Below are 113066 nucleotides of genomic sequence, written 5' to 3'. Positions count from 1 at the left end.
GCGCCCAGACCCGCGGTGGCCAGCCCGGCCAGCAGAACGGCGAAGAGTCCCCATCCGGCGCCCACCGACATCATGCCGCCGAGGCTGCTCATCTTGCTGAAGGTGATGATCGCGATCAGCGTCGTCACGGCGCCGGCGCCGATGAGCCCCCAGGGAAGCCAACTGAGTTTGCCCGGCTTCAGCAGATAGACGATCGCCGCAGCGATGGTCAGCAGCGCGAGGAACAAGGTGATGACCCCATCGCCCTGCGTGCCGTTGACAGAGACGCCACCGAAGATTCCTGCGCTGACGACGACCCACGGTCCGAGAGACCCGATCAGGGCGACAACTCCGGCGATGACGCTGTAGGCGATCCACTTCTTGACGGGATCAGCGAGGGTGGAGGTCATGTCGAACACGGGGGCGGCGGGGACAGCAGTCGGCTGGGGAGTGGCCGTTGCCGGAATCTGACCTGACGACTCAGTCGACACGACGGGCTGAGGCTCCGAGGCGGCGGGTTCGGAAGCGGCGGGAACGTGCGGATCCATGGTCATGGGAGGTCTTTCGTGGGGCTACAGGTGCGCCTCAGCATCTGGGCTCCGCCTCGCCCTCAGCCAGGTCGCGGCACGGGTGCCAACGGGCGATCGGGCGCGACCCTAGTCGGACGCCGGACGCGTCATCTCGAGCGGCACGACCCAGGCGTCGAACTGGTCTGGAGTGACGAGCCCGGACGCCACGGCCGCATCGCGCAGGGTCAGGCCGTCCGCTTGGGCGCGTTTGGCGATGGACGCCGCCGCGTCGTAGCCGATGCGCGGGTTCAGCGCGGTGACGAGCATCAGATCGGACGCCAGATGCTCGGCGATCCGCTCGCGGTTCGGCTCGATGCCCACGGCGCAGTGGTCGTTGAACGAGCGGGCGGCGTCCGACAGCAGCCGGATCGACTCCAGCACCGCGTGCGCCATGACCGGCTTGAAGACGTTGAGCTGGAAGTTGCCTTGTGAGCCCGCGAACGCGACGGTCGCGTCGTTGCCGAAGACGCGAGTCGCGACCATCGTGACGGCCTCGGACTGGGTCGGGTTCACCTTGCCCGGCATGATCGAGCTGCCCGGCTCGTTCTCGGGGATCGTCAGCTCGCCGATGCCCGTCCGCGGCCCTGACGCGTACCAGCGCACGTCGTTGGCGATCTTCATCAGCGCGACGGCGAGCGTGCGCAGACCCGCGCTGACCTCGACGAGGCTGTCGTGGGCGCTGAGCGCCGCGAACAGGTTCACGGCCTGCGTGAAGGCCAGCCCGGTCTCGGCCGAGATCAGAGCCGCGGTGCGGCGTCCGAACTCGGGATGAGCGTTCAGACCGGTGCCGACGGCCGTGCCGCCGATGGCGAGCGAGCGGGCGCGCTGGTCGGCGGCGTGCAAGCCGGACGCCGCGAAGTCCAGTTGGGCGACCCAGCTGCCGATGACCTGGCCGAGGGTGACGGGGGTGGCGTCCTGCAGGTGCGTCCGGCCGACCATGACGACGTCGGCGAAGTCATCGGCCTTGGCGGCGAGGGTGGCGCGGAGGCGTCCAATGCTGGGGTAGAGACGCTCGTTCAGCTCGGTGACGATCGCGACATGCATCGCGGTCGGGAACGTGTCGTTGGACGACTGGCCGCGGTTGACGTGGTCGTTGGGATGGACGGGGCTCTTCGCGGGCAAGGGGCGTCCGGCAAGGGTATTCGCCCGATTGGCGATCACCTCGTTGGCGTTCATGTTGGTCTGGGTGCCTGATCCGGTCTGGAAGACGACGAGCGGGAAGTGCTCGTCCAGCTCGCCCCCGATCACCTCGTCGGACGCCCGCGCGATCAGGGCCGCGACGTCGGCGTCCAACTGGCCCAACTCGGAATTCGCCTGAGCAGCGGCCTTCTTCAGGACGCCGAACGCCTGGATCATCGGACGCCCCCAGACGAACGTGTCCCGGCCGATGTCGAAGTGCTCCAGGGAGCGCTGCGTCTGCGCGCCCCAAAGGCGGTCGGCGGGCACCTCGACGGGCCCCATGCTGTCGATCTCGGTGCGACTGGCCATGGTCCAACGTAACCCGCGGGCACCTCAGGGGCTACGACGACGACGCCTGATTTGGGACGCCGGTCTCAGCCGCTATGCCCCTTGGCGACCATGCGCATGATCAGGGCGTTGAAAGCCAGGAAGCGCAGGAATTGCAGCGGGATCGACATGCGCTGTCGCAGCGTTTTCGCGTTCGGCAGCGGCGCCTTGGACAAGTCCAGGGTGGGCTGGTCGCCGCCCGTGGTGGTGAGGAGAGAGTTCATGATCACTCCGGAATCAGCTGCCAGCCCAGGCGGGCCTTGGCCTTGTAGATGAACAGGTAGTGCAGCATCAGCTTCACCCAGTGCCCGTGCAGGCCGAGCTCGCCGCGGGTCTCGCGGGTGTCGCGTCCGGTCGGGTATTTGTCGTAGTCAGGCACCACCGGCAGCATCGTCATCGCGGCCGCCGAGCCCTTGGTCAGGCCCGTTCCGGCGGACGCCACGCACGCCGCGCCCATGTGCGCCATGGACGCATGCTCGGCCTCGGCGTCCGGATTCTTCAGCCGCTTGCTGATCGTGACCGCGACCGCCTTGCCCATGACGCCCGACGGCATGCCGGTGCGCGGCGGAGCCGGCGCGACGACCGTCCCGTTAGCCGTCTTCAGCGGACGCGAGATCTGGTGCGGCGGCGCGAACGCGATGCCGGCGGCGAACACGTTGCGGTAACCCGGCACCTCGTACGTGGTCGGCCAGTCGGCCGCCTTCCAGTCTTCGTACGGCTTCGGCGTGTAGTCGGCGTCCACCTTCATGAACCCGGACGGCGCGAACAGCCGCTCGGTGATGTCGACGCCGTCGCGGTCGAACGCCTTGATCGGCTGCCCGCCGAACGGCGGGATCAGCATCGAGAAGTCGAACGGCAGCTGGTGATGGGCACCGTCGAGGGTCTCGTAGAAGATCACACCCTCCTCGACCTTCTCCACGTGCGCGCCGACGATCGCCTCGACGCCGCGCTCGCGGAACAGCGAGCCGGTCCACAGCTCGGAGGTGGTCTCGAAGCCCTGCTGGTCGAAAACCATGCCGCCGACACCGAAGTCGCCGAGCGCGGCCTCGTTGGTGAGGTAGATGATGCGCGCCAGGTCGCGGACGCCCGCCTGGCGAATCTCGTTCTCGACGTTGAAGACGTACTCGAACGCCGCCCCCTGGCAGGTGCAGGTGCCGTGCCCGGTGCCGATCACGAACGTCTGCTTCTGGCCGGCCTTCATCTTCTCGATGGACGCCGCGAGGGCCTTCGCCGCATGGTCGGCATGGTCAGCGGTGCAGACGCTGAGGGTGTGGCCGTCCGGGCCGAGGCCCGGCGTCGCCTCGAACTTGAGCTTGGGACCGGTCGCATTGATCAGGTATTCGTAGGCGACGGTGTCCGTTTGGCCCTTGCGCTCGCCCGAGGTGTGCTCGACGGTCACGTAAGGAGCGGCGCCCGCGGCGTCCCCCTCGGGATGGATCTCGACGGCCTTGGCCTGGACGAAGTCGATCTTCTTGCGCGCGTACACCGGCGCCAGCTTGAACAACACCTTCTCGGCCGGGATCTCACCGACGCCCACCCAGATGTTGGACGGGATCCAGTTCCACTGCGAGTTGGGCGACACCACGGTGACCGTGTGCTGCTTGCCGATCAGGCGCTTCAGGTGCAGCGCGGCGGTATGGCCGGCCACGCCCGCGCCGAGGACGACGACGGATGCCATGTCAGCCGCCGAAGAGCTTGGCGAAGAAGCCCTTGGGGGTGGCTGCGGCGATCTCCTCGGGTGTGTGCTTGTTGTTGCACCACTGCGCCTTCGGGACCGACGCCTTGATCTGCGCGACGTGCTGGCCGCAGCCGGCCCACGTGGTCTTGCCGCAGACGCGGCAGGTAACAGGACGGCACATGCAGGCGACTCCTCTACGTTGATGGCCTGCAGGGACTATATACCCCAGGGGGTATTAGAGGAAAGCCCGGGGCTTCGCCGGTGAGGGGCGACGTCGGCGTGCGCTGGCCGCACTGGACGCCGTCGGCGCGAGTCCACGGACGTCTGACACCGGCCAGGTGGCGGCTGAACGCGCGATTGGAGCAGTCCGCGGCGATCAGATAACCTCTCCCACGGAGGATTCGCCTAGAGGCCTATGGCGCTCGGTTGGAAACCGGGTTGGGTTCACGCCCTCACGAGTTCGAATCTCGTATCCTCCGCCACGGCGATTCGCCTAGCGCTTCACACAAGCTTCGTCAACCACCCACGGACGCCTCACAGGCGCCCCCTAACGTCGCAGCGTTCGCACCACGAGGGGACGCCGATGACTACCCAAGCCGCACCGAGGCTCACCAAAGCGCAGCGCCGCACGCGCGGCATCAAACGAGTGAAGCGAGCCCGCCACCTCACCCAGATCGCGTTCGCGGTGTTCATCATCGTGGCGGCAGTCCGGCACCAGACGACGGAGGCGTCGGCGTCCGTCGATGCGCTCTGCCCGATGGGCGCAGTCGAGACGCTGTTGACGTGGCTGACGACAGGCGGACTGATCTCGAAAATCCATCCGTCGAACCTGGTGCTCGGCGTCGCGATCGTCGTCGCGACGATCCTGGTCGGCAACGCATTCTGCGGCTGGGTCTGCCCGTTCGGCGCGTTGCAGGACGCCATCACCTGGGTGCGCACCAAGCTGCGCCTCCCGACAGTCGGCGTGCCGGCACGCGTTGACAAGGTGCTTCGCTATGGACGCTTCGTCGTGCTCGCCGTCGTCATGTGGATGAGCTACACCACCATGAAGCTCTGGTTCTTCGACTACGACCCCTACGTGACGCTGTTCGGCCTGCACTGGCTCTACGAGTTCAGCGTCGAGATGTGGCCCGCGCTGGCGATTCTCGGCGTGGTCATCGTCGGCTCGTTCGTGGTCGAGCGCGCGTTCTGCCGGTACCTCTGTCCCCTCGGCGGCGTGTTCGCGATCCTCGGGCACCTGTCGCTGACCCGCATCCGCCGCTCCCCCGCCACCTGCACCGACTGCACGCTGTGCGACAAGGCCTGCCCGGTCGGCATCGAGCCGGCGAAGGCGCAGCCGTTCGCCAACACCGACTGCATCGGCTGCATGGACTGCCTGACCACCTGCCCGGTCCCCGGGGCCTTGAAGCTGGACGCCCCGGTCGCGCTGGGCATCCCCGTGCGGCGCGACCCGTCCCCGACCCGCACGAAGGAGGTCGTGCGATGAGCACCCCGCGCACCAAGGCGGCTCTCTGGATCGCCCCCGCCGTCACCATCGCCGCCCTGTTCGGCAGCTACGGCATCGCGTCCGCGACCGGCGGTTGGGTGACCTCAGGCAAGCAGGTCATCACGGCGTCCACCAAGCTCACCCCCGATGACCTGAAGGGCTGGATGACCCTGCAACAGGCGTCCGACGGCCTGGGCATCGGCGTGGACCGGCTCATCGCGCTGCTGGACGCCCCCGCCGGCACGGCAATCGCACCCGCGACGGCGTTCAAGGACCTCGAAGCGCTGGTCCCCGGATTCGAGCTCAGCGCCTTCAAGCTGCGCCTCGCCGAGGCCCTCGCCAGTGCCCCGAGCCCAGCTCCGACACCGACCGCCAGCGGCGCTGCACCAACGGCGTCCGGGTCGAGCAGCAGCGCAACGCACGCGCCGACTGGCAGCGGCACCCCAGGCACCTCGTCGATCACCGGCCAGACCACCCTGCGGCAGGCTGCCACAGCGGCCGGAATCGACCCCGAACGGCTGCGCCGTGAGGCTGGGCTGCCGGCGTCCGTGGGCCTGGACGTCGCGCTCAAGGACATCAAGAACTCGGTGCCCGGCTTCGAAATCCAGTCCGTCCGGGACGCCGTCGAGCGACTGCGCTGAGTCGTCAGGACGTCAGGCGCCGCGACCGCGGAGCATCCGCAGCGTCCGCGTCGCGACCGTCAGCCAAAACACCAGCAACAGCAGGTACAGGACGACGCCGATGCCGGTCAGCAGCGGGACCTCCCAGGCTTTGGCGAGGGTGAGGGTGGCGACGGTGAACGCACCGAGCGGGAACGTGAAGCCCCACCAGCCGAGATGGAAGGGAACGGCTCCCGCTCGCCGGTACCTGAACAGGAGGGACGCCGCGACGGCCAGCCACCACAGCCCGAAGCCCCACAGGGCGGTTCCCAGGAGTTGCGTCGCCAGCACAACGCCGGCGCCACTAGCACCGAAGATCGGCTGACCCGCGCGGGCCAGGGCACCTGAGCCCAGAATCGCCACCCCGACCGGGCCGAGGGCGATCCATTGAGAGGGCGCCACCTGCGCTGGCGGCAGGGGTTGCAGCACGAGCCGATCGTGCAGCGCCCCGAGGACGAGGAGGAACAGCATCAGCCCGATGCCCCAGCAGGCGTACCCGAGCACGAGAAGCGTCCGGGCGGTCGTGGGATCGACAACCGGCACGAGCGGAGCGACGGCGGACGGCACGATGATCGCGGACACCGGCGGGATGAACCAGCTGCCGTTGACGCTCGGCGCCGGCACCTCGCGGGTGAAGAGCGCATAGGCGAACATCACCCCGATGGTCACCGCCAGCACTCCGCCCACCAGCGCCAGAACCGCGACCACGGCAAGGACTCGACCCCACGGAGCAACCGAAGGACCGACCGCTGCGGCGAGCACTCCGAGGACGAGCAAACCCGCCGGGAAGGTCGCGTGCAGGCCGCCAATCGCCGGGTCTCGCAACTCGTCCAGCACGACCCGCCCATATCGCACCCACCGCAGCGTGTAGAGCACCGTGAAGACCACGCCGAGCCCGAGAGCCAGGGCCGCCAACGCCAGTCCGAGAACCACCGAGGCCCCACGCAACTCGGCGATGCCGCCCGGGTTACCGAACGTCGCCACCGCTGTGATGGCGGTGCCCATCACGCTGGCGAACCACCCGGGATGCAGGCACCGCAGGTCGAGTCTCGACACCGGACGGGTACTGAGTTCAGTCATGGTGAGCAGTCTTTCGTCATCAGGAGGGCCGTCGATGTCGGGACGAGTGACCCGGCGAGGCGACGGGGAGATCGGGATCCCCGCCGCACCCGCTCGCGCGCGGACTTCCCTGGCCGACCCGTCCTAATATACCCTGGGGGGTATCTTCGAAGGTAGGAGCGTCATGAATCGACGGTTCAGCCCGGCCGCCGCCGCGCTGGCAGCGTCCAGGACACCCAGCACCCCGCTTCAGGTACTCCGGAGCTGGCCGACCCGCCGTTGGGCAGCCGCCGCAGCCTTCGCCCTCGCGACGGTGCTGCTCGCCGCGCTCAGCACGGCGATGATTCCGAACCCGGCGTTCGGACGCGCCGTGCCGACGACCGTCTGGGCATGGCCCGTGCTGATCGTGACCGCCGTACTCGGGGGTCTCGTCGGCGCAACCTACGTGCGCGCCCCCGGCGACCCCGCGCCCGTGACCAAGGTCGGCGTGGTGGGCGGACTGCTGAGCTACTTCGCCGTCGGCTGCCCGGTGTGCAACAAACTGGTCCTGCTGGCCTTGGGCTATTCGGGCGCCTTGCAATGGTTCGCTCCGGCGCAGCCGTTCCTGGCAGCCGCGGGGCTCGCCCTGCTGGCCTACGCCTTGGTGCGCCGACTGCGCGCCGCCCAGGCGTGTCCGATTCCGGGCCGGAGCTGAACTTCATCGAAGCTTCACGGGCATGGGCGACACTCGTGCCAGCCGGTTAGGAGGAGCCATGGGACGCCGCGTGCTCGTCGTCGACGACGAGGCCCAGATCCGCTCGATCTTGCGCGCCTATCTGGACGCCGAGGGCTTCACCGTGGACGAGGCCGCGACCGGCGCGGATGCGTTGAACCTCCTGCGACACAAGCCCGACCTCGTGCTGCTCGACATCGGCCTGCCCGACCTGACCGGGCTCGAGGTCCTGGCCAAGATCCGGGCGGCGTCCGATGTCTACGTGATCCTGGTCACCGCCCGAGCCGAGGAGGTCGACAAGCTCGTCGGCCTGAGCGTGGGCGCCGACGACTACATCACCAAGCCGTTCAGCCCGCGTGAGGTCGTGGCCCGAGTCCGGACGGTGCTGCGCCGAGCGCGTCTCGACTCCCCCGACGAGCCGGGTGCCGGCGTCCTGGCCTTCGCCGGACTCACGATCGATCCCGCCTCCCGCGAGGCACGAACGGACGCCGGGGCGGCCGAGCTGTCCGCGCTCGACTTCGACCTGCTGGTGGCGCTGGCGTCCACCCCGGGACGCGTGTTCTCGCGCGCGCAACTGCTGGAAAAGGTCTGGGGCTACGACTTTTACGGCGACGAGCGGGTGGTCGACGTGCACATCAAGACGATGCGCGCAGCGCTCGGCGACGACGCGTCCGCGCCGCGGATCGTCGGCACCGTCCGCGGCGTCGGCTACAAGTTCCTGCTCGCAGCCCTGGACGCCTGATGCGCCGGCTCTCGGTGCGGCTGCTGGTCTCGCACGTGCTGGTGGCGGTGATCGCCGGGCTGGCGACCTACCTGGTCGTGCGCCTGCTGGCGCCGCTGCTGTTCGAGGGCGCGCTCGGCCAAGGACGCGGCGGCGGCATGGGCGCCGGCCCCGGCTCCGGCGCGGGTCCTGCGCTGCGGCAACAGTTCGCGGACGCTGTCAACGCGGCCCTGCTCGCCGGCATGTTGGCCGGCGTGGTGGCGGCCGCGGTGTTCGGGGTGCTGGCGGCCAGGCAGCTGCTGCGTCCCCTGGGCGAGGTCGGGCGGGCCACCCGCGAGATCGCCCAAGGACGCTACGACGTGCGCGTGCCCACCGGCTCGGACGCCGAGGTCGCCGCGTTGGCGTCCGATGTCAACCTCCTCGCGACCAGCCTGGCCGAGACCGAGGCCCGCCGGGTGCGGCTGCTCGGCGAGGTCGCGCACGAACTTCGCACTCCCCTGACCGTGATCGACGGCACGGTCGAGGGCATGATCGACGGCGTCCTGCCCGCGGACGCCGAGCACCTCGGCGTCCTGACCTCCGAGGTCCGGCGGCTGCGCCGCCTCGCCGACGACCTCTCGACGCTGTCGCGCGCGGAGGAGGGCCGGCTGTCGGTCGTCCCCGCTCGCGTCGCCTTGCGCCCCGTCATCGCGGACGCCGTCGCGCGACTCGCGCCGCAGGCGTCCGACGCCGGGCTGACGCTCACGTTCGCGCCGGGCGTGGAGATCGAAACGGACGCCGACGCCGACCGACTCGCCCAGGTCGTCACGAACCTGGTCGGGAATGCCATCCGGGCGACGCCGTCCGGAGGCTCGGTCGTCGTCTCCGTGGAGCGAACCGGCGCGACGGCGTCCATCTCGGTCACCGACACCGGCGAGGGCCTGGCGTCCGAGGATCTAGAGCGCGTCTTCGAGCGGTTCTACCGCGTGCCCGGACGCCGCGGCGGCGACGGCTCGGGCATTGGCTTGACGATCGCCCGCCGCATCATACGCGCCCACGGCGGCGATCTCATCGCCCGCTCGGAGGGCCCCGGACGCGGCTCGACCTTCATCGCGACGCTGCCCGCGCGTTGAGGGCCTGCCCCCGGTCATGCCACCCGCAACACCCACCTGGGACGACCCCACCCCTAGCAGACCCACCGCTCACGCGACAGCGACTGGGTGCTCAACGTTCCGGAATTCCGAAACATCGAGCACCCAGTCGCCGTGATGGGGGCGATTCAGCACGTCACCCGTTGCTACAGGTCCCGGTGCCATCACCGGCGCGATTGCCCATGCCCTGGCCCGGGCCCATCCCCTGCCCCACGCCGGCCTGGCCGGCACCGCGACCCATGCCCCGGCCGGTGCCGTCGGCCGCTCCCGTGCCGGCATCCTGCCCGCGGCGTCCGGCCTGCATGCCGGTGCCGTCGTGGGCGCCGAGCGGCGTCCCGGCCTTGGCCGCCTCGAACGCCTTCAAGTGCTGCTCCGAGGCCCGCAGCAGGTTGCCGAGCACGCGCTTCACGTCCGCCTCGGAGGTCTCGGCGATGACCTTCTCCAGGTCGGCGATGTCGGCCTTCTCGATGGCGATGCCCACGTCGTAGGCGTCCGCGAGCGACGTCTTGCCCTGGGCCATCAGCTTGTCGTACAGGGCCTGCAGCTCGGGCTCGGAGTAGGTGCCGGCGGCCTTCCCGGACGCCGGGTCGGCGACTCCGTAGCGGGCCAGCAGGGTGCCGACCGCGTCGAAGTGCTGCTGCTCGCTCGTGACGATGCTGGCGAAGGGCAGCGCCTGGTCGTACTGGGCTGCGAGCGCGGCGTAGACGTCGCGGGCCAGCCGCTCCTCATCGCGCATCCAGGACAGGTCCTTCGCCAGCTGGGCGCTGGCGACGGCCGGGGTGGTGGACGCCGCCGGCGTCCGCTGGGCGCCTTGGCCGGCCCAGTCGGGGGCTGCGAATGCCTGGGAGGCTAGGGCAACGGTGCCAGCGAGCGATCCGATGACGCCGAGGACGATGGCGGACTTGGTGGTGGTGTTCATGGGATGAACCTCCTTGTCGGGTAACTCTTGACCCCGAAACTACGGACGCCCGATGAAGCCCTCAGGGGCGCCCCCGTGAAGGTTCTGTGAGGCCGACTCAGCTGAAGAGCGCGGGCACGTTCATCACGGCCATGTACACGGCAACCACGACGAGCATCAGGATGAACGCCACCGTGAGGTGGCGCGGCGACACCCGCTGGGTGACCTTGGCGCCCAGCAGAGATCCGGCGACCGCGAAGGCCGAGAACCCGGCGATCACCGGCCAGTCGAGCGTCACGCCGTTGCCCAGCCTGGACGCCAGCGCCGTCGCGCTGTTGATCGCGATCACGACCAGCGACGTGCCGACCGCGACTGGCATCGGCAGGCCGAGCACCAGCACCAGCGCCGGCACCACGGCGAAGCCGCCGCCAACCCCGAAGAAGCCGGTCAACAGCCCGACGGCCGACGCCGCGAGCAGGATCGGCATCCACCGGACGCTCCCGCCTGCGGGCCCCGCGGCAGTGCCCGCGCCGGACGCCGAGGGCGCCCGGCGCAGCCGGCGCGCCATCAGCACCGCAACGACCACCATCAGACCGGCGAAGGCGGACAGCAGCACATGCGACGACACCCCGGCCGCACCTCTGGCGCCCGCGTACGAGCCGAGGACCCCGAGGGCACCGAACACCGCCCCACGGCCCAACTGGACGTTTCCCTTGCGGTAGTGCGGGATCGCGCCGATCAGAGCCGTCACGCCGACAATGATCAGTGATCCGGTCGTGGCCGCCTTGGGGTCCTGGCCGAGCAGGTAGACCAGGGCGGGCACGGTCATGATCGACCCGCCACCGCCGAGGCTGCCGAGCGCGAGGCCGACGACGAGGCCGAGCGGGATCACCCACAGCAGCTCCATCGTCGGCACCTCGAAACCTCGCGCTACTTGACGTCGGTGCCGGTCACCACGGGCCAGCCGCGGTTGATCCAGCCCATGGTGCCCTCGTCGACGCTGACCGCGTCGTAGCCGGCGTACGCCAGCACCTCGGCGCCGACTTTGCTCCGATTACCGGAGCGGCAGATCACATAGACCGGCACACCGACAGGCACCTCGGCTTTGCGGTTGGGCAACTGGCCCAGTGGGATCAACACCGCGCCCGGCACGTGGCCCTGCGCGTACTCGGAGGGCTCGCGCACGTCGACGATCGTGAGGTCGTCGCGGTACAGGTCGTGGAACTCGATCAAAGGCATCGTCTTCATGACAGTGGTCCTCTCTCAGGCCCGGGCGGGGACGGCGGCGATAGCGGTGTAGCCGCCGAGAACGTCGGAGACGTCGGAGAAGCCGTGCCGACGCAGCCAGCTCGCACCCACGCTGGACCGGTACCCGCCGGCGCAGTGCAGCAGCACCGGACGATCGGCGTCCAACTCGCTGAAGCGCCGTGGCAACTCGGCGAGCGGGATGTGTCGGGCTCCGTCGACGGTGCCGTTGACCAACTCGCCGACGTTGCGGATGTCGACCAGTTGCACGTCGGGGTCGGCGATGGCGTCGAACATCGCGGACGCCGTGAGCCGGCTCGCCTGTTCCGCGTCCTCCGGGTGCTCGACCAGGTAGGCCTCGACGTTGGGCACGTAGCCAACGCAGTGGTCGAAGCCGATGCGGGCCATGCGCAGCGCCGTGTCCTGCTCCTGGCCAGGCTCGGCCACCACGACGAAGTCGTCGCCGGGAGCGATCACCATGCCGGCGGTCTCGGCCATCCGCCCGCCGAAGCCGACGTTGATCGATCCGGCCAAGTGCCCGGCCGCGAAGTCCATCGGGTCACGCGAATCGAGGATCACCGCACCGGACGCGAGCGCCGCGGCGAGGCCCTCGGCGTCCAGGGCCGGGACGGTCGCGCCGGTCGCCCGGACGGGACGCTCCTGCCGGTTGGCCACGGCGTCGTGAACGAAGTACGCGGGCGCGGACGGCTGGCCTTCGGTGACGATCTCGACGAACTTCTCCTCGCTCATGGGCTGGCAGGCGTAGTTGAACAACCGCTGCTGGCCGATCGTCGAGACCCGCTCGACCGAGAGGTTCTTGCCGCACGCCGAGCCGGCACCGTGGGCCGGGTAGACGCGCACGGCGTCCGGCAGGCCCATCAGCTTGTGCTGGATCGAGTCGTAGAGCTGGGACGCGAGTTCGGCTTGGCTGACGCCGATGGACGCCAACAGGTCGGGGCGTCCGACGTCGCCGATGAACAGGGCATCGCCGGTCAGGACGCCGTAGGGCGTCGCGTCGTGGGCGTGCTCGAAGACCAGCACGCTGATCGACTCGGGCGTGTGGCCGGGGGTGGTCATGATCTGCAGCGTGACGTCGCCGAGGCTGATCCGCTCGCCGTCGTGCAGCGGACGGAAGTCGAACTCGGGCTGCGCACGGTCGCCGTAGCCGATCCAGGCGCCGGTCTCGCGGGCCAGCTCGAGGTGGCCCGAGACGAAGTCGGCGTGGAAGTGGGTGAGGATGACGCCCTCGATCGTCAGATCGTGCTCACGGGCGTCGGCGAGGTATTCCTCGATGTCGCGGCGCGGATCGACGACCACAGCGCGTCCGGTGGTGGTGTCGCCGATCAGGTAGGACGCCTGCGAGAGGCATTCCAGGTAGTACTGCTCGAACAGCATCTGTTCTCCTCTGAGCTCGACGCCCCCACCTCCAGGGGCAACTGAGACCTACCCTACATACCCCCCGGGGTATGTCGCAAATACCCCCAGGGGTATATATTTGGTCTCGTCCCCGAGCGGGAGGAACAGCGATGACCACGACGAACCGACAGCGGGACGGCGTCCGACCAAGCGGCGCCGCTCAGGCGTCCGGTGATGTCACGCGCCACAGCGTCACCTTGCCGCCCGACGAACTGGACGCCCTACGGGCGCGCCTGCGTCGCATCCAGGGGCAGGTCGGCGCGGTCGTCACGATGCTCGACGAGCAGCGGGAGTGCCGCGAGGTCGTCCACGTGCTCGCCGCTGCGAGCGGCGCGCTGAATCGGGCCGGCTTCGTGCTGCTGAACCGGGCGATGCGGCAGTGCGCCGCCGATCCCGACGCCTCACCCAACGACCTTGCCGCGCTTGAGAAACTTTTCCTCGAAATCACCTAGCACCAGCACGAAGCAGAAAGCCACACCGTGAACGTCTTGACCATCATCAACGGATCCGCGTACGGACTCGACTCCACCTACAACGCCGTCCGGCTGGCCGGGAGCATGGCCAAGCGCGAGGGCGTCACGTCGACCGTGTTCCTGATGGGCGACGGCGTCACGGTAGCCATCCAGGGCCAGAAGACCCCGGACGGCTACTACAAGCTCGACCGCATGCTCGCCCCCATCGTCGCCAGCGGCGCCGAGATCCTGTGCTGCGGCACCTGCATGGACGCCCGCGGGATCGTCCCGGAGATGCTGGTCGACGGCGCCCGCCGCTCCACGATGGACGAGCTCACCGACCTCACCCTGGCAGCCGACAAGGTGCTCATCTTCTGACATCACTCGAATCGCCGTCCTGTTGACCATCGGGCCGGCGTCGAGGGGTCGGCCACCTGGGGCATCGGCACGAAGAACTCCGTGGGACGCCCCCCGCGGAGGTCTTCGTACGGCGCCCTTCGTAGTGGAAGATAGGCCACCACAGAGCGGTATTGGGCGAGGAGCTCAAGTGCAGGATGGTGAACGCCCCGGACGCGAACGCGCGGGTCAGCTCGCGGACGCCGTTCGCGGCCTGGTGGGCCAGGACCACGACGTCGTCCTGGTCGCCGGTCCACCTGGATTCGGCACGTCCACCTTCCTGGAGGGCATCGCGACCGGCTGCCGCGCGGCCGGCTGGCGAGTCGTCACCGCATCCGGGTCGTTGGCCCATCGGTCGATGCCTTACTCCACGATCATCGACCTGCTGCGCGACCTGGTGGGCACCGCACCGTCGGCGTCCGCGAAGCTCACGGACGGAATCCCGGACCTCCACTGGCTGATCGGCGGCCCCAGGCCGGGCGCGAACCCGCTGCCCGCGGAGCCAGGGCTCGAACGCGCCCGCCTGGCGGACGCCGTCCGGCAGGTGCTGCTCCGTGCGGCCGGCACCGGACGAGTGCTGGTCGTGATCGACGACGCCCAGGACGCCGACGAGGTCTCGCTGGAGATCCTGCGCTACGCCCTGGCCGATCGCCACGGCGCGCGGGTCGCCTGCGTCCTGGGTCTTCGGGCCGATCCGGGGACGCCGCCGCCGTCCGTCATCGCGGACCTCGGCGCGTGGGTCACCCGATTGAGGACTGGCCTCCGCATCGACCTCAGCCCCCTCACTCGGTCAGAGGTGGCCGCGCAGCTCGCGGGCATCCTGGGCGGTCCCCCACCCGACGGCGTGACGACGCTGGCCCACTCCCTGAGCGGCGGGTCGCCGGGGCTGGTGCGCCTTCTCGTCGACGAACTGCTGCGCAGCGGCGTCCTGGAGCGGCGAACTGGGGTGTGGCTGCTCGGACCCGTGGACGACCTCACGGTGCCCCCGGACGCCGAGCCCCTGCTTGCCGCGATGCTGGCTGGGGTCGACGAGGCGGCTCGGTGCGCCTTTCAGCTGCTGTCCGCCGCCGACGGTGAACTCCCGACCGCCGCCCTGTGTCGGGCCTGCTGCCGCGGGTCGGGGCTGGAGGCCGCGGTCCAGGTGCTGGCGGACCGGGGGCTCGTGCGCGAGGACCTGAGGCCTGAAGGTCATGTCGTGCGCGGAACCGTCCCGTTGCTGGTCCGTCTGATCGCCCAGGCACAAGGCCCTCAACGTCTCCAGGAGCTGCGCGACGCCATCAAGGAGGCGTCACGACCGAACGCCAAGGCGCCTGGTCCGGCGGGCGCGCGCTCGACGCCGTGCGAGGGCTGGCCGTCGTCCGAACTCCAAGCATTCGAGCTACTGCGGCTCGGGGTGGACGAGGCGCTGGCGGCACGCTCGTGGCGCGAGGCGGTGACCCTCGCCGAGGCGAGCATCCGGCGCGCGGCCGCGCTGGGGGCGTCCGAGGAATTGGCTGGGCTGCACGAAGCACGGGCGCGCGGCCTGGACGCTGGCGGTCACCGGACGGACGCCGTGGCGGCCTGGCGGGCGTCCGTCACGGCGACCCCCCTGGACGACGTCGCGCGACGCGCCGACCGGCTTCGGCGCCTGGCCGAGCTCGAATGGACCGAAGGCCTGTTCGCGGCCGCTGGCGGGTCCATCGAGGAGGCGGCCGCGCTCCTGGAGGGCCAGGAGGACGCCGTCGGCCCTGTCCGAGACGCCGTGACGCTCACCCGGGGGCTCTTCGCGGGTCGGGCTCCGTTGCCCAGCCCGCAGCAACTCCAGGCCGTCGCCGACCTGGACGGCCTCTGGCGACGCACGGGTTCGCCCGCGGCGGGCGTCGTGCGGCTGATCGTGGCGTCCGATGCGGCGTCCAGGGATGGCCGCTTCGACCAGATGCTCGACCTGGCGCGCCAAGCCTGCCGGCTCGCCGAGGGCAGCAACGACCTCCGGCTCGTGGGGCAGGCGGCCGTGGCGCTCGAAACGACGCAAGTGGTCGCCATGGACGTCGCGGCCCGGACCGCCATCGCCGCCTCGATCGCGTCGGCGGCACAGGCCGGGCTCCAGTCGCTGGAGGCCGACCATCGTGCGTTGGCGGCGTTCCTGCAGGTCAACGTTGGCGATATCGCCGGCGGCTTGACCCACGCGGACGCCATCCTGACGATCGGCTCGAGGCTGGGCAGCCGCGCGGTGCTGACCAAGGGCTTCCTGGTGCGTGGGCTGATCCACGCGTACGTGGGGAACGTCGGCCTGGCCGTCGCCTGCCGAGACGAGTTCCTGGGTTGTTACGACTCCGAGAGCGCGACGCTGCTGCACTTGAACGTGGGGGCCGGCGAACTCGCTGCCCACATCGCGCTCCGCCAGGGGCGGCTCGGCGACGTGCTGACCGCACTTCATCCGGAGGGCGCGCCGCGTCGCGGCCACTGGTTCCACGCCAGCATGCTGGCGGGCAGCGCCCACTTCAGGCTGTCGGACGCCGACGCGCTGGCCGCGCAGGTGGGCGTCCTGCGCGGACTGCCGGAGCCGCTGCCGTGGGTGGACGCCGTGGTCGATCGGCTGGAGGGGCTCCGCGCGACCCTCGTAGGAGACCGGGGAGCGGCCGCCGAGCTGTTCCGCGCGAGCAGCGTCCGGCTGGACGAGCTTGGGCTCGCCCTGGCGGCAGCCTTCGTCTGGCTGGAGTGGGCCGAGCTCGGACTGGCCGGCAAGCTGGACGCCGAGGCGTCCGCCCTCGTCGAGGGGGTCGCAGCGGAACTGGCCCGGATGGGGGCCCAGGAGGCCGCCGAACGCGGACGCCGACTGCTGCGCGGCCCCCGTCGGACGGCGGAGTCGCCCACGCGGACGGGCGAGCTGACAGATCGTGAACTGGACGTCGCACGACTGGTCGCAGAGGGGCTGAGTAACCCTGAGATCGCCGAGCGGCTGTTCGTCAGCACCCGCACGGTGACCACTCACCTCACCCACATCTACCGGCGGCTCGGGCTCAGCGGTCGCACCGCGTTGGCCCACCACCTGCACACCCAGGGAACGAGCGAACCGCACGCGTCCTGAGCGGCGGCCACGGCGTCCACCTGATCTGGAATCTCGCGCCGACCCTGCCACTCGCCGACCTCGACGATTTCTTGCGCCTGCCCCCTTCTGGGTCATGGGCCGCGTGTCGACCGCTGCGGGCGACCGACGTGTTGCTCGGTGCGGTGCCGAGGAGTCCACGCGCCGCCAAGTACGCAATCTCTACGATGCCGGCCCCCTGCTCTGCGGTGTGGGGTGAGCATCGCCGCGCGCGCTCTGTGCGCGGACGCCTCACCCAGCGCTCCGGGTCGTTCCAGGATCGAGTCATCGTGAGAAGTTCCCCGAGTCGTCGCCCTGCGACCTCCGTGCTTGCCAGTGCCGTGGTGGCGGGCCTGCTGACCACCGCTCTGCCGCCCACCGCCCATGCCGCCCTGGCGACGGCCTACCAGCCGTACGGGTCGGCGTCCCTGCTGACCGTCGGCAGCCATCAGTACTACGACGTGTACGGCACCCAGGCCCGCGACATCTCCGAGCCGTCGCTGTTCCTGCGCAAGGTGCTGAGCACACCCGTGCCCGGGGCCAGCGTCAACTCGCTGTCCGACCTGTGGGGTGATTTGGCCCGCACCATCTACTTCACGTCCACGAGCAACCAGAATTACGCGATCCTGGCGAGCAACGGCTTCAACACGACCCCGTGGCAGAAAGGCCCGATCACCGAGGCCTCCAGCCTCGCGGTGGCGGACCAGCAAATCCGCGCGTCCATGGGCCAGCCCGCCGGGTACGTCGAGAACGACGATCTGGCCAAGAACACGACGAGCCAGACGGTCTTCTACCAGGTCAGGTCCGCGGCAGGTGACGTTGGCGGCAAGGCGGGCATCGCGGTCATGTTCTACGGCTTCAAGCTCGGCTATCTCAACGCGGGCTCGCAAATGGCGTCGGCCCCGCCCGGGCCGGACAACAAGGTAACCACCGGAACCCCAGACGTGTCGTACTCCGGCGGCGTCCAGAACCTGTCGAGCGTGCCCGTGCAAGCCAGCCAGTCGCTCTCGCAGACCACCACCCAAGACGTCACGAACTCCGTGACCACGACCGAGCAGTACAGCCATACCCAGGCGATCGAGTACACCACCGAGCTCACGACACCGCTCAGTGGCCTGGTGGGCGGGGGCAAGGAGACGATCAAGGTCGCGTTGAACGCCACGGAGATGTTCGGCACGGCGACGACGAGCTCGACGACCAACAGCACCTCCACCTCGGCCACCGGACAGGTCTCGATGGCCCTCCCCGCGCACACCGGGGCCTTGATCAGCCAGTCGACCACCAAGTCGACCTTCCTCGCCAAGTACGACTACCCGGTCTCGGTGCAGTACCAGGTCAAGATCGTCGCCTACGGGAACTACCAAGTACAGATGCAGGACCAGACGCTGACCACGTTCGGTGAGAACCCGGCCGGCGTCGCGTTCGCGGCCGACAACCTCCAGGCGCGCTACACCAACCGCTCGGTGTCGGGCTATGAAACCACCCACGGCACCGGCCTCGACTGGACAGCCATCGACAGCGTCGGCACGCGAGCCAGCACTGAGACGGGCACCCCCCTCATGAAGATGTTCGGAGATGCCTCCTACTACAACTACACCCGGATGATGGCCTGCCTGACCGGCATCCGCCCGATGTCGTTGACCGGAGGCGTCCTCAGCGGGACGAGCACGACCATCGCGTCGAACGTGGCCGCCATCACGCCGCTCTACCCGTTGGAGCGCGTGACCACGACCCAGCAGCGACCGCTCGCGCTCACGCCGGGCGACCAGCTCTACACCGACGACATCCCGCTGCGCGGCATCAACCGCTACTACGTGGATTACTACGGCTTCAACCCCCTGCGGGGACGCTGGGTCGTCCTGGACTCCACGGGGACGCCGGCTCCGGCCAGCCCCGTCGCGCAGCTGCACACCAATCCGTACACGGGGACCACGACTCTGGACGCCGGCACCACGCCGGGGACCGTGTACCTCAAGTACCTGATCACCGACGGCCTCTACACATTCGGCGACCAGACCGGACCGGCCACCACCAACGCCGACCTGGTCAGCACCGCGGTCGTCCCGGTCAACGTCGCCTCCAAGCCCTTCACCGGATCGATCTCGGTGAGCGGTTCGCTGACCGGCTATGTCGGGGACGCCCCCCTGACGGTCAGCGGCCTGCTGAACCCGGTGCTGTACGACACCACCGGACTGCAGGTCGATCGTCCGGTGACGTGGCAGGCGCAGGAACTGGCGTCGTCCGGCGTCCAGGTCGTCGGCAACAAGATCACCTTCACGACGACCGGCACCTTCCACGTGCGGGCAATCGTGGACGGCGTGTACTCGCCCTGGATCGCCGTCACGGCTCAGCCGCAGCGCAAGCTGGCCTCGATCGCGATCGCGGATCCAGCCAAGGTGTTGAACGTCACCCTCACCAAGGGTGGGTCCGCCACCGTCGACCTCAGCCAGCTGTCGGTGGTGGCCAAGGACCAGTACGGCGCGCCCTTCGCGCTCTCGGCACCCACGTGGGTCCCGACCGGGACCGGGCTGAGCGTTCAGGGCAACGTGCTGACCGTTACCGCCGCAGGCACCTACAGCCTGGCGCTCAGGAGCGGCGCGGTGAGCTCGAACTCGTTGGCGGGGAAGGCCACGCTCGTGGTCCGGCAACTCAACTTCAACACCGCGGGTGGCGCGGTCCTGTCCCCCGCTACCTTCGCCGACGGAACCGTCGTCGACACCGGTAAGTACAAGGTGAAGCGTCCCGGGTACACCTTCACCGGCTGGTACGCCGATGCGAAGCTCACGAAGAAGGTCGCCAAGTTCGCCATCACGGCCGACACGACGGTGTACGCGGGCTGGCGGTAAGCCCTAGACAGCCAACCGCCCGGGGCACGTGTCGATCACAACCGTGCCCCGGGTGGGGCCACGTCGGAGAGCAGTGGCTCGAGCCAACTCCTATGCCTGCTGACCCGGCACGAGTCGTGAGCATCAGGTCGTCCATCGGGATGCGTATGGGCCAGCGCGGACGCGATCGACTCGGAACTGGCCGTCGTTCCAGCACGGGACGATGATGGTCACCTTGGCCACGGACTCACCTCTCGGCCGCCATCATGACTCCACCCCCGCCGACGCGACAGCGCGCTCATCGCGGGCGCGCAGCCACGTGCGTCCGCTCAAGAGCAGCACGAGCACGACGACCCCGCAACCGGCGCTGACCGGGGCGGCACCTTCAGCATGCCCAGCCCCGTGGCCGTCAACACTGCTACCACGCACGACCGGACGATCCCCTGGGTAGGTGCCAGGAGCGCCGCCCGCCATCAGGGCGGCGACGAGGGACGGGTCGAAGCCGGACACCAAGATGTGGCCCTACCGCGCGCCCAGTTGATCGCATCCCAGCACCGCCTGGCTGCGTTGCGGCCCTCGATCTGGCGAACGTGCCTTCAACTCCGGCGCGACCTGCAGGCCTGACCGCCTGTCCGCTCGCTCGCAGCGAAACTCGCACGGCGGCGTCCGGGCCGGTCTACGGTCGAACCATGACCGAGCGCACTGTCTCCAACCTGATGGCCGCGTTCGCCGGGGAGTCCCAGGCGAACCGCAAGTACCTCGCCTACGCGAAGAAGGCCGAGAAGGAGGGCAAGCTCAACGCCGCCCGCCTGTTCCGGGCCGTCGCGGAGGCCGAGACGATCCACGCGCTGAAGGAGCTCGAGCGGGCCGGCCAGGTCGGCACGACCGCCGAGAACCTCGCCGCCGCGATCGCGGGCGAGAACTACGAGAACGTCACGATGTACCCCGACTTCGCGGCCGAGGCGGACGCCGACGGCCAGGCCCCTGTCGCCAAGCTGTTCCGGATGATCGCCGAGGTCGAAGGCGTCCACGAGGCGCTGTTCACGAAGGCGCTCGCCGCGCTCGAGGACGACTCCGAGGAGCTCACCTTCTTCGTCTGCCCGTTCTGCGGCTACGTCGAGTTGGGTCGTCCGGACAAGTGCCCCGTATGCGGCGCCCCTGGAGAGAAGTTCATCGAGGCCGCGTAGGTCCGAAGGACGTTTGCGTCACCCGTCCAGACGAGGACGAGCCTGGCGGGGCGCTGATCTGGTGATGATCTGCAGGTAGAAGCGCCCTGCCACCAAGATGGGTGCGCTTCTGGTTGGCAGACGATTAAGAGCGCACCTATCAGGCCCGATGGGACGGATCCTTTCGACCCCGCATCATGAAAGGATTCACCCATGCAGATCGTCACCCTCGCCAACGGCGTCCAGATGCCCATCCTCGGACTCGGGGTCTTCCAGATCCCGGACGCCGACACCGAACGAGCGGTGACCGAAGCCCTTGAGGTGGGCTACCGATCGCTCGACACCGCGGCGTCCTACGGCAACGAGCGCGCGGTCGGACGCGCGATCGCGGCCAGCGGCGTCCCTCGCGACGAACTCTTCGTGACGACGAAACTGTGGGCGTCCGAGACGGGCGAAGCCCGGACCAAGGCGGCGTTCGAACGCTCCGCCGACAAGCTGGGGCTGGACGCGCTCGACCTCTACCTGATCCACCAGCCGTACGGCGACGTCCACGGGTCGTGGCGCGCGATGGAGGCCCTCTACGCCGCCGGCCGCGTCCGCGCGATCGGCGTCTCGAACTTCTACCCGGACCGACTCGTCGACCTGATCATGCACCACGAGGTCGCGCCGATGGTCAACCAGGTCGAGGTGCATCCCTTCTTCCAGCGCGCCGACTACCAAGAGCTGATGTCCGCGCGTGGCGTCCAGATCGAGTCGTGGGGACCCTTCGCCGAGGGCCGGGGCGACCTCTTCACGCACCCGGTGCTGGCCGCGATCGCGGCCGCCCACGGCCGGACGATCGCGCAGGTCGTGTTGCGGTGGCTCGTCCAGCGCGGGGTGGTGGCGATCCCGAAGTCGGTCCGCCGCGAGCGGATGGTCGAGAACCTCGCCGTCTTCGACTTCGACCTATCGGACGCCGACCTCGCGGCCATCGCAGCTCTTGACACGGGGGCGTCCGTCTTCTTCGATCATCGAGATCCGGCCATGGTGGAATGGATCGGCAACCGCAAGCTGAACGACTAACGAGAGGACACCGCATGGACAAGCGCTTCCTCGGACGCTCCACCGCGGGGGAGACCATCCAGGGGTGGTTGAAACGGCGTCCGGCGCCGACCAAGCGACCCACGCGCGGCCCGCTGGTGTACTTCCACGGCTGCGCCGGCGGGTTCTTCGAGGTGGAGGCGTCCCGGCACGCGATCCAGGTGCTCGAGCACCTCGGCTACGAGGTGCTGGTGCCGAGGCAGGGCTGCTGCGGGCTGGCGGAGCAGAGCAACGGGCTGTTCGAGTCGGCCACGAAGTCCGTCCGGCGGCTGGTCGGGCAGCTGCGCTCGGCCGGCACCGACCTCACGATCGTGTCGACGTCGGGGTCGTGCACCGGCATGTTGAAGCACGAGGCGCACGAGATCCTGGGCGTCGACGACGCCGACCTGGCCGACGTCGGGACGCGCATCCGCGAGATCTCCGAGTTCCTGCTCGAGCTGCACGACGCCGGCGAGCTGCCGGTCGAGCAGTTCGGACGCATCGACGAGACGATCCCGTACCACGCGCCCTGCCAGCTCAGGAGCCAGGGCATGGGGACGCCCGCCGTCGACGTGCTGCGGCTCATCCCGGGCCTCACGGTGGTCGACAGCCAGGCCACCTGCTGCGGCATCGCGGGCACCTACGGCCTGAAGAAGGAGAAGTACGAGATCGCGCAGGCCGTCGGCAAGCCGCTGTTCGACATGGTGCGGGCCACTTAACGACCACCTGGCGGCCTGCGACACCGAGACGTGCCGCTGGCAGATCCAGAAGTCGACCGGGGGCCACACGGTGCACCCGATCACCCTGGTGCACCGGGCGCTGGGGCTGGCGGGCTGAGGTCAGCCGCGGGCCCGCCACCGGGCCAGCAGGTCCATGAACACCACGGCCATCGCCGCGCCGGCGCCGAAGGCCACCGCGAACAGGCCCGCCTCGGCTCCCTCGCCGCCGATGACGAGCGACACGATGACCGCGACGAGGACGATCGCCAGCGCCCCCAGGCGGAGCCGGTCGAGGCGGACGTGCTCCTTCGTCCCGGTCAGGTCGCGCACGGCGGCGATGACCGGCCCGGCCAGGAACGCCAGGGTGGCGAGGGCGACGACGACGCCGAGGTCCCAGGGCCCCATCTCCTCGCGGGGGTAGAACGCCGGCACGAAGCGCCACAGCGAGAACAGCCCGAAGAACGCCGCGCCGACGACCGGGCCGGCGACCACCGCCCCCACGATGCCGCCCAGCACGATCGCGCCGCTCAGCGAGCGGCCGTGGACCTGCCACGCGATGATCGGGGCCGCGAGGAACGACGCGGCGATGAACGCCAGACCCATGCCCTCGAGCCAGACCGGCGCCGTCATGGGGTCGGGGTTCCCGCCCGAGACCAGCAGGACCAAGAGCTCCTGGAGCCCGAACCCCACGAGCGTGATCACCCCCGAGAACAGAAACGCGTCCGCAGCCAGGTGATAGCGATCGCGGCCGGCCACTGCGGGCCGCTGCAAGGTTCCAGACATCTCCGAACACCTCCGGGCAACCGTCGACCCGGGCGGTCCGCCCGCATCCAGTCTACTCCCGGCGGCGGGTTTCGCACCAGAGCGCACGTCTGTGCGTATCAGATCCGTATGGATCCCGTCTCTTCTTCGTAGTCGCGCCCTGATCGCGCCGGACGGCATCTCTAGCGTGCTGGATGGAGAGGTTTCTCCGGTCGTCGTCGACCGGAGCGGCCAGTTGGTGTGTCCACAGAACCCCGGGGGGAAACCATGAACCAGCGTTCGCGTCGCGGAGACCGCGTTCTTCGCACCATGACCGACAGTCGGGGCCCACGTCGCCTGCTGACGGCCCTTGTCGCGTTCGCGATGACGTTCTCCCTGACGATGCTGCCCGGGGCTGTGCAATTCGCCCACGCCCTGGAGATCGTCTGGGGCTACAACGTCGTCGACGACGGCGGCTCGAACGACCCGAACGGCGACGGTCAGAACGACCTGACCCGGCTGATGGGGGACGAGTCGGCGACCGCGACCTTCCCGATCGGGTGGTCGTGGGACCAGCCCACGACGATCAAGGGCGGGAACGCGTCCAACGCGTGTGCCCTGTTCGACACGGACGCCGACGGCAACGTCAACTACGCGTTCTGCGTCGAGGTGAGCTACACGACCGAGCGGGGCTACTTCATCACCGACTCGGGCACCGGCGCCGACTCGGTGAAGGACTTCCCGGCCGCCTTATCGCGCAGGTCGTGTTGCGGTGGCTCGTCCAGCGCGGGGTGGTGGCGATCCCGAAGTCGGTCCGCCGCGAGCGGATGGTCGAGAACCTCGCCGTCTTCGACTTCGACCTATCGGACGCCGACGTCGCGGCCATCGCGGCTCTTGACACGGGGGCGTCCGTCTTCTTCGATCATCGAGATCCGGCCATGGTGGAATGGATCGGCAACCGCAAGCTGAACGACTAACGAGAGGACACCGCATGGACAAGCGCTTCCTCGGACGCTCCAGCCTTGAGGTTTCGGACATCGGCTTCGGCTGCATGTCGCTGCACACCCTCGAGGACGCCCGCGCGGTCATCGGCGCCGCCCTGGACGCCGGCGTCACCTTCTTCGACACGGCGGAGGTCTACGACGCGCACGCCAACGAGACGTTCGTCGGCGAGGTGTTGGAGCCCTTCAAGGGTCACGTGCAGATCGCGACCAAGTTCGGCTTCAACGTGAACAACGGGTTGGAGGGGCTGAACTCGCGTCCGGAACGCATCCGTGAGGTCGTCGACGGGTCCCTCGGACGCCTCCGCGTCGAGCGTCTGGACCTGCTGTACCAGCACCGCCTCGATCCGGACGTCCCCATCGAGGAGACCGCCGGGGCCGTCGCCGAGCTGATCGCGGCGGGCAAGGTCGGCGGCTTCGGCATGTGCGAGGTCGGCGTCGACGCCATTCGGCGGGGGCACGCCGTCCAGCCGCTGACGGCCCTGCAGTCGGAGTACTCGCTGTGGTGGCGCGAGGCCGAGAACGAGATCCTGCCCACGCTCGAGGAGTTGGGCATCGGGCTCGTCCCGTTCAGCCCGCTCGGCAAGGGCTTCCTGACGGGCGCGATCACGTCCGCCGCCGACGTGGCCGGCAAGCACGTCTCGATGTTCCCCCGCTTCAACGACGAGACCTTGACCGCGCACGCGGCCCTGGTGGACGCCGTCAAGGCCATCGCCGCACAGCACGGCTGCACCCCCGGCCAGGTCGCCCTCGCCTGGATCATCACGACCCGTCCGTACGCGGCACCGATCCCCGGCACGAGCAAGGCCGAACGGGCGAGGGAGAACGCCGGTGCGGCGTCCGTGCGGTTGACCGCAGACGACGTCACCGAGCTGAACGAGGTCTCGGCGCGCTGCCAGGTGGATCCGCTCCGCTACCCCGACGACATGCAGAAGATGATCAACCGGTAGCTGAGAGCTCACCCAGCCGAACTCCCGACTGGGTGCTTAAGCTCCCGGGTAACCGCAACAACCAGCACCCAGTCACCCCTGCCGAGGCTAGGTAGACGTGGGAGCTGATTTGCGTGCCACGATGAGCCTGGGCGTCAGCGGCGTCCAGTCGAGGCAACCTGCAGTCATGACTGGACGAACCTCGAACGGTGCGACGCTGACGCCCGCTCGGTCGTCGACGAAGCCCCGGCCCCTGGGTCGAGTGCTCGCAACCAGGGCGTACCGTGTGCGACCCAGAAACCAACTCGGGGAGCCGGACCGGCGTCCGACTCCCCTGCTGGCACCAAGGCTCACCGGACGGGCGGCGTCCCCTCGGCGTTCGACAGCACACCGTCGATCATCACGGACGCTCCGCCGGGCAGCTCCGAGACGCCGACGACGCGGCGCGCGGGCACGCCTCCCGGGAAGAACTCGGCGTAGGCGCGGTTGACCGCTTCGAGGTCGGCGAGGTCCGTGAGGTAGAGGTTCACCTTGACCACGTCGGCCAGCGAGTGGCCGATGCTCTCGACAACGGCCTCGAGGTAGGTCAAGCACTGTGCGGCCTGCGCCTCGGCTCCGCCCTCGACGAGCGAGCCGGCGACGTCCATGGGCAGCTGAGCCGACAGGTTGTTGTAGTGCGAGAACGCGACCGTCTGGGTCGACAGCGCCGACCGCGGGGCGGCGTCGGTGTTGTTCGGGCGGATGACGAGGCCGTGGCGGTCCTCGACGGCCTGCGGGGGCGTCCCGTCGCCGTGCGACACGACGGCCTCGACCTGCACGGACGCTCCACGCGGCAGCCAGGACGCCGGCACGACCGTCCGCGCGGGAACGTAGCCGACGGTCCGGGCGATGCCCGAGTCGGGGAAGAACGTCGAGTAGACCTCGTCGACGGCCCCGGTGTCCGCCAGGTCGGTCAGGAAGATGTTGACCTTGACGATGTCGTCGAACGGCACGTCGATCGCTTCCAGGATCGACTTCACGTTGCGCAGGCACTGACGAGCCTGATCCTGGACGCCGCCGGCGACGAGCTCGCCCGTGGCCGGGTTGATCGGCAACTGGGCGGTGATGTTGTTGTAGTGAGAGAACGCGACCGTCTGGGTCGACGAGTCGCTCAGCGGGGCGGTCGCCGTGTTGTGCGCGACCTTGACCAGGTCGTTCGCCTGCGGCGCGTTCGGGATCGTCCCGAGCCCGTAGCTGACCAGCGCCTCAATCTGCACGGACGCCCCGAGCGGCAGCGCCGCCACGCCCACGACCGTGCGAGTGGGCAGGTAGTCGGTGAAGAAGCCGCGGTAGACGGCGTCGATGGCGTCGGCGTCCGAGCCATCGGTCAGGAAGATCGTGACGCGGATCACGTTGTCGAGGCTCTGCCCGATGCCGTCCAGGATCGCGGCGATGTTCGTCAGGCACTGGGACGCCTGCGCGGCGGCGTCGCCGTCGACCAGCTTGCCGGTGGCGGGGTCGATCGGCAGCTGGGCCGACAGGTGGTTGTAGTGCGAGAACGCCACGGTCTGCGAGCACGGGCCGAGGGCCAGTCCGCTGACGGGGTTGCGCGACAACACGGCGTTGTAGTTGCTCATTGCGGGTACTCCTGGTTGTTCGTTGCGACATGGGCGCCGCCAGAGCCGAGGCTCGGGCGCCTGACCGTGAGGCAGTCGATGGCTCACGATCCCCGGCGGGGGCACTCACCGCCGAACAGGCATGGCCAGCTTGCCATAATGTCTCGCATACTTTCTAGGAAGTAGCGCAACTTCGCCCATACTTTGATCGGGCACGATCCGGGTCCAGCCGCCCCAGCGCTACAGTCTCGCCATGACCCCCGAAGACCGCCTCGCCGCCGAGGAGCGGGCGCGGGTCATCATCGATCGCCAGCTCCGCGACGCCGGCTGGCAGGTGCAGTCGTTGAAGCAGCTCAGCTTGGCCGCCGGCCAGGGCATCGCGGTGCGCGAAACGACGATGAAGAGCGGCCACGGTCGCGCCGACTACCTGCTGTACCTCGACACGCGCGTCGTCGGGGTCATCGAAGCGAAGCCCCAGGGCACGGCGCTGGCCGGTGTCGAATGGCAGTCGGCGATGTATGCAGCCGGTCTGCGTCCCGAGGCGCTTCGCCGGGCTCGCCTGTGCGATGGACGCCTCCCGTTCGTCTTCGAGGCGTCCGGCAGCGAGACCTGGTTCACGAACGGCTTCGATCCGGACGCCCGCGCTCGCCGACTGTTCAGCTTCCCGCGTCCCGAGACGCTAGCGCGCCTTCTTCGGGACGCCGACGCGGACCCTGCTCGACCGACCTGGCGTGCGAAGGTGCAGGCGCTACCGCCGCTCGACACCACGAGCCTCCGGCCAGCGCAGATCGAGGCCATCGCCGGCGTTGAGCGGTCGCTACGCGAGCAGCGCTTCGATCGCTCGCTCATCCAGATGGCGACGGGGGCGGGCAAGACCTTCACGGCGGTCACCCAGTGCTACCGGTTGCTCGCGCACGGGGGCTTCAAGCGCGTCCTTTTCCTGGTCGACCGCAACAACCTGGGCAAGCAGACGGCGTCCGAGTTCGGCAACTACCGCGTCCCAGGCGACGGACGCCGCTTCAGCGAGATCTACCCGGTGGCGACCCTGACGTCGGCCGGGATGCTGGAGTCGTCCTCGGTGGTCATCTCGACGATTCAGCGCGTCTATTCGGTGCTCAAGGGGCAGACCGTGACGGACGCCGACGACGAGGCCCTCGACTCCTTCACCCCGGACGCCCCCGTCACGGTCGAGTATTCCCAGGCTCTTGCCCCGGACGCCTTCGACCTCGTCATCGTCGACGAGGCCCATCGCTCGATCTACGGCGTCTGGCGCGGCGTCCTCGAGTACTTCGACGCGCACGTGATCGGCCTGACGGCGACGCCGGGCAAGCAGACGTTCGCGTTCTTCCGGCAGAACCTGGTGTCGGAGTACACCTACCCGCAGTCCGTGGCCGACCGCGTCAACGTCGACTTCGACATCTACCGCATCAAGACCGAGATCTCGGAGCAGGGCGCGTCCATCGAGGCCGGCACCATCGTGCCGAAGCTCGACCGTCGCACCCGCCAGCAGCGCCTCGAAGCGCTGGACGAGGACGTCGATTACGGCAAGTCCGACCTCGACCGCGCCGTCACGTCGGTGAGCCAGATCCGGCTGGTCCTGCAGACCTTCCGCGACCGCCTGTTCACCGAGATCTTCCCGGGCCGCTCCGAGGTGCCGAAGACGCTGGTCTTCGCCAAGGACGACGCACACGCCGAGACGATCGTCCGCATGGTGCGTGAGGTCTTCGGCAAGGGCAACGACTTCGCCACGAAGATCACGTACCAGAACAAGGACGCCGAGGCGCACCTCACCGCCTTCCGCACCTCCCCCACCCTGCGCATCGCCGTGACCGTGGACATGATCGCCACCGGCACCGACGTGAAGCCGCTGGAGTGCGTGTTCTTCCTGCGCGACGTGCGCAGCGCCCAGTACTTCGAGCAGATGAAGGGCCGCGGCGCGCGCACCATCGACGCCGCGACGTTCGCGTCCGTGACCCCGGACGCGCTGGCCAAGACCCGCTTCGTCCTCGTGGACGCCGTCGGAGTCACCGAGCACGACTTCGTCGAGCCGCCGCTCAACCGGGTCAAGGGGGTGTCGCTGGAGTCCCTGCTCAAGAAGGCCGCCTTGTTCGAGTTGGACGCCGACGAGGCCGCCACGCTGGCGTCCCGGCTTGCGGCCCTGGAGTTGGATCTCACCGTCGCCGAGCGTGCCGAGTTGGACGAGGTCGCCGGACGCCCCTTGCGCGGCATCGTCCGGGGGCTGGTGGACGCCGTCGATCCGGACGCCCAGGCGAAGGCCGCGGCGGGGGCGTCCGATCCCCAGGCGGCGATCGAGGCCCTGCTGGAGGCTGCGGTCGCGCCGCTGGCGTCCAACCCGGACCTGCGCGCGCGAATCCTGGAGTTGCGCCGATCCCACGACCGGATCATCGATGAGGTGAACGTCGACCGCTTGGTCGATGCGCACGGCGTGGTGGATCCGGGGCGGGCGAAGTCGATCGTCGAGTCGTGGCGCGCCTATCTGCACGAGCACCGCGACGAGATCTCGGCGATCGCCGTGATCGACGAGGCGCGGCGGCTGCGGGGTACGGCCAAGGTGTCGTTCCCGCAGGTGCAGGAGTTGGCCGACCGCATCGCGCGTCCGCCGCGTAACTGGACGCCGGACCTGGTCTGGGCCGCCTACGAGGCCGTGGACGCCGGCAAGGTGCGTCCGTCAACGCGGCACACGCTGACGGACCTGGTGTCGCTGCTGCGCTACACCCTCGGCCTGGACTCCGAGCTCGTGCCCTACGCCGAGACGGTTCGGACGCGGTACGCCGGCTGGCTCGCGGGCCAAGAGCAGTCCGGACGCCGCTTCACCGTCGACCAGCGCTGGTGGCTGGACAACATCGTCGAGGTCATCACCGTCTCCGCTGGGATCGCGCCGGAGGACTTAGACGGCACCCCGTTCAGCGACCGAGGCGGCGTGGACGGCGCGGTGCGCGAGCTGGGTCCGGACACTGAAAGCATCCTGGACGCCCTGAACCGGGAGTTGACCGCTTGAGGACCCCGCCCGGTTGGACGCGAGTTGCCTTAGGCAAAGTCACGGCTTCGCCAAAGAAGTCGGACCCAGCCGGCCTGGACCGGGCGCTGATTCAGTATGTCGATATCGGAGCACTCGACGGACCGTCTGGAACCATCGGGTCCGGGCAAGTGATTAGGGCTGAGGAGGCGCCGAGCCGCTGTCGCCAGGTTCTTGAGCCTGGGGACACTCTGTATTCGACTGTGCGCCCCTATCTGCGCAAGATGGCTCGCGTTGGGCCGGGGTTGCGGGGCGAGTATGCATCGACCGGGTTTTGCGTCCTCAGGCCAAACGCGGACCTCGACCCGGACTTCCTCTATCGATACGTCGAATCACAGGCGTTCGAGGACCAGGTCTTGCCGCTACAAAAGGGCGTGAGTTACCCGGCGGTACTTGATCGGGAGGTCCGCAGCTGTCAGATCGCATTTCCGGGGCTGACAGAGCAGCGCCGGATCGTCGAGATCATCGAGGACCACTTCTCCCGCCTCGACGCGGCCGAGCGCAGTATTGCTGCTGGGCTCGAGAAGGTGGAGGCGATGGTTGCCGTCGCCTTGGCCGCTGCGGGCACCGGGCCCATGACGCCGTTGACACAGACGGCTGACATTCAGGGTGGCATCCAGAAGACCCCGGCACGTGCTCCGCGGGAGCACCCCAGGCCCTTCCTCCGTGTGGCCAACGTCACAGCTGAGGGGCTCAATCTCGACGAGATTCACTACGTGGAGGCGAGCGACGACGAGGTCGCTCGCTTGAGCCTCCGTGCGGGCGATCTGCTCGTCGTCGAGGGAAATGGCAGCCCGAGTCAGATCGGCAGGGCAGCCGTTTGGGACGGCTCAATTGAAGGCTGCTTGCACCAGAACCATCTGATCCGCGTTCGGCCCCGCGAGGGGCTACTCCCTGAGTACCTCGAGATCGTCTGGAACTCCCCCATCGCTAGGCGGAGGCTGAGTCAGGTGGCTAGTTCGAGTAGCGGCCTGCACACCCTGAGCGTCCGAAAACTCAGCCAACTCAGCTTCCCCGTTCCGTCTGTCGCGGACCAGAGCGCCGTGGTCTCGTATATCCAAGAGCTGCGCCAGCAGAGCCGAAGACTAACCAACGAACTCCTTCGAGCGAGAACCCGTTCGACCTCCCTGCGCCGCGCCATCCTGGCGGCGGCGTTCTCGGGACGACTCACGGGGTCGGCGTCCGACGCAGACCGCATCGAAGAGCTGGCGAGCGCCGCACCTCCTGGGGCCGACTGACGCCGGCGTGTCCACAGGGTGGGCAATCCAGTTTGGCCACTCGCCACCCCAGGCGGTAGATTCATCTGTGACATCTGCGGCATCTGCATCAATCGGTGGTGCGCCTGGCGGATGCGAAAGAAGTTGAGATGCCTGCCCTGATTGAAGTCCGTTCTTCTGTCGTCCCCGCAGACGACCTCAAGGAGCTGTCGTCGTTTGCTTCCGGTCTGAACGAAGGCGAGTTGCGCGACTTGCTGCTGGCTCTGACCGAGTCCTTGAGTGCTGGTTTTGACTTCACGTTGCTCGATTCGTCCACCGAGCTGACCCCACAGCAAGCTGCCAGCCGATTGAAGATGAGCCGCACGCACTTGTACAAGCTGCTCGAGTCCGGAGAGATCCCGTCGCATCGTGTCGGCCGAGACCGCCGCATCACCGGCCCTGATCTCGTCAACTTCGAACGCCGTCGCCAAGCCGAGCGTCGCGCTCTCGCGGAGCGCTTCGCCCGTGCGAACCAGATCGAGCGCGAAGCGATAGACGAACTCGCAGACGAGCTGTAGCGGAGCCGTCGTACCGCCACTGTCGGGGCGGTAAGGAATGATGTCTACGTGCAGCACGACCCGCGGGCTCGACCCACCCTGGCGGTCCTCGTCGACCTCAAGAACGGGTGGTCGAGCCCGTGGCCACGCCGCCTCATCGAAACAGCTGACTGGAACTCACTCAGGCCCCTCGCGGAGCTTCCCCATCCCATCCTCCAGAAGGCGCGCGAAATCCTGGGTTCCGAGCCGGTCAACGACCACCCCCGAGGTCTGATCGACTGCTCTGGCGAACTGCGGCTCGCTGAGGTCCGCAGCTCGCAGTGGCGCGCGGGTATCTGGACCGACCCTGACGGGGTCCGATGGGTCGTCGCCACTGGCCTCGCGAAAGGTGGTCACGAGGATGGGGATGACTTCTACCAAGCCCTCGCCGCCCGCTGCGCCACAGTGGAGGGCCGAGATCAGCTCAAACCACGAGACATCGATGCTCGAATCCTCAAGACGGAAACAGCGGCCAACATGCTCACGCGGTGGCAACTCGCCATTCAACGCGAGTGTCTTGAATCGCTCAGGGACTGCCCAGCAGGTGCCACCCGACAGCGGCCTCTCCCCGACCCCGTCACGGGCAAGCCGCCCATCGCGGTCCTGCGGCTGACCTACGAGATCGAGGATGGGCTTGATTGCTTCCTCGTCGAATTCCTGGAGTGTCGCCGTCTAGGCAGCCGGCTCCACCACCAGCTAGAACGGCGGGTCTTGACCAGCATCGCGCCGCCTGCCCCGGACTGGGACGTTGCAGGTGGCATTTACTCCGCCATGGAGGGATCTGGGCACAGAAGTGCCCAGATCGAACGATTGACGTCTGTAGACGCGCGGGGCGAGCTCTTGACCACCGAATACGGCCAGATGGCCCATTACGCCCACCAACGCCACATCGGAGGTTCGCTCGTTGACGGCGAGGCCATCAGAGCTTTGTGTGGCGTGTTCTTCGTCGCAACTCGAAACCCCGACGCGTTCCCCGAATGCCCTGCATGCCTCACCGCCTACCAGGAACTCCGATGACTGACCCCCGACGCCTCGTCGACAAGCTGTGGGCCTACTGCGACGTCCTGCGCGACGACGGCGTCGGCGTCCTCGAATACACCGAGCAGCTCACGTACCTGCTGTTCCTCAAGATGGCGCACGAGCGAGCCACCCGCTCGCTGGCACCCGAACGCATCCTGCCCGCCCAGTACGACTGGCAACGCCTCGTGGACGCCTCCGGCATCGAGCTGGAGCGCCGCTACACCGAGATGCTCGTCGGACTCGCCCGCGAAGACGGCGTCGTCGGCACCATCTTCCGCAAGTCGCAGAACCGCATCCAGGATCCGGCGAAGCTGCAGCGGCTCGTCCACGACCTGATCGGCAAGGAGCACTGGTCGGCGTCCGGCACCGACATCACCGGGGACGCCTACGAGTCGCTGCTCTCCAAAGGCGCCTCCGACAAGGGCTCGGGCGCCGGGCAGTACTTCACGCCCCGGGCGCTGATCCAAGGCATCGTCGACGTCATCAACCCCACGGTCGACGACACCGTCGTCGACCCCGCCTGCGGCACCGGGGGTTTCCTGCTCGTGGCCCACGAGCACGCGGGCCGCGCGGCGGCGTCCATGACCCCGACCCAACGCACCAAGCTGCGCGACGACCTCGTCTACGGCTACGAGCTGGTCGACGGCACCGCCCGGCTGGCCGCGATGAACCTGCTGCTGCACGGCATCGGCACGGCGTCCGGCGATGCCCTGATCGACGTGCGCGACTCGCTCGTGGCAGACCCGGGACGCCGCTGGTCGGTGGTGCTGTCGAACCCGCCGTTCGGCCGCAAGTCGTCGGTCACCACCATCGGGGCGGACGGACGCGAGTCCCGCGAGGACTCGGCGATCGAGCGCCAGGACTTCGCGGCGTCCACGTCGAACAAGCAGCTCAACTTCCTGCAGCACATCATGACGATCCTGGGCGTCGACGGCCGCGCGGCCGTCGTGCTGCCCGACAACGTGCTGTTTGAGGGCGGCGCCGGCGAGACCATCCGACGCAAGCTGCTCACCGAGTACGACCTGCACACCATGCTGCGCCTGCCGACCGGCCTGTTCTACGCCCAGGGCGTCAAGGCCAACGTGCTGTTCTTCGACAAGCGTCGGGCGCGTCCCGGGCAGCCCTGGACCGACAAGCTCTGGATCTACGACCTGCGCACCAACAAGCACTTCACCCTCAAGCAGAACCCGCTGCGCCGCTCGGATCTGGACGACTTCGCCGCCTGCTACGGCACCGGTTCGCGGCTGAACCGGGTGGAGTCCGAGCGGTTCAAGGGCTTCGACCTGAGTGAGTTGCTGGCTCGCGACAAGGTCAACCTCGACATCACCTGGCTCAAGGACGACTCCCTCACCGACCTCGACAACCTGCCGTCCCCCGACGTCATCGCCCGCGAGATCGTCGAGGACCTCACCGCCGCGCTGGCCGAGTTCGAGGCCGTCGCCGCCGCTCTTGAGGCCCAGCTGGGGGCGGCGTCCGACTAGACCACCCGGAACGCCATCGACCCCGCCAGCGCACGCGGCCACAGGGCCGCCTCGGGACGCACGTCCGGACCGCACGAGCGCGAGCCGAGGCCGTGCTGGGCGATGTCGACGTAGAGATGCGTGGCCGTCGGCGCCGACAGCTCGTGCTGGTGAGACGCAGCCGCCCACTGCTCGGCCGAGTGCCGAGCGACGGCGAACCCCGGACGCCCGTCGGAACCATCGTCCGTTGTCACCACGAACTCCGGCAGCCCCCCTCCGGTCAAGACCAGCTCGCGCAGCTCCGCCCGATGCCCCGTCTCCTGCGGCACGGCGTACGGCACGGTCAGCTCGTCGATCGGCGCCGAGAACCGCCCGACCCGAGCCGCAACCCGACTGTCGGCGTAGTTCTCGCCCGGACCCGTCCCGAACCAGGACGCCTCCTCGTACCCGGCCGGCAACACCAGGTGGACGCCGACGCGCGGCCACGTAACCGTCCAGCCGTCCGACGGCTCCACGGCCACCTCGAGCCGCAGCTCGCCATCCACCCAGGACCACCGCTGCGTCACATCCGCGTAGACGGACGCCTGCGCCGCCGCCAGCCGCGAGACCACGACCAAGCCGGACGCCGAAACGTCCAGGCTCAAGACGCGCGTCGTCAGCCGATCCAGCCCCACGGACCGCCAGCGCTCGGCGGACGACGGTCCCGGGACGCCGAAGCCGCCGGTCGTCGCCGGGTCGCCCAGCTCGTAGGAGCCCATCGTCGCCAGCGAGTCGTTCTCGGTCGGCGCGCGCCACAGGGTCACGCCGCCGCCCGTCACGTCCAGCCCGCCCACCGACACCAGAGCGCCGCGTCGGTCGAACCGGGCGTCGCCCAGCGTGTACCCGTCACCCTCGGCGACGGCCGCCGAAGACCCAGTCGGACGCCTCCGCGCCACCTCGGCCAGCTTCCGCTGGCCCGTCGAGACCACGTGCCCGGCGGACGCCCACGGCGTCGCCTCCCGCAGCGCGGCCGTCACGGTCAGCCAGTGCTCGCCCTCGGCGTCCAAGGCTAGCTCCGGCAGCGCGACCGACGCCGACGCCCCCGGCTCGATCGCCGGCACCTGAAACACCCCGCGCGCGACCGCGACCCCGTCCACCTCGTGCACCCACGCGAAGACCAGGTCGGCGGTCGAGCTGTCATGGCGCAGGTTCGTGACCGTCAGTTCGTCCCCGACTGCCAGCTTGATCGGCGTCACCACCGCCGCGTACTCGGCGAGCATCGGCGTGGGCGTCCCGTCGGCGAGCACCATGCCGTCGCACACGAACGAGCCGTCGTGGAACACCTCGCCGAAGTCGCCGCCGTAGCCGTAGAACGGCGTCCCGTCGGGCGTCCGGGTCAAGAGCCCGTGGTCGCGCCACTCCCAGACGAAGCCGCCGTGGAACGCCGGATTCGTGTCGAACAGGGCCTCATAAGCGGCGATGCCGCCGGCACCATTCCCCATCGCATGCACGTATTCACATTCGATGATCGGACGCCCCGGCCGCGCCTCGGTGAGCCGGACCAACTCCTCCAGCGGCGCGTACATGCGCGACACCAGGTCGACGTGCTCGTCGCTGTGGTCGCCTTCGTAGTGAATCGGACGCCCCGGGTCGCGTTCCCGAATCCACGCGGCCATCGCGGCCAGGTTCTCCCCCGCCCCCGACTCGTTGCCCAGCGACCACGCCACGACGCACGGATGGTTCTTGTCTCGCTCGACCATGCGTCGGGCGCGATCCAGGTAGACCTCGCGCCACTGGGGGTCGTCAGACGGGTTGCCCGCCCAGTCCACGTGAACGAATCCGTGCGTCTCGATGTCGCACTCGTCCATGACCCAGAAGCCGAGCTCGTCGGCCAGGTCCAGCAGGCCCGGATGCGGCGGGTAGTGGCTGGTCCGGATGGCGTTCAGGTTCGACCGCTTCATCAGCAGCATCGCCTCGCGGACCAACGCCTCGTCGAACACCCGCCCCTCGACCGGGTCGAAGTCATGCCGGTTCACCCCCCGGATCCGCAGGCGGCGTCCGTTCACCAGCCAGGCGTCCCCGACCACCTCGACGCGCCGGAAGCCCGCGTTCACCGCCACCGACTCCACAGCGTTCGAGACGTCGAGGCGGTAGAGCCGTGGCACGTCCGCACCCCACGGCTCCACCACCCCGACCTCGACCGACGCCCTCGCGTGGTTCAGCGTCAGGTCAAGCTCCAGTTCGGCGCAGCGCACCCGCACCGGGAAGGCCGCGTCGTCGGCGGTCACCTCGATCGTGAGGACGCCTACGCCCGTCTCGGGATCCCGGTCAGCCTGCACCCAGAGATCGTCCAGGCCGGCATCCGGACGCCTCAGCAGCGTCACCGACCGGAAGAGTCCGGGCAGCCACCACTGGTCCTGGTCCTCGACGTAGCTCATCGCGGACCACTGGCTCACCCGCACGACCAGCACGTTCTCGCCAGCGCGAACCAGCCCCGTCACGTCCAGTTCGTTGCGCAGCCGGCTGCCGCGCAGCACCCCGATCTCGACGCCGTTCAGCCAGACCCGGCCGATCGACTCCAGGCCGTCGAACCGCAGCCAGAGGCGTCCGGACTCGACCCACTCAGCAGGAACCGAGAACCTGCGCCGGTGGTCGCCGGTCGGGTTGGCGTCCGGGACGAACGGCGGATCGAGCGGGAACGGGTAGTTGACATTCGTGTAAATCGGACGCCCCCAGGCGCCGTCGCCCCGAAGCACCCAGTGCGACGGAACGTCGATGACGTCCCAGTCCGAGTCATCAAAACCAACCTCGGACGCCGCGGCGTCGGCCTCGTCAACGCCCGGGTAGAGCCGGAAGCGCCAGTCCCCATCGAGGCTCAGCGCGGCGGAGTCAGCCGCGAGGTCCGCGCGCGGCGCTACGAGGCGTCCGGACGAGGGGGCGACGTCGGTGACGTAGCGGGCGTCGGGGTGCAACGGCATGGCGACTCACTCTAGTCTTGGACGGGCAGACCGATGATGGCAGGGCTCCCCCGCCGCCGGGGCAGTAGGCCGACGGCGGGGCGAGCCTTGCGGAACACCGATCGATGAGGTCATCCGCTGGCTGAGCTTCTCGAAGCCCCTACAAGTGCGGCTCAGCCAGGCTCAGCCAGCGGTCAATCAGTGCTTCCTAGCCCTTCGTGGCGCCGAGGGTGAGCCCGGAGACGAAGTGCTTCTGCAGCAGGAAGTAGATGATGATCGTCGGCAAGGCCACGATCACCGATCCCGCTGCGACCAGGTTGTTGTCGGTGAAGAACGACCCCGACAGGTTGGTCAGCGAGCTCGTGACGGGGAACATGTCGCCGTTTTGCAGCAGCACGGTCGCCCAGAAGAACTCGTTGTAGATCCACGTGACTTCCAGCGTCGCCAGGGCGGCGAGCGACGGACGGCACAGCGGCAGCGTCAGCTTCCAGAACTGCTGCCAGATGGACGCCCCGTCGACCATCGCCGACTCGTAAATCTCCTTCGGCAGGGCCTTCATGTAGTTCGACAGGACGAACGTGCAGAACCCCACCTGGAAGCCCACGTTGACGGCGATCACTCCCCAGTACGAGTTGAGCAGCGTGCCGGACTCGCTGAGCCAGAACGGCACCTCGAACTTCTGGAACATCTTGAACACCGGGATCAGCAGCGACTGCGGCGGCAGCAGGTTGCCAGCGGTGAAGGCCGCCAGCATCACGATGTTGAAGGTCCAGTTGAAGCGGGCGATCACGAACGCGACCATCGACGCCAGGAACAGCGTCAAGATCACGGCCGGGATCGTGATGATCGCCGAGTTCAGGAACTTGCGGCTGAAGTCGCCGACGTCCCAGGCGTGCAGGTAGTTGGCGAAGGTCCAGCCACCGAAGCTCAGGTAGCCGTTCTTGGCCGTGTACTGGTAGTCGCGCAGCGACGCCATGACGGCGTAGACCATCGGCACCATCCACAGCGCCGTCAGCGTGGCCAGGAACGCGTGGGTGGCGATGCGCCCCTTCGTCCAGGGCCGCTTACTTGCGTTCTTGATGAGATCGGACGCCGTCGGCGCCGCTGTCGCGGTGCTCATCGGTCCTCCTTCAAGACGATGCGGAGATAGATGATGATGAAGATCGTCGAGAAGACGAGCATGATCGTCGCCAGTGCCGAGCCGAACCCGATCCGTTGCGCCTCGCCGACGATGTTGCGGGTCACCTCTGTCGCGAGCAACTCGAGCCCGTTGCGTCCTCGGTTGATCACCCACACCAGGTCGAAGGCGCGCAGCGAGTCGATGAACGTGATGACGAGCACCACGACGTTGATCGGGAACATCACGGGGAAGACGACGTGGAAGAACGTCTTCGGCTCGGACGCCCCGTCGATCTTGGCCGCTTCCTTCAGCGACGGATCGACGCCCTTCAAGCCGGCCAAGTAGAGCAACATGACGTAGCCCATGTGCCGCCACGACGTGGCGATGAGGGCCGACCAGATGTTGATCTTCGGATCGCCGTACCAGTCGATCTGCGTGCCGAACAGCAGGTTCAACAAGCCCTGGTCGCGGCTGAACATCAGCTGCCAGACGAAGCCGATCAGGGCCATCGAGAGCACGACCGGGATGTAGAGGGCGGTCTGGTAGAAGCGGGTGTGCGAGACCTCGCGGTCGAGCAGGACGGCCACGAGGAGCCCGAGCGGCGTCGCGACGCCGAACAGCACGATGAGCCAGATCACGTTGTGCTGGATGGCCGGCCAGAAGGCTGGGTAGATCGTGACGGCGTCCGAGTACCACTTGCTGCCGACGAACTTGGCCTCGGTGAAGGGGCCGAACCCGTCCCAGTCGAAGAACGACATCACGATCGTGGCGAGGGCCGGCAGCCAGACCAGCACTGCGGCGAACGCCGTCGGGATGAGCACCATCAGCGCGACGGTGACTCGGTCACGGGTGGAGAGCCGCATGCGGCGGCTCCCACCCGTGACCCGGGGCTGGGTCGTCGGTGTCATGACGCGAAGATCGACTTCTTCTGCGCCTCGACGTTCTTCAGGATCGTAGCGATGTCGTTCGGGTTCTTGATGAAGCTCTGGATGGCAGGGCCCATCACGGTGGAGGCGAAGTCCGGACGGCTGTCGCGGTCGAGGAACAGCGAGACCTCCGTGGCGTTCTTCAGCAGGTTGAGCATCTTGGTCTGCAGGCCGGTGTACTTGGCCACGTCGGCCTGGCCGCTGATCGCGATGACCGAGGGATCGGCCTGGACGAGGATGTCCTGGGCCTTGGCGCCGCCGAGGAAGCCCAGCCACTTCTTGGCGCCGGCCTCGTTCTTCGGACTCTTTCTCATCATGTAGCCGTCGGTCGGGGCCTCGATCGCGCCGGAGCCGATGTTGGAGTCGATCTCGGGGAACGTGAAGAAGTCGAGGTCGTCCTGCTCGGCGCCCTTGGCGAACTGCTGCGCGGCGAAGGTGCCGAGGTAGTACATGCCCGCCTGGTCCTTCTGGAGCGCCTGCGCGGCCTCCTGCCAGCTACGGCCCAGGGAGTCGGCCTGCAGGTACGGCAGCAGGCCCTTCCAGGTGTCGAACACCTTGACGACCTTGTCGCCGGACCAGTCTTCCTTACCGGACATCAGGCTGATGTGGTAGTCGTAGCCGTTGACGCGCATGTTCAGGATGTCGAACATGCCCATGGCCTCCCAGCCGTCCTTGTCGCAGAACGCGAAGGGGGTCATGTTGGCGGCCTTCATCTTGTCGCCGAGGGCCTTGAGCTCGTCCAAGGTCTTCGGGACGGTGTAGCCGTTCTTGGTGAAGACGGACTTCTTGTAGAGCACGACCCACGGGTAATAGTGGGCCGGCATGACGATCTGCTTGCTGCCGTCCTCGGTCGAGCAGGCCTTCTTCAGCGAGTCCGGGATGCCGGCGGTGGCCTTGTAGACGTCGGAGATGTCGCCGACGAGGCCCTTGTTGGCGAAGAAGCGGGCGCGGTAGCCGGCGAACCAGCCGAAGGTGTCGTCCGGGGAGCCCTGCAGGTAGTTGTTGATGTTCTCCTGGAACGTCGTGTGCGCGACGGTGTTGAACTTCACGTTCGCGCCCGGGTTCGCATCCTGGAAGGCCTTCGCGGCGGCCTCGATGGCGGCCTTCGGCACGGGGTCGGCCTGGTTGTTGCCGAACGTGATGTCGCCGAGCGCGGCGGCAGCGCCGCCACCAGCGGCCGAGCCGGACGCCGCGGGCGTCGAGCCGGACGCGCAGCCGGCGAGGCCGAGCGCACCGGCGGCCAGCGCGCCGCCCAGCAGCGTGCGGCGGGAGAAGCCGGAGATCGGGGAGACAGGGAACCGGGCGAGGTACTCGGCTTCGGTCTGCGGACGTGACATGGCTTGCCTACTTTCGTTGGAGGGACACCGTGGTTGAGGCGGAAGAACGAGATGAAACCGTGGGCCACGGCTCGGGCGCGAAACAGGGGCCACAGGCGTTGGGGCGTCGTCGGCGAGGTCGGCGACGTCTTGTAGGAGCGAGCGTTGGCGAAACGTTACCGGTAACAGTTTCGGGACGGCAAGAGGTTCATCGGACTGAACATGTGTTTCCTGGTGGCGGCCTGGAGAGCCCGCGAACTCAGCCCACGCGGATGCCGCGCCCGGGGCGTCCGGTGGAGATCCGCGGGACCAGCCGGGCGACCGGCAGACCCAGGTCCGGACGCCCACCGACGCCCTGGCGGCTCAGCAGCGCGTGGACGGTGTTGCGGCCCAGCAGCGCGAAGTCGACCGCCATCGTGGTCAGGGGCGGCGAGTAGAACTCGGCGTCGGCGATGCCGTCGTAGCCGGAGATGCTGACGTCGGCCGGCACCCGGACGCCCCGCTCGTGCAGCCAGTAGAGGGCACCGAGGGCGAGCTGATCGCTGGCGGCGACGATGGCGGTCGGGGCGGCGTCCAGCGGGTAGGACGCCATCGCCTCGTAGCCGGACGCCGCACCCCACTCCCCCGTCGTCTCGCCAGTGTTCACCAGGCCGCGGCGGGCCAGCACCTCGCGATAGGCCAGCAGGCGGTTGCGTCCGGCGAGCCAGGTCAACGGGCCGCCGATGTGGAAGAAGCGCTTGTGACCGAGGTCGGCCAAATGCGTGACGACTTGGGCGAACGGGTGGTCCAGGGCCCTCGGGGAGCCGGCGGCCAGCTCCGGCTCGGCCTCGACCACCCACGGCACCTTGAGCCGGTCGAGGTCGAGCCGGGACAGCAGCTTGTCGGACGACGAAATGACGACGACGCCGGCGAGCATGGTCCGGTTCATCATCGACAGCGCCGCATCGATGGACGCCCCGTCCGACGGGTCCAGCCGGACGATGTCAAGGATGTAGCCCTCGGCCCGGGCCGCCTCGGCAGCGCCCGCCAGCACCCGCTACGGCGCCCAGTCGTCGACGTCGAAAACGAACGCGCCGATGCGTCCGGGCTTCTTGGTGGCCAGCGTGCGCGCGATGTCGTTCACCTGGTAGTCGAGGTCGGCGAGGGCCGCGACGACGGCGTCCCGATTCTTCGGACGCAGCGACTCGCCCTTGAGGTAGCGCGAGACGGTCTGGTGGCTGACACCCGCGCGCTCGGCGACGGTGTAGATGGTCGCGTTGCGGGGCTCGTCGCCGGCAGCCATCGTCGCCATCGCGGACGCCTCCTTGTCTCGGCGCATACGTTAGCGCTCACGAAGGAGATCGTCATCGGACGCCTCGGCGGCTGCGGTCGTGCCTGACCCTGGTGGCCGTCTCCTGATCCGGGCGGTCACGAGGCAACCGTCCGGATCCGCACAGGGCCGAAGGTCGACGCCGCGGCCTCGTTCGTCGCCGACCCCGTCCAGGCAGCCGCCTGCAGGCGCGCGCGGAGCAGTGCGGACGGGCCGGACGGGTGTGGTTGACGACCGACTCAGATGCCCGCGTAGCTGTGTAGGCCCGAGACCAGCAGGTTGATGCCGACGAAGTTCCACCAGAACATGGCCACCCCGACGACGCCGAGCCAGGCGGCGCGACGTCCCTTCCAGCCGGCGGTCGCGCGGGCGTGCAGGTAGGCGGCGTAGACGACCCACGTCACCAGGGACCAGGTCTCCTTGGGATCCCAGCCCCAGTAGCGTCCCCACGCGTACTCGGCCCAGATGGACCCGGCGGCGATGGTGAACGTCCACAGCGGGAAGGCGAAGGCGACCGCGCGGTAGGCCACCCGGTCGAGCACCTCGGGCTGAGGCAGGCGGACCACGTAGCCCCGGACGGTGCCGCGCCGCTCGGCTCGCGTCCGCAGCAGGTACAGCACGGACGCGAGTCCGCCGACGTTGAACATCGCCCCGGCCGTGGCCGCCGCGATGATGTGGATCACGAACCACACCGAGTGCAGCGCGGGCACCAGGGGCGCGACCGCGACGTAGAAGACGGTGACCGCGAGCCCCAGACCGACCGACAGCAGCAGCGTCACGGGCAGGCCCAGCCAGCGCATCTTGCCTAGCCACACCAGCACTAGGTACCCGACCACGAGGATCGCCAGCGTCGAGCTCACGAACTCGTACATGTTGCCCCAGGGCGGACGCCCCGCCGCGAGCCCGCGAAGGACCACGCCCGCGACGTGCAGCGCCGCGCCGACCGCGGTCAGTGCCAGCCCCATCCGGCCGAAGCGGTCGACGCGGGTCAGGTCGGCGGCGATGCGATCGCGACGCGCGGCGGTGCCTGCCGTTGAGCTGGTCGCGGATGACGCCGCGGGCGAACCGTCCGTCGTCGACGGCCCCGCGTCGACGCGACGCGCGGACGCCCACTCGGCGGCATGCGCCGTCAAGGCCACCAGGTAGATCACCGTCGCGGTGACCATCGCCAGGGACGAGAAGTAGGCCAAGTTCATTCGGACTCCTCCAACTGCTCCCCCGCCAGCGTTAATTGAGACTTCGTGCCGCGACGACCAGGCGCCGGTTCCCCGCTGACGCCCATCACAGAGACCGACGCCCCCATCGCGTCGGCCAGTCCGGCGACGGCGTCGCCGAGTCCGGCGCGCGACTCGGCCCGGTCCAGCCCGCCGACGTCGACAGACCGGACGCCGTCGGCGTCCGTGACTCTGGCGAAGATCCGCCGGGGTTTGCCGAAGAGCGACAGCATCAGCGCAAGGACGGCGACCCCGATCGAGCCGTAGACGATCGGAAGTCCGGGGGTGGACGAGACCTGCAGCTTCGTCCAGCGCTTCCACGAGTCGAAGGTGATCTTGGACCCGTCCGGCACCGTGTAGCTCGCCCCGACGGCCAGCCGGAAGGATGCCGGCACGGCGCCGTCCATCACCTGGGTGAACTCGGTCTTGTCCAACGAGTAGACGTTCTCGGGGCGTCCGGTCTCGACCTTCGGTGGGGCGGTCCAAACCGTGCCCCACAAGGTCGGATTGTCCGCGTCCGGGAACGTCGACCGCGGACCCACACCGGACGCCGTCGACTGGCTGGGCACGAAGATCGAGTCGAACGCGAGGCGCTGCGGGCGAGCGTCCGGGGCCTTGATGACGCCGAGCGAGGTGAAGTTGCCGTCCTGCGGCAGGAACACGACCGGGCCTGAGTAGGCGACCGCGCCGGACGGGTCCGTCACGGTGACGATCGGCGCGTAGCCGTGGCCGATCAGGTTGACCATCGACGAGCCCAGGATCACCGGCGTGTTCACCTCGAGGATCGTCGGACGCGGCTCCTCGGCGGGGCCGGCGAGGCGTCCGGTGACCTGGAACTGACGTGCCGCCCCGTGCTGGACGCTCCCGCGCTCGAAGCTGACGTCGAACTTGTCGACCCACAGCGTGAACGGCGGCAGGGCGGACGCCTTGAAGAACGCCCCGGCCGCGAAGTCGTCGTACTGGCTGAGGGTGTTGCTGAACGCGGACCCCTCCACCGCGATCACCGACCCCTTGTAGCCGAACAGCGAGCTGACCGCGATGCCCGCCAGCACCCCCAGGATGCTCACATGGAACGCCAGGTTGCCCAGCTCGCGCAGGTAGCCGATCTCGCCGGACAGTTCGTTGCCCTGCCGCCGCACCCGATACCGCCCGGCGACGAGCCAACGCTCGCCGGCGTCCAAAGCGTCGGACGCCGAGAGTCGCGTCGGTCCGGACGCGCGCTCGGCCAGCTTGTCGAGCCGCTTCGGGACGCCGGGCGGCATGGCCCGGACGGCTCGCGCGTAGACGGCGATGCGAGGCACGATGCACCCGACGAGCGACACCAGCAGCAGCAGGTAGATGGACGCGAACCACGGCGAGCCGTACACGTCGAACAGGCCGAGGCGGTCGAAGACGGCGCCGAGTTCGGGGCGCGCGGCGATCCACTCGCGGACCAGCACCGGGTTGTTCGGACGCTGCGGCAGGATCTTGGGTCCGAGCGAGCCAGGCACCGCGGCGATCATCAGCGCGAACAGCAGGACGAGCGCCGTGCGCATGCTGGTGAGCTGGGTCCAGAGGAACCGGAGGAACTCGACCGGCTTCATCGGTGGCGCGTCTGAGGAACGACGCGACCCAGTAACTCCACCCTCGCTGGCTGAGCTTGGTCTGTCCTGAGCTTGTCGAGGGGTCGAAGCCTTCGGGTCCTTGGCTGCCGCCATCAGATCAGAGCCCCGAAGCCGGACGCCCACTGCCGCAGGACGCCCATCATGAGGTCCCACCCCCCGGTGGCAAGCAGCAGCCCGACGGCCACCATCAACGCGCCCCCGACCCGCTGCAGCACGAGGTGGTGCGACTTCACCCAGGTCAACGTGCGCGCGAGGCGTCCGAACGCGAGGCCGAAGGCCAGGAACGGCAGCCCGAGCCCCAGCGCGTAGAACGCGGCCAGGACGGCGCCGCGAGCGGCGGTCGCCTGATCGATCGCGAGGGTCAGCACGACGCCGAGCGCGGGCCCGATGCAGGGCGTCCAGCCGATGCCGAACACCACGCCGAGCAGCGGCGCGGCGGCCACCCCGAATCGTGGCGCGGCCTGCAGCCGCACGGTCGTCCGACCGAGCGGGATGAGGTCGGCGAAGATCAGTCCGAGCACGATCGCGAGCACGCCGGCGACGATGTCGATCGGACGCCGGTACGCGTGCAGCATCGAGCCCAGCCCGCCGAACAGCGCGCCTTGGCTGACGAAGACGGCAGCGAAGCCGAGGACAAACAGGCTGGTGCCAAGCAGGACGCGTCCGCGGCTGCGGTCCGCTTTGCCGGCGACGATGTCGGACGCCGCGAGCCCGGTCGCGTACGACAGGTAGCCCGGCAGCAGCGGCAGGACGCAGGGGCTGAAGAAGGACGCCAGCCCGGCCAGCATCGCGACGGGGATCGCGATGGGCATCGATCCGCCGATGGCGTCCCGGACCCAGCCGGCCAGGTCGAGCGGGGTCATCGACCGGCCGCCGCGTCCTCGACCAGGCCGACGAGCGTGGCCTGGGTGGTTTCGCCGAGGATCCGGGCCGCGATGCGTCCCTGGGGGTCGACGACGATCGTCGTCGGGATCGCGCTGGGCGGCAGCGAGGGGAACAGCAGCAGGAGGCGTCCGTCGGGGTCGAAGACCGACTCGTACGTGGTGCCCGTCTCGCGCACGAGCGCGAGCGCCTGGGCGGTCCCGGTGTCGCGGGTGTTGATGCCGACGAACGTGGCCCGACCGGCGGTCGCCTTGGCGGCGGCGGCCAGGGCGGGCGCCTCCTTGCGGCAGGGTGCGCACCACGAGCCCCAGACGTTGTAGACGATGACGCCCCTCAGGGTCGCCGAGTCGAAGTCGGTGCCGGTGAGGGTCTTGCCGGTGATGTGCGGCGCGGCGACCCGCTGCGCGGGCTCCACGCGCGTCAGGGACGCCTCGTTCACCCCGGACGCCCCACAGCCGGTCAGCCCCAAGGCCAGCATCAGTCCAAGGACAAGTGAGATCGGACCGACCCGACGAACGTCCTTGGCCCGCTCTCGGACCTCTGACCGCGTTAGCAGCACGTTCACCTGCCCAGGTGGGGATGTGCACGTGCTGTTAACGCCGGAGTCAGGGGTGCGGAACGTTCGGCCGGGAAAGAAGCGACGCAAGGCGCGCTCACATCCCCGGACGCAGGATCTTCTTGCGCGCCGGCACCAGACCACCCGCGGGCTCGGTGTAGTCGACCTTGACGACGCGGCCTTCCATCAGCGTGAAGGTCGTCACGGACGCCAGCCGCGCCTGCCGCTGGGCCGGGTTGTGCACCAGCGGACGCCCCTCGGCCGACAGCCGCGCCATCCAGATGGGCAGCTCGTGGCTGACGAGCACCGCGCGTCCACCGACGCCGGCCGCGGCGGCGGCGTCCGCGATGGCGGCGTGCATGCGCTGGGCGACCTTCTCGTACGGCTCCCCCCAGCTCGGACGCAGCGGGTTGCGCAGGCGGATCAGGTTGCGGGGCAGCAGCAGGCGCTGATTGAAGCGTCCGAACGCCTGGCCCTCGAGAGAGTTGGCGGCCTCGATGATGCGGTTGTCGACCACCAGTTCTAGTTCGGGATGGCGGGCGGCGATGGGCGCCATGGTCTCGCGGGCGCGCTGCAGCGGCGACACCCGCAGGTGCGTGATGGGCAGGTCGGCGAAGTACTCGCCCAGGCGGTCGGCCATCTGGCGTCCGAGATCGGACAGTCCGAAGCCGGGGAGGCGTCCGTACAGGACGTGGTTCGGGTTGTAGACCTGACCGTGCCTGCACACGTGAACCAGGGTGTGTTCCATTCCCTCTCCTTCCGACCCGGGGCGCCGTGGCCCCACCATACGTGGGTCTACGTCAGGGCCGCGCGGAGGGCGTCCGCCTCGACGAACCACAGCGACAGCTGGACTCCGTCGACGAACGTGACGGGCACGTGATCGGTGTAGGCCGAGCGCAGTTCGGGGTCAGAATCGACGTCGACGGCCTGCCAGGAATCCCCTGTGTCCTGGCAGACCGTCGCGATGATTCGTTGAGCGTCGTCGCAGAGATGGCACCCGGTGCGCACCAGCACCACCACGCGGGCGGTGCCGTCGCCGATCACGGCGGGCACGGGCGCGAACTGGCTACTTGCCGGCGCGGCGACGCTGGATGCGCGTCTTCTTCAGCAGCTTGCGGTGCTTCTTCTTGGCCATCCGCTTGCGACGCTTCTTGATGACAGAACCCACGCCTGTACCTCTCCGAGACCGGGCCCGACTCTCGGACACCGAAGTTGATTGATGAGGCCGACTCGAAAGCCAGCCAAGCACGCAGATGCTACCTCCCCGGCCGCTCGGGGAGCGAATCGTCCGGCCCAGCCCGCGCATGCTCGGGCCATGGTGAGGTGCGCGACATTTGCGGGTCCAGGGGAAGGATTCAGTCGGCCTCGGGCCCAATCACCCCCGCTGGACCCCCGTTTGTGGCGGTCACCCCACGAAACCCACCCCTAGGATCAGCGGCCGGGGAGGAAACATGCCTGAGATCAAGGTGAAGGCCTACTGCGTGCTCTACGACGCCGACCGGACGCACCACCTGGTGTGGGTCGGCTCGGACCCGGGCCGCGTCGAGCGCTTCCATCGCCTGATCGGCGGCCACGTCGAGTTCGGCGAGCGGGCAGCCGCGGCGGTGGTCCGCGAGGTGGCCGAGGAGGTCGGTGTGACGATCGCGCCTCGGTTCTTGGGCGTGGTGGAGCAGCTCTTCGTCTATGCGGACGCCCCCGGCCACGAGGTCGTGTTCGTCTTCGCCGCGGACCTGCCGCAGCCCGCGCCGATCCCGCCCAGCGGCGGCTTCATCGACGACAACGGCGTGGCCATCCCGTGCGTGTGGCGTCCGGTCGGGGACCGGTCGTGCCCCCTGTTCCCCGACGATGTCCAAGGCCTGCTGGACGCCGACCTCGCGGCCTTCGCTGGAGGGTCCGGCGACTGACACTCAGGCCGTTGGCTGAGCTCGTCGAAGCCCCTCCGCTCCGGCTTCGACAGGCTCAGCCAGCGGTGCACAGGCTCAGCGAGCGGTTTGGTCAGGGCTTGCCTACCCCGGCGGGTCGGCGAGCCAGGCGTCCACCTCGGCCTTCCAGCGACGCTTGTCCGCATCCGAGGCGAACGAGGCGTCGATGGACGCCGACGCGAGCGTCGCCAGTTCAGGGTCCGAAAAGCCCTGGACGTCGCGCGCGATGGCGTACTGGTCGGTCAGCCGCGACAGGAACAGCAGCGGGTCATCTGCCGCGAGCGCGACCTGGACGCCGGCGCCCATGAGCGTGCGCAGCGGCACGGAAGCGTCGTCCGGGAAGACGCCGAGGTGCACGTTGGACGCCGGGCACACCTCCAGCGGCACGCCTCGCGCGGCCAGCGCGTCGACAAGGCGCGGGTCCTCGACGGAGCGGACGCCGTGACCGATCCGATCGGGGTGCAGAGCGGCCAGGGCCGCGCGGATGGCGTCCGGACCGAGGAGCTCGCCGGCATGCGGCACCGACCGCAGTCCTGCCGTCCGGGCGATGCGGAAGGCGCCTTCCCAGGCTGAGGTGTCGCCGTTGCGCTCGTTGTTCGACAGGCCGAAGCCGATGACCTCGCCGGGTCCGTCGCCGGCGTAGCGCGCCGCCAGTCGGGCCAGCGCGCGGGCGTCCAACGGGTGTTTCATCCTGGACGCCGCGACGATGACGCCCACCTGGACGCCGGAGGTTCGGGTCGCCTCGCGGGCGGCGTCCAGGACGATCTCGAGGGCGGGCTGGAGGCCGCCGACGTGGTCGGCGTAGCCGGTCGGGTCGACCTGCAGCTCCAGGCGGCGCGAGCCCTCGCGGGCGTCGTCCGCGGCGGCGCGCGCGACGATCATCCGCATCGCCTCCTCGGACGTCACGGTGTGCCGCGCGGTGTCGTAGAGGCGCTGGAAGCGGAACCATCCGCGCTTGTCGAACGGCACATCGAGGGCGATGTCGTCGGTGAGCGCCTCGGGCAACTCTGCCCCGCCGAGGGCAGCGACCTCGCGCAGCGTCGGGATGCTCATCGAGCCCGTGAAGTGCAGGTGGAGGTGCGCCTTGGGCAGCAGGTTCAGATCGCGGCGGCGCTCCGACCCTGGCATCCAGGCAGTCTGCCCGACCGGGGGCGCGGGTGCGAGTCCGCTACTTCTGGACGCCGCCGCCTCCGCGCCGCTTCTTGGAGTCAACGCCGAAGTAGCGCTGGACGAGGGCGTAGGCGAGGGCCGACACGATCATCACGTAGAACGCAGCCGGCGTCTTGACGTCCTTGGTGGTCGAGTACTCCCACATCTGAATGCCCAGGCTGATCAGGGTGGCCGCGAGCAGGACGCCGAGCACCACGCGGATCACGAGCTTCTTCTGACGCTCGTCCACGGCTACTTCTCCTTGGCCGGACGCGCCAGGTGGGCCGAGCGGTCGCGGGCCGCCTCCATCGCGGAGATGAACGCCGCCTTGACCCGGTGCACCTCGAGCTCGCGCAGCGCCGCGGCCGTGGTGCCGCCCGGCGACGTGACGCGCTCGCGCAGCACCGTCGGGTGCTCGCCGGACTCGACCAGCAGCTTTGCGGAGCCGTACATCGTCTGGCTGACCAGCAGCGTCGACACGTCGCGCGGCAGCCCGAGCATGACGCCCGCGTCGATCATGGCCTCGACCACGAAGAAGAGGTACGCCGGACCCGAGCCGGAAATCGCCGTCACGGCGTCCTGGTACTTCTCCGGGACCGTGACCGCCTTGCCGACCGCCGACATGATCGCGGTGACCCGGTCGAGGTGTTCGGGCGTCGCGTTCTTGCCTCCGGAGATAGCCGCCATGCCCTCGTCCACCTGGGCGGGCGTGTTGGGCATGACCCGGACGACGGGCGTCCCGTCCGGCAGTCCCGCCTCCAGCTGCCAGGTCTGGACGCCGGCGCACAGCGACACCACCAGGGCACCCGGACGCATCGCCTCGCGGATCTCGGGCAGCACCTCCGGGATGTCCTGCGGCTTCACGACCAGCACGACTGTGTCGGCCGCGCCGGCGGCGTCCACGTTCGTTCCGGTGCGGACGCCGTGCTTGGCCTCCACTTCGGCGCGCCGGTACTCGCGACGGTCGGCCGCGATCAGATCGGACGCCGACCAGCCCGCGCGCAGCAGTCCGGCGAGCAGGGTCTCCCCCATCACGCCGGTGCCGATGATGGCGGTGGTGCTCACTTGCTCAGGTTCTTGGCGACGACCTCGGCGACCTGGATGGCGTTGAGCGCCGCGCCCTTGCGCAGGTTGTCGCCCGAGACGAACAGGACGAGGCCGCGTCCACCAGGAACGGACTGGTCTTGGCGGATGCGTCCGACGTAGACGGGGTCCGCCCCGGCGGCGTCCCGAGGGTTCGGGTAGTCGACCAGCTCGACGCCTGCGGCGTCCTTGAGCAGTTCGGTGGCCTGCTCGGGCGTGATCGGACGCTCGAACTCGGCGTGGATCGCCAGGCTGTGGCCCGAGAACACCGGGACGCGGACGCAGGTGCCGGCCACGGCGAGGTCTGGGAGGTGCAGGATCTTGCGGGACTCGTGGCGGAGCTTCTGCTCCTCGTCGGTCTCGAGCGAGCCGTCGTCCACGAGCTTGCCGGCCAGCGGCACCACGTTGAAGGCGATCGGCAGCACGTACGGGGCGGCGGTCTCGGGCTGGCTCAAGGCGTGCCCGTCGACGGCCGCGCCCTCGATGTCGTCGAACGCCACCGCGTTGCGGGTCTGGTCGCCCAGCGCCTTGGTGCCCGCCAGGCCCGAGCCGGAAACGGCCTGGTAGGTGGCGACGATGAGGCGCTGCAGCCCGGCCGCGTCGTGCAGCGGCTTGAGGACCGGCATCGCGGCCATGGTCGTGCAGTTCGGGTTGGCGATGATCCCCTTCGGCGGGTTGGCGGCGTCCTCGGGGTTGACCTCGGAGACGACCAGCGGAACCGCGGGGTCCTTGCGCCAGGCCGAGCTGTTGTCGACGATCACGGCGCCAGCGGCGGCGATCTTCTCTGCGAACTCCTTGGACATGGTGGCACCGGCGCTCATCAGCGCAATGTCGATGCCGGAGAAGTCGGCGGTGGCGGTGTCCTCGACGGTGATGGGCTGGCCCTTCCACGGCAGCGTCGTGCCGGCCGACTTCGCGGACGAGAAGTAGCGGATCTCCGTGATCGGGAAATCGCGCTCCTCCAGCAGAGCCCTCATGACATTGCCGACCTGGCCGGTCGCACCAAAAACACCTACGCGCATGAGGACCAGCCTAAGGCAGGCCGCTGAACCGCCCGAAGTGTGGGAAGAAGTTGCCCATACTTCGGGCAGAGTCTTGGGTTCCGGACGCCGATGCTCGCATCACCGACGAGGCCAAAGCGGCTGCGGACTCCTACGCGCGAGCCTTCTCAAGCTCCGAGGACGCCCTCGCGAAGCTGGTCCGCGACATCGGCGACGGTGCCGGACAGGCGGCGTCCTGGGTCGGCGACCGGCTGCGCGGCACGTAGTCCGTGGATCTGGCCGACGGCGTCCGACCTAGAACTTGGGCAGGTACGGGGCGAGTAAGGCGTAGCCGATGAAGCTCACCAGGTCCAGGATCACGTGGGCGACGACCAGCGGACCCACCCGGCGCCAGCGCAGGTAGAGATAGCCGAAGACCAAGCCCATCACGACGTTGCCGATGCCTCCGCCGAAGCCCTGGTACAGGTGATACGCCCCCCGGACCACCGCGCTGAACACCACGATCTGCCACCACTGCCAGTTCAGCGCCCGCAGCCGGTTGAACAGGTAGGCCAGCATGACGACCTCTTCAAGGACGCCGTTCATGACGGCCAGCCCGACGTACGCGGGGATCGTCCACCAGTTCGCGGCCAGGTTGGCCGGCTGCACGTTGGTGTTGATGCCGATGAAGCGCGCCGCGTAGTAGAAGGCCAGCCCCGGGATGCCGATGACGGCTGCGGCCAGGAGGCCGCGCGTGACGTCGAAGCCCGGACGCCGCAGGTCGAAGCCGATCTCGCGGCGGTTCCCGGTGAGCCACAGCAGGTAGAGGGCCAGCAGCGCGGGGACCATCGGGAAGATGATCCCGGCCACCTGATACGAGAGGTCGAGCCAGGGCCGGTTCGGCACCACCGAGTTGTTGATCGTGGTCGTTTGCTGACCGATCGGGATCGGCCGCGTCAGCTTCTCGGCCAGCGACAAGATGGAGTACACGGCCGATTGGCCGAGCGACACCCCCAGCACCAAGGCGATCTCCCAGCCATAGCGACACTTTGTCAGATCGGGCGCGCGGACGCCCGCGACGGCGTCCGACTCAGGACTGGGTACGAGGGCTGCCACGGGCGCCAGCATAGAAGCGCCGGACGCCGACCGGCGTCCGGACATCTCTCGATATCGACATGTGCGGCCCGACAACGGCATATACCATCCGGGGGCGACGGATTCGCTTTTCAGCCGTTAGTTGCACTTCAATGACGGCATGCGCATCGCCAACCTGTCCTTCGCTGCGGGCCCGCATGGTCTGCTTGCCGCGGTAGCGGAATTGGAGGCTCAGCTCGGTGTGAAGTTTCGCGACGGCGGCTTCCATCCGCGCTTCGGCACCCGCAACAACATCCTCCCGCTGCTGAACGGCCACTACCTCGAGGTCGTCGAGGTCCTGGAGCATCCGGCCGCCGAGAAGGCCATGTTCGGCCAGGCAGTGCGCGCCCGCACGGAGTCCGGCGGCGGCTGGCTCGGCTGGGCCGTCGAGGTCGATGACATGACGCCCCTCGAAGAGCGCCTGCAGCGCGAGGCCGGCGTCGGCTCGCGGCATTTCCCGGACGGACGCCTCCTGGAGTGGGAGCAGATCGGCGTCCGCGGTTTCGCGTCCGATCCGCAGCTGCCGTTCTTCCTGAAGTGGTCGTCCGAGCCCAGCACCCACCCCAGCGCCCTCGGCCCGAGCGAGGTCGAGCTGGTCAAGATCTACATCGCCGGCAGCCGGCAGCGGGTCAGCGACTGGCTCGGCTTCGACCTGGTCGACTCGTTCGACGGGGTCGAGTTCAAGTTCATCTCGCCGAACGGCCAGCCCGGCCTGGACGCCGCGAAGTTCAAGACCCCCCAGGGCACCGTCAAGATCTAGGGTTCGCTTTCATCAACGTAGGACAGCGGGTCGGCCAACGCCGGCCCGCTTTCGCGTTGACCGGGGCGGCTTCGCGTAGCTGAGGCGCCGCTCTGGGGGAGGACACCCATCACCCTGGACGTGGGCACCCACGTACGCCCCGATCGCTTGAGGCCCCTCGGAGACGTTTCGTACGTTCGTGGTCACCGGAAACAAACCCGGAGTTGAGAAGGACAGACGGGCCAGAGGCTTCACCGATGGCCGCCAAACCTTCTCGGCAGACACAGCGACGAACTGGTGCCAAGGCACCCAAGGAGAGGACCGATCATGGGTTTCCTGGTGTGGGTCATCATCGGCGGTATCGCCGGCTGGGTGGCCTCGCTCATCATGAAGACGCGCGAAGGACTGCTCATCAATATCATCGTCGGCATCATCGGCGGCCTCCTCGGCGGCTGGGTGCTCGGCCTGTTCGGCATGGCCCCCGAGGGCAACGGGCTCATCGCCTCGTTCCTGACCGCACTGGTCGGCGCCTGCATCCTGCTGGCGATCGCCAAGGCCGTCCTCGGTGGACGCGCCGTCGGAAAGTAGCTCGTCAAACCTGACCGCGGTCAGGGCTTGAACCTCGGTAACCCCGAACCCCATCACCAACAACCCTTTCAACCCCCGAGAACAGGAGTAGCTATGGCCATCGACGACAAGATCCGGAATGCGGCCGAGCAGGCCGTCGGCAAGGTCAAGGAAGTGGTCGGCGATCTGACCGACAACCAGCGGCTCGAGGCCGAGGGACGCGCTGACGTCGCCGCCGGCAAGGCCAAGCAGGCCGGCGAGCACGTGAAGGACGCCGCGGCGAACGCCGCCGACGACGTTCGTGACGCCGCCCACGACGCTGCGGAAGGCGTCAAGGGCGCCGTCCACAAGGCCGCCGACGCGGTCAAGGACGCCACCAACTAAGCAAGACCGAACACGGCACCGCAAGGTACCGAAAGCGCCGTCCGGCCGACGATCACGTCCGCCGGGCGGCGCTTTCGCGTGTCCGGCCGAGGTCAGTGAGTTTGGCTCTCACAACGAGGACGCCCCGCCGGCGTGTTCAAGATTCGGACCCCACTGTGATGCGGTCGTCGCGCGCGTAGACGTTCATCCGGCCCGCGCGGACGAACCCTGCCAGCGTCAGCCCGAACTCGCGCGCTACGTCGACGGCCAACGAACTGGGCGCCGAGATGCCCGCGAGGATCGGGATGCCCGCCAGCACCGCCTTCTGCGCCAGTTCGAAGCTGGTGCGGCCGGACACCATCAAGATCGTTCCGGACGCCGGCCGGCGTCCGTTCAACAGCGCCCAGCCCACGACCTTGTCGACGGCGTTGTGGCGTCCCACGTCCTCGCGCGCCACCAGGAGGCGTCCGTCGACCGTGAAGAGTCCGGCCGCATGGAGTCCGCCCGTGGACTCGAACGCCGGCTGAGCCGCGCGGAGGGCGTCCGGAAGAGTCGAGATGACGGACGCCGTGACGCGGGTCGCGTCGGAGTCCAGATCGAAGTCCGGACGCCCGCGCAGCAGCTCGATGGACGCCGTCCCGCAGACCCCGCAGGCCGAGGAGGTCAGTGAGTGGCGACGGCGGTCGGCGGGCACGGCGAGGCCCGGGCGCAACTGGACGTCGAGGACGTTGTAGGTGTTCTCGCCCTCGACCGAGCCGGCGCAGTAGCGCATGGTGGCGACATCCTCGGCGCTGCGGATGATGCTCTCGGCGGCGAGCAGTCCGTGGGCGAGCTCGATGTCGTGACCGGGGGTGCGCATGGTGGTCGTGTAGGCGCTGCCGGCGACGCGAAGTTCCAACGGTTCTTCGACTGCGACGGCGTCCGGCCTGGTGGTGCGGGTGTCAGTGGCGATGGTGACGACGCGGATTCGGGCGATGCGGCGTCCACTCATCGGACGACCTTGCGGCGGGAGGCGTCCAGGCGACGGGTCCAGCGGAGGCGATCGAGGTGCTCGAGCAGCGGGATGGCGACGCGGCGGGTGGTCATCAGGGCCTCCTTGGCCTGGGCGGCGGTGAACGGCTGCGGCAGTGCGGCGAGGATGGGCAGGGCGCGGGCGGGGGGCGTCCGGGGCGATGACGATGTGGTCGCCGAGGTCGAGGATGCGTCCGATGCGGACGGCGGCGGCGGGCTCCTTCGGGCCGAGGCGCAGGGCGGCGAGCTCGTCGCGGTCCGGGGCGGTGAAGGGCTGATCGCGCAGGCGGGCTTCGAGTTCGGCGAGCGCGTCCGAGCGATCGCCGAGGTCGGCCGTGGCACCCGGGCGGGACACGTGGCCATCGTCCAGGGTGAGGCCCGCGGCGCTGGCCAGGGGAGGCAAGAGATGCGGGTCCGGGAGGCCGATCGCCGCGGACGCTGCCGGCTGGGGCATCCGGGCCTGGAGGGTTCGAGGGCGGTGGACGCCGACGGCTCGTTCGGTAGGGCGGGGTCGGGCGCGAGCAGCCCAGAGCCGATGTCGACCACGAGCGGGACGCCGCGCTCCCGGCAGAGGTCGGCCAGCTCCCGAACGCCAACCTCAGCCGCGAAGCCCTCGATGCGGAAATTGCTCGGATGCACCTTCGACACCGCCTGTGCGGATGCCCGCGGCCAAGCGCTGGTTCGCATCTGAGTCGGTGACAACGGTGGCGTCTCCGGACCGGCCCCATCCTGGCGTTGCGACTGGCACAGTCCCGCGGCCGGGCGTCGTGGGCGTCGATTCCCGCGACATGCCTCGGCATAGTCGCGCAGGTGCGTCCGGTTGGTGGCGCCGACTTCCACGAGCCGAGCCCCGGTGGACGCGACCAACTCCCCCACCCGGAACCCGTCGCCGATCTCGACCAGCTCGCCGCGCGACACGATGACCTCGTCTGCGAGCGCGGTGACGGCCAGCACCAGCGCGGCGGCGCCGTGGTTCACGACGAGCGCGTCCTGGGCAGCCAGCACCGCCGCGAGCAGCGCGAGCACCGTGCGCCCGCGGGAGGTCCGGGTGTTGGTGGCCAGGCCGAGCTCCAGATCGGTGTACCCGGATGCCGCCACCATCGCCGCGACGGCGGCGTCCGAGAGGGGGGCGCGTCCGAGGTTGGTGTGGACGACGACCCCCGTGGCGTTGAGCACAGCCCGCATTGAGGTCGTTCTCCGCAGTGTTTCCAGCGCGACGGACGCGACGGCGTCCGGCTCGATCAGGCCCTGCCGAACGCGCTCCTGCGCCGCCCGGATCGCCGACCGAACCGGACCCGAGCCGAGCCGTGCGGCGGCGTCCACGAACTCCTTACGCCCCAGGAGGGCGTCGGTCCGCGGGATCGACCGCCTAGGATCGCTCACACATCACCCCTTGTCAGTGGCGGAGACGGACGGGAATCGAACCCGCCAGGCCGAGATACTCGGCCTCACCGGTGTTGAAGACCGGGGAGCCCACCAGGTGCCCGGACGCCTCCGGGGCCGGGCCTAGTCAGCGGCCTCCCGGTTAGGCTCGCGCCCATTCTTGGCGGAAAAAGTCTCGCTAGGCGATACCTATTCCGCCAGCAGTCGCCGATCAGGCAACACCCGCATCGGCCACGCCCGTTCGACGACTCTCGCTGGCGACACATGCGCTTTTGGTCGGTCGTCCAACCAACACCGCATCCATCAATCAGCCGCGCCGGCCGCGCCTGGGCGGTCTGGGGCGGGCGGCGCCCGCTCGGGGCGGGTTCTTGGCAGGTGGACGCCGCGGCGCCGGCTTGGCCTCGCGCGGCTCGGGACTGGGCCGCGCCGAGCGGGAGCTGTTCGCGGTGCGTCCGCGGACGACGCCGATGAAGTCATCCAAGGAGGTGTTCTCGTTGTCCACGGACCAGACCAGGGCGATCGTGGTGGGCTCTGCGTCCACGACGGGGCGATAGACGAGGTCGCGCCGGCTCTCCGTGCGGGCCACCGACAGGGGCACTCGCAGCACGGCCTCACCGTCGACCACCTGGTCGATCGACGAGGGGCTGACCTCGGTGAGCACGCGCTCAGCCGACAAGTCGGACGCCGCCACCTCGTCGAACAGGGAGATCGGGTGATCTTTCGACACCCACACCACCGGCACCTCGTCGTAGAGGCGAATGACGTGGACGCCGTCCGTCGCGACGGGCAGGCGCGCAAACACGAAGTCGACGACCCCAGCATCAAGCGTCTCGCGGACGGCAGCTTCGGCCACCTCGACGAGCCCAATCGGCACCGACGGGTAGCGCTCCTCGAAGATCGTCCGCCACTTCCGCAGGATCACCCCGGGCACGAAGCCCACACGGAGGCCAGGTTCGGGACTCATCACGCTGGAAGGCTAGCGCGCCACGCTGAGGCGTCCGAAGACGGCGACTGCCCCGGCCACGCCCGGCTCGGACCGGGCGTGGCGTCCCAGCTCGGACGCCCGCCGACGCTGGTCGGCGTCGTCGCGCAGGCTCACCAGGGCCGCCGCGAGGTTCTCGGCAGTGAGGCGACGACGCGGAATGGGTTGAGGACCCACCCCCAGCGCCGCCAGACGAGCCCCCCAGAACGGCTGATCGACCGCGAACGGCACGACCAGCGCGGGAACCCCAGCCACCACCCCAGCTCCCGTCGTGCCAGCCCCACCGTGATGGACGACCCCCGCGGACCTCGGGCAAAGCCAATCGTGAGGCGCCTCATCGATGACGAGCAGCCGACCAGAGCTGTCCGCGGCGAGCCCACCCCAGCCGGACAGCAGGACCACCCGGATGCAGCTGAGCCCGTAGAAACCCCGCCGACCGAACCCGCCCAAGTGGCGAACGGGGGAGATCGTCAGCAGCCGCCGCCCGGACGCCCGCGCCGCGGCCAACTGGTCCGGCCCCTGCTCGATGAAGGCGACGTGGCGCCAGGTGTCCGGACCGAGGTGGCCGGTGTTGTCGTAGGAGCTGCCGAACTCGTGGACGGCCGGCGCATCGTGACCGTGCTCACCACCTCCGGGCGCCTCGGCGACCCGCGGCGGCACTCGGTTCCACTCCTTGCACGCCACCTCACAGGCCTTGCAGCCGATGCAGATGGACGTGTCCGTGAAGAACCCCTTCCGGGTCGCCGCCGGACGCGCGCCGCCCCCCGCCCGCCCCGCAGTCGCGGTCTCGTTCCCCGGACGCCCCCAGCCAGCATCGGACGCCGGATCCGTGGGGCCGGACAGTTGGTTGCCGAACAGCCGCCGCAAGTCGGCCTCGCGACGGGCGATCACGCGTCCGATCACGCCCATGTCAGCACCTCCCCCATTGCGTGACTGGGTGCCCACGTTCCCGGAAACCCGCAACCACGAGCACCCAGACACCGAGCGCGTGCCACCAGGGCTCTCCGCAGGGGCCCGGCAACCAATCCCCGAGCCCCACCACAGGCCAGCCCAACAGCCCGACCAGATCGCCAGCCACCTGGCCCCCGCCCAGCCCGACTGGGTGCCCACACTCCCGGGGAACCGCAACAACGAGCACCCAGACACCCGCCTCTACGTGGCCCGGTGAAGGTCCACCGCCCACTGACCGTCTGCTCCGCGCTCATCCCAGGCCCGCCTTCCGGCGGTACTCGTCCACCAACTCGACCACCGCGGAGCCGCGCGGACGGCGTCCGGGCACGATGTCGCAGGACCCGACCTTGGATTCCTGGATGTTGACGTTCGGGTCGAGGGCGAGTCCGAGCAGGTCGTTGGCGGCGTCGCCGGCGACGATGGCCTCGTCGCCGACGCAGGTCCGCTCGATCACCTCCGGGGTGTAGCGGGCGTAATGCCGCTTGACAAGCTGGAACACGCAGAACGGGTCGGTCAGCGTGGGGTCGGTGCGCACCCGCGCCTGCCCCAGCTGCGGTCCGCCTTGGCCGTGGGTTTCACCAGCGGACGCCGCCCCGGCGAGTCCGCCGTCGAGGGCCGCTTCTGGCTCCCCTGCTGTGCGGGACGCATCCCCCACGTGCTCGGCGTCCGATTGCGGGCGGAGTTGCTGTTGCTCTACAACACCAACTCCGCCATGAATCTGGTCGCGCTCGTCGGTGAGGCCGAAGGGACGGTGAACGTCCTGGGTCTGGGCATCGAGCAGTGCGCGTCCGGTGTGCGCCTCGCGTCCGGGCTCGCCCGGGTCCGGAGCCGCGTAGGCCCACGACGACAGGTCGTACGCGGCGGCGTCCGGGTCGAAGCCGGAGAAGAGGCCGTCGAGGTCCTCGGTGTCGCGGAAGCGTCCGTCGACGATCGTGGACGCGTTCGTGTAGGCGACGACGTACTCGCTGAACCAGAGGTCGTTGGTGAGGACGTGGTTGATCAGCCCGCCGAGCAGCGCGATGTCGCTGCCCGCGCGGATCGGGATGTGCCGGTCGGCTTGGGCGCTCGTCCGGGTGCAGCGCGGGTCGACGTGAACGACGACGGCGCCGCGGCGGCGGGCCTCCTCCACCCACTGGAACCCGACCGGATGGGCCTCGGCCATGTTGCCGCCCATGACGATGATGCAGTCAGCGTTGGCGAGATCCTGCAGGTATTGGGTGGCGCCGCCGCGCCCGAACGAGGCCCCCAGACCGGGAACCGTGGCGGAGTGTCATATGCGCGCCTGGTTCTCGATCTGGATGGCTCCCGCGGCGGTGAACAGCTTCTTGATCAGGTAGTTCTCTTCGACGTCCAGGGTCGCGCCGCCCAGCGAAGCGATGCCCATGGTGCGGTCGAGGCGGTTGCCGTCCGGGTCCTCGGACTGCCAGTAGTCGCGCCGGGCGGCGACGAACCGATCGGCGATCATGTCGGTCACCTCGGCGAGGCCGAGCGGCGTCCAGTCGGTGGCGTGCGGGGCGCGGTAGAGCACGGTCGTCTGCCGGTTCGGCGCGTTCACCAACTGCTCGGACGCCGCCCCCTTGGGGCAGAGGCGGCCGCGCGAGATCGGCGAGTCGGGATCGCCCTCGATCTGGATGACTTTGTCGTCCTTGGCGTACACCAACTGTCCGCAGCCCACGGCGCAGTACGGGCAAACGGACCGGGCGACATGGTCGGCGTCCGCAATGCGGGGTGTCAGGTGCTGGGTCTTGGCGCTGGTGACGGCGGGGCCGCGTCCGAGCCAGTCGCCCGTGCGCACCTGGCGCACGACCGGCCAGTCGAGGAACGTTTTCACCGCCCACCTCCTTGGCCCGGACCCTACGACAGGCGACCCCCGACCGACCAGAGTCAGGCCGAATCCGTGGAGGGCCCGAGCCGGTCCGCGGGGGGAATTTGCGCGCGGCGGCGTCCGGAGTAAGGGTTACCTAACTACGTCTCGTCCAGGAAGGACGCCCATGATCACGCTCAGCGCGTACCTCAACTTCCCCGGCAACAGCCGCGAAGCCATGACCTTTTACCACGGCATCTTCGGCGGGGAACTCAACGTCATGAGCTTCGCCGACTTCGGCGTCACCGAGATGCCCGCGGACGGCACGATGCACGCCGCTCTCATCACCGATCAGTTCCGCCTGTTCGCGTCGGACGCCATGCCCGGCGCCGAGCAGACCTGGGGCGGGACGCGCGTGTACCTGGCGTTCATGGGCGACGAAGAGTCCGTGCTGCAGGGCTACTTCGACGCGCTCGCCGAGGGCGGCTCGGTCGAGCAGCCGCTCGAGAAGCAGGTGTGGGGCGACTCGTACGGCCTCGTGAAGGACAAGTACGGCCTCGAGTGGATGTTCAACATCGGGACGCCGTAGGGCTAGTTCGCCTTTCGGCACGTCGGCGTCACTGTTGGGCCTGGGCCCTTGGCGAGGCCCAAGCCCAACAGTGATCGGACAGTCCGGACGGCAACACCGACGGACGCTCGCCAGTGGTGGGGGCAGGCCACCCCTGGGTGGGTGACCCCTGACAGTCCGCGGTGGACGGGAGCATGCTGACCCCATGCATGCGTTGAAGCTTCTGCCCGTCGGTCTGGCATTGCTGCTCAGCGGTTGCGTTGGGGCATCCACCCCGGCGTCCGCACCTCCCACCTCCACCACGAGCACGACCACTCCAGTGGTCCAGGTCACGATCGCGAGCCCCACGTTGGCATCGGCGTCCCCCGTGGCAGCGGCCAGCGTGACGCCGGCTGTGACGGTCTCGGTCACCCCGCCCAGTGCTCCAGCGAGCCCTCCGGCGACAACGCCCGCGGCGTCCACGACTGCCGCTCCGCCTGCGTTCGACGCCTACCCCACGCAGTACAAGTTCGCGTTCCTGAACGCGATCGTGAACCGCGACGGGACGATGGCCGCCGTGCTGGATCCGGTGACGATGTGCACCTCGGCCTCGACGGACGCCGCGTGCAAGGCCGCCATCCACGGCGAGGAGTACCTCGTGCTCAACCAAAGCACCAAGACGTACACGGTTCCCTTCGCGCCCGGCGGGAAGGTGAAGTACCTCCGCTCGGGGATGCCCGACGACTACCGGACCGAGTCGCCCGCCGTGCGGTCCTGGGCGCCCGCGGACCGTCAGGTCTACGTCGTCACCTCCAACGGGACAACGCTCTCCGTCGTGGCGGAATGGTGGCACCCGTAGTCAGTAAGGGTGGAGCAACGCCATCAGGTCGTGGCCGGGTCGCTGGGTTTTCCACAGGCCGGACGCCGACGCGCGAGTTTTGTCGGAGGGGCCTTCTAGCGTTCCGCACATGGCGAAGGTGACGGCGGGGTATCGGTGCGGCGAGTGCGGGTGGGCGACCCCGGTGTGGGTCGGCCGCTGCAAGGAGTGTCAGGCGTGGGGCTCGGTGGCGGAGACGTCAGCGACGGCGTCCGGCACCCGAGCGACTGCACCGAGGGCGTCCGCTTTGCGGATATCCCAGGTCGGGGCCGACGAGGCGCGCGGGCTTCCCACGGGCATCGGAGAACTTGACCGGGTGCTGGGCGAGGGGCTCGTGCCCGGGGCGGTGGTGCTGCTCGCCGGCGAGCCAGGCGTGGGCAAGTCAACCCTGCTGCTCGAGGTCGCCGCAGCGTGGGCTCGGAGGGGGCGACGAACGCTGTACGTATCGGCGGAGGAGTCGGCGGCGCAGGTGCGGCGAAGAGCCGACCGCACGGACGCCGTGACCGACGACCTGTTCCTGGCGGCCGAGAGCGATTTGGCGACCGTGCTCGGCCACATCGAGGAGCTGTCACCGACGCTCTTGGTTCTCGACTCGGTGCAGACGGTGTCGGTCGACGGCACCGACGGGGTCCCGGGCGGGGTGACGCAGGTGCGCGAGGTGACGAACGCGCTCGTCCGTGTGGCGAAGAGGCGCAACATGGCGGTGCTGATCATCGGCCACGTCACCAAGGAGGGAGCGATCGCGGGGCCTCGCACGTTGGAGCACCTGGTCGACGTCGTGCTGTCGTTCGAGGGCGATCGTCAGTCGGGCTTCCGGATGGTACGGGCGTCCAAGAATAGGTTCGGGCCGGCCGACGAGGTCGGCTGCTTCGAGATGACCGAGCGCGGTATCGCGCAGGTCTTGGACCCATCCGGGCTCTTCACGTCGACCCAGGGCGAGCCGGCCTCGGGGGTCGCCGTGACAGTGACGCTGGAGGGTCGGCGTCCGCTGCTGGCGGAGGTCCAGGCACTGGTCACGCCGAGCGCCGCGCCCTCGCCGCGACGGGTCACCCATGGCATCGAGGGCTCCCGCGTGGCGATGGCCCTGGCGGTGTTGCAGCGGCGGGCTCGCGTGAAGACCCACCACCGGGACGTCTACGTCTCGACCGTCGGCGGGGTGCGGCTGGCTGATCCCGGCGCCGATCTCGCGGTGGCGATCGCGGTGGCGTCCGCTGCCGCCGACTGGCGACCGGCCAGCCGGTTCGCGGCCCTGGGTGAAGTGGGACTATCCGGCGAGTTGAGGCGGGTCCCCGGCACCGCGCGCAGGCTCGCGGAGGCTGAGCGGCTGGGGGTGAAGGTCGCGCTGGTCCCGAAAGGGTCCGGCGCTTCCTCGACCCGAGGGCTACGGGTGATCGCGGTCGGCACGCTTGCCGAAGCCCTCGACACCGTGTGGCTGGAACTCACCGATCACGCCCGGGCCGTCAGTGATCGACGCGCCTGGCAAGAGAAAGGAGCGGCGACGTGAAGGTCAGCGGCCCGCTCCCTGCGGGCCAGGGTCTAGCGGCCCGCCCCCGCGGGCCAGGTCTAGGGGTGCGGCAAGACGGCGGACAGAGCGGGCTCGGCGTCATCAGAGGCGAGCTACGGTGACCTTCTCGGAAACAGAGAGGCCACCATGAGAGTCGCGTTCCTCGGGCTCGGCCGCATGGGCTCCGGCATGGCAGGACGCCTGCTCGCGGCCGGCCACGACCTCAGCGTCTGGAATCGGACGCCGTCGCGCACCGATCTTCTGGTCGCGCTCGGAGCCACCGCCGCAGCCACCCCCAGGGAGGCCGCCGGCGGGGCGGATGCGGTCGTGGCCATGCTGGCCGACGACCACGCGAGCCGCCGGGCATGGCTCGGCGCCGACCCCGGCGGCGAGTCGCACGCCGACGGCGTCCTCGACGCGACGCCCAACCCCGGGGCGTTGGCCATCGAATGCTCGACGCTGTCCCACGGCTGGGTCTCCGAACTCACAGGGCGAGCCACGGCGGCCGGCTGGCGCTACCTGGACTGCCCCGTCACCGGCCTACCGGACGCCGCAGCGTCCGGACGCCTGACCCTGCTCGTCGGGGCCGACGCAACCGACCTGGACGCCGCCCGTCCCATCCTCGAACCGCTCTCTGACAAGGTCATTCACTTCGGCGCACCCGGCGCGGGCACCGCGTACAAGCTCATCGTGAACCTGCTCGGGGCCATCCAGATCGGCTCGGCCGCCGAGGCCCTCGCACTCGCCGAGCGGGCCGGACTCGACCTCGCTCAAGTCGTCGACGCCCTCAGCACGAGCCAAGCGGCGAGCCCTCAGGTCGTCCGGACCATCCGGCGGATGCTGGCCGACGACGCGGACGCCGAGGTCACCTTCTCCGGACGCCTCCGCCGCAAGGACGCCGCGTACGCCCTCGACCTGGCCCGCGCGATCGGCGGGAGGACGCCCTTCGCCGACGTGTCGCTGGCTGGCCTGGACGCCCTGCTCGCGGCTGGCCGCGGCGACGCCAACGAGACCGCGATCATCGAGATCGCCCGCCGAGCCCCTGAGGAGCACCGATGAAGGTCGTCTACAACACGGCCACCACGATCAACGGCTTCCTCGCCACCCCGGACGACTCCCTCGACTGGCTGTTCGCGATCCCCGGCGACACTCCCGACCTGACCCCGTTCATGGACGACGTCACGCTCCTCGTCGTCGGACGCACCACCTACGACTGGGTGCTGCGGCACGAGAACCTGCTGGCCGAGCCCGCCAAGTGGCAGGCCTACTTCGGCGACCGCCCCACGTTCGTCTTCAGCTCGCGACCGCTCGACGTGCCGAGGGGCGCCGACGTGCGTCTCCTCAGCGGACCCGTCACCGAGGCCCTTCCGCAGATCGTGGACGCCGCGGGCGCCGGTGTCGTCTGGGTCCAGGGCGGCGGGGACCTGGCCGGTCAATTCCTGGACGCCGACGCCCTCGACCAGATCGTCCTGAGCGTCGCGCCCGTGACGCTGGCGTCCGGGCGACCGCTGCTGCCCCGCGACCTGACGTGGGACCGGCTCAGGCTCCGCGAGGCGTCCAAGGTCGGCGACTTCGCCTACCTGACGTACGACGTCAGCCGCCATCAACCCTAGCCAACGCCGCGTTGCCGCGCACGCACCCGTCCACCACTGAACCACCGCGCCACGCCGGCCACCATGATCACCGGCAGGTTGAGCACCAGCAAGGACGCGACCTGCGGCCAGGTGTGCGGCGCGCGCGGATCCGATGGCACAGCACCCAGCAGCTTGTGGACGGCGCGCGTCGCGAACACGGTCGATCCGAGGACCCAAGCCGGCCACCACAAAGCGCCGCCCGAGCAGCCCACACCCCACCACACCCACGAACCGCGGCACCGGGATGAGGTTGTTCGCGACGTCCGACGGCGACAGGTCGAGCCAGACGACCACCACCACGGTCACCCCCAGGCCCCATGCCAGCCAGGATCGCCTCACCTCCGGCATCACCACCGCGGGTCGCGTCCTGACGTAGGCTCGCGACCCGTGGACCGTCCCCGGATCGCCGCCGAGATCAGCGCCTGGTACGCCGCCAATGCGCGCGACCTGGCTTGGCGGCGTCCGGGCACGACGCCGTGGGGCGTCATGGTCAGCGAGTTCATGCTGCAGCAGACCCCCGCCGCCCGCGTCACCCCGGTCTGGCTGGCCTGGATCGAGCGCTGGCCCACCCCCGCCGCCCTGGCATCCGAGCCGGTCGGCGAGGCCGTTCGGGCCTGGGGACGCCTCGGCTACCCCCGCCGCGCCCAGCGGCTGCACGCCGCGGCGTCCGCGATCGTCCAGCGCTTCGCCGGACAGGTCCCCGCCGACGAAGCCGACCTGCGCTCGCTGCCAGGCGTCGGCGAGTACACCGCCGCCGCGATCGCGTCCTTCGCCCATGCACGCCGCGCGCTGGTCCTCGACACGAACGTCCGGCGCGTCCTGGCCCGGCTGGACGGCGGCGAGGCGTTCCCGCCGGCGTCGATCAGCAAGACCGAACGGACTCGCGCCGAGGCCTGGCTCCCCGACGACCCGCACGCCGCCGCGCTGTGGGCGGTGGCGTCCATGGAGCTCGGAGCCCAGGTCTGCATCGCGACCGGACGCCCCGTGTGCGGCCGCTGCCCCGTCGCCGACGACTGTGCCTGGCGCGCCGCGGGCTACCCCGAGTGGGACGGCCCGGAGCGCAAGGCCCAGACCTACGCCGGCACGGACCGCCAGTGCCGCGGAGCCCTGCTCGCAGTCCTGAGGGACGCCGACGCCCCGGTCCCCAGGGCTAAGGTCCTAGCCGCGTGGAGGACCGACGCCGAGCAGGCGAGTCGCGCGCTGGCGTCCCTTCTCGACGACGGACTCGTCCGGCTCGACTGCGCAGGCGACCTCACGCTTTAAGGCGGGACGCCGGCCGGCGTGACGATGACCGTCAGAGCTGTCCCCGTTCGCACCTAGGCAGGAGGAGGGCACCCCTGGGCGAACCGACCCGCCATCTCTAGGGTGTCCCCATGCAGCGGCCTTCGGTGTTCCGATCCGTGGTGCTGGCTGTCGTGGGGGTGCTGTACGCCGTCGCGGCGGGGATCATGTTCTGGCCCACGAGGGGTCTGGCCGCGCAGGTGTTTGCTTACTGCGGCCAGGCGCCGCTGGACGCGCGTCCGGGCTGGACGGGGGCGGACGCCACGGCGTTGCTGATCGCGTGCGGGCCGGCTGGCCAGGAGGCCTACCGGGAGATGGCCACCTACGACATCGCGTTCCCGCTCCTGACAGCCGGCGTGCTGGCCCTGTTCACGCTGGGGGCTCGGCGACCATCCGGACGCGGCTGGCTCCTGCTCCTCCCGATCGCGCTCTACTTGCTGGCCGACTACGCAGAGAACGTCGTGATCTGGATCCTCTTGGTCGTCGGCCAGCGGCTGACCCCGGCGGTGGCCTTGGTCGGCGGTTCGGCCACCACCCTCAAGTGGTCGGCGCTGGCGCTCTCCGTTGCGGTGCTGATCGGTGTCATCGTGCGGGCCCAAGTACGTCGCGGGCGAGATCGTTAGCCGCCGCGTTCGTCGGTGTGTAAAAGTGCGGCCGTGAGTCCGCGACGCATCCATCCCGCCTGGAGCGTGGCCGCCGTCACTCTGGGCGCCCTTGTCGCCGCAGCGGCGTTTCGGTCCAGCATCGGCGTCTTGATCGAGCCGATGGAGTCCGAGTTCGGGTGGACGCGCGCCACCACCTCCGCCGCCGTCACGATCAACCTGATCCTTTACGGCCTCGTCGCGCCCTTCGCTGCGGCCCTCATGGAGCGCTGGGGCGTCCGGCGGACGGTGACGACAGCGCTGCTGACGATCGCGGCGGCGTCCGCTCTCACGATGGTGATGACCGCCGCCTGGCAACTGTGGCTGCTCTGGGGGCTCGCGATCGGCATCGGGACCGGCATGATGGCGCTCGTCTTCGGCGCGATCGTGGCGAACCGGTGGTTCCACACGCACCGCGGCCTGGTGACCGGCATCTTCTCGGCGGCCAACGCGACCGGACAGATGGTCTTCCTGCCCGTCATCGCCGCAACCTCCTCGGCCGCTGGCTGGCGGGCCGCGGTCGGCATCGAGTGTGGGCTGGCCCTCTTGGGCGCCCTGGCCGTCTGGCTGTTCCTCGTCGACCATCCCTCCGACCGGTCGCTGCTGCCCTACGGCGTCGCCGAGGGCTACGCGGTCGGCGCGCCGCAGCGGTCGACGGAGCCGCCGGTCCAGGCGGCGCTGCGGGTGCTGCGGATGGCGTCGCGCACCTGGGCCTTCTGGGGGCTCGTGATCACCTTCTTCGTCTGCGGCTGGTCGACCAACGGCCTGATCCAGACGCACTTCATCCCGGCCGCTCACGACGTCGGCATGACCCCGACGGTCGCCGCCGGACTGCTCGCCGTCGTCGGCACCTTTGATGTGCTCGGCACGATCGCGTCCGGCTGGCTGACCGACCGCGTCGATTCGCGATACCTGCTGCTCGCCTACTACGGGCTGCGCGGGCTCAGCCTCTTCGCCCTTGACGCCGTCCTCGCCCCCGACATGGGCGCCGGCCTGTGGGTCTTCATCATCTTCTACGGCCTCGACTGGGTCGCCACGGTGCCGCCCACCGTCGACCTCTGCCGCAAGCACTTCGGCCTCGCGGACTCGGGCATTGTCTTCGGCTGGGTCTTCGCCTCACACATGGTCGGCGCGGGCATCTCGGCGTCCGTCTCGGGCTGGCTGCGGACGACGACCGGCACCTACCACGAGGCCTGGCTGGTGGCCGCGTTCCTGTGCCTGGGAGCTGCGGTCGTCGCCGTCCTCATTCCGAAGAAGCGGGACGCCGTCGCCGCCGACCGCGTCCCGGTCCCGGCCTGAGTCCGCGCTGCACAACAAGCCCGATCCCGAGGCCTTCGTGGCTGCGCTGAGCGCCATGAACGCCCGTCCGGAGGCCGTGTGGTTCATCGACGATCACCCGACCAACATAGACGCGGCCCGCGCCCAAGGCATGAGTGCCCACTGCACACCACCAACGCCGACACCATCGCCGCGATCGAGCGGTTTCTCAATCAGCCAGCAACGGGGCCGGACGCCTGAGTCAGCGCTCGGGCGCCAGCAACACCGAGATATCGGACGCCCCACGTCCGGCCCGCTGCTCACGGGTGAGCGCCTCCAGTGCGGCCGTGGTCGCAGGCAACGGATCGGGCGTCGAGCGCAGCATCAGCCGGATGTCCTTGGCGAGGGCGTCCGCGGTGAAGTGCGCGTCGTCGAACTCGCCGGACAGCACCTGAGCGCGCTTCATCTTCGCCGGGAACGCCAAGCCGGTGTACTCGAGCAGGTCGAGCACCTCCTCGGCGGTGAAGCCTTCGGCCTTGCCGAGCCGCAACGCCTCGGCCAGCCCCTGCAGGCTGACCGCCAGCGCCAAGTTGGCGAGCAGCTTGGCCCCGGCCGCCTTCGCGGCTGAATCGACCTGCTTCAGCCGGACGGGGTCGGCCCACGGCCGCACGATGTCCTCGGCCTCGGCGCGCGCGGCGGCGTCCGTGCCGCCCACGTAGACGCCCAGGGCGCCGTTCCGCGCCGGACCGATCGTCCCGACCACCGGCGTGTGCACATACCGGACGCCCCTGGCCTCGGCCCACGCGGCGAACTCGTCGGCGTCCTCGGGCGACACGGTCGTGGAGTCGATCCACAGGACGTCGGCGCCGAGGGCGTCCGGGCTGGTGATGACCTCGCGCACGGTGTCGGGTCCGAACAGGGACGTCACCACCACCGGTCGCCCCGCGACGGCGGCCGCGACGCTGCTCGCGACGGACGCCCCGGCGGCCACGACGCGCTCCGTGCGCTCGGACGTCCGGTTCCAGACGACGACGTCGTGCTCCTTCACGAGGTGCAATGCCAGTTCGGTGCCCATGAGGCCGGTGCCCAGAAACGCGATCTTCATGGACGCCACCCTAGTTCGCCCGCGGGCCTCGGCTAGTCCCGCTGAGACTCGACTGAGTGCTCAACCTTTCGGACAGCCGAAACATCGAGCACTCAGTCGGGCCATCGATGAGGGGTGAATCCAAGTAGCGGAGGCGAAGGGCGAGGACGAGACGGTCGGCGAAAGGCTCTTCCCGATGCCGGGCCTCGCCAGGGCGTCAACGACTCCAGAACTCGGCCAGCGCCTTGGGCCAGCTCGGCCTTACCGACCCGGACTCCGTGCGACGCAAGCTCGAACGCGCGTCCCGAAGCGCACCTGAAACGAGGCCCCCGCTCCGTGAGAGCGGGGGCCTCCAGGTCTCGGGACGCCGGATCAGTACCCGGACGCCTCCGGATGACCGCCGGCCAACTCGGCGGGCGGGGCGTCCGGAAGGGTGCCCTGGGGCTGGCCCGTGAAGGTGAACGGGATCTCGGCACCCTCGGGCGCCACGTCCACGACCACCAGCTCGCCGGAGCGCAGCTCGCCGAACAGGATCTTCTCGGCCAGAAGGTCCTCGATGTCGCGCTGGATCGCGCGACGCAGCGGACGCGCACCCAGCACCGGATCGAACCCGCGCTTGGCGATGAGCGCCTTCGCCGGAGCGGTCAGCACCACGCCCATGTCGCGGTCCTTGAGGCGTCCGTCGATCTCGGCGACCATCAGGTCGACGATGTGCTCGATGTCGTTCTCGCTGAGCTGGTGGAAGACGACGATTTCGTCGACGCGGTTCAGGAACTCGGGACGGAAGTGCTGCTTGAGCTCATCCGACACCTTGGCCTTCATCTTCTCGTACGACCCACCCTGATCGGACGCGTTGCTGAAGCCGAGGTTGACCGACTTGCTGATATCACGCGTACCGAGGTTCGTCGTCATGACGATCACGGTGTTCTTGAAATCGACCACCCGGCCCTGCGCATCGGTGAGGCGTCCCTCATCGAGGATCTGCAGCAGCGAGTTGAAAATGTCGGGGTGCGCCTTCTCGATCTCGTCGAAAAGCACGACAGAGAACGGCTTGCGACGTACCTTTTCGGTGAGCTGTCCGCCCTCTTCGTAGCCCACGTATCCGGGCGGCGAGCCGAACATCCGCGACGCCGTGTGCTTCTCGGAGTACTCGCTCATATCCAACGTGATGAGCGCGTCCTCGTCGCCGAACAGGAACTCGGTCAGCGCCTTGGTCAGCTCGGTCTTACCCACACCGGACGGGCCGGCGAAGATGAACGAGCCTGACGGACGCTTCGGATCCTTCAGCCCGGCGCGCGTGCGACGGATCGACCGGCTGAGCGCCTTCACGGCGTCGTTCTGGCCGATGTAGCGCTTGTGGATCTCGTCCTCCATGTGGAGCAGCCGGCTCGACTCCTCCTCGGTGAGCTTGAAGACGGGGATGCCGGTGGCGCCCGAGAGCACCTCGGCGATCTCCTCCTCCCCCACCTCGGCCGGCGCGCCGGAGTCGCCCATCTTCCAGGCCTGCTCCTTCTCGGCGCGGGCGGCGAGCAGTTTCTTCTCGTCGTCGCGCAGGCCAGCAGCACGCTCGAAGTCCTGGGCGTCGATGGCCGCTTCCTTCTCGAGGCGGACGCCGGCGATGCGCTCGTCGAACTCGCGCAGGTCCGGCGGCGCCGTCATGCGCTTGATCCGCAGGCGGGCGCCGGCCTCGTCGATCAGGTCGATCGCCTTGTCGGGCAGGAAGCGGTCCGAGATGTACCGGTCGGCCATCTGCGCGGCGGCCGTGATGGCCTCGTCTGTGATGGTGATGCGGTGGTGCGCCTCGTAGCGATCGCGCAGCCCCTTAAGGATGTCGATCGTCATCGCGATGGACGGCTCCGCCACCTGGATCGGCTGGAAGCGGCGCTCGAGAGCGGCGTCCTTCTCGATGTGCTTGCGGTACTCGTCCAGGGTCGTCGCGCCGATGGTCTGCAGCTCGCCGCGGGCCAGCATGGGCTTCAAGATGGACGCCGCGTCGATCGCTCCCTCGGCCGCGCCCGCGCCGACGAGAGTGTGGATCTCGTCGATGAACAGCACGATGTCGCCGCGGGTCTTGATCTCCTTGAGCACCTTCTTGAGCCGCTCCTCGAAGTCGCCTCGGTAGCGCGAGCCGGCCACGAGGGCACCCAGGTCGAGGGTGTAAATCTGCTTGTCCTTGAGGGTTTCGGGCACGTCTCCCCGCACGATCTGCTGAGCGAGACCCTCCACGCACGCGGACTTGCCGACGCCGGGCTCGCCGATCAGCACCGGGTTGTTCTTGGTGCGCCGGCTGAGCACGACCATGACGCGCTCGATCTCGGTGTGACGTCCGATGACGGGGTCGAGCTTGTTCTCGCGCGCGGCCTGGGTGAGGTTGCGTCCGAACTGATCGAGGATCGTCTGGTTGCCCTGCGATGGACCCTGCTCGGGGGCGCCGGCGGTCGACGGCTTCTGCTCGCCCTGGAACCCGGACAGCAGCTGCAACACCTGGTTGCGGACGCGGTTCAGGTCGGCTCCGAGCTTGATCAGCACCTGGGCGGCGACGCCCTCACCCTCGCGGATCAGGCCGAGCAAGATGTGCTCGGTGCCGATGTAGGGGTGGTTGAGCTGCAGCGCCTCGCGCATCGACAACTCCAGCACCTTCTTGGCGCGCGGGGTGAACGGAATGTGCCCGGTCGGCGCCTGCTGGCCCTGGCCGATGATCTCCTCGACCTGCTCACGCACCGCCTCCAGCGAAATGCCGAGGGATTCGAGCGCCTTCGCAGCGACCCCTTCGCCCTCGTGAATGAGGCCGAGGAGGAGGTGTTCCGTGCCGATGTAGTTGTGGTTCAGCATGCGCGCCTCGTCCTGCGCGAGGACGATGACGCGACGAGCCCTGTCGGTGAACCGATCGAACAAGGGAGTCTCCTGACGTAATGGACGCCGCCAGCGCAAGGACGCGGCGACAGAATCAGTCTATTCAACGCGGTCCCGGAGCCGATTGTTCCGTGTTCGCCTCTGGCGCAATTGGGCTCCGGACGCCGAGCGCCAGACAGCAGCGAGGGGGCCGTCCAGTCCGGACGGCCCCCTCGACGAAGCTGCGATCGCCCTAGTGAGCGGCCTCGTACGCCACGCGGATCTCGGCCGGGACGCGTCCGCGAGCCGACACCGTCATGCCCTGGGACTGCGCCCAGGCGCGGATGTCGGTGGCGTTGCCGGACGCCGCGGCCGCGCGCTTGCGACCCGGCTTGGCGCGACCGCCGGTGCGGCGTCCGTTGTCCATGAAGGGCTTCAGGGCATCGCGGAGCCGTGCGGCATTGGCGCTCGACAGATCGATCTCATAGGTGTTTCCATCAAGACCGAAAGTCACGGTCTCTGCAGCGGGGCTCTCGTCGAGATCGTCAGTCAATACGATGCTAACTCGTTGTGCCATTAGTGGCCCTCCATCACGTTCGGTTTCGCCAGAGTGCGGCAATATCATTCCCCCCTCGCGTGGAAGTGTAACGCCGCGGGGACTGTGTTTGTCCACCGCTGACCAGCGATTCACCACTGTGAACATGTGATGAATCACGTGTGAAACCGTCAATTTGTGGCACTCGTCAAGCGCCACTAGGTATTCGAGTCAATGTGCGTGGTGGCGCTGATTATCGTGTGGGGGCGCGGACCGAGCGGCTATTCAGGCCGTGGCGCGGGCTCTTCGTCCGGATCCTTCGGGATCCGGCACGCCCGCTCCAGCAGCCAGCCCGCACCGGCCCAGCAGATCCCCGCCACCAGGGCGATCGCACCGTGGATCACCCGCGCCGACGCGCTGGGCGTCGGCCAGGCGCTGAGCGACAGCAGCGCCAAGCTGCCGTAGCCTGACGCCAAAGCGGTCGCCGCGAGCAGCGAGGTCTTGGCCAGGCGGAGCCGCACCACCGCGACGTCGGGTTCCAGTGGCTCACGTCGGCGCTGGACCAGGGAGTGGGTCTGCCAGGCCAACCAGCCTGTGACCGCCGCGAGCAGCAGGATCGGCACCCAGGCCCCCACTCCGATGACCGGGAGACCCGCCCCCGCATACAGCAGCACCTGCCACCCGACCCACACCACGCCGACGCCGACGACCGCCGCCGTTGCGACCGAACGGGCGGTGGTCGCGCCCACGCTCGGACCCTCAGCCACGATCGCCTCCAGGCCGCCCGAACGGCCAGTCGGCATCACCGGCGAGGCGGACGCCGTCCGTCCCGACCGCGCCCAGCAGGTCTGCCACGCGCCCGCGTCCGGGGACGGACGCGTCGGCGTCCACCTCGAACCAGGGGACGAGGACGAACGCGCGCTCGTGCGCGCGCGGGTGGGGCAGGGTGAGCCGGGGATCGTCCGAGACGACGTCGCCGAACCTCAGCACGTCGAGGTCGAGCGTGCGCGGCCCCCAGCGGACGTCGCGCGTCCGGCCGTGGGCCTGCTCGATGCGCTGGCACAGGGCGAGCAGGTCGGACGCCGACAGCTCGGTCCGGCCGGCGACGACGGCGTTGAGGTAGTCGGGCTGCTCGACTCCCCCGACCGGCGCCGTGCGGTACAGCGACGAAACTCCGGTGATCTCGACGTCGTCCGACTCGACCAGCCAGTCGACCGCATCACGCAGAACGGCGGCGCTGTTGCCGACGTTCGAGCCCAGGGACAGCACGAAAGGCATTGCCATCACGGCCTCAGCAACGAGTGGCGACGCACGACGGTCACTGCGACATCGTCGAACGGGACGCCGATCGGCGCCTTCGGCTTGTGGACGGTCACCACGGCTCCCATGACGATGCGCTCGGCCAGGCAGCGGTCCGCGATGCGGCCGGCGAGGGTTTCGATCAGGTCGACGGGCTCGCCGCCGATCTCTTGGGCGATCGCCTCGGCCAGCTCGCCGTAATGGACGGTGGTGGTCACGTCGTCGTCGCGGCTGCGGCGCTTGATCCAGAGCGTGGCGTCGACCACGAACGGCTGGCCGTCGCGGCGCTCGTCCGGGTAGACGCCGTGGAAGCCCGTCGCGGTGATGCCGGTCAGGGTGATCAGTTCAACCCCGTCGCCCGTCGCGCCGAGCAGGTAGGCGTGGCTCATGAGTACAGCCTTTCGATGACGGCGATGGCGTCACGCTGACCGCGCACGTCGTGCGTCCGGACGCCCCAGAGCCCCCGTTCGGCGGCCCAGACGGTCAGGGCGGTCGTGGCGGCGTCCCGGTCGGCGGGCGGACGCGGACCGTCGGCGTCCGCCAGCAGCTCACCCAGGAAGCGCTTGCGCGAGACGCCCAGCAGGACCGGCTGACCGAGCGCCTCGACGGCGTCGAGGTGCTGCAGCAGCTCCCAGTTGTGGTCGGCGGTCTTGGCGAAGCCGACGCCCGGGTCGAGCACGAGGCGTCCAGGATCGATTCCGGCCGCGAGGGCTGCATCCCGGCGCTCACCCAGTTCGCGGGCGACGTCGTCCACGACGTCGGCGTAGACCGCGTGCTGCTGCATCGTCGTCGAGTGCGCGCGCCAGTGCATCGCGATGTACCCAGCCCCGGTCTTGGCGACGGTCGACAGCATCGCGGGATCGGCCAGCCCGCCGGAGACGTCGTTGATCCAGGACGCCCCCGCCTCGGCGGCGGCCGCCGCCACCTCGGCGCGCATCGTGTCGACCGACACCTGGACGCCGTGCGCGACCAGGGCCCGGACCACCGGCACCACCCGCGCGAGCTCGACGTCGGCGTCCACCCGCTCGGCGCCCGGACGCGTCGACTCGCCGCCCACGTCCACGATGTCGGCGCCCTCGGCGGCCAGCCGCAACCCATGCGTGACCGCAGCGTCGGCGTCCAGGAATCGACCGCCGTCGGAGAACGAGTCGGCGGTCACGTTGAGGATGCCCATGACGAGCGTCCGGCAGTGGTTCGGCACGCGCCCAGGGTACCGAGCCGGACCATTGCGTTCGGCGTCCGGGGCGGGCAAGGATGGGAAGCCCGAGGGGAGTCCGCCATGACCGACGTTGCCCGCGTTCCGGCCCGGACGACCGCGCTCGCCGCAGCGCCGCTGGCGCCGTCGAGGGTTCACCGCCGGCATCGTCGCCATGGTCGCCATGACGGCCGGAATGGGCTGATCGGACGCGCGAGGGCCCGTCCGCTCGGAGCTGAGCATCGGGCGGCCTGTCGGCCGGCCGGCCTCGATCAGCCCAGGATCAGGCTCATCGTTTCGGCGCGGGTCGCCGGGGCGTGCATCACGCCCCGGACCGCCGACGTCACCGTCTTGCTGCCCGGCTTCCGAACGCCTCGCATCGTCATGCACTGGTGCTCGGCCTCGACCACGACCATGACCCCCTGGGCGCGCAGGTGCGTGACGAGGGCGTCCGCGATCTGGGTGGTCAGCCGCTCCTGGACCTGGGGACGCCGCGCGTACACGTCCACGAGCCGGGCCAGCTTCGACAGCCCCGTGACGTGGCCGTTCTTGGCCGGGATGTAGGCCACATGGGCGACGCCGGTGAACGGCAGCAGGTGGTGCTCACACATGCTGACGACCTCGATGTCCTTCACGAGGACGAGTTCCTCGTGCTGGATGTCGAACGTGGTCGCCAGCAGGTCGGCCGGGTCGGCGTCCAGGCCGGCGAACAGCTCGACGGCGGCGCGGGCGACGCGTCCGGGGGTGTCGCGCAGCCCCTCGCGGTCGGGATCCTCACCGATCGCGAACAAGAACTCGCGGACCGCCCTCGCGGCCCGGTCGTGGTCGACGGCCATGCGGCGTCCCTTTCTAGGAACCGGAGCCGGGGCGTCCGTAGGTGTCCGGTCCGGACGCCGGCGGCTGCGGCTCGGCCGGAGGAGTCACCGGCGCATCGAACGGGGGCATGGGCTGCGGCGGCGCGGGCGGGAGTGGCTGACCCCAGCCCTGGGGTCCGGGGGCCCAGGGCTGCTGCGGAGCCTGTGGCGGAGCGTAGGGCGGCTGACCCTGCGGGCCGGGAGGCCACGGAGCCGACTGCGGCGGCCACTGCTGCTGACCCGGCCAGGACGGTGCCTGCGGCTGGGTCGGCCCACCCCAAGGGGCCTGCTGGGGCGGCTGCGGAAGACCACCGGGACCCTGCGGCGCGCCCGGAGCGCCCCACGGCGCCTGGCCGGGGAGTTGCGCCGGCGGCGTCCCATCGTGCCAGCCGGGCACCGGCTGGGCTGCGGGCGGGACCAGCGGCGCCCGCTCACGCATGGGCGGCGGATCGATCGGGGGAACGCTGGACGGCGTCCGGTCGTCGGAGCCCGTCCAGGCCGGACGCTTCGGCCGCTTGACGAGGTCCTTGAAGATCTCCGCGACCTGCTCCTTGTCGAGGGTCTCCTTGTCGAACAGCTGCCGGACGAGCTCGTCCAGGACGGCGCGGTTCTCGTTGAGGACGTCGAACGCCTCCTGATGCGCGGTGTTGATGAGGGCCGAGACCTCCTCGTCGATGGCCGCGGCCATGGAATCCGAGTAGTCGCGGTGGCCGCCCGACATGCCGGCCTGCAGTCCGAGGAAGGGCTCGTCGTTGTCGGAGCCCAGCTTCACGGCGCCCAGGCGCGACGTCATGCCGAACTTGGTCACCATGGCGCGGGCGACGTTCGTCGCCTTCTCGATGTCGTTGGACGCCCCGGTCGTCGGGTCGTGGAAGACCAGCTCCTCGGCAGCGCGTCCGCCCATGATGTAGGCCAACTGGTCGAGCAGCTCGCCGCGGGTCTGGCTGTACTTGTCGGCGTCCGGCATGACCATCGTGTAGCCGAGGGCGCGTCCGCGGGGCAGGATCGTGACCTTCTGGACCGGGTCGTTGCCGGGCATCGCGGCGGCAACCAGGGCGTGGCCGCCCTCGTGGTAGGCGGTGATCAGCAGCTCGCGCTCGTTCATGACGCGCGAGCGGCGCTGCGGACCGCCGATCACGCGGTCGATGGACTCGTCCAGGTTCTCCTTGGTGATCCACTGCTGGTTCTGCCGCGCGGTGAGCAGGGCGGCCTCGTTGAGGACGTTGGCCAGGTCGGCGCCGGTGAAGCCCGGGGTGCGCTTGGCGACCATCGCGAGGTCGACGTCCGGCGCGATCGGCTTGTTCTTGGCGTGGACCTGCAGGATCTGGAGGCGTCCCTTCATGTCGGGGGCCTCAACCGGGATCTGCCGGTCGAAACGGCCCGGCCGCAGCAGGGCCGGGTCGAGCACGTCCGGACGGTTGGTCGCGGCGATCAGGACCACACCGCCGCGCACATCGAAGCCGTCCATCTCGACCAACAGCTGGTTCAGGGTCTGCTCGCGCTCGTCGTGGCCGCCGCCCATGCCGGCGCCGCGATGGCGTCCGACGGCGTCGATCTCGTCGATGAAGACGATCGCCGGGGCGGCGTCCTTGGCCTGGTCGAAGAGGTCCCGGACGCGGGACGCGCCGACGCCGACGAACATCTCGACGAAGTCCGAGCCGGAGATCGAGAAGAACGGGACGCCGGCCTCACCCGCCACGGCCCGCGCGAGCAGCGTCTTGCCGGTGCCGGGCGGGCCGTAGAGCAGGACGCCCTTCGGGATCTTCGCACCGACCGCGGTGAACTTGGCGGGCTCGGCGAGGAACTCGCGGATCTCTTGCAGCTCCTCGATCGCCTCCTCGCACCCGGCGACGTCCGCGAAGGTGGTCTGCGGGGTGTCCTTCGTGGCGACCTTGGCCTTCGACTTGCCGAACCCCAGGATCCGGTTGCCGCCGCCCTGGGCGTTGCTCATCAGCCAGAACAGCCCGACGAACAGCAGCAGCGGCAGCAGCCAGACCGCGAGGGCCCCCATGATGCCGCGGTCGGGGTTGTCGCCGCGCCACGACTCCAACGTGCCCGCGGTGACGCGCTCATTGAGCCGCTTGATGAGGTCTTGGCTCTGGGTGCCGACCCACGTTGCGCGCAACTTGGTGTGCGGGACGTCCGCCTTCTCGACCAGCACCTCCTGGTTGCCGTCGACGAGCACGACCTCCTTGAGCGGGTCGCTGCCGTTGATGACCGCGACCACCTGCGACGTCGGGACCTGCTTGTAACCGCTCGCGTTGCCGATGACCTGAATGCCAATGGCGATCAACGCGAACACCAGCACGATCCAGACGATGGGCGTCCTGACGAGTCGACCGGGTTTCATCACTGCCTTTGCTCTGCTGACACGACCCGGCCGACTCTACCGTCCGGCTCAATCGGACGCCGCAGGCGCCGGTTCGCTTGGTGCCGCAGGCGCTGACGGGTGGTTCAGCCAGCCCCCCCATCGAACGGACGACTGGGTGCTCAAGCTCCCGGATCACCGCAACAACCAGCACCCAGTCGACATCAGCGTGGTTCCCGAGCCGGCGGTTCGGGGACGAGTCGACCTGACGAGCACCGAGAGGCTGACAAAGCGCAGACCACCGGCCTCACCAGCCCCGACTGGGTGCTCAGGCTCCCGGATCTCTGCAACAGCCAGCACCCAGTCGGACGTCTTTAGAGTCTGCTGGCGTGGAGGTCAAGAGGCGTGAGGTGCCAAGGGAGTGGGCTCGACGGCTACCTCGATCCGAATGTCGACCTTGGCCCGACCTTGCTGGGCCGACAACACACCGTCGAGTAGCCGCAGGAAGCGCTCGGGATGGTCGCGAAGCACCGTCGGCGACACAGGGAGAACCGCGATCCCGTGAGGGATATACCTCGCATCGGCATCGACCGTGTCGGCCCACTGATCACGCGCGCCATGGAAGCCGGCATGATGCGTCCAGGAATGCACCTGAATGGCGACCCTATGATCGGGTAGGTAGCAGTCCGGAACGCCGATGAGGCGGCCGCTCGTGTCCACCAGTCGGGGGTTCATCTGGAGCTTGAGACGCGGCCTCCGACGACTCAGGATCCTCAGCAACTGAGCCTCCGGCACGGACCAGGCACCACGTTCGAAGTCGATGAGCCCCGATCGAATGCCACGCGTTCCGTTAGGCCGAGTTTCGCCCAACGCCGCCTCCAGGCGAGCGGGTGAGGTGAGGCCTGTCTGAAGCGCCCTGATGGTTGCAGCACGAACGGAATCGGCGGTCGCTTCGAAGCCCCTCGCATAGTCGATCAGGGCACGATCAAGGGGCACCACTGGCACGCCACTTAGGTTTCGGAAGGTGGGCGCATGATGGACATGGAGCACCTCTGCATCGTCGACCACTCGTGAGTGACACGGGTCGGCGACCACGAAGCGGCGCAGCACCGGTCTGGCTGCTAGCGCGAGACCGTGCCGGACGAGACCCCACCCACCCGTCAAGGCCGACGCCGGTCCGGCCCACAACCAGCCCGCGATGACGCGCTGGTCGTCGTCCAGTGTGGTCCGATGCCCATAGACGACGCCGGGCAAAGGGCTCCACCCCCGCGAGCGCACGAATCTGCTGATCGCGGACCGGCTCCAACCTGCTGTCCGCAGTTGGCTCGTGGACACCAACCCTCGCTGGTCCTCGATATCCGGTAGTTCCCTCATCTTGATCCCCTCCGCCCACACATTGGGCGGAAAGGCCGGGATTCTGTCAGGGCCGGCGAAATTGTGGATAACTACTCGTCCGTGAGTGGGAGCTGAACCACTGTTGTCGGCCGTTCGCCAGGCGACCCCCGTGACTGGGTGCTCGGACTCCCGGAGAACCGCAACGGCGAGCACCCAGTCAGCCGAGGACACAGCCCACACGCCGTCACACCATCGCCAGCCCATCGAACGCCAGACTGGGTGCTCAAGCTCTCGGATATCCGCAACAACCAGCACCCAGTCGAACATCAGCGTTGGGTCTCACATCCCGGCGGTTCGGGGACAACAAGTCGACCTGACTCGCACCGAGAGGCTGACAACAACAAGGAAGCCCGACCTCACCAGCCCCAACTGGGTTCTCAAGCTCCCGGTTATCCGCAACAACCAGCACCCAGTGGCCCCACGCCGCTCAGCAGAACGCAGCCTTGGCCGCCCCCGGCGTCTGGTTCGAGGGGAACCGCCGCGTAGGCGTCCGCTGGCTTACAACCTTCTTGGCAGCGCCGCGCTCCCCAATGGGAAGCGCCGCGCTCGTCCAACCTTCTTGGGAGCGCCGAGTCGTCCTTGTTACTTGACGGCTCCCGCGGTCAGGCCGCCGATCAGGCGCTTCTCGATCAGGGCGAACAGGATGACCACCGGCACGATCGCGACGGTGGCGACGGTGAACAGCAGCTGCCAGTCGCGGATGTACATGCCCAGGAACCGCGGCATCGAGACCGTCAGCGGCTGCAGGGACGAGTCCTGAACCAGGATGAAGGCCGCCGCGAACTCGTTCCACGTGTTCACGAACACGAAGACGATCGCCGTCACGATGCCCGGCCACACCAGCGGCAGCGACACCTTGAACAGGGTCTGCACCCGCGTCAGCCCGTCCAACAGCGCCGCCTCGTCGATCTCCTTCGGCACGGACGCGAAGAACGACTGCATGATCCACACGGCGAAGCTCAGGTTGAACGCCCCGTTGATCAGGATCAGGGCCACCCACACCAGGTACCCACGCCACTGCGAGAACTCCTGGTAGAGCCCAACTGCGAGCACCGTCGGCTGCAGCATCTGCGTGATCAGCACCAGGAACAGGAACACCATCCGTCCGCGGAACTTGAACCTCGCCACGTAGTAGGCCGCCGGCGTCGCGATCAAAAGCACCAGCAGCGTCGCCCCGAACGAGATCACGGTCGTCGCGAGCAGCGAGTTGCCCGGATCAACCTGCGACGCCCACACCTTGAGGTAGTTGTCGAACTGCGGCGCGGCCGGGAAGTACTCCGGCGGGATCTTGGTGATCTCCTCGCGCGTCTTCAGCGACGAAATGACCATCAGCAGGTACGGGAACGAGAAGAACAGCAGCACGAACAGGGCGCCGATCAGCGTCGCGATCGGGTTCGGCTTCTTGTGGACGCCTCCGCGGTACGCCATCACTGCACCTCCTTCGTGGGCTTCACGACGGCCAGGTAGATCGCGATGATCAGCAGGCAGAAGCCGAAGTTCACGATCGACAGCGCGGACGCCACACCCGGACCCAGCTTCACCTTGTACTCGAAGATCAGGGTCGTGGTCGTGTGCGCCGTGTGATACCCGGGCGCCTCGTTCAAGATCTTCAGGATCGGCAGCGAGTTGAAGACGTTGATGATGTTGATCAGCATCGCCGCGGCAATCGCGGGCCGCAGCATGGGAAACACGATCGACCAGTACCGCTGGATGACGTTCGCGCCGTCCATGTGCGCGGCCTCGATGACGTCACCGGGCACCGACTGCAGTCCGGCCAGGATCGTGTAGGTCGTGAACGGGATCGACACGTACACGGCCACGAACACCGCCACCCAGAACGACGTCGCCGGGTTCTTCGTGAACCCCTGCGCCGCCTGCAGGATGCCCGTGTCGACGAACAGCCGGTTGAACACGCCGACGTCCGCCTGCAGGCCGTAGTTGAACACCGTCGTCGTCATGACGACCGAACACGCCCACGGCAGGATCACGACCAGCCGCAGCAGCTTGCGTCCGGGGAAGTCCTTGTTGAGGAACTGCGCCAGCGCCAGCGAGCACACCAGCGTCGCCAGCACCACGACGACCACCCAGACCACGGTGTTGGTCCAGATCGCCGGCCACGGCACGGTCGGGAACGTGAACGCCCCGGCAGGCCCGTTGAAGTTCGCGAACCCGGCAGGCCCGCGCTCCACCCCTTGTGGGGTGTACTTCACGAACGCCGTCTGGAACATCAGGATGGTCGGGTAGATCACCACCGCCGCGATCAGCAGCAGCGTGGGGGCGATCCACGGCAGCGCCGTGATGGTGTCTTTCCAGCCGGACGCCCGACGTGCGGCCACGACTGTGCTCATGCGTACCTCTCGTTCACTCGGACGCCGAGGGGCGATTGCCTTCGACCGCAGCATCCCATCCGCGGACGCCTCGCGCGCCGAACCGCGCGTGCGGCGTCCCTGGGCCTGACGGCGACGGCGGGACGGACGCGACGTCCCCGATCCACCCCGGTGCCAGTTCGGACGCCGACGCGAGGCGTCGGCGTCCGAACCTGGACTCAACTACTGGACTATCAGCCCGCGGCGTCCAGCTGGGCCTGGATGGCCTTGACGACGGCGTCCGGGGCGTCCTTGGAGATCGTGCCGGCGGTCGACTGCAGAGCGCCCTTGAGGGCGTCCCACTTGGGATCCGAGACCGGGTTGAACTTCACGAACGACAGGGCCTCGTAGAACTTGGCGTTGTCCTTGTCGGACGCCTTCGCCTTCTCGATCTGCGACTTCGTGACCGGCAGCAGGCCCGTGCCCTTGTACCAGCCCTCGTACATCGCGTCGGAGTACATGAGGTCGAGGAACTGCTTGGTGGCCTCCTTGCGGTTCGCGTCCTTGTTGTTGAACGCGAGGATGAAGTCGGTCACGCCGAACGCGACGGGCTTGCCGTCCTTGCTCGGGATGGGCGCGAGATCGAACTTGATGTTCGGGAACTTCTTGCGCGTGTTGCCCATCAGGCCCGAGTGCGACACGTACATGCCGAGCTTGCCGTTGTCGAACAGGTCGGCGACCTGCTGACGGTTGGACGCGCCCGCGTCCGCCTGGACGGCCTTGGCGTCGATGAGCTTCTTCATCTCGGTGAACGCCTCGACGGTGGCCGGCTGGTTGGCGACCAGCTTGCCGCCGGACGCCCAGTCGCCGCCCGCACCCCACAGCCACAGGGACGACTCGACCTGGGCCTCTTCCTTGCCCAGCGGCATGCCGTAGCCGGCAGCGCCCTGAGCGGCAATCTTCTTGGCGGCGTCCTCAAGCTCGGCCCACGTCTTCGGCGCGGCTGTGATGCCGGCCTTGGCGAAGAGGTCGGTGTTGTAGGCCATCATGCGCGCGGACGCGATGTCGGGAGCGGCCCACGTCTTGCCGTCGGTGCCGACGCCGTTCTTCATCAGGGCGGGCTCGATGGACGCCAGCGTCGCGGCGCTCATGACCTCGTCGATCGGGTACAGCAGGCCCGCGGACGCTTGGGCGGCAAAGGCGTTGTCGTTGAGGATGTCCGGGTAGTCCTTGGCCTGGATGCGCTGCTGGACCTTCTCGGAGAACGTCTCCCACGCCTCGATCTGCAGTTCGACCTTGACGTTCGGCTGCTTCTTGTTGAACTCGGCGATGATCTTGTCCCAGTCGGCCTTGGAGCTGTCGGCGTACGACGGGGCCAGGATCTTGATCGTGGTGGCGGGCAGCTGGCCGGCGGGTGCGGCGGCGCTGCTGCTGGTGCCGGTGGTCGCCGGGGCGGCGGCGGGGCTGCTGCAGGCGGCGAGCCCGGCGCCGGCAACGGACGCCGCGGCGAGGCCGACGAAAGCTCTTCTCGAAAGGCTCATGAGTGGTCTAGTCCTCCTTGAACATTCTCAGCGGCCGGGCGCACCCCGGCCCCGCTCAACTGCGGGAGAAACCGCCACCCTACAAGACCTGATGCGCTCCGAAGGGGGCCAAACGGCCGATCTGGCTTAAAATTTCCCTGATCGAAACTGATCAGGAGTAGACGGTTGGGCTCAAAGTCGCGCAATCGCGGAGGTTGCGGTACTGGCCTGCGTAGTCCAATCCGTAGCCCACGACGAACTCGTCCGGCAGGTCGTAGCCGATGTACTTCGGCACCACGTTGCACTTGAAAGCCTCGGGCTTTCGGAACATCGTCATCAGCTCCAGCGACGCCGGCAGACGCGTCGACAGGTTCTGCAACAAGTACTGCAGGGTGAGGCCGGTGTCGATGATGTCCTCGACGACGATCACGTGGCGGCCCTCGATGTCAGAGCTCAGGTCCTTCAAAATCCGCACCACGCCGGAACTCTGCGTGCCGGCGCCGTAGCTCGAGACTGCCATCCAGTCGTGCTCGCAGTGCAACTTCATGGCACGAGACAGGTCAGCCATCACCATGACCGCACCGTTCAAGACCCCCACCAGCAGCGGCACCGTGCCCGCGTAGTCGGAGTCGATCTCCGCGGCGATCTCGCGGATGCGGTCTTGGATCTGGGCCTCGGTGAAGTGAACCCGGGTCAACTCACCGGGGATCTGTGCTGCTTCCACGGGCGAAACCCTATCGCGAACGCCGGTCGGCGATCAGGCGCCCGTCCCTCCGCGTGATGCGCACGCCCGGGAGGTCGACGCCGCGCTGGCCGCGCCACTGGGTGACTAGTTCGACCACCGCGCTCACGTGGGTGGCGCTCACATCGGAGGCACCGCGTCCGCTCAGCCACGCATGCAGGACCCGGTCGCGGATCGCCGGGTCCAGCCCGGCGAGCCAGCGGCAGTTCAGCGTTTCCGCTTGTCCGGACGCCGATGCGTCCGTTTCGTCCGGTGTTGGCTGGGTCCCGGACGCCGACGTCTCGGCACCGTCCGTGGTCGGCCTGCCGTGGGACGCCGCGGCGTCCGACGGGTCGGCGTCCCAACTGACGGTGGTGACCAGCGCCGAGGCGAGGGCGGCTCGCGCGTCGGCGTCCAGGATGTCGACGTCGCGGCGGAGCTGCTCGGCGGTGCGGGCTAGCGCCTCGCGGACTCCGGGTCCGAGTTCGCGTTCGAGGGTGGGCAGGACGCGGGTCCGGACCCGGACGCGGGCGTAGCGGTCGTCGGCGTTGTGTGGGTCCTCCCAGGGGGTGAGCCCGAGTTCGGCGCATGCGGCGCGGGTGGCCTCGCGGGTCACCCCTAGCAGCGGGCGCAGGACGATGCCGCGCTCGGGCGGCATCCCGGCCAGCGACCTCGCGCCCGAGCCGCGGGCGAGGCCCAGGAGCACCGTCTCGGCCTGGTCATCGAGCGTGTGGCCGAGCAGGACCCGCTCCCCCGGCTCAGCGGACGCCTCCAGCGCGGCGTAGCGCGCCTCGCGCGCGGACGCCTCCGGCCCGAGACCGTCCGCCGCGACGTGCACGCGGACTACCGTCGTCGGGATCGTCAGGGCAGGTCCACGGGAAGCCGAGTCCGCGCGCTCTGTGGGACGGGCGTCGCCAGGACTGCGAAGGGGGTCTGTGACCGCAGACCCGTCCTGGTCGACCGCAGGCGCCCAGGCGGCACCGACCGGGCCAGCGGGCAACGCAGCCAGGGTCGCCGCCACAGACGATGCGACGGCGTCCGAGTTGGCCTGCAGACCGTGGTCGATGACGATGGCGCGCACGGTGGTGCCGCGGCGGCGTCCGACGAAGGCGGCCGCCCAGGCCAGCGCGAGCGAGTCGGCGCCGCCGGAGCAGGCGACGATCCAGGGTCCGGGCGGCAGCGCCTCCACCGCCTGCACCGCCGCCAGCGTCGCCGGACCGAGCACTTTTCGACTCACGGACTGGAATTCCCTTCCGGCCGGGAGACGTCACCGGCGCCTACCTCGACCGTCGGGAAGGCGCGGGCGAGCCAGACGTCGGGGGCGTGGATCTCGTCGAGCGTCGGCAGCATGCCGGACGACTCGTAGACGGCGTTGAGCCCCGCCACGCCGACCCGCTCGATGACCGCGCGGCAGAAGACGGCCCCGTCGCGGTACTGGGCCAGCTTCAGGTCGAGCCCCATCAACTTGTTGACCACCTTGACCAGGCCGCGGCGCTGGCGGTGTGCATTGAACCGCTCCCGGATGAGCGCAACCGTCGGCACGACGTCGGTTCCGACGCGGTCCATCATCACGTCCGCATAGCCCTCGAGCAGCGACATCACGGCGGTCATCTGGTTGAACACGATCCGCTGCGCGGGCGTCAACAGCGCCTCGATCGCCGAGGACGGCCGCGACGGTGTCGCGGACGAATCCTCCGGCTCGTCCAGCAGGTGCGCCAACTGCCGGACCAGATACTCGCCGAGCCACGGCGCCTGAACGAACTGCAGGCGATGGGTCTGTTCGTGCAGGCACACCCACAGCCGGAAGTCGGCGCCGTCGACCCCGAGCCGGCGCTCCATCGCGGCGATGTTGGGCGCGACGAGCAGGAGGCGCTGGCGTCCGAACGGAACGAACTGGCCCAGGATCCGCCCCGAGAGCAGGCCGAGCGCGCCGCCCACCTGGACGCCGTTGCCCAGGCCGGCGAGGCGCCCGCGAAGCCCCTCTGCGCCCGACGCCCCCGCGGCCGCCAGCAAGCTCTCGACCATCTCGAGGTTCGCGTCCAGCCAGGTGGCGCGGTCGACGACGAGCATGTCGTCCTGGCTCGGCGGGGAGGTCAGCCCGGTCACCTCCGCGACGTGGGCGACGGACGCGCGCGCCGCGCTCCGCAGACCGTCGACGACCTCGGACGCCTCCGCGCGGCTCAGCTCGGGGCCGGGTCGCAGCGCCGCCCGCCCGGCCGAGCGGGCGACGGCGTAGTCGATGGTGACGGCGTCCACCGGATCACCCTAGTCGCGCCGGACGCCGATGCCGCGGCGGCATGTTCCGCGTGACGCGCGCGGTGCTGTCTCGGGGCCCTCGGCGGGGTCTAGGCTGACGCAGAAGCACGTCCTCCGACACCAGAGGTGACCCATGACTCGTCCGTCCTTCGCTCGCCCGAAGATCAAGCCCATCCTGCACTTCGATGTCACGATCGAGATCCCCAAGGGCACGAAGAACAAGTACGAGATGGATCACCACACCGGACGCATCCGCCTCGACCGGACCCTGTTCACCGCCATGCAGTACCCGTACGACTACGGGTTCGTCGAGGGGACGCTCGGCCAGGACGGCGATCCGCTGGACGCGTTCGTGCTGATGCCCGAGCCGGCGTTCCCGGGGGCGCTCATCGAGTGCCGCGCGATCGGCATGTTCCGGATGACCGACGAGGCCGGCGGCGACGACAAGGTGCTGTGCGTGCCGGTCGCCGACAAGCGCCAGGAGTCGACGCAGAACCTGACCGACATCCCGGACCTCACCCTGCTCGAGATCGAGCACTTCTTCGCCGTTTACAAGGACCTTGAGCCCGGGAAGTCCGTCGAGGGCGCCATCTGGGTCGGCCGCGCGGACGCCGAGAACGAGGTCGAGGCGTCCTGGGAGCGCGCCCGGGGCACCAGCTATGAGAACCAGTTCACGGGTGGCAGCGTCGCCAACACCCCCCAGCAGAGCGAGATGACGGCCGCCGAGAAGTTCGAGCGTCCCACCCGCGCGCAGGGCATGGGCGAGTGACCTGGCGTCCACGACGCTGAACCAACGCGGCCCCCGTTCCTCGAACGGGGGCCGCGTCCTTTATCCGCGACTTGTCGGTGGCGTCCGGCAGGATGTTCCCCGGACGTCGAAGGAGGCCCATGCACCGCATCGCGCACCTCAGCGACTGCCACCTGCGTCCGGTGTCCGGGCTGGTCGGCGGGGTGGTGGACGCCGACGCGCGCCTGCGTCGCGCGATCGAGGTGCTGACGACCTGGGACAAGCCCTGCGACGCCTGGTTCTTCGGCGGCGACCTGACCGACGAGGGGGACGCCGACACGTACGTCCGGCTCCGCGAGCTGGTGGAGCCGGCGGCGTCCGCGTGTGGCGTCCAGGTGATCTGGGGCAACGGCAACCACGACGGTTCGGACGCCTTCGCTCGCGTCCTGTGGGGGGTGGGTCCGGGCGATGGGCTTCACTCGGACTCCGGGCTTCGACAAGCTCAGCCAGCGGTAGGCGGTTCCTCGCCTGAAGGTGGAGTCGGCCCCAGTACCCTAGGCCCGTCGTACGGCCAACCCGACCCCCGCTCCCTACGCCCGTCGAAGGGTTCACCCAACCGCCCAGGGCTGGCGAACGGCAAGCCCGACCCCCGCTCCCTGAGCCTGTCGAAGGGCCAACCTCTCAACCGCACCTACGACCTGCGCGGGCTGCGGTTCATCGCCCTCGACAGCGTCGTGGCCGACCGGCCCGAGGGCCGGCTGTCCGAGGTGTCTCTGGCCTGGCTGAGCGAGTTGCTGGCGACGCCGGCGGTGCGCGGATCGATCCTGGCGCTGCACCATCCGCCCGTGCCGCCGGTGCAGGACGCCGCGGGGCTCTGGCCGCTGACGAACCCCGGCGCATTGGCCGAGGTGGTCCGCGGCAGCGACGTCCGGCTGATCATCGGGGGGCACTTCCACCAGACGTCGTTCACGACGCTGGCGGGCGTACCGGTCGCGGCGGCGTCCTCGCTGACCTACACCCAGGACCTCACCGCCGGACGTACCCTCCGCGGCCAGGACGCCCACGCGGGCTTCAACCTGATCGAGGTGCACGAAGAGCAGGTGGTGGTGACGGCGGTCCAGCTGGACGTGGGCGTCGGCGTCCATCGGGCCTTGTCGCCGGCCGATGTCGAGCGGATGCGACGATGACCGCCAGCCAGCGGGCAGCGACGCAGAGCAACGCGCTGAGGGCAGGCGGTCTGGTGTTCCTGGGCGGGAGCCTCGGCACAGCGCTGCGGGCGCTCGTCGGTCTGACGCTGCCGGTGGGCTGGGTTGCCCTGCCGACCTTGGTGGTGAATGTGGTCGGGGCCTTCGCGATCGGGGTCCTGTACGAGTCGCTCGCGCTGCGCGACGGGCGCCGCAGCTGGCGGCTCTTCCTCGGCACCGGGGTGCTGGGCGGGTTCACCACCTACAGCGCTCTGGCGGTGGCGGTCGTGACACACGGAGCGCAAGGGTGGACATACGGCCTTGTCAGCGTCATCGCCGGCCTGGTGGCGTGCTGGATCGGCGCTGCGGTTCCTGCAGCTTCACGAGCTCACGAGACCAGAGGATCGTCGGGGGCCGAGCGATGATCGCGCGCAACCGGGTGCGAGTTTGGGACGGGTGTGCGGAGGCGACACCCGCAGTCACTGAGCGGACGCCGCGATGACCCCGGTCCTGTTCTTGGTGGTCTCGCTGGCCGGTGGACTCGGGGCTGTCGCCCGGTTCGCCATCGACGCACTAGCCGCCCGCCTGGTCGGACGCCGCAGCCGGTGGGGCATCATCGCCGTCAACGTGACCGGCTCCTTCGCGCTCGGGCTCGTGTCCGGCCTCGCGTCCCGCGGCATCGCGGACGCCAACCTGGCGGCGGTGCTCGGAGTCGGGGTCCTGGGCGGCTACACCACGTTCAGCACGGCCATGTGGGACAGCGTGACGCTGCTGCGCGAACGTCGCTGGGCGGCGTCCGCGGCGCACGCCCTCGGCGCCCTGATCGGCAGCGCAGCCGCGGCCTGGCTCGGGTTCGCGCTGGGGCAGGGCTGAGCTAGCTGCGGTCAGCCCGGCGAGCGCCGTCAGCAGCGCCGAGCGGCTCGGGTTCGCGCTGGGGCAGGGCTGAGCTAGCTGCCCTTCGACAAGCCCAGGGATCGGTCTCATGCGGGCGCGCAAGCCGCTCGCGAACGAGTACCGCCCGGGAGCTACGACTCGGGATCGCTGTCGGGTGGCTTCCAACCATCCGTTCCCTGAGCCCGTCGAAGGGTGCGGCTGGCAAGGGGTGCACTAGCGTCCCTTCCACAGGCTCAGGGGTCGATTCGGACAGCGGACAGGACGGACGGACATGTGCCGTCGGGCAGGCTTACGACTCGACCGAGCGGAACCGGAGCTGCAACTGAGCGCCGATCTCGATCTCCTCGGGAACCACCTTGACGGACTCCGGCTCGGCGCCACCCTTCATCGACGCGGCCATCGCGTACACGCGGGTGTCGCCGCCGAAGTCCATGCGCGCCTCGGGCGTGCCCAGCAGACCAGGATCGGCGACCTCGGTGATCTCGATCGCCCCGACCCCCGCCGCCTTGGCCATGGCTTCGGCCCGCTGCCGGGCGCGCTTGACGGCGCCCTCGATGCACTCGTCGCTCAGCCGGTCGGCCGTCGCATCGGTCAGCTGCCAGCTGACGTAGCCGAGCCGGACGCCCGTGCGTCCCGCCAGGTCGGAGGTGTAGCGGCCCAGCGCCTCGAAGTCCGTGAACCGCACGTTGACTTCGACGGACGCCGTGACCCGCTCGACCGATGTCTTGCCGCGCTTCCACGAGTACGTGCGCAGCGGCTGAACCGAGAAGCGTTCCACGACCCCCGCGGTCTTGAACCCGTCGAGCTCGTCGCCGATCTGGTTCGCGGCGGCGGTCACGTCCGCGATGACTTTCGCCCTGTCCGTGTTCTCTTGACTGACGGTGAGGTAGAGCTCCGCGCGCTCGGGCGCGACCCTCACGTGCTGTTCGCCGCTGACACTGATCTGCATGGACGCCTCCTTGAGTCTGCCTTTCGACTGTAGTGAGGCGGTCAATCACTGCGACGGTTGGGACCCAGCGGGCTGTTCACGCCGCCGCCGGGTCCACTAAGGCGTGTGAACGGCCTTTCACGTCCGATTGCAGGCTCAGGTGCGCGTCGGAGTGTGGGCGCCGATAGTTCGGCGAGCGTCATGGCCTCGCGATGGGCCTGCCCACGCGTCAGTCGACGGCGCGGGGGTGGCGCTTGAACGCCGATACCGACGCGCTGTCGGCGTCCCAGAATCGCCACTCCCGGCCCCCCGCGGACGAGACGTTCACGCGCGGACCGCTCGCGAGCGCGAGCGGCGGCGAGCCGGCTTCCAGTCGGGCGCGGGGCCCGGCCAGGTCCGCTCCGTTGTCGGCGAGGGTGATCCCGAGGGCGCGGCACAGGTTGCCCGGACCGCGCGCGAGCGCGGCGTCTGACACGCCCGGACGCCTCGCGCGGACGGCGTCCAAGCCCTCGATGACCTCGCCCGCGCGCAGCAGGACCGCGCTGGCGACCCCTGGTTCGCGGCAGGCGACGTTCAGACACGAATGCCCGTGCAGCGAGTAGACGTAGAGGAACCCGGGCGGTCCGAACATGACGGCGTTCCGCCTGGTCGGACCGCGGAAGGCGTGGGACGCCGGGTCGAGAGCGCCGTCGTAGGCCTCGACCTCGACGATCCGGACGGCGGCGTCCGGGGTGCGCAGCACGCAGCCCAGCAGCAGCGGCGCGACCTCCAGCGCGGATCGGTTGAGATCCGGGACGCCGGGACGGGCGTCCCACCCCGTTCCGACGCGGAGTCCCGGGGACAGGTCGGGCCCCAGCCCCGACTGGGCGTCGCTGGGGTCTGTTGAGCTGGCGTCCCTGCTCAGGTCGCCGCCCGAGGCGTCCGAGACGCCTTCTCTCCCCCGCCCCGACCGGCGATCGAGCGGGACGGTCAAGCCGGCGTCCCGAACCGGATGGCGTTGCGGGCGCGAGCCTTCGCGGCCTCGACCTCGCGGTCCTTGGCCGGGGCGGTCGTCGACAGGTTGGCCAGCAGATGCTGGGTGATGTGGGTGATCTCGTAGACAGCGGCGTCGAACGCGGCGCGGTTGGCGGCCGACGGAGCGTTCATGCCGCTGATCTTGCGCACGAACTGCAGCGCGGCCGCCTCGACCTCGTCGGCGGTCGCGGGCGGTGCGACGTTGTACAGGGGACGGATGTTTCGGCACATGGGTCCCAGGTTGCCACGGACTTCCGCGGCCAGCCTCGGCCCGATCGCACAATCGGGTTGTCGTGCGGCACTGATGAATCGCTGGCTAGGGGTTGGACGCCGCCACGCTACGGGGTTCAGTGATGATCGCCGGCTGAGCTTGTCGAAGCCGCAACCCTCAGGGGCCTCGACAAGCTCAGCCGCCGGGTGACCCATTCATCAGGCAACGGATGCCGAGTGGTCAGCGTTCGGAGATCGGCGATTCGAACCGCAGCCGATCCACGCAGGCAGGAGCCCGAAGAGTCGAAGATCAGTGCGCAGCCGCGTGCTGGTCGGACTTCTTGCGCGGGACCAGGTGCAGCACGCCCACCAACACCCCGCCGATCACCAGACCGACGAGCGCCGAGCACAGGGTGTCGACGAGCCAGCCGAGGAACGCGTGGACGTGCTCGGCCGGACCCGCGAGCACGTGGATCAGATCCAGCGGCGCATGCCAGCCGAGTTCCGCTGCGCCCGCAACGATGATGTGGCCGCCGACCCAGAGCATCGCCGCGATCCCGATGCCCGACAGCGCGGACAAGACGACGGGCATGGCCTTGACCAGGCCCATCCCGAGGCCTCGCGAGGCCGGCTTGGCGGCGAGGTGCAGCCCGACGTCGTCCATCTTCACGATCAGGGCGACGACGCCGTAGACGAGCGCGGTGATGGCGATCGCCACCACGATCAGCGACACGGCCCGGTACACGAACTCGGCCTCGGCCACCTGGTCGAGCGAGATCACCATGATCTCGCTCGACAAGATGAAGTCGGTCGTGATCGCGCCCCTCACCAGGGCCTTTTCGGCCTCCGCTCCGGACCTCAGCGCCGGCTGCTCGGACGCCGCCTCTCCCGTCGGCGTCTCGTGGTGTCCGACGATGACCTCGTAGACCTTCTCGGCCCCCTCATAGCAGAGGTAGGCGCCGCCGAGCATCAACAGCGGCGTCAACGCCCACGGCAGGAACTGGCTCAGCAGCAGGATCGCCGGAAGGATGAACACCAGCTTGTTGCGCAGCGAGCCCAGCGCGATCTTGCCGATGATCGGCAGCTCCCGCGCGGGCGAAACGCCCTGGATGAACCTCGGAGTCACCGCGGTGTCGTCGACGACGACGCCAACGGCCTTGGTGGACGCCGCACTCGCCATCTTCGCGATAGCGGCCACGTCGTCGAGCAAGGCGGCGAGTCCACCGGCCACGGGTACCTCCTGGCGTTGATTCGGTGCCAAGAAGGTAGCAGGCGCCTACTTCAGCGGCGCTCCGCAGTTCTGGCACTCGTCCCCGGGCGGGGTCTGGATGAAGCAGGACGAGCACAGCACGAACGGCGCCGGGTTCGAGTCGGGATCCCGACGCGCCCGCGGCGCGACGGACGCGCGTGCGGCCCGTACCGGCTTGGCTGATCCAGCCTGCCCGGACGCGCGCGTGGGCCGGGCGGACCGCAGCGACGGCGTCCGCTGGGCAGCATCGGGCGATACGAGCGTCGGGACGGCGTCCGCGGGAACGGACGGGGCATACCGGCGGTAGCACTCGAGGCGTCCGGCGGCGGCGCCGAGTTCGCGGGCGTCGGCGTCCGCGAACGGGGGCAGGCCCTCCGTGCGGGGGACCTCGTCGTAGGCCGGACCCACCAGTCCGTCCGTCGCCCCCACCACGAGCGACGTCAGCGGCGGCTCGGCGAGGCGATGGCAGACGTGCACCACGGTGGTCAGCACCTCGACCAGCCAGCCGGGGGTGTGCCCGGCGCGGATGCCCGCAGCCCGCTGCACGTCGACGCCCAACTGGTGGTAGCTGATGGTGGCGCGATAAGTCGCCGCCACCTCGAGCAGCAGTTCACGCGCCGCCTTGCCCAACTCGACGAGGGCCTGATCATGGCTGAGCGCTACTCCGCTGGAAGCCCTTACGAATCCTGCACTAGCCACGCCCAACTCCTTTGCCGGAAGACTCCACGTTACCGCCTGCCGGACGCCTCGCCCGCCACGCCCACCTGCGCCCGACGCCCGTCCTACGACCACCTCCGGATCGCGACACATCGGCCCCGCCCACCGGGTCGGCCGTGAGAAAGTGGGCGCCATGAGCGAGCTGTTCGATGCGCCGAGCCCGGCGCGGCTGCGTCCGGCGCTGGCGGGAGTTCCGGCCTATGTCGCGGGGCGTCCGGCGAAGCCGATTCCCGGACTGATCACCTACAAGGTGAGCTCGAACGAGAACCCGTACCCGCCGCTGCCGTCGGTGGCGGCCGCCATCGCGGAGGCGTCCGGCCAGGTCAACCGCTACCCCGACATGATGAACGTCGCCCTGAAGGCCGCGATCGGCGAGTCCTGCGGGTTCGCGCCGGCGTCCGTCACGGTCGGGCCCGGCTCGACGGGCGTGCTGGCGCAGCTGATCGGCGCGCTGTGTGACTCCGGCGACGAGGTCGTCTTCGCGTGGCGGTCGTTCGAGGCCTACCCGATCCTGGTGCGGCTCGCGGGGGCGACGCCGGTCATGGTCGCGCTCAACGACGCCGGCGAGCACGACCTGGACGCCATGGCCGCGGCCGTCACCGACCGCACCAAGCTCGTCATCTTGTGCACTCCGAACAACCCGACCGGGCCCATCATCACGGACGCCGCCGCGCGCGCCTTCCTCGCGAAGGTGCCCGCAGAGGTCGTCGTCATCATCGACGAGGCCTACGTCGAGTTCGTGAGAGATTCGGACGCCGTCGCCTCGTTCGCGCTGCAGCGCGACTATCCGAATGTGGTCGTGACCAGGACGTTCAGCAAGGCGTACGGCCTCGCCGGCCTGCGCGTCGGGTACGGCCTGGCGCATCCGACGCTGGCGGAGGCGTCCAACAAGACCTCGATTCCGTTCAGCGTGAACCTGGTCGCCCAGGCCGCCGCGATCGCGTCCCTGGCCGCGCGCGACGAGATCGACGCCCGCGTGGACGCCATCGTCGCCGAGCGGCAGCGGGTCGTCGCCGGCCTCGCCGAGCAGGGCTGGCGGCTGCCCGCCACGAGTGCGAACTTCGTCTACTTCCCGCTCGGTCCGGACGAGTCCGAGCGCTTCGACGTGACCTGCGGCGACGCCGGACTGGTCGTCCGCCGCTACGGCGGCGAAGGCGTCCGCGTGACGATCGGCGAGGAGGCCGCGAACTCGCGCCTGCTGGAGATCACCGGACGCCTCAGGTCCGCGCTGCGCACCTAGGGCCCCGCGATTCTGTCGGGGCGCCCGACTACGCTGACGGGCATGAGCGACGCCACGACCAAGACCATCGTCATCACGGGTGCGAGCGCGGGGGTCGGTGCCGCCGCAGCCCGGCGCCTGGCCGCCGAGGGGGCGAAAGTCGTCGTCGTCGGACGCGACCCGCGCCGCACGAACGAGGTCGCGGACGCGATCGGCGCCGACCGGCATATCGCCGACTTCGCCAAGCTGTCGGACGTCCACGCCCTGGCCGACGAGCTCAACAAGCTCGACCGCATCGACGTCCTCGCCAACAACGCCGGCGGCATCTTCGCCGAGCGGCTCATCACCGAGGACGGCTTCGAGCGCAGCTTCCAGGTCAACCACCTGGCGGGCTTCCTGCTGACCCGCCTGGTGCAGCCGAAGCTGATCGCCTCGGGGGCGTCCGTGATTCAGACGTCGTCCATGGCCCACTACCGCGGACACATCGACCTGGCCGACCTGCAGCTCGAGAAGGGCTGGTCGCCGTGGAAGGCCTACGCGGACGGCAAGCTGATGAACGTGCTGTTCACCCGCGGGCTGCACAAGCGCCACGTGCTCGACGGCATCTATGCGGCGGCGTTCCACCCGGGCGTGGTGGCGTCCAACTTCGGCTCGACGGCCGGCGGCGTCACCAAGTGGTTCTACGCCTCGGCGCTCGGCAAGCGGGTCATGATCTCGCCGGAGCAGGGCGCCGACACCCTCGTCTGGCTCGCCCAGCGGACGCCGCCTCGCGACTGGGCGTCCGGCGAGTTCTACGACAAGCGCGCGGTGAGGCGTCCGAACAAGCAAGCCTTGGACGCCGGGCTGGTCGACGCCTTCTGGACGCGGTCCGTGCGCCTGATCGAGGGCTGACCGGCGACCGGCGTCCCCTGTAAAACCTCGTGACAAGGCCGGACGCCGCCGCAGCCTGGCTGCGACGGCGTCCGGGTCGAGGAACGATCAGGGCTGCTGGCGAAGGACGCTGACCCGCTGGAGGTACTCGTCCGGGGTGATGTCGCCGCTGGCGAGCCGGTCGGCGAGCACCTTGAGGGCGTCGTCCTCGGGACGGGGCTGCGGCGCCTGCTGGCCCCACGGACCCATCCAGGCCTGCGGCTGAGCGGGCTGGCCGTCGGTGCTGGTCGGCGGCTGGTGACCCCAGCCGGCTCCCCACGGACCGCGCCCGAAGCGGGGGCCGAACCGACCCCGGAACAAGAAGAACAGCAGCGCGATGAACGCGAGCATGCAGAACAACATGAAGACTCCTCCTAGGGGGCCCGCGGCCCCGTGCATGTGGTGACCCATGTCCACCAGTGAAGCCCGGCGTCGACGTCCAACCATCGGCTCATGGGCTGAACTGCCCGTACGTCCGCTGACGTACGCCGGTTACGTCGCGGTCCCGATGGGCGGCGTCCGACAGGGCCATAGATTGGACGCCGTGAGTCACGTCCCTGCGCCGACGCCCAACCTGCCGGACGCCCGCGCGCGGCGGCGAGGACGGGTGCGGGCGTGGGCGGTGCTGGGGTCGGTCCTGGCCGCCGTGATCGGCGCGCTGGCGTCGAGCCGCGTCTGGACGCGGATGTCGATGACGCGCGGCCGGATGCGCGGGATGGATCCGGGGCCGACCAGCCAAGTTGCTGCGAACGGTCCGCTCGTGGTCGGGGTGCTGCTGGCGCTGGCTGGGCTCTTGGGCGTGGCCGTGTGGCTGGCGTGGCGGTCGCCGCGCGCGGCGTACGGGGTGGCCCTGGTCGCGGCGACTGCCTACCTGTACCTGGCGGGCCCGCTGCCCTCGACGATCCCGGCCCTGGCGATCACGCTGGCGATGGTGATGCGGGCGCGTCCGGCCAACGAGTGGCTGGGCTGGGCGGCGCTCCTGCTGCCGGTCTTCGCCGCCGCTGCGCTGGCCTACGAGGACGCCGACCCGCTGTCGCTCGTCGCGTTCGTGCTCGGCGTCGCGGTGGCCTGGGTGGTGGCGCCGGCGCTGGTGATCCAGCTGGTCGTTTCGCGGCGGGCGTCCGTCGCAGCGGCCCGCGACGACGAACTGCGGCGGGTGGCGTACGAGGAGCGGCTGCGGGTGGCCCGCGACATCCACGACGTGGTCGGGCACTCACTGTCGATGATCTCGCTGCAGTCGGGCGTGGCCCTGCACGTGCTGGAGTCGGATCCTGCCCAGGTGCGCGCGTCCTTGGAGGCGATCCGGGAGTCGTCGCGCTCCTCGCTCGCCGAACTGCGGCAGACGCTCGGGGTCTTCCGGAAGCCCGACGAGGGCGGTCCTCTGGTGCCGACAGCGACGCTCGCCGACGTGCCGGCCCTGGTGGAGTCGGTGCGCGCCGGCGGCCGCGAGGTGGGGCTGCTGTTGGCCGCGGACGCGAGCCGCGGCGTCCCGGCTGCGGTGCAAACGGTCGCCTACCGGGTGGTCCAGGAGGGGCTGACGAACGTCGTCCGGCACGCGGCCGGGGCGTCCGCGGTGGTGTCGATCGAGCGGCGGCCGGAGGTCCTGGTCGTCGGCGTCCGGGACGATGGTCCGGCGCGGCAGGCGCCCGTCGAGGGCAACGGGCTGCGCGGCATGCGCGAGCGGGTCGAGGCCGTGGGTGGGACTCTCGGCATCGGCGTCCGGCCCGAAGGCGGGCTCGCGGTGCTGGCTACGCTGCCGATCGGAGGGCCGCAGTGACCAGGGCCGGATTAGTGGGCGGAGTTGCTGTTTGTTCTGCAACAACAACTCCGCCAACAGCGCGGGGGTGAGCTGTGACGGTCGGCGACGAGGTTGACGGGGCGTCCACCGGACGCGTCCGGGTGGTGATCGCGGACGATCAACCGCTGGTCCGGATGGGGCTGCGCGCGCTGGTGCGATCCGACGCCGGGTTGGAACTCGTCGGCGAGGCCGAGACCGGACGCGAGGCCGTCGCCTTGGCGCGCTCGGTCACCCCGGACGTGGTGCTCATGGACATCCGGATGCCCGAGCTCGACGGCCTGGCCGCGCTCCGCGAGATCTCGGCGGATCCGGCGCTCGGCGGCGTCCACGTGGTGATGCTGACGACGTTCGAGCTGGACGAGTACGTGTTCGCGGCGCTGCAGGCGGGGGCGTCCGGGTTCATGATCAAGGACTCCGAGCCGACGGAGTTGCTGCGCGCGATCCACGCGGCGGCGTCCGGGGAGGCCTTGATGTCGCCCAGCGTCACCCGGACCGTGATCGAGACGTTCGCGGGGCGTCCGGCGGGGGCGGCGTCCGAGCACCCCCGGCTCGGCGAGCTCACCGAGCGCGAGCGCGAGGTGCTGGGGCTCGTGGGGCAGGGACTCAACAACGCCGAAATCGCCGAGCGGCTGTGGATCACCAAAGCCACCGCCCGGACCCACGTCTCGCACATCATGCTCAAGCTCGGCGCGCGGGACCGGGCTCAACTGGTCGTGATCGCGTACTCGTCAGGACTGGTCCGGTAACTGCCCAACGCCGAAGAGGCCCCAGAGCCTGTCGAACGACTCAGCCACGAAGAGGTCTAGGCGAGCACTCATCTATCGCTGGCTGAGCTTGTCGAAGCCGCCTGGACAAGCGGGTCTTCGACAAGGTCAGCCAACGAATGACCCCGTTGATCACTGCCTTCCCTCGAGCTTCAGTGGCGGGGTCGCCAGCGACGTGCTCGTTGGCGGGCTTCGACAAGGCTCAGCCAACGCAGGTCGCTCAGCATGTCGAACGCACCACCCTGCCGAAGTCCCACCCCCACAAGCCCCCTGAACGTGTCGAAGGGCTGCGCGTCAGCGATTAGCGAGCGAGGCGTCCGAGGCGGCACTCGGGGCGGTCCTCGAGGACGACCTGCACCCGCTCGGCGTGGACCCGCGGCATGTCGGGCAGCGCGTCCGCAGCGAACCAGCGCGCCTCGACGGCCTCGCCGTCGGCCGGGAAGGGGTCGCCCGAGACCCAACGGCAGCGGAAGGTGTGGTCGATGTACTGGGTCTGGTCGCCGTTGAGGTAGGTGACGAGATCGGTGACGGACATCCAGACGAGGCGCTCGACCTCGACGACCACTCCCGCCTCCTCGAGCGCTTCCCGGACGGCGGCGTCCCCCGGCTCCTCGCCCGGATCGACGATGCCGCAGACGCTCGACCACGCCCCGTCGTCGGACCGCTTGACCAGCAGCACCTCCAACCCGGACTCCCCCTCGCGCACGATCACGGCCGTCGAACCCGACAACCACAAGGGCGAATGGCCGACCGCGCGGCGAAGGTCTGCGACGAAGGGGGGCATGGCCATGGGCGACAGCCTACGATGCGAGCCCTTCAAGGCCGGAACCGGCGGGGTCCGCCGGCCGGTCGACGGCCAAGCAGCGGCCGAAATCGGGGAACACAGCGGTGGCGTCTCCCGACCGGTCAATGGCACCAGTCAGAGCACCACCATCGGACCGGTCCGCCGACCTCACCGTCCTGGTCGGCCCCGTCGGGGTGACAGTGAGCGGCCCGGCCCCTTGAATAGACCCATGACCGAGAACCCGAACAGCCGCTCCGTGACGCTGACGCGCACCGAGTTCGCCACCTTCCGCGCCGAGAACGACCGCGGCGGCGTCCTCGAGTTCGGGGAGGGCGACGGGATCGCGTTCACCCCCGTCGAACTGCTGCTGACGGCGATCGCGGGCTGCGCGTCCATCGACGTGGACTACATCACCGCGCGCCGCGCTGAGCCGGTCGCGTTCGAGGTCGTCAGCTCGGGAGTCAAGTCGACCGAAGGCGGCAACCACCTGACCGACCTGAACGTCACGTTCCGCGTCGTCTTCCCCGACGGCCCCGAGGGGGACGCCGCCCGCGAGCGTCTGCCGCTGGCGATCAAGCGGTCGGCCGAGGCGCTGTGCACGGTCTCAAGGACGGTCCAGCTAGGCACCCCGGTCGTCATGGACGCCGCACGCTGAGCCGCTCACGGACGCCGACCCCGCCGCGCTCACCAGCGGGCAGGGCCCGTCCTATCCCTGGCGGCTGACGCTCGGCGTCCGGGCTAGGAAGCGCTGACCCATCGCCGCCTGCGCTGGGCGGAGCCGGACCCCTCAGGGGCTTCGACAAGCTCAGCCAACCGACCGCTCCCTTGAGCCCAAACGCGGTTCCGTCGAACCCCAGGTGAGGTTCCAGTGATCGGCGTTTTGCTACAGGTCAACCTCGTCGGGGTTCGCGCGGCGAACGACGACACGCGTCCAGGAACCCACGTACACGCGGGCGTCCTCGCCGAGCTCGGTGCGTCCCTTGATCGGATCGAGCGGGAGCGGCGCTCCGGCCTGCCCGACGTACGTGCCGTTGGACGAGCCCACGTCGTCGACCCACCACCGGGTGCCGTCGGTGGTCAGTTCGGCGTGCCGGCGCGAAACGCCGGTGTCGGGCTCGCAGTCGACGTCCGGCGTGATGCCGCGGCTGCGGCTCGGGCGCCCGATCAGCAGCGTGCGCTTACGCAGCCCGACCACGCGGGGCAGTCCGGGCGACGGCAGCTGGTCAGGGCTGTCCTGGCCCGCGTACCAGTCGGGGTCGATCCAGACCTCCGCCACCCAGTCCGCCTTGTCAGAGACGACATCGGACGCCGCGGGCGCCGGTGCCGCGGTCGGCGACGGAATGGGCGAGGCGGCCTGGGGCGGCGCCGTGGGCGTGGGGACCGGAGCCGCGTCCGCGGGGGCGACCGGAGCCCAGGCTGGTGCCGCGGCCGGCTGCGAGGCCGCGCCGTCCACCGCCGCAGCGACGGGCTCGGCCGGCGTGACCGCCGCATGGGCTGCGACGGGCAACGGCGTGACGGGCGCGACACCCTGCGACGCGTCCAGGGCCTCAGCCACCGGAGGGGCGGGGGGCCTGGCCGCTGCGACCGGGTGCGAGGCCGCGGGGTCCACCGCCTCGGCGACGAGCTCGGCCGGCGTGACCGACGCGTGCGCGACAACCGGTGCGTCCGGGACGTCGTTCACGGGCTCGGCCTCTGTCACAGCGGGTGACCCGGCCGGCACCGCCTGCGCGACCGACGGAACGGCGACCGGGGTAACAGGCGAGGGCGGCGTCTCGTCGATCACGTCTGCGTCGACGATGTCGTCGTCCGTCTCAGCGTCGACGGGGACGGCTGCCTCGACCGGCTCGCCGACCTCGGCCACCTCAGCGGCAGGAACGTCCCCACCAGCCTCCACTGGCTCGGCCGCCATCTCGGCCGGACCAGCCGACGCCGGACGCACCTCGACCCGCTCCGAGGAGACGGGAGCCTGATTCGGGGGCGCCGGGGCGTCCAGATCGAGTCCACTGACCTTGGGCACGACCGGCGCTGGGGCGTCCAGGTCGAGAGGGTGGGACTGCACGACCGGCCCGCTTGGGGGCACGACCGGCACGGCGTCCGGGCTGACCTGCGGTCGCAGGGCCGACATCCGGGGCAGGCTGCCGGTGGTGAAGTCGTAGCCGCAGGCCTCGCAGAAGAGGGCGTCCGCCGGGTTGGCTCCGTGGCAGACCGGGCAGGACTTCGCCGCGGCGTCCGACGTCGGCCCCGCGGCGGCGGGCGTCGAAGGCTCAGGCTGGACGGGCATGGGCGCGCCGCACACGTCGCAATAGTCGGTGGCCGTCGATTCGTGACCTTCGGTGCAGATGGCCATGAGCTACCCCTTGATCCGTGTCGTTTTGGTGGACGCCGTGTCCAGCGCCATTTCATCAGCCTTGTCGACGGCGCGCTTGAGCCGGACCGTCCCGGTGCCGGCGTCGACCACGTCAACGACCTTCTTCAGCTTGCTGGTCGCCTCCTCGTTGCCGGACGCCACCGCGAGCTGGATGGCGCGTCCGAGCTTGGTCGTCGCCCCCGCCTCGTCGCCGGACGCCTTGGCAGCCAGGCCCTCCTGGATCGCCGCCGCGAGCTCGGTCTGGCCCGTGTAATGGGCGACCTCGGGCGAGATTCGCGTTGTCAGGGCCGCATCGTTCGACCACGTGGCCTTCACGAGCCCCTGCGTGACGGGCTGGCCGTCCACCACCAACTGGACGCGCGCCGCCAACTGCTCCTGCCCCAGCGCCTTGGCCGGCAGCCGGACGCCGACGTGGTAGTCGCGCTCCTCGTCCGACCACGAGCCGGTCGGGTAGCCGGAGGTCAGCGGATTCACTGGGACGCCCCGCGCCGTCAGGTCGTCCACCGTCGGCGACACCTGGCGCACGAACAGCACCTGTGCGCCCTGCGGCACCCAGACCCGCAGCTCGGCGTCCGTCACCCCGCGCGACGCGGACGCCTGCATGATCGAGGCGAACTCGGCGGCCATGCGGGACGGGTCCGGGATGATGTCGACGGTGCCGAGCAGCGCCGAGGACACCTTGCGGATCTCCGAGACGATCCAGTCGGTGCCGACGCCGCGGCAGTCGCACTGGAAGACCCCCATCGACGCCCGGATCGCCATGTCGAGGTCGGCCTGGGACTCGTCGCGGTCCTCGCCGTCGGTGAGCAGCAGCGCGTGCTTGTTGCCGAGCGCGTCGCCCATCGAACCGAACAGGGCTCGAGCCAGGTTGAGCCACGCACCGATCGCCGTGCCGCCCTCGGCGTTGAACCAGCTGATGGCCTGCTTGGCCTCGGCGCGCGTGCGCGGATTCATCTCGACCATGCCGCGTCCGGTGCGGACCATCGGGTACGCCAAGTACGCCTCGTGCGTGCCCGCGACGACAGCGAAGAAGGTGCCGTCCGCGATGGTGTCGACCGCCGTCATGGCCGCATTCTTGGCGGCGGCCATGTTGACCTGCCCCATCGAGCCCGAGGTGTCGACGATGATGATCTCGCCCGGCGCCTTGCCGGACGCCCCCGCCCTGCCCGCGCCCGAGACGCCGAGCCGCACGATCGCGTTGACGTCCGTGCCGCCGTCGGGCAGGAACTCGTTCTGGTAGACCGTCGAGGTGAATGTCGCCATGGGCTTCATCCTTCCAGGGGGGTGGTAGCGGGGACCGGCTCGTGCGTGATCGGATCGTAGGCCGTCGTCGCCGCGACGGGCTCTCGGACGCCGTTGGCCGAGGCCGAGGGTTGGTCGGTCTGAGACGCCCCACTAGGCATGATCTTGGACGTGGCGATCTCGCCGTCCACCACCACCGGCGCGGCCGGGACGGGCTTGTCGCCCACGCGGGCGAGGCAGGCCGAGATGTTGTCGTGCCCGCCCTGGGCGATCGCCCAGTTGACCATCGCGCGGGCGATCTCGACGGGCGTCGAGACTGTCGACTCGGTTGCTGGCGGCTGAGCTATCGCCTGGCGAGACTTTTCCCGCCAGGAGTTTGCCGTACCGACGGCGTCCGACACGACCTTGCCGATCTCGGACGGCTCGGACGCGTAGTTCCACAGGCCGTCCGAGCACACCAGCACCCAGCCCGGACCCGGCACGTGCATGGACGCGACCTGCGGCACGACGTCCGCAGCATCGACCCCGAGCCAACGCGTGATGGTGTGGGCGTCCGCCGCGGTCTCGGCCTGCTTGCGAGGGACCCCGGACGCGATGCTGTCCTCGGCCATCGAGTCGTCGCGGGTGAGAATTGCCCCGTCGCCGGAGTCCGGCAGCCAGTAGGCCCGCGAGTCGCCGACGTTGCCTGCGTAAACCACGTTGTCGAGCACCAGCGCGGCCACGAACGTGCAGGCTGCGGGGTTCTTCTCGCCCGCCGCCGTGTGGTGCGCGACGGCGTCGTTCGCCACCGCGGCAGCGCGGGCGAACAGCCCCGACACCGCCGCCGACCTCGACGCCGGCGTCCCCATGTCCTCCGGACGCCCCTCGACCAGCACATCCCGGGCGGCACGCGCGGCGGCCAGGGCGGCAACGTCGGAGTCCGTCGACGTCGTCACGCCGTCGCAGACCACCAACACCGCGCGCGAGCCCATCGCCTCGTCGGCGTCCGTCGCGAGGGCGTCCTCGTTGCGGGCATGCTTCACGCCGCGATCGCAGACCGCGCCGACCCACGCCGCGGGCGACTCCTCGAAGTGCTCGCGCTCGGTCGGCGCCTTGGCTCCGCACTGGGTGCAGTAGCCGTCGGTGTCCACCTCTCCCCCGCACTGCAGGCAGAGTTTGGACGCCGCGGGCTCGGCTGCGACCGGGGTCGGGTCCGGCGCCGGGATGAGCGAGGCGTCCACGACGGTGGGGTCGTCCGGACGCGGCACCGCGGCTCCGGGCTGGCCGGGCGGCTGCTTCCAGCCCGTGCCGGCTACGGGACGCCCCTGCGAGAACTGCGGCCAGGCGGGCTCTGCTGGATCGGTCATAGGACGCTCCATCGACGGGTGGCGTTGGCTTGCTCGATGAGCCGGGCGCGTTCGCCGGCGTCGCTTTGATAGGCCGCGAGGTCGCGGTAGGCGCGCTCCAACTGCGGACGAAGCGCCTTGTCAGTGGCAGGTAGACCGCCGATACTGACCGTCGGCGCGTCCTTGGTGGCACGCACGGTGTCGAGCGCCCGCGACAGGATCTCGACCGAGTAGCGGGCGTACGTGGGGGCGTCCAGCTTGGCCGCGGCGACGGCGTCCAGGGCGGCCCCGAGGTCGGCGAGCGAGGTGCCGAGGGCCATCAGGTGCTGGGCGCGGAGCCGCCGCGACTCGGTGTAGCCGCGCGACGTGCTGGGCACCAAGTTGAGGGCGTCCAGCACCCCCTTGAGGTCGGAGCGGGCGGCCCGCAGGCGCGCCAGGCCGAACGCGGACGGCGTCACGTAGTTAGCGTCCGTGCTGGCGCAGACGCCGTAGAGCTGCTCGGCCGTGGCCGCCTGGCCGCCGCGCTCACAGGCGATGGCGAGGGCAAACTTCGGCGCCAGCTCACCCGGGACCTGGCCGTAGACCGCGTTGAACGCCGGCTGCGCGCCGACGTAGTCGCCGGCCATCAGGGCGGCGACGCCGTCCATCCAGATGGCGCGCCAGTCCCACGGGTTCTGCGCCAGGATCGCCTGCGTCAGCCGCTTGGACGCCACCCGATCACCGGCCGACAGCACGATGCGGGCCTGCTCAAGCAGGATCTCGGCGGTCTGCTCGGGTGCCGACCGCAACGCCGCCAGCCGCTCGGCGGGGCTGTTGATGGTGAGGCGGTTGAGCCAGTCCCAGCCGGAATCGGCCGTGTCCGGACGCAGCTTCGGCAGCTGCGTCCAGGTGAAGGCGTCGCCGGTCTGCGTCGGCGGCTCGAACAGCGGCGACGGCGCGGACGCGAACGCGGCACCCGGCGTCCGGACGCCCACGACCTCCCGCAGGACGCCGAGCGCCTGCTGCCGAAACTCCTCGGCCGACTGGAACCGGTCGTCCGGGTTGGGCGCGCAGGCGCGCAGCACGAGGCGGTAGAGGGAGTCCTGGCCGGTGATCTGCGGCAGGTCCGCCAGCGGCGGCAGCGACGTGGCGAACTCGCCCTGGTAGCCGCGGAACTCGGTGCAGAGCACGAGGAGCGTCCGGCCGATCGTGTAGACGTCCGACGGCACGGACGCGCCCTTGGCCGCGAGCTCGGGCGCCTGGAAGCCGACCGTTCCGTACATCGGGGACGTCTCGTCGTGCACATGCCGGACGCCACCCAGGTCGATCAGCTTCTCCGAGTCACCGACCTGCATGACGTTGTCGGGCTTGAAGTCGCAGTAGAGCAGCCCGCGATCGTGGAGGTAGGTGAACGCCGGGATGATCTCGATGATGTACGCGAGCGCCCAGTCCACCGGCAGCGGGTTCATCGCGCCGCCGTTGTCGGCCTGACGCCTCTTGAGGATGTCTTTGAGCGAGACGCCCGGCACGTACTCCATGACGATGTAACGCGCGCCGTCGGCGTCCGACACGAAGTTGTAGATCTCGACGATCAGCGGGTGCTCGACCTGCGCCATGAACTCCTGCTCGCTGAGCGCGGCCATTTTGGCGTCGGTGTCGCCGGCGTTGAGCAGCCCCTTCAGGACCACCCAGCGGCCGGAGACGTTCTTGTCGCGGGCCAGGTAGATCCAGCCCATGCCGCCGTAGGCGAGCGCTCCGGCCACCTCGTACTGCCCGGCGACGAGCTCGCCGGCCTTGATCGTGGGCTTGAAGTTGTAGGCCGTCTGGCACTTCGGGCAGAAGCCCGAGAGTCGTCCGGGCTGGCCGTCGATGGAGCGTCCGATGGGCTCGCCGCAGTTGGGGCAGAAGCGCTTGTCCTCGGGGACGACCGGGTCGGTCATCAGCTGCTTGGTCGGGTCGGCCAGCGGCGCGGGGGGCACGGTCGTGATGCCGGCGCCGATCCGTGTCACCGGACGGTGCAGCGCGGACGCCGCGGGCCGCTTCGCCGTCTGGCCGCCGGGCAGCAGCGCCGACCCGATCGCGGCGGAGGCGAGGGTCTGGGACGCCGCGGGCGCGGCCCCTCCAACGGTCGAGGGCGGAGGCGGGGCGGCCGTCGGCGGGTTGCCGCAGTAGTCGCAGTAGCCGTCGACGATCTGCCCCGGACAGCCCGGCTGCGGGCACGGTCCGGACGCGTGTCGCGACGGCGCCGCACCTTGGACGCCGCGCGAGGGACCAGCGGACGCCGCGGCCGCGGCCTGGGCGACCACGTCGGGTCCGCCCGCGGACACCGTGCCGGCGGCGTCCACCGCGAACGGCGGCCGGTAGCCGGACGCCGCCGGCGGCATCCCGCAGACGTCGCAGTACCCGTCGACGATGCGTCCGGTGCAGCCCGGCTGCGTGCACTTCATGAGCGACCTCCTGACGTGGACGCGTACGCGCGGCAGCCCGCGACGAGCGAGCGGGCAGCGTCCAGTTGGACCGGCGTCTGACCCAGGACGCCTCGGGCGGCGGCCAACAACGACGCGCCCGTGGCGTCCAGGCCCTTGGCCTCAATCCCAGCGAGCTCGGAGCGCAGCGCCTCGACCGACTCGAGCGCCGCCGAGTAGGACTCCTCCACCACGTCCATCGCCTTGCCGACGGACGCCAGACGCGCCTCGTAGGCGTCCAGCTCGGGGGTGGTCGTGGGCACCGGGCCGAGGTTCTCGATGTCGGGCACCGCGTACTTGGGCGCCGGCGTGACGGCCGCGACCGTGCGCTCGACCAGCGCGCGCAAGCCCGGCTCGCGCTCGGCGAGGTGGCGGCGGATGGCGTCGATCTTCACGATGCGCGCCGCGTTCTGCCGGCGCATCGCGCCGCCGACGATCAGGTCGCGTTCGAAGGTGGCGGCATCCAATTCGAGGGGTCCCAGCAACCCGCCGACGTCGCCGCCGCGTCCGGCCTTGTCGGACGCAACTTCGAGTCGGGCCGCCAGCCCCTGCAGCTTGAGTCGAGCGGCCTCGACGCCCTCGCGCGGCTCCAGCGCGATCTGATCACGCAGGCGTTCCAGCTGGGCGCGCAGATCGCGCAGCCGCACCAACACCGCGCTGCCGCTCGGGTCGAGTTGCAGCCGTTGCCGCAGCTGCGCGGTGAGGGCATCCGAGGTGCGGCTCGCCTCCGGCACCGACATGCCGGTGAGCCCGGCCGCCGCGCCGGGCGTGTCCAGCCGCGACCAGATCAGCTGCGCGATCTTCTCGCGCTCGACGGCGCCGACGCGTCCGGAATCCCAGGTCGCCAGCAGCTGCTCGTTGCGGGTCTTGATGGCCTGCCACAACGTCAGCCCCAGCCGGACGTCCCCCGTCAGCTCGCCCGCGTGATCGGACGCCTGCACGGCGGCGTCCAGCTCGTCGAGCTCGGCCCGACGCGACGTGAGCCACAGGCCGAGGTCGGTGAGGTAAGTCAGCAGACGCTGCGGGTCCGGCTGGTCACCCAGCTTGCCGGGCGCGGCGGGCGCGACAGCGATCATCGGTACTCCCGGATGCGCTGGCTGATCCCGATCCAGGACGCCGCAGCGCCGAGCACGCCGAGCAGCACCGCGATGCCGGACGCGATCCGCAGGCCGTCCTGCTGCTGGGTCATGCCCGTCGCCGTGGCGGTCTTGGCCTCGGAGAACGTCTTCGACAGCGCGTCCGAGGCGGCCTCGTAGCTCGGATTCACCCCCGACGTCGTGGACGCCGCCGCCTGCTTCGCCGCCGTGACCTTGTTCTCCTTGAGCAGGTTCGCCAGCGAGGCGTGCGCCGACGAGTACGCAGACACGAGCCCGGCGGTGGACGCCTGCGCGTCACCGATCTTCTTCACCGACGCGTTGACCTCGTTCATCGCCGTGAGCCAGGTCGTCTCGTTCGCGACGATGTCGGTCGGCTGCAGCAGCGAGCGCCCCTCGATGGACTTGGCCTCCGCCAGCTTGCTGTACGCCGTCGCGGCCGCCGTCGCCGACTGCAGGGTCCCCGCGCGGGCGCTGTCGACGACCGCCGCCGACTGGACCAGGTTCACGTCCACGAGCCGCCACAGCACCACGGACGCCGCCAGCGCGATCAGGACGCCGAGGTTCACCGCCCGCTTCGTCCGCCGTGCCAGCCACAGGCTGAGCAGCAGCAACAGCACGACGGGCACCAGCGCCAGGCCGGCGGCCCACAGGCGGTCGCTCGCGCGGGCGGCGTCCACCCGTTTGCCGTTGTCGGAGATGAGTTTGTCCAGCGCCGGGACCGTGTCGCCCACCAGCGCCGTGCCGGCGTCCGCGGTGTAGCCCAGGCCGGCGGTGTTGTCCTTGGGGTAGGCCGTCCGGGCCCGCTCCATGGTCAGGGCGTAGTTCAGCAGGCCGGCGTTGACGGCCATCAGGTCGTTCTGGTCGGTCGGCATCGCCAGGGACGCCTCGACGGTCAGCCTGGACGCCTCCTTGAGCGCGTCCGTGTAGTCGGTCATCGCGGTCGCCGCGGTGCCCTGAGCCAGGCCATTGGTGGCGAGCCCGTCCGCCCGCAGGACGTCGCCCTTGATCTGCTGGAGCCGCAGCATCTGCTGCGTGCCCCGGTTGATGGACTCCAGGGACGCCGACGTCGTCGTCAGCACCCACGCACCCACCGCGCCCGCGATCAGGCACGCCAGCGCGGCCAGCGTCCGCGACAGGCGCAGCCCGGTGGCCGAGGGGATCAGGAAGCGGCGTCCGACGTCGCGCGCGGAGGTCGCGTCCACGGTCTGTCCGGTGGTCGAACCGGACGCCGTCCGCTGCGGCGTCCCGGTGGGCGGCGGAAAGTTCTGCGTGGTCATGGACGCTCCTTCGCAGTGGGCTCGTCGACCCCTTCGACAGGCTCAGGGACCGGACCACCGTTGGCTGAGCTTGTCGAAGCCCCCTCGACCGTCTCAGCGACCGGACCACCGTTGGCTGGGCTTGTCGACCCTTCGACGGGCTCAGGGACCGCCACGTCGACCGGCTCGGGGATCGGAGCACCCTCCTCGGACGTGGCGAGCGCGGCGTCTTCGGCGAGCCAGTCGACGGTCTCGGGCTTGGCGTCGCCTTGGACGTCCTCGGCGGTCAGGGTGCGTAGTTGCTCGACCGTTGGGTCGACGAGGTCGCGCAGCCGCCAGGCCTGGTGGCCGATGGCTGCCTCCATGGTGTTGCGGGCGAAGCGTCCGTTACCGAAGGTCATGTCGCGGATCTGCTGGGCCAGGAGCGCCTTGAAGGCGTCCTCGGCGCCCTCGCCGAGGTCGTAGTCGGCCTTGGCGACCATGCCCTTGAAGATGCCCATCAGCTCGTCGTCGGTGTAGTCGTCGAACTGGATCGTCGTCCGAAACCGCGACGCCAGCCCCGGGTTCTCGTCGATGAACTTCGCCATCGGCACGGGGTAGCCGGCGACGATCACCACGAGGTCGCCGCGGTTGTCCTCCATCTCCTTGACGAGGGTGTTGATCGCCTCCTCGCCGTACTGATCGCCCGACAGCGAGTACGCCTCGTCGATGAACAGGACGCCGCCGAGAGCCGACTTGCACACCTCGGCCGTCTTGAGGGCCGTCTGCCCAAGATAGCCCGCCACCAACTCGGACCGGTCAACCTCGATCAGCTGGCCCTTGCTCAACAGTCCGAGCGCCCGGTAGATGCCGCCGACCAGGCGCGCGACCGTCGTCTTGCCCGTGCCCGGATTGCCGACGAAGACGAGGTGGCGCGTGAGGGTGGCGTTCTTCAGCCCGGCCTTCTCGCGGGCGGCCCCGACCTTCAGGATCGCCGTCTGGCGATGAATCTCGGCCTTCACCGTCGCGAGGCCCACCAGCCCGTCCAGCTCGGCGAGCAGCTCGTCCAGCGACTTTGCGGGCTCCTCGGGCTTCTTCTCCTCGGCTGGCTTGGGCGCCTCGCCCGTGGTCTGCGTCGGGGCCGGCTCGCCGGTCCCGTTCCCGGTCCCTGAGCTTGTCGAAGGGGAACCGGTGGCCGGATCGACGGGCGCACCCGCTTCCGGCGGCATCGGCACACCCGGAACGCCGAACCCGGTTGATCCACGATGCCCGGACGAGTCGGGCAGGTTCACCACGTTGCCCTCGCGCAGCGCCTCGATGCGGTCGGCGTTGGCCTTGAGCTGGTCGAGGACGCCACCGAGAATCCCGGGGCCCGCGGACGCGAAGTCCTGCATGGCCTTCGCTCGCTGCTCGGACTCCTGCAGCCGCTTCGCCAGTTCGGGGTCCAGTCCGGGCGTGGTCGTGGCACCGCTCAAGGCCCGGGCCCGCTCGATGAGGTCCCGAAGCTGGGCGTCCGACCCGGAGGGGTCGCTCGCCGACCCCGTCGGGCCGACCGCGGACGCGTCCGAGAGCGCCCCGGGCTGCGTCGTCGGGCCCCGGGACCCGGTCGCCGTGCCGGGCACCCCGCCCAACTGCACCGCGGACGCCGCCATGGCCGCCGACAGCACCTGCGCGTTCGGCTCCCCCAGCGTGGTGGCCGCCGAGCACACCGCCGACAGCGCCACCCCGTAGTCGTTCGCCAGCGTCGAGCCGGACGCGACCAGCGCGCTCAGCAGCGGGGTCGGCGTCACGCGCCAACGGCGTCCACGACTCGCGGCGGCGAAGAAGGCCGTGGCGTCCGGCGTCCGGCCGAGTTCGGACGCCCACGCGCCGAACGCGCCCGTCGCCGGCTCGGCGACGGCGGCGGCCAACGCGGCCCCCTCGGAGCGGGCCTGCTCGGGATCGAGCCCCGCGCGGTCCGCGGCGGCAGCGAGGGCGTCCAGGGCGGAGGCGAGGGACTCGTTGGGCATCAGCTCTCCAGGTCGAGGGGGTTGGTACTGACCGGCCGGGGCTCATCGACGGTCACCGCGGCACGGTGCCCGCCGAACTTCTCGTCCAGGAATTTACCTTGCGCGACAAGGGCATTCGCGTCCGAGCGGTTGGCCGCGTCGTACATCCGGTTCATCGTCGTGGCCAGCAGGTCGAGCTGGTCGATCAGCAGCAGCAGCGAGCTCTTGCCACCCGCCACCGGACGCGTGTCCGCCCAGTCGCGGGGCAAGGCCAGGTAGGCGGCCAGCGACTCGGGCAGATAGTCGGTGGCCGTCGCGACCACGTTGTACGAGTCGGACGACTGCAGCCCGAGGTTGGCCAGCCGCGGCAGCAGCGCCCGCACGATGGTGGCGACCCGCCGCACCCGCGAGATCACGGGCGCCGGAGCGCGTCCGTCGACGGCCATCTTCTCGGCGGACGCCAGGGCCGCCTCGATGTCGTTCGCGGTCGGCGGGGCCGGCGCGACGGCGTCCGCCACCTGCTCGGTCGGCTCGGGGCCGAGCAGCCAGTCGAACAGTCCCATGGGCAGCCTTCCGCGGACGCTCGCGCGTCAGCTCTTGAACTCGGTGATGTCCAGCGAGGCGACCTGCTTCGCCGCGGCCTCCGACTGCCCGACGCGCGCCAGGTACGACTTCGACTTCTCGACCTCGGACTCGAGGACGCCGATCGTCTGGCTCATCGTGTTCAGCGCGGTGGCCTTGAAGGCGTCGATGGTGTCCATCGTCTCGTAGACGTTGGCGAACGCCTTCTGCAGGCTCTCCAGCTGGATCGTCGAGGACGCCGCCTGCTCCTGGATCTTCGCGCTGTTCGTCTTGAGCATCTCGGACGTGCGCTCGATCAGGCCGGACGTGGTCTCGTTGAGCGCGGTGATCTGGTCGAGGACGAGCTTCTGGTTGCCCAGGGCCTGGGCGACGATGACCGCCGTCCGGAGGGCCGAGATGGTCGTCGTGGACGCCCGGTCGACGCCCTTGATCAGCTCCAGGTTGTTCTTGATGATCACGTCGATCGCCAGGTAGCCCTGGATCGAGACGGCCAGCTGGGTGAGCAAGTCCTGGTGCTTCTGGCGGACGTAGAACAGCACGTCCTCGCTGAGGATCTTCGCCTTCTCGGGATCGTTGGCCTGCAGTTCGGCGATGTGCGCCGACAGCTTCGTGTCGAGCTGCTCGGAGATGTAGATGTACTGGTTCAGCCGCGACATGGTCGTCCACAGCTGCTGCTTCTCCATGTTGAGCGCGACGTTGTCCTTGGTCAGCTCGTCCTGGCCCTGGCGCAGCGCGTGCAGGATCGCGTTGAGGTGCTGCTGGCTGCTCTGGTACTTGCGGAAGTAGTCCTCCAGGCTCTTGCCGAACGGGAAGATGCCGAGGATCTTCTGGGTCGCCTTCTGCGCCTGGCTCGGGTCGAGGTCCTCGACGGTGCGCCGAAGCTCGAGCAGCGTCTTGCCGACCTTGCTCGTGTCGGACAGGCCCCCGCGGTCGATCTCCTTCACCGGCGTCGCCAGCATGCGGTTGCTCTGCTCGGCTGCCTTCTGGATGTCGACGTCGCCCATGCTGCGGACGGCCGCCGCCTGCGCCTCGAACTCGGGGCTCTTGGCCTGCTCGGCCGTCACCGCGTTGAGGAACTGGTCGACCTTGGCGTCCAGCACCGGACGCTGCTGCGCCGTCACGGGCGGTGCCATCTTCGGCGCCGCCGTGGTCGGGACGGCCTGCGGCGCCGCGGGGGCGTCCAGGGTCAGGACCGCCATGCCGGCGGGGGGTGCGAGCGGGGCCGGCTCGGGAGCCGCGGCGACGGCGTCGGGGTTCGTCATGGGATGCCTTTCGAGATGGTCTGCTTCGGCCGGGCGCGTCTGCGCCAAGGGTGGGCCGACAACAGCGTTCAATCTACCGAGGTCCACCAGCCCCCGGCCAGACTGCCGAGCCGCGCGGACCGCCGCCCACGGCGTCCGATGACAGAATGGACGCCGCGGCGTCCAGACCAAGGAGAACGATGAGCGACCACGAACACGGGTGCAACTGCGGCGAGCCCAACGCGGACGGCGACGTCTTCGACGTGCGGCTGGTGCCGCCGGTGGTGCGTCCGGGCGCGATCTTCGGCGCGATCGGCTCGCTGCCGGTCGGGGCCGAGCTGATCCTGGTCGCCCCGCACGATCCGGCCGGCCTGCTGGGCAACCTCAAGCTGCGGACGCCGGACCTCACGTGGACCTATCTCTCGGACGCCCCCGGCGAGTGCCGCGTGAAGCTGGTCCGCGGCTGATGGGACGCGCCGAGGACGTCGCGCTGCTGCGCCGGGCGATCGGGGTGTCGGCCGAAGCGCGGGCGTCCGGTAACACCCCGTTCGGGGCGTTGCTGGCCTCGCCGGACGGGGAGGTGCTGCTCGAACAGGGCAACATCGAGATCACCGAGCGCACCTGCACCGGCCACGCCGAGACGACGCTGATGGCGCGGGCGTCCGGGCTGTTCACGAAGGCCGAACTGGCGCAGACCACCCTGTACACGTCCGCCGAGCCGTGCGTGATGTGCGCAGGCTCGATCTACTGGGGCGGCGTCGGACGCGTCGTCTATGCGCTGTCCGAGAAGGAGCTGCTCACCCTCACCGGCGCCGACGAGCAGAACCCGACCCTGGACCTGCCCTGCCGCGAGGTG

General features: G+C 69.7%; 110 protein-coding genes, 2 tRNA genes and 3 pseudogenes (2 of these 115 running past the window's edge). 45 read left to right on the top strand and 70 right to left on the bottom strand.

The features are described 5' to 3' along the window. The 5 genes from FN821_RS01890 to FN821_RS01875 form a co-directional block, all read right to left on the bottom strand. A protein-coding gene (locus FN821_RS01890) for a hypothetical protein (RefSeq protein WP_131170834.1) crosses the window boundary here: on the bottom strand, positions 1–389 show its 5' portion. The gene continues 61 nt to the left of window position 1, outside the view; only the first 389 of its 450 coding nucleotides appear in the window; the start codon lies at positions 387–389; its stop codon lies off the left edge, out of view. A 246-nt stretch (positions 390–635) separates the two neighbouring features. Beyond that, positions 636–2036, bottom strand: a complete 1401-nt coding sequence (gene fumC, locus FN821_RS01885) for a class II fumarate hydratase (protein ID WP_131170833.1) — start codon at positions 2034–2036, stop codon at positions 636–638. Between the two features lie 65 nt (positions 2037–2101). Continuing rightward, complete coding sequence (locus FN821_RS14120; protein ID WP_165489193.1) at positions 2102–2278, bottom strand: hypothetical protein; 177 nt, start codon at positions 2276–2278, stop codon at positions 2102–2104. A 2-nt stretch (positions 2279–2280) separates the two neighbouring features. Next, on the bottom strand, positions 2281–3732 hold the full coding sequence (locus tag FN821_RS01880) for an NAD(P)/FAD-dependent oxidoreductase (RefSeq protein ID WP_131170832.1): 1452 nt from the start codon (positions 3730–3732) through the stop codon (positions 2281–2283). 1 nt (position 3733) lies between these two features. Beyond that, complete coding sequence (locus FN821_RS01875) at positions 3734–3913, bottom strand: hypothetical protein (protein ID WP_131170831.1); 180 nt, start codon at positions 3911–3913, stop codon at positions 3734–3736. Positions 3914–4126: 213 nt separating this feature from the next. On the opposite strand from FN821_RS01875, the gene FN821_RS01870 reads away from it, so the two are divergent. From FN821_RS01870 to FN821_RS01860, 3 genes are all read left to right on the top strand, one after another. Further along, positions 4127–4214: transfer RNA gene (locus FN821_RS01870), tRNA-Ser, on the top strand. A gap of 101 nt (positions 4215–4315) precedes the next feature. Further along, positions 4316–5218: a 4Fe-4S binding protein gene (locus FN821_RS01865; protein WP_131170830.1), complete on the top strand. Its 903-nt coding sequence runs from the start codon at positions 4316–4318 to the stop codon at positions 5216–5218. Then, positions 5215–5859, top strand: a complete 645-nt coding sequence (locus FN821_RS01860; protein WP_131170829.1) for a hypothetical protein — start codon at positions 5215–5217, stop codon at positions 5857–5859. Before FN821_RS01865 ends, FN821_RS01860 begins: the two co-directional genes overlap by 4 nt. A gap of 12 nt (positions 5860–5871) precedes the next feature. Here the strand turns inward: FN821_RS01860 and FN821_RS01855 are convergent, their stop codons facing one another. Beyond that, on the bottom strand, positions 5872–6957 hold the full coding sequence (locus FN821_RS01855) for an SLAC1 family transporter (protein WP_131170828.1): 1086 nt from the start codon (positions 6955–6957) through the stop codon (positions 5872–5874). 163 nt (positions 6958–7120) lie between these two features. On the opposite strand from FN821_RS01855, the gene FN821_RS01850 reads away from it, so the two are divergent. From FN821_RS01850 to FN821_RS01840, 3 genes are read left to right on the top strand one after another with little or no spacing between them, the layout of a single operon-like run. Next, on the top strand, positions 7121–7630 hold the full coding sequence (locus FN821_RS01850; RefSeq protein ID WP_206661944.1) for a hypothetical protein: 510 nt from the start codon (positions 7121–7123) through the stop codon (positions 7628–7630). A 58-nt stretch (positions 7631–7688) separates the two neighbouring features. Beyond that, positions 7689–8390 (top strand): response regulator transcription factor, encoded by a 702-nt coding sequence (locus tag FN821_RS01845; RefSeq protein ID WP_131170827.1) that lies wholly within the window; start codon positions 7689–7691, stop codon positions 8388–8390. Next, positions 8390–9481 (top strand): sensor histidine kinase, encoded by a 1092-nt coding sequence (locus tag FN821_RS01840; RefSeq protein ID WP_131170826.1) that lies wholly within the window; start codon positions 8390–8392, stop codon positions 9479–9481. Before FN821_RS01845 ends, FN821_RS01840 begins: the two co-directional genes overlap by 1 nt. A gap of 154 nt (positions 9482–9635) precedes the next feature. On the opposite strand, the gene FN821_RS01835 is transcribed toward FN821_RS01840, so the two are convergent. From FN821_RS01835 to FN821_RS01820, 4 genes are all read right to left on the bottom strand, one after another. Next, a complete protein-coding gene (locus tag FN821_RS01835; protein ID WP_131170825.1) occupies positions 9636–10418 on the bottom strand; it encodes a ferritin-like domain-containing protein in 783 nt (260 codons plus the stop codon). A gap of 97 nt (positions 10419–10515) precedes the next feature. After that, positions 10516–11304, bottom strand: coding sequence for a sulfite exporter TauE/SafE family protein (locus FN821_RS01830; protein WP_131170880.1), 789 nt, complete (start codon positions 11302–11304; stop codon positions 10516–10518). A 23-nt stretch (positions 11305–11327) separates the two neighbouring features. Next, entirely contained in the window at positions 11328–11645 is a 318-nt protein-coding gene (locus FN821_RS01825; RefSeq protein WP_131170824.1) for a rhodanese-like domain-containing protein, read from the bottom strand. Positions 11646–11660: 15 nt separating this feature from the next. Continuing rightward, positions 11661–13037: an MBL fold metallo-hydrolase gene (locus tag FN821_RS01820; RefSeq protein ID WP_131170823.1), complete on the bottom strand. Its 1377-nt coding sequence runs from the start codon at positions 13035–13037 to the stop codon at positions 11661–11663. Between the two features lie 131 nt (positions 13038–13168). On the opposite strand from FN821_RS01820, the gene FN821_RS01815 reads away from it, so the two are divergent. From FN821_RS01815 to FN821_RS01785, 7 genes are all read left to right on the top strand, one after another. Continuing rightward, a complete protein-coding gene (locus tag FN821_RS01815; RefSeq protein WP_131170822.1) occupies positions 13169–13510 on the top strand; it encodes a metal-sensitive transcriptional regulator in 342 nt (113 codons plus the stop codon). A gap of 27 nt (positions 13511–13537) precedes the next feature. Next, positions 13538–13888: a DsrE/DsrF/TusD sulfur relay family protein gene (locus tag FN821_RS01810; RefSeq protein ID WP_131170821.1), complete on the top strand. Its 351-nt coding sequence runs from the start codon at positions 13538–13540 to the stop codon at positions 13886–13888. Positions 13889–14057: 169 nt separating this feature from the next. Further along, positions 14058–16973 carry a helix-turn-helix transcriptional regulator gene (locus FN821_RS01805; protein ID WP_131170820.1) on the top strand — a complete coding sequence of 972 codons (2916 nt, stop codon included), beginning with the start codon at positions 14058–14060 and terminating at the stop codon, positions 16971–16973. A 323-nt stretch (positions 16974–17296) separates the two neighbouring features. Then, positions 17297–19816: an InlB B-repeat-containing protein gene (locus FN821_RS01800; protein ID WP_165489192.1), complete on the top strand. Its 2520-nt coding sequence runs from the start codon at positions 17297–17299 to the stop codon at positions 19814–19816. Between the two features lie 668 nt (positions 19817–20484). Continuing rightward, on the top strand, positions 20485–20982 hold the full coding sequence (locus tag FN821_RS01795) for a rubrerythrin family protein (protein WP_131170818.1): 498 nt from the start codon (positions 20485–20487) through the stop codon (positions 20980–20982). Positions 20983–21174: 192 nt separating this feature from the next. After that, a complete protein-coding gene (locus tag FN821_RS01790) occupies positions 21175–22023 on the top strand; it encodes an aldo/keto reductase (protein ID WP_131170817.1) in 849 nt (282 codons plus the stop codon). Between the two features lie 14 nt (positions 22024–22037). After that, positions 22038–22739: a heterodisulfide reductase-related iron-sulfur binding cluster gene (locus tag FN821_RS01785; protein ID WP_421958030.1), complete on the top strand. Its 702-nt coding sequence runs from the start codon at positions 22038–22040 to the stop codon at positions 22737–22739. Between the two features lie 120 nt (positions 22740–22859). On the opposite strand, the gene FN821_RS14115 is transcribed toward FN821_RS01785, so the two are convergent. Then, complete coding sequence (locus FN821_RS14115) at positions 22860–23522, bottom strand: hypothetical protein (RefSeq protein WP_165489191.1); 663 nt, start codon at positions 23520–23522, stop codon at positions 22860–22862. 173 nt (positions 23523–23695) lie between these two features. On the opposite strand from FN821_RS14115, the gene FN821_RS01775 reads away from it, so the two are divergent. Continuing rightward, positions 23696–24457: an aldo/keto reductase gene (locus tag FN821_RS01775; protein ID WP_131170816.1), complete on the top strand. Its 762-nt coding sequence runs from the start codon at positions 23696–23698 to the stop codon at positions 24455–24457. A gap of 14 nt (positions 24458–24471) precedes the next feature. Further along, the gene (locus tag FN821_RS01770; protein WP_131170815.1) at positions 24472–25431 is read left to right on the top strand and encodes an aldo/keto reductase; all 960 of its coding nucleotides are present in this window, start codon (positions 24472–24474) and stop codon (positions 25429–25431) included. 329 nt (positions 25432–25760) lie between these two features. Here FN821_RS01770 and FN821_RS01765 read toward each other — a convergent pair whose 3' ends face one another. Continuing rightward, the gene (locus FN821_RS01765; protein ID WP_131170814.1) at positions 25761–27026 is read right to left on the bottom strand and encodes a RidA family protein; all 1266 of its coding nucleotides are present in this window, start codon (positions 27024–27026) and stop codon (positions 25761–25763) included. A 232-nt stretch (positions 27027–27258) separates the two neighbouring features. On the opposite strand from FN821_RS01765, the gene FN821_RS01760 reads away from it, so the two are divergent. The 5 genes from FN821_RS01760 (at position 27259) to FN821_RS01740 (ending at position 34335) form a co-directional block, all read left to right on the top strand. Next, complete coding sequence (locus tag FN821_RS01760; protein ID WP_131170813.1) at positions 27259–30024, top strand: type I restriction endonuclease subunit R; 2766 nt, start codon at positions 27259–27261, stop codon at positions 30022–30024. A gap of 221 nt (positions 30025–30245) precedes the next feature. Then, entirely contained in the window at positions 30246–31280 is a 1035-nt protein-coding gene (locus FN821_RS01755; RefSeq protein WP_131170812.1) for a restriction endonuclease subunit S, read from the top strand. A 128-nt stretch (positions 31281–31408) separates the two neighbouring features. After that, positions 31409–31816 carry a helix-turn-helix domain-containing protein gene (locus tag FN821_RS01750; RefSeq protein ID WP_131170811.1) on the top strand — a complete coding sequence of 136 codons (408 nt, stop codon included), beginning with the start codon at positions 31409–31411 and terminating at the stop codon, positions 31814–31816. A 48-nt stretch (positions 31817–31864) separates the two neighbouring features. Beyond that, positions 31865–32851, top strand: coding sequence for a DUF3039 domain-containing protein (locus FN821_RS01745; protein ID WP_131170810.1), 987 nt, complete (start codon positions 31865–31867; stop codon positions 32849–32851). Continuing rightward, a complete protein-coding gene (locus FN821_RS01740; RefSeq protein ID WP_131170809.1) occupies positions 32848–34335 on the top strand; it encodes a class I SAM-dependent DNA methyltransferase in 1488 nt (495 codons plus the stop codon). Before FN821_RS01745 ends, FN821_RS01740 begins: the two co-directional genes overlap by 4 nt. On the opposite strand, the gene FN821_RS01735 is transcribed toward FN821_RS01740, so the two are convergent. The 13 genes from FN821_RS01735 to FN821_RS01675 all read right to left on the bottom strand — a co-directional run bounded on the left by FN821_RS01735 (position 34332) and on the right by FN821_RS01675 (position 47345). After that, entirely contained in the window at positions 34332–37271 is a 2940-nt protein-coding gene (locus FN821_RS01735; protein ID WP_131170808.1) for a glycoside hydrolase family 2 TIM barrel-domain containing protein, read from the bottom strand. The genes FN821_RS01740 and FN821_RS01735 overlap by 4 nt on opposite strands. Positions 37272–37458: 187 nt before the next feature. Beyond that, positions 37459–38370 carry a carbohydrate ABC transporter permease gene (locus FN821_RS01730; protein WP_131170807.1) on the bottom strand — a complete coding sequence of 304 codons (912 nt, stop codon included), beginning with the start codon at positions 38368–38370 and terminating at the stop codon, positions 37459–37461. Next, positions 38367–39233 carry a carbohydrate ABC transporter permease gene (locus FN821_RS01725; protein WP_206661943.1) on the bottom strand — a complete coding sequence of 289 codons (867 nt, stop codon included), beginning with the start codon at positions 39231–39233 and terminating at the stop codon, positions 38367–38369. The genes FN821_RS01730 and FN821_RS01725 overlap by 4 nt, the downstream gene beginning before the upstream one ends. Before the next feature lie 41 nt (positions 39234–39274). Beyond that, a complete protein-coding gene (locus tag FN821_RS01720; protein WP_131170805.1) occupies positions 39275–40633 on the bottom strand; it encodes an ABC transporter substrate-binding protein in 1359 nt (452 codons plus the stop codon). Positions 40634–40871: 238 nt separating this feature from the next. After that, positions 40872–41645 (bottom strand): substrate-binding domain-containing protein, encoded by a 774-nt coding sequence (locus FN821_RS01715; protein WP_131170804.1) that lies wholly within the window; start codon positions 41643–41645, stop codon positions 40872–40874. A gap of 3 nt (positions 41646–41648) precedes the next feature. Next, positions 41649–41930: a LacI family DNA-binding transcriptional regulator gene (locus tag FN821_RS01710; protein ID WP_131170803.1), complete on the bottom strand. Its 282-nt coding sequence runs from the start codon at positions 41928–41930 to the stop codon at positions 41649–41651. A gap of 230 nt (positions 41931–42160) precedes the next feature. Further along, the gene (gene ccsB, locus FN821_RS01705; RefSeq protein WP_131170802.1) at positions 42161–43117 is read right to left on the bottom strand and encodes a c-type cytochrome biogenesis protein CcsB; all 957 of its coding nucleotides are present in this window, start codon (positions 43115–43117) and stop codon (positions 42161–42163) included. Beyond that, positions 43114–44718, bottom strand: a complete 1605-nt coding sequence (gene resB, locus FN821_RS01700; protein ID WP_131170801.1) for a cytochrome c biogenesis protein ResB — start codon at positions 44716–44718, stop codon at positions 43114–43116. Before resB ends, ccsB begins: the two co-directional genes overlap by 4 nt. Before the next feature lie 113 nt (positions 44719–44831). Beyond that, a complete protein-coding gene (locus FN821_RS01695; RefSeq protein WP_421958029.1) occupies positions 44832–45602 on the bottom strand; it encodes a cytochrome c biogenesis CcdA family protein in 771 nt (256 codons plus the stop codon). Continuing rightward, complete coding sequence (locus tag FN821_RS01690) at positions 45599–46099, bottom strand: TlpA family protein disulfide reductase (protein WP_131170800.1); 501 nt, start codon at positions 46097–46099, stop codon at positions 45599–45601. The genes FN821_RS01695 and FN821_RS01690 overlap by 4 nt, the downstream gene beginning before the upstream one ends. 175 nt (positions 46100–46274) lie before the next feature. Beyond that, on the bottom strand, positions 46275–46964 hold the full coding sequence (locus FN821_RS01685) for a histidine phosphatase family protein (protein ID WP_421958028.1): 690 nt from the start codon (positions 46962–46964) through the stop codon (positions 46275–46277). Between the two features lie 8 nt (positions 46965–46972). Further along, positions 46973–47230: a glutaredoxin family protein gene (locus FN821_RS01680; protein ID WP_241660048.1), complete on the bottom strand. Its 258-nt coding sequence runs from the start codon at positions 47228–47230 to the stop codon at positions 46973–46975. A gap of 13 nt (positions 47231–47243) precedes the next feature. After that, positions 47244–47345 carry a 30S ribosomal protein bS22 gene (locus FN821_RS01675; protein ID WP_002550589.1) on the bottom strand — a complete coding sequence of 34 codons (102 nt, stop codon included), beginning with the start codon at positions 47343–47345 and terminating at the stop codon, positions 47244–47246. A 283-nt stretch (positions 47346–47628) separates the two neighbouring features. On the opposite strand from FN821_RS01675, the gene FN821_RS01670 reads away from it, so the two are divergent. Beyond that, positions 47629–48081 (top strand): NUDIX domain-containing protein, encoded by a 453-nt coding sequence (locus tag FN821_RS01670; protein ID WP_131170798.1) that lies wholly within the window; start codon positions 47629–47631, stop codon positions 48079–48081. Positions 48082–48183: 102 nt separating this feature from the next. Here the strand turns inward: FN821_RS01670 and FN821_RS01665 are convergent, their stop codons facing one another. Genes FN821_RS01665 through FN821_RS01650 form a run of 4 tightly spaced genes read right to left on the bottom strand, consistent with a single transcriptional unit; the run spans position 48184 to position 51362 of the window. Continuing rightward, a complete protein-coding gene (locus tag FN821_RS01665; protein ID WP_131170797.1) occupies positions 48184–49227 on the bottom strand; it encodes an adenosine deaminase in 1044 nt (347 codons plus the stop codon). A gap of 40 nt (positions 49228–49267) precedes the next feature. Continuing rightward, complete coding sequence (locus FN821_RS01660) at positions 49268–49498, bottom strand: hypothetical protein (RefSeq protein WP_131170796.1); 231 nt, start codon at positions 49496–49498, stop codon at positions 49268–49270. A gap of 2 nt (positions 49499–49500) precedes the next feature. Further along, a complete protein-coding gene (gene proC, locus FN821_RS01655; protein WP_131170795.1) occupies positions 49501–50313 on the bottom strand; it encodes a pyrroline-5-carboxylate reductase in 813 nt (270 codons plus the stop codon). Beyond that, a complete protein-coding gene (locus FN821_RS01650; protein WP_131170794.1) occupies positions 50310–51362 on the bottom strand; it encodes an aspartate-semialdehyde dehydrogenase in 1053 nt (350 codons plus the stop codon). The genes proC and FN821_RS01650 overlap by 4 nt, the downstream gene beginning before the upstream one ends. A gap of 41 nt (positions 51363–51403) precedes the next feature. On the opposite strand from FN821_RS01650, the gene FN821_RS01645 reads away from it, so the two are divergent. Next, entirely contained in the window at positions 51404–51598 is a 195-nt protein-coding gene (locus FN821_RS01645) for a hypothetical protein (protein WP_131170793.1), read from the top strand. 28 nt (positions 51599–51626) lie between these two features. On the opposite strand, the gene FN821_RS01640 is transcribed toward FN821_RS01645, so the two are convergent. Then, positions 51627–52427 (bottom strand): CPBP family intramembrane glutamic endopeptidase, encoded by an 801-nt coding sequence (locus tag FN821_RS01640; RefSeq protein WP_421958027.1) that lies wholly within the window; start codon positions 52425–52427, stop codon positions 51627–51629. A 139-nt stretch (positions 52428–52566) separates the two neighbouring features. On the opposite strand from FN821_RS01640, the gene FN821_RS01635 reads away from it, so the two are divergent. The 3 genes from FN821_RS01635 to FN821_RS01625 all read left to right on the top strand — a co-directional run bounded on the left by FN821_RS01635 (position 52567) and on the right by FN821_RS01625 (position 54135). After that, the gene (locus tag FN821_RS01635; RefSeq protein WP_131170792.1) at positions 52567–53205 is read left to right on the top strand and encodes a VOC family protein; all 639 of its coding nucleotides are present in this window, start codon (positions 52567–52569) and stop codon (positions 53203–53205) included. Between the two features lie 306 nt (positions 53206–53511). After that, positions 53512–53772 (top strand): GlsB/YeaQ/YmgE family stress response membrane protein, encoded by a 261-nt coding sequence (locus FN821_RS01630; protein ID WP_131170791.1) that lies wholly within the window; start codon positions 53512–53514, stop codon positions 53770–53772. A gap of 93 nt (positions 53773–53865) precedes the next feature. After that, positions 53866–54135: a CsbD family protein gene (locus tag FN821_RS01625; RefSeq protein WP_131170790.1), complete on the top strand. Its 270-nt coding sequence runs from the start codon at positions 53866–53868 to the stop codon at positions 54133–54135. Positions 54136–54271: 136 nt separating this feature from the next. Here the strand turns inward: FN821_RS01625 and fdhD are convergent, their stop codons facing one another. The 7 genes from fdhD to FN821_RS15100 form a co-directional block, all read right to left on the bottom strand. Continuing rightward, entirely contained in the window at positions 54272–55105 is an 834-nt protein-coding gene (fdhD, locus tag FN821_RS01620) for a formate dehydrogenase accessory sulfurtransferase FdhD (protein WP_131170789.1), read from the bottom strand. Beyond that, a complete protein-coding gene (locus tag FN821_RS01615) occupies positions 55102–56508 on the bottom strand; it encodes a SelB domain-containing protein (RefSeq protein WP_131170788.1) in 1407 nt (468 codons plus the stop codon). Before FN821_RS01615 ends, fdhD begins: the two co-directional genes overlap by 4 nt. A gap of 17 nt (positions 56509–56525) precedes the next feature. Continuing rightward, positions 56526–56621: transfer RNA gene (locus tag FN821_RS01610), tRNA-Sec, on the bottom strand. Between the two features lie 194 nt (positions 56622–56815). Continuing rightward, a complete protein-coding gene (locus tag FN821_RS01605; protein WP_131170787.1) occupies positions 56816–57472 on the bottom strand; it encodes a LysR substrate-binding domain-containing protein in 657 nt (218 codons plus the stop codon). A gap of 12 nt (positions 57473–57484) precedes the next feature. Then, positions 57485–58399 (bottom strand): nucleotide disphospho-sugar-binding domain-containing protein, encoded by a 915-nt coding sequence (locus FN821_RS14110; RefSeq protein WP_180319726.1) that lies wholly within the window; start codon positions 58397–58399, stop codon positions 57485–57487. A gap of 292 nt (positions 58400–58691) precedes the next feature. Continuing rightward, positions 58692–59651: a molybdopterin-dependent oxidoreductase gene (locus FN821_RS15105; RefSeq protein ID WP_479681053.1), complete on the bottom strand. Its 960-nt coding sequence runs from the start codon at positions 59649–59651 to the stop codon at positions 58692–58694. 60 nt (positions 59652–59711) lie between these two features. Next, entirely contained in the window at positions 59712–60272 is a 561-nt protein-coding gene (locus tag FN821_RS15100; protein ID WP_131170786.1) for a dehydrogenase, read from the bottom strand. Positions 60273–60432: 160 nt separating this feature from the next. Between FN821_RS15100 and FN821_RS14105 the strand changes: the two genes are divergently transcribed. The 5 genes from FN821_RS14105 (at position 60433) to FN821_RS01565 (ending at position 64786) form a co-directional block, all read left to right on the top strand. Next, a complete protein-coding gene (locus FN821_RS14105; RefSeq protein WP_131170785.1) occupies positions 60433–60834 on the top strand; it encodes a VOC family protein in 402 nt (133 codons plus the stop codon). 184 nt (positions 60835–61018) lie between these two features. Beyond that, complete coding sequence (locus tag FN821_RS01580) at positions 61019–61651, top strand: hypothetical protein (protein WP_131170784.1); 633 nt, start codon at positions 61019–61021, stop codon at positions 61649–61651. 109 nt (positions 61652–61760) lie between these two features. Then, complete coding sequence (gene radA, locus FN821_RS01575; RefSeq protein WP_131170783.1) at positions 61761–63173, top strand: DNA repair protein RadA; 1413 nt, start codon at positions 61761–61763, stop codon at positions 63171–63173. 147 nt (positions 63174–63320) lie between these two features. Further along, a complete protein-coding gene (locus FN821_RS01570; protein WP_131170782.1) occupies positions 63321–64232 on the top strand; it encodes an NAD(P)-dependent oxidoreductase in 912 nt (303 codons plus the stop codon). Then, entirely contained in the window at positions 64229–64786 is a 558-nt protein-coding gene (locus FN821_RS01565; RefSeq protein ID WP_131170781.1) for a dihydrofolate reductase family protein, read from the top strand. Before FN821_RS01570 ends, FN821_RS01565 begins: the two co-directional genes overlap by 4 nt. Here the strand turns inward: FN821_RS01565 and FN821_RS14590 are convergent. Continuing rightward, complete coding sequence (locus tag FN821_RS14590) at positions 64783–64965, bottom strand: hypothetical protein (RefSeq protein WP_131170780.1); 183 nt, start codon at positions 64963–64965, stop codon at positions 64783–64785. The two genes, FN821_RS01565 and FN821_RS14590, sit on opposite strands and share 4 nt — an antisense overlap. Positions 64966–65194: 229 nt before the next feature. Between FN821_RS14590 and FN821_RS14400 the strand changes: the two genes are divergently transcribed. From FN821_RS14400 to FN821_RS15000, 4 genes and pseudogenes are all read left to right on the top strand, one after another. Next, positions 65195–66070: an HhH-GPD family protein gene (locus FN821_RS14400; RefSeq protein WP_241660046.1), complete on the top strand. Its 876-nt coding sequence runs from the start codon at positions 65195–65197 to the stop codon at positions 66068–66070. A 110-nt stretch (positions 66071–66180) separates the two neighbouring features. Then, positions 66181–66711 (top strand): hypothetical protein, encoded by a 531-nt coding sequence (locus FN821_RS01550; RefSeq protein ID WP_131170779.1) that lies wholly within the window; start codon positions 66181–66183, stop codon positions 66709–66711. Between the two features lie 33 nt (positions 66712–66744). Further along, positions 66745–68028 carry an MFS transporter gene (locus FN821_RS01545; protein ID WP_241660045.1) on the top strand — a complete coding sequence of 428 codons (1284 nt, stop codon included), beginning with the start codon at positions 66745–66747 and terminating at the stop codon, positions 68026–68028. Next, positions 67955–68155 (top strand): annotated as a pseudogene (locus FN821_RS15000) (HAD-IA family hydrolase); the annotation flags it as partial. The gene FN821_RS01545 and the pseudogene FN821_RS15000, both read left to right, overlap by 74 nt. Before the next feature lie 93 nt (positions 68156–68248). Here FN821_RS15000 and FN821_RS01535 read toward each other — a convergent pair. From FN821_RS01535 to FN821_RS01460, 16 genes and pseudogenes are all read right to left on the bottom strand, one after another. Further along, positions 68249–69091, bottom strand: coding sequence for an NAD(P)-dependent oxidoreductase (locus FN821_RS01535; RefSeq protein WP_131170778.1), 843 nt, complete (start codon positions 69089–69091; stop codon positions 68249–68251). Positions 69092–69442: 351 nt separating this feature from the next. Beyond that, positions 69443–71965: an ATP-dependent Clp protease ATP-binding subunit gene (locus FN821_RS01530; RefSeq protein WP_131170777.1), complete on the bottom strand. Its 2523-nt coding sequence runs from the start codon at positions 71963–71965 to the stop codon at positions 69443–69445. A 190-nt stretch (positions 71966–72155) separates the two neighbouring features. Continuing rightward, positions 72156–72455 (bottom strand): histone-like nucleoid-structuring protein Lsr2, encoded by a 300-nt coding sequence (locus FN821_RS01525; protein ID WP_421958026.1) that lies wholly within the window; start codon positions 72453–72455, stop codon positions 72156–72158. A 263-nt stretch (positions 72456–72718) separates the two neighbouring features. After that, positions 72719–73186: a DUF3180 domain-containing protein gene (locus FN821_RS01520; protein ID WP_165489190.1), complete on the bottom strand. Its 468-nt coding sequence runs from the start codon at positions 73184–73186 to the stop codon at positions 72719–72721. A gap of 10 nt (positions 73187–73196) precedes the next feature. Further along, positions 73197–73721, bottom strand: a complete 525-nt coding sequence (gene folK / locus FN821_RS01515) for a 2-amino-4-hydroxy-6-hydroxymethyldihydropteridine diphosphokinase (RefSeq protein WP_206661940.1) — start codon at positions 73719–73721, stop codon at positions 73197–73199. After that, on the bottom strand, positions 73721–74125 hold the full coding sequence (gene folB, locus FN821_RS01510; RefSeq protein WP_131170774.1) for a dihydroneopterin aldolase: 405 nt from the start codon (positions 74123–74125) through the stop codon (positions 73721–73723). The genes folK and folB overlap by 1 nt, the downstream gene beginning before the upstream one ends. Further along, positions 74122–74910 (bottom strand): dihydropteroate synthase, encoded by a 789-nt coding sequence (gene folP / locus FN821_RS01505; protein ID WP_131170873.1) that lies wholly within the window; start codon positions 74908–74910, stop codon positions 74122–74124. Before folP ends, folB begins: the two co-directional genes overlap by 4 nt. Positions 74911–75203: 293 nt before the next feature. Then, positions 75204–75767 carry a GTP cyclohydrolase I FolE gene (gene folE, locus FN821_RS01500; protein WP_131170773.1) on the bottom strand — a complete coding sequence of 188 codons (564 nt, stop codon included), beginning with the start codon at positions 75765–75767 and terminating at the stop codon, positions 75204–75206. A 280-nt stretch (positions 75768–76047) separates the two neighbouring features. Beyond that, positions 76048–78138 (bottom strand): annotated as a pseudogene (gene ftsH / locus FN821_RS01495) (ATP-dependent zinc metalloprotease FtsH); the annotation flags it as partial. Positions 78139–78489: 351 nt separating this feature from the next. Beyond that, complete coding sequence (locus FN821_RS01490) at positions 78490–79203, bottom strand: hypothetical protein (RefSeq protein ID WP_131170771.1); 714 nt, start codon at positions 79201–79203, stop codon at positions 78490–78492. Between the two features lie 867 nt (positions 79204–80070). Beyond that, a complete protein-coding gene (locus FN821_RS01485) occupies positions 80071–80916 on the bottom strand; it encodes a carbohydrate ABC transporter permease (protein WP_131170770.1) in 846 nt (281 codons plus the stop codon). Further along, positions 80916–81836, bottom strand: coding sequence for a carbohydrate ABC transporter permease (locus tag FN821_RS01480; protein ID WP_131170769.1), 921 nt, complete (start codon positions 81834–81836; stop codon positions 80916–80918). The genes FN821_RS01485 and FN821_RS01480 overlap by 1 nt, the downstream gene beginning before the upstream one ends. Positions 81837–82048: 212 nt before the next feature. Beyond that, on the bottom strand, positions 82049–83335 hold the full coding sequence (locus FN821_RS01475; protein WP_131170768.1) for an extracellular solute-binding protein: 1287 nt from the start codon (positions 83333–83335) through the stop codon (positions 82049–82051). A 151-nt stretch (positions 83336–83486) separates the two neighbouring features. After that, entirely contained in the window at positions 83487–84038 is a 552-nt protein-coding gene (gene hpt / locus FN821_RS01470; RefSeq protein ID WP_131170767.1) for a hypoxanthine phosphoribosyltransferase, read from the bottom strand. 10 nt (positions 84039–84048) lie between these two features. Continuing rightward, a complete protein-coding gene (gene tilS, locus FN821_RS01465; protein ID WP_131170766.1) occupies positions 84049–85272 on the bottom strand; it encodes a tRNA lysidine(34) synthetase TilS in 1224 nt (407 codons plus the stop codon). Further along, positions 85269–86291, bottom strand: a complete 1023-nt coding sequence (locus FN821_RS01460) for a zinc-dependent metalloprotease (RefSeq protein WP_131170765.1) — start codon at positions 86289–86291, stop codon at positions 85269–85271. The genes tilS and FN821_RS01460 overlap by 4 nt, the downstream gene beginning before the upstream one ends. A 133-nt stretch (positions 86292–86424) precedes the next feature. Between FN821_RS01460 and FN821_RS01455 the strand changes: the two are divergent. The 4 genes and pseudogenes from FN821_RS01455 to FN821_RS01440 all read left to right on the top strand — a co-directional run. Continuing rightward, positions 86425–86967: pseudogene (locus FN821_RS01455) on the top strand (inorganic diphosphatase); the annotation flags it as partial. A gap of 212 nt (positions 86968–87179) precedes the next feature. Further along, positions 87180–88205 carry a metallophosphoesterase gene (locus tag FN821_RS01450; RefSeq protein WP_165489189.1) on the top strand — a complete coding sequence of 342 codons (1026 nt, stop codon included), beginning with the start codon at positions 87180–87182 and terminating at the stop codon, positions 88203–88205. Continuing rightward, on the top strand, positions 88202–88627 hold the full coding sequence (locus tag FN821_RS01445; protein ID WP_131170762.1) for a fluoride efflux transporter FluC: 426 nt from the start codon (positions 88202–88204) through the stop codon (positions 88625–88627). The genes FN821_RS01450 and FN821_RS01445 overlap by 4 nt, the downstream gene beginning before the upstream one ends. 73 nt (positions 88628–88700) lie before the next feature. Further along, positions 88701–89075, top strand: a complete 375-nt coding sequence (locus FN821_RS01440; RefSeq protein WP_131170761.1) for a fluoride efflux transporter FluC — start codon at positions 88701–88703, stop codon at positions 89073–89075. 310 nt (positions 89076–89385) lie between these two features. Here FN821_RS01440 and FN821_RS01435 read toward each other — a convergent pair whose 3' ends face one another. The 5 genes from FN821_RS01435 to FN821_RS01415 form a co-directional block, all read right to left on the bottom strand. Continuing rightward, on the bottom strand, positions 89386–90045 hold the full coding sequence (locus FN821_RS01435; RefSeq protein WP_131170760.1) for an SIMPL domain-containing protein: 660 nt from the start codon (positions 90043–90045) through the stop codon (positions 89386–89388). 208 nt (positions 90046–90253) lie between these two features. Next, positions 90254–90997, bottom strand: a complete 744-nt coding sequence (locus FN821_RS01430; RefSeq protein WP_241660044.1) for a DNA-3-methyladenine glycosylase — start codon at positions 90995–90997, stop codon at positions 90254–90256. Beyond that, on the bottom strand, positions 90994–91269 hold the full coding sequence (locus FN821_RS01425) for a DUF2277 domain-containing protein (protein ID WP_131170759.1): 276 nt from the start codon (positions 91267–91269) through the stop codon (positions 90994–90996). The genes FN821_RS01430 and FN821_RS01425 overlap by 4 nt, the downstream gene beginning before the upstream one ends. A gap of 289 nt (positions 91270–91558) precedes the next feature. After that, positions 91559–92479, bottom strand: a complete 921-nt coding sequence (locus tag FN821_RS01420) for a DUF808 domain-containing protein (RefSeq protein WP_131170758.1) — start codon at positions 92477–92479, stop codon at positions 91559–91561. 45 nt (positions 92480–92524) lie between these two features. Beyond that, positions 92525–93196, bottom strand: coding sequence for a hypothetical protein (locus FN821_RS01415; RefSeq protein WP_131170757.1), 672 nt, complete (start codon positions 93194–93196; stop codon positions 92525–92527). A gap of 151 nt (positions 93197–93347) precedes the next feature. Here FN821_RS01415 and FN821_RS01410 point away from each other — a divergent pair, with 151 nt between their 5' ends. Both FN821_RS01410 and FN821_RS01405 read left to right on the top strand, forming a co-directional pair. Beyond that, positions 93348–94454 carry a histidinol-phosphate transaminase gene (locus FN821_RS01410; protein ID WP_131170756.1) on the top strand — a complete coding sequence of 369 codons (1107 nt, stop codon included), beginning with the start codon at positions 93348–93350 and terminating at the stop codon, positions 94452–94454. Between the two features lie 42 nt (positions 94455–94496). Next, on the top strand, positions 94497–95324 hold the full coding sequence (locus FN821_RS01405; RefSeq protein ID WP_131170755.1) for an SDR family NAD(P)-dependent oxidoreductase: 828 nt from the start codon (positions 94497–94499) through the stop codon (positions 95322–95324). An 87-nt stretch (positions 95325–95411) separates the two neighbouring features. Here FN821_RS01405 and FN821_RS01400 read toward each other — a convergent pair whose 3' ends face one another. After that, complete coding sequence (locus FN821_RS01400) at positions 95412–95705, bottom strand: SHOCT domain-containing protein (protein ID WP_165489188.1); 294 nt, start codon at positions 95703–95705, stop codon at positions 95412–95414. 181 nt (positions 95706–95886) lie between these two features. Here FN821_RS01400 and FN821_RS01395 point away from each other — a divergent pair, with 181 nt between their 5' ends. Both FN821_RS01395 and FN821_RS01390 read left to right on the top strand, forming a co-directional pair. Continuing rightward, on the top strand, positions 95887–97119 hold the full coding sequence (locus FN821_RS01395; protein WP_165489187.1) for a sensor histidine kinase: 1233 nt from the start codon (positions 95887–95889) through the stop codon (positions 97117–97119). Between the two features lie 74 nt (positions 97120–97193). Beyond that, a complete protein-coding gene (locus FN821_RS01390; RefSeq protein ID WP_277751002.1) occupies positions 97194–97886 on the top strand; it encodes a response regulator in 693 nt (230 codons plus the stop codon). A gap of 319 nt (positions 97887–98205) precedes the next feature. On the opposite strand, the gene FN821_RS01385 is transcribed toward FN821_RS01390, so the two are convergent. Beyond that, the gene (locus tag FN821_RS01385) at positions 98206–98694 is read right to left on the bottom strand and encodes an NUDIX hydrolase (protein WP_131170753.1); all 489 of its coding nucleotides are present in this window, start codon (positions 98692–98694) and stop codon (positions 98206–98208) included. Positions 98695–98917: 223 nt separating this feature from the next. Here FN821_RS01385 and FN821_RS01380 point away from each other — a divergent pair, with 223 nt between their 5' ends. After that, positions 98918–99343: an OsmC family protein gene (locus FN821_RS01380; protein WP_131170752.1), complete on the top strand. Its 426-nt coding sequence runs from the start codon at positions 98918–98920 to the stop codon at positions 99341–99343. 228 nt (positions 99344–99571) lie between these two features. On the opposite strand, the gene FN821_RS14585 is transcribed toward FN821_RS01380, so the two are convergent. From FN821_RS14585 to FN821_RS01335, 9 genes are read right to left on the bottom strand one after another with little or no spacing between them, the layout of a single operon-like run. After that, complete coding sequence (locus tag FN821_RS14585; RefSeq protein ID WP_241660043.1) at positions 99572–101035, bottom strand: FHA domain-containing protein; 1464 nt, start codon at positions 101033–101035, stop codon at positions 99572–99574. Between the two features lie 3 nt (positions 101036–101038). Beyond that, positions 101039–102319: a vWA domain-containing protein gene (locus tag FN821_RS01370; protein WP_131170751.1), complete on the bottom strand. Its 1281-nt coding sequence runs from the start codon at positions 102317–102319 to the stop codon at positions 101039–101041. A gap of 5 nt (positions 102320–102324) precedes the next feature. Then, a complete protein-coding gene (locus FN821_RS01365; RefSeq protein ID WP_165489186.1) occupies positions 102325–103644 on the bottom strand; it encodes a PP2C family protein-serine/threonine phosphatase in 1320 nt (439 codons plus the stop codon). Then, positions 103641–106049: a serine/threonine-protein kinase gene (locus tag FN821_RS01360; protein WP_131170749.1), complete on the bottom strand. Its 2409-nt coding sequence runs from the start codon at positions 106047–106049 to the stop codon at positions 103641–103643. The genes FN821_RS01365 and FN821_RS01360 overlap by 4 nt, the downstream gene beginning before the upstream one ends. After that, entirely contained in the window at positions 106046–107143 is a 1098-nt protein-coding gene (locus tag FN821_RS01355; RefSeq protein ID WP_131170748.1) for a hypothetical protein, read from the bottom strand. Before FN821_RS01355 ends, FN821_RS01360 begins: the two co-directional genes overlap by 4 nt. Then, a complete protein-coding gene (locus tag FN821_RS01350) occupies positions 107140–108441 on the bottom strand; it encodes a hypothetical protein (RefSeq protein WP_131170747.1) in 1302 nt (433 codons plus the stop codon). Before FN821_RS01350 ends, FN821_RS01355 begins: the two co-directional genes overlap by 4 nt. Then, positions 108438–110408 (bottom strand): AAA family ATPase, encoded by a 1971-nt coding sequence (locus FN821_RS14580; RefSeq protein ID WP_241660042.1) that lies wholly within the window; start codon positions 110406–110408, stop codon positions 108438–108440. Before FN821_RS14580 ends, FN821_RS01350 begins: the two co-directional genes overlap by 4 nt. Continuing rightward, positions 110408–110950, bottom strand: coding sequence for a hypothetical protein (locus tag FN821_RS01340; RefSeq protein ID WP_131170746.1), 543 nt, complete (start codon positions 110948–110950; stop codon positions 110408–110410). Before FN821_RS01340 ends, FN821_RS14580 begins: the two co-directional genes overlap by 1 nt. 27 nt (positions 110951–110977) lie before the next feature. Beyond that, positions 110978–112231, bottom strand: a complete 1254-nt coding sequence (locus FN821_RS01335) for a toxic anion resistance protein (RefSeq protein ID WP_131170745.1) — start codon at positions 112229–112231, stop codon at positions 110978–110980. A 179-nt stretch (positions 112232–112410) separates the two neighbouring features. On the opposite strand from FN821_RS01335, the gene FN821_RS01330 reads away from it, so the two are divergent. Further along, positions 112411–112677: a DUF2249 domain-containing protein gene (locus FN821_RS01330; RefSeq protein WP_165489185.1), complete on the top strand. Its 267-nt coding sequence runs from the start codon at positions 112411–112413 to the stop codon at positions 112675–112677. After that, positions 112677–113066: the 5' portion of a nucleoside deaminase gene (locus FN821_RS01325; protein WP_131170743.1), read on the top strand. 93 nt of this gene lie beyond the right edge of the window; 390 of the gene's 483 nt are visible here — the first part of the coding sequence; the start codon lies at positions 112677–112679; the stop codon falls past the right edge of the window. Before FN821_RS01330 ends, FN821_RS01325 begins: the two co-directional genes overlap by 1 nt.

Origin of the sequence: Propioniciclava tarda (assembly GCF_900182665.1) — a bacterium.
Classification (GTDB): domain Bacteria; phylum Actinomycetota; class Actinomycetes; order Propionibacteriales; family Propionibacteriaceae; genus Propioniciclava; species Propioniciclava tarda.
This window is presented reverse-complemented; position numbering and strand designations above follow the sequence as displayed.

Bases quoted from the DNA above. Each gene is read 5' to 3' on its own strand.
- fumC (WP_131170833.1), bottom strand. From the start codon at position 2,036: ATGGCCAGTCGCACCGAGATCGACAGCATGGGGCCCGTCGAGGTGCCC.
- FN821_RS14120 (WP_165489193.1), bottom strand. From the start codon at position 2,278: ATGAACTCTCTCCTCACCACCACGGGCGGCGACCAGCCCACCCTGGAC.
- FN821_RS01880 (WP_131170832.1), bottom strand. From the start codon at position 3,732: ATGGCATCCGTCGTCGTCCTCGGCGCGGGCGTGGCCGGCCATACCGCC.
- FN821_RS01875 (WP_131170831.1), bottom strand. From the start codon at position 3,913: ATGTGCCGTCCTGTTACCTGCCGCGTCTGCGGCAAGACCACGTGGGCC.
- FN821_RS01865 (WP_131170830.1), top strand. From the start codon at position 4,316: ATGACTACCCAAGCCGCACCGAGGCTCACCAAAGCGCAGCGCCGCACG.
- FN821_RS01860 (WP_131170829.1), top strand. From the start codon at position 5,215: ATGAGCACCCCGCGCACCAAGGCGGCTCTCTGGATCGCCCCCGCCGTC.
- FN821_RS01855 (WP_131170828.1), bottom strand. From the start codon at position 6,957: ATGACTGAACTCAGTACCCGTCCGGTGTCGAGACTCGACCTGCGGTGC.
- FN821_RS01850 (WP_206661944.1), top strand. From the start codon at position 7,121: ATGAATCGACGGTTCAGCCCGGCCGCCGCCGCGCTGGCAGCGTCCAGG.
- FN821_RS01845 (WP_131170827.1), top strand. From the start codon at position 7,689: ATGGGACGCCGCGTGCTCGTCGTCGACGACGAGGCCCAGATCCGCTCG.
- FN821_RS01840 (WP_131170826.1), top strand. From the start codon at position 8,390: ATGCGCCGGCTCTCGGTGCGGCTGCTGGTCTCGCACGTGCTGGTGGCG.
- FN821_RS01835 (WP_131170825.1), bottom strand. From the start codon at position 10,418: ATGAACACCACCACCAAGTCCGCCATCGTCCTCGGCGTCATCGGATCG.
- FN821_RS01830 (WP_131170880.1), bottom strand. From the start codon at position 11,304: ATGGAGCTGCTGTGGGTGATCCCGCTCGGCCTCGTCGTCGGCCTCGCG.
- FN821_RS01825 (WP_131170824.1), bottom strand. From the start codon at position 11,645: ATGAAGACGATGCCTTTGATCGAGTTCCACGACCTGTACCGCGACGAC.
- FN821_RS01820 (WP_131170823.1), bottom strand. From the start codon at position 13,037: ATGCTGTTCGAGCAGTACTACCTGGAATGCCTCTCGCAGGCGTCCTAC.
- FN821_RS01815 (WP_131170822.1), top strand. From the start codon at position 13,169: ATGACCACGACGAACCGACAGCGGGACGGCGTCCGACCAAGCGGCGCC.
- FN821_RS01795 (WP_131170818.1), top strand. From the start codon at position 20,485: ATGACCGAGCGCACTGTCTCCAACCTGATGGCCGCGTTCGCCGGGGAG.
- FN821_RS01790 (WP_131170817.1), top strand. From the start codon at position 21,175: ATGCAGATCGTCACCCTCGCCAACGGCGTCCAGATGCCCATCCTCGGA.
- FN821_RS01785 (WP_421958030.1), top strand. From the start codon at position 22,038: ATGGACAAGCGCTTCCTCGGACGCTCCACCGCGGGGGAGACCATCCAG.
- FN821_RS14115 (WP_165489191.1), bottom strand. From the start codon at position 23,522: ATGTCTGGAACCTTGCAGCGGCCCGCAGTGGCCGGCCGCGATCGCTAT.
- FN821_RS01775 (WP_131170816.1), top strand. From the start codon at position 23,696: ATGGAGAGGTTTCTCCGGTCGTCGTCGACCGGAGCGGCCAGTTGGTGT.
- FN821_RS01770 (WP_131170815.1), top strand. From the start codon at position 24,472: ATGGACAAGCGCTTCCTCGGACGCTCCAGCCTTGAGGTTTCGGACATC.
- FN821_RS01765 (WP_131170814.1), bottom strand. From the start codon at position 27,026: ATGAGCAACTACAACGCCGTGTTGTCGCGCAACCCCGTCAGCGGACTG.
- FN821_RS01760 (WP_131170813.1), top strand. From the start codon at position 27,259: ATGACCCCCGAAGACCGCCTCGCCGCCGAGGAGCGGGCGCGGGTCATC.
- FN821_RS01750 (WP_131170811.1), top strand. From the start codon at position 31,409: ATGCCTGCCCTGATTGAAGTCCGTTCTTCTGTCGTCCCCGCAGACGAC.
- FN821_RS01740 (WP_131170809.1), top strand. From the start codon at position 32,848: ATGACTGACCCCCGACGCCTCGTCGACAAGCTGTGGGCCTACTGCGAC.
- FN821_RS01735 (WP_131170808.1), bottom strand. From the start codon at position 37,271: ATGCCGTTGCACCCCGACGCCCGCTACGTCACCGACGTCGCCCCCTCG.
- FN821_RS01730 (WP_131170807.1), bottom strand. From the start codon at position 38,370: ATGAGCACCGCGACAGCGGCGCCGACGGCGTCCGATCTCATCAAGAAC.
- FN821_RS01725 (WP_206661943.1), bottom strand. From the start codon at position 39,233: ATGCGGCTCTCCACCCGTGACCGAGTCACCGTCGCGCTGATGGTGCTC.
- FN821_RS01720 (WP_131170805.1), bottom strand. From the start codon at position 40,633: ATGTCACGTCCGCAGACCGAAGCCGAGTACCTCGCCCGGTTCCCTGTC.
- FN821_RS01710 (WP_131170803.1), bottom strand. From the start codon at position 41,930: ATGCGCCGAGACAAGGAGGCGTCCGCGATGGCGACGATGGCTGCCGGC.
- ccsB (WP_131170802.1), bottom strand. From the start codon at position 43,117: ATGAACTTGGCCTACTTCTCGTCCCTGGCGATGGTCACCGCGACGGTG.
- resB (WP_131170801.1), bottom strand. From the start codon at position 44,718: ATGAAGCCGGTCGAGTTCCTCCGGTTCCTCTGGACCCAGCTCACCAGC.
- FN821_RS01695 (WP_421958029.1), bottom strand. From the start codon at position 45,602: ATGACCCCGCTCGACCTGGCCGGCTGGGTCCGGGACGCCATCGGCGGA.
- FN821_RS01690 (WP_131170800.1), bottom strand. From the start codon at position 46,099: ATGCTGGCCTTGGGGCTGACCGGCTGTGGGGCGTCCGGGGTGAACGAG.
- FN821_RS01685 (WP_421958028.1), bottom strand. From the start codon at position 46,964: ATGGTGGGGCCACGGCGCCCCGGGTCGGAAGGAGAGGGAATGGAACAC.
- FN821_RS01670 (WP_131170798.1), top strand. From the start codon at position 47,629: ATGCCTGAGATCAAGGTGAAGGCCTACTGCGTGCTCTACGACGCCGAC.
- FN821_RS01665 (WP_131170797.1), bottom strand. From the start codon at position 49,227: ATGCCAGGGTCGGAGCGCCGCCGCGATCTGAACCTGCTGCCCAAGGCG.
- FN821_RS01635 (WP_131170792.1), top strand. From the start codon at position 52,567: ATGCGCATCGCCAACCTGTCCTTCGCTGCGGGCCCGCATGGTCTGCTT.
- FN821_RS01630 (WP_131170791.1), top strand. From the start codon at position 53,512: ATGGGTTTCCTGGTGTGGGTCATCATCGGCGGTATCGCCGGCTGGGTG.
- FN821_RS01625 (WP_131170790.1), top strand. From the start codon at position 53,866: ATGGCCATCGACGACAAGATCCGGAATGCGGCCGAGCAGGCCGTCGGC.
- fdhD (WP_131170789.1), bottom strand. From the start codon at position 55,105: ATGAGTGGACGCCGCATCGCCCGAATCCGCGTCGTCACCATCGCCACT.
- FN821_RS01605 (WP_131170787.1), bottom strand. From the start codon at position 57,472: ATGAGTCCCGAACCTGGCCTCCGTGTGGGCTTCGTGCCCGGGGTGATC.
- FN821_RS14110 (WP_180319726.1), bottom strand. From the start codon at position 58,399: ATGGGCGTGATCGGACGCGTGATCGCCCGTCGCGAGGCCGACTTGCGG.
- FN821_RS14105 (WP_131170785.1), top strand. From the start codon at position 60,433: ATGATCACGCTCAGCGCGTACCTCAACTTCCCCGGCAACAGCCGCGAA.
- FN821_RS01580 (WP_131170784.1), top strand. From the start codon at position 61,019: ATGCATGCGTTGAAGCTTCTGCCCGTCGGTCTGGCATTGCTGCTCAGC.
- radA (WP_131170783.1), top strand. From the start codon at position 61,761: ATGGCGAAGGTGACGGCGGGGTATCGGTGCGGCGAGTGCGGGTGGGCG.
- FN821_RS01570 (WP_131170782.1), top strand. From the start codon at position 63,321: ATGAGAGTCGCGTTCCTCGGGCTCGGCCGCATGGGCTCCGGCATGGCA.
- FN821_RS01565 (WP_131170781.1), top strand. From the start codon at position 64,229: ATGAAGGTCGTCTACAACACGGCCACCACGATCAACGGCTTCCTCGCC.
- FN821_RS01550 (WP_131170779.1), top strand. From the start codon at position 66,181: ATGCAGCGGCCTTCGGTGTTCCGATCCGTGGTGCTGGCTGTCGTGGGG.
- FN821_RS01535 (WP_131170778.1), bottom strand. From the start codon at position 69,091: ATGAAGATCGCGTTTCTGGGCACCGGCCTCATGGGCACCGAACTGGCA.
- folK (WP_206661940.1), bottom strand. From the start codon at position 73,721: ATGGCAATGCCTTTCGTGCTGTCCCTGGGCTCGAACGTCGGCAACAGC.
- folB (WP_131170774.1), bottom strand. From the start codon at position 74,125: ATGAGCCACGCCTACCTGCTCGGCGCGACGGGCGACGGGGTTGAACTG.
- folP (WP_131170873.1), bottom strand. From the start codon at position 74,910: ATGGGCATCCTCAACGTGACCGCCGACTCGTTCTCCGACGGCGGTCGA.
- folE (WP_131170773.1), bottom strand. From the start codon at position 75,767: ATGGCCGTCGACCACGACCGGGCCGCGAGGGCGGTCCGCGAGTTCTTG.
- FN821_RS01485 (WP_131170770.1), bottom strand. From the start codon at position 80,916: ATGGCGTACCGCGGAGGCGTCCACAAGAAGCCGAACCCGATCGCGACG.
- FN821_RS01480 (WP_131170769.1), bottom strand. From the start codon at position 81,836: ATGAGCACAGTCGTGGCCGCACGTCGGGCGTCCGGCTGGAAAGACACC.
- FN821_RS01475 (WP_131170768.1), bottom strand. From the start codon at position 83,335: ATGAGCCTTTCGAGAAGAGCTTTCGTCGGCCTCGCCGCGGCGTCCGTT.
- FN821_RS01450 (WP_165489189.1), top strand. From the start codon at position 87,180: ATGCACCGCATCGCGCACCTCAGCGACTGCCACCTGCGTCCGGTGTCC.
- FN821_RS01445 (WP_131170762.1), top strand. From the start codon at position 88,202: ATGACCGCCAGCCAGCGGGCAGCGACGCAGAGCAACGCGCTGAGGGCA.
- FN821_RS01440 (WP_131170761.1), top strand. From the start codon at position 88,701: ATGACCCCGGTCCTGTTCTTGGTGGTCTCGCTGGCCGGTGGACTCGGG.
- FN821_RS01435 (WP_131170760.1), bottom strand. From the start codon at position 90,045: ATGCAGATCAGTGTCAGCGGCGAACAGCACGTGAGGGTCGCGCCCGAG.
- FN821_RS01425 (WP_131170759.1), bottom strand. From the start codon at position 91,269: ATGTGCCGAAACATCCGTCCCCTGTACAACGTCGCACCGCCCGCGACC.
- FN821_RS01410 (WP_131170756.1), top strand. From the start codon at position 93,348: ATGAGCGAGCTGTTCGATGCGCCGAGCCCGGCGCGGCTGCGTCCGGCG.
- FN821_RS01405 (WP_131170755.1), top strand. From the start codon at position 94,497: ATGAGCGACGCCACGACCAAGACCATCGTCATCACGGGTGCGAGCGCG.
- FN821_RS01400 (WP_165489188.1), bottom strand. From the start codon at position 95,705: ATGTTGTTCTGCATGCTCGCGTTCATCGCGCTGCTGTTCTTCTTGTTC.
- FN821_RS01385 (WP_131170753.1), bottom strand. From the start codon at position 98,694: ATGGCCATGCCCCCCTTCGTCGCAGACCTTCGCCGCGCGGTCGGCCAT.
- FN821_RS01380 (WP_131170752.1), top strand. From the start codon at position 98,918: ATGACCGAGAACCCGAACAGCCGCTCCGTGACGCTGACGCGCACCGAG.
- FN821_RS14585 (WP_241660043.1), bottom strand. From the start codon at position 101,035: ATGGCCATCTGCACCGAAGGTCACGAATCGACGGCCACCGACTATTGC.
- FN821_RS01370 (WP_131170751.1), bottom strand. From the start codon at position 102,319: ATGGCGACATTCACCTCGACGGTCTACCAGAACGAGTTCCTGCCCGAC.
- FN821_RS01365 (WP_165489186.1), bottom strand. From the start codon at position 103,644: ATGACCGATCCAGCAGAGCCCGCCTGGCCGCAGTTCTCGCAGGGGCGT.
- FN821_RS01360 (WP_131170749.1), bottom strand. From the start codon at position 106,049: ATGAAGTGCACGCAGCCGGGCTGCACCGGACGCATCGTCGACGGGTAC.
- FN821_RS01355 (WP_131170748.1), bottom strand. From the start codon at position 107,143: ATGATCGCTGTCGCGCCCGCCGCGCCCGGCAAGCTGGGTGACCAGCCG.
- FN821_RS01350 (WP_131170747.1), bottom strand. From the start codon at position 108,441: ATGACCACGCAGAACTTTCCGCCGCCCACCGGGACGCCGCAGCGGACG.
- FN821_RS14580 (WP_241660042.1), bottom strand. From the start codon at position 110,408: ATGCCCAACGAGTCCCTCGCCTCCGCCCTGGACGCCCTCGCTGCCGCC.
- FN821_RS01340 (WP_131170746.1), bottom strand. From the start codon at position 110,950: ATGGGACTGTTCGACTGGCTGCTCGGCCCCGAGCCGACCGAGCAGGTG.
- FN821_RS01335 (WP_131170745.1), bottom strand. From the start codon at position 112,231: ATGACGAACCCCGACGCCGTCGCCGCGGCTCCCGAGCCGGCCCCGCTC.
- FN821_RS01330 (WP_165489185.1), top strand. From the start codon at position 112,411: ATGAGCGACCACGAACACGGGTGCAACTGCGGCGAGCCCAACGCGGAC.